This is a genomic window from Vandammella animalimorsus (assembly GCF_002288875.1).
Lineage (GTDB): Bacteria > Pseudomonadota > Gammaproteobacteria > Burkholderiales > Burkholderiaceae_C > Lampropedia > Lampropedia animalimorsus.
The window spans coordinates 517,619-630,717 of the sequence record NZ_NTBH01000001.1 but is presented as its reverse complement, the minus strand read 5'-3'; the positions used below and the strand labels follow the sequence as shown (position 1 = coordinate 630,717).

Sequence of the window (113,099 nt, the reverse complement as noted above, 5' to 3'; positions counted from 1 at the left end):
CCGATCGAATACGAGTTCAGCAACCGCCGCAGCGTCGTCAACCAGCGTGAGGTCGGCACCGACACGGAGTCTTTGCAGATCGGCCTGAAAAACGCGCTGCGCCAGGCGCCGGACGTGATCCAGATCGGCGAGATCCGCGACCGAGAAACCATGTCTGCGGCCATGGCCTATGCCCAATCGGGCCACCTGTGCATCTCCACCCTGCACGCCAACAACAGCTACCACGCACTCAACCGCATTCTGAGCTTCTACCCTGTGGAAGTGCGCCCGACCATGCTGGGCGACCTGGCCGCCACGCTCAAGGCGGTGATCTCGCAGCGCCTGCTGCGCGGGCTCGATGGCCAGCGCATCCCCGCTGTGGAAGTGCTGCTCAACACCAAACTGGTCTCGGAGCTGATCGAGGCCAGCGATTTCTCCGGCATCCGCGATGCCATGCAGCAATCCATGTCCGAAGGCTCGCAAACCTTCGAGGAGTCGCTGGCCTTCATGGTCTCTGAAGGGCTGATCGACCGCAAGGAAGCCTTCAGCTACGCCGACTCGCCCACCAACCTCATGTGGCGCCTGCAAAACGACTTCGCCATGGCCGCCAATGCCGCCAAGGCGCGCGTGCAATCGACCGAAGCCGAAAGCGACGAGCCCTCGTTCACTGAATTCGCGCTGGACGTGCGCGACGAAGAAGCCTGAGCCACAACTTTGCGTGCGTGTGCTGCCTTGTGGGTTGCTGCGCGTTTGCGCTGGGGTACGCCGCAGCGCAGCAGTGAAGGCCAGAGCGAGGGGGGAAAGCATGAACGCTGGCACCACCGATGAGACGCAGCGCTTTCTGATCGAACAGGCCTGCAAGGCGCCCTCGGGTCACAACACCCAGCCCTGGCTGTTCGAGCCCGGCGCGCAGCAGATCCGCATCCACCCGGACTTGCGCCAGGCGCTGCCGGTGGTCGATCCCGAACATCGCGAGCTGTTCATCAGCCTTGGCTGTGCCGCAGAAAACCTCTGCCTGGCCGCCAGCACAAGGGGCTTGCGCACGGCGCAGGCGATCAGCCCGCAAGGCGTCATCACCATCGCGCTGACGCCAGACCCCGCGCAGGGTGCAGACCCGCTGGCCGCCGCCATCGACGCCCGCCAGACCAACCGCTCCCGCTACGACGGCACGCCGGTGCCCGAAGACTTGCTGTACGGCATCCTTGAGCAAGGCTGTGCCGAGCCGGGCATTGTGCTGCAGGCTTGGCCGCTAGGCTCGGCGCCTTTCGAGCGGCTGAGCGACTACGTGCAGCAAGGCAATGCCATCCAGATGCGCGATGCCGCCTTCAAGCAGGAGCTGCTGCAGTGGATTCGCTTCAACGCCGGCCAGGCGCGCAGCACCCGCAATGGCATCAGCCATGCTGCGCTGGGCGCGCCCAGCCTGCCGGCCTGGATCTCCCGCCCCATCGTGCGCCATGCGCTCGATCCCGTGCGGCAAAACCGCAGCGATGCCCAGCGCCTGCGCTCAGCCTCGCACCTGATCCTGATTGCCAGCTACGAGGACAGCATCCCCGCCTGGGTGGCCGCCGGCCGCAGCCTGCAGCGATTGCTGCTGCGCCTGACCAGCGCGGGCATCGCTCACTCCTACCTCAACCCGCCCTGCGAAGTGCCGGCGCTGCGCCAGCGCCTGGCGGTCGAGCCCTGGGTGCAGGCCCAGCCGCAAATCCTGCTGCGCATCGGCCACGCCAAGCGCCTGCCTGCTTCTTGGCGCAAGCCCATCGAGGCGGTCTTGTACCAGGCCGCCTGATGGCTTTCGAGCGCCGCGCTCGCTCGCGCCAGGTGGGCAATCGGCTACCATCGCCGCCGCGCGTGCCCGGCCGCTGCCATGTGCCGCACGGTATGCGCATTGCTGCGCCCCATGCCCCAAGCTGCGCTGTTGACAGCGCGTGGCCGGGCGCCTTGTTCTGCCCCCGATTTGCCTGAGCCCGCGCCATGACCGAGCCCGCTTCCCCACTGCAAGCCAATGCCTTGGCCTTGCTCAAAGAACTGATCGCCAAACCTTCCGTCACGCCCGACGACGCCGGTTGCCAGGCCTTGCTGGCCCAGCGTCTGCAGGCCCTGGGTTTCGAGCTGGAGTGGCTGCCGGCCGGCCCGGCCGAGGCCCGCGTGAGCAACCTCTGGGCCACGCGCGCGGCGGCGCAGCCGGATGCGCCGACGCTGGTGTTTGCCGGCCATACAGACGTGGTGCCCAGTGGCGCCGAGTCGCACTGGAGCAGTCCGCCCTTCAAGCCCACTGAGCGCGAGGGCCGGCTCTATGGGCGCGGCGCCAGCGACATGAAAGGCTCGATCGCCGCCTTTGTGGCCGCGCTCGAATCAGTGATTCAGCAGCAGCCCCGGCAGGCGTTGCGTCTGGCCCTGCTATTGACCAGCGATGAAGAGGGGCCGGCCGTGCACGGCACGACCCACGTGATCGAAACCCTGCGCGCGCGCGGCGAGCGCCTTGATTACTGCATCGTGGGCGAGCCCACGGCGGAAAAGCGCACTGGCGACATGATCAAGAGCGGCCGCCGCGGCAGCCTGAGCGGCCGCCTGCACGTGCATGGCGTGCAGGGCCACATCGCCTACCCGCACCTGGCGCGCAACCCCATCCACCAGGCCTTGCCAGCGCTGGCCGAGCTGGCAGCCACCGAGTGGGATGCGGGCAATGAGTTCTTCCCGCCCACCAGCTGGCAAATCAGCAACATTCACGCCGGCACTGGCGCGGGCAATGTCATCCCGGGCGAGCTGGTGGTGGATTTCAATTTCCGCTTCAGCACCGAATCCAGCGATGCCCAGCTGCGCCAGCGCGTGCATGCGGTGCTCGATCGGCACGGCCTGGATTACACGCTGCACTGGACCTTGGGTGGCCAGCCCTTTCTCACCCCCAGCGGCACGCTGGTGCAGCTGGTGCAACAGGCCGTGGGCCAAGTCACAGGGCTCAGCCCCGAGCTGTCCACCAGCGGCGGCACCAGCGATGGCCGCTTCATCGCGACCCTGTGCCCGCAGGTCATTGAGCTGGGCCCGCCCAACGCCAGCATCCACAAGGTCGATGAGCACATTGCCCTGGCTGATCTGGACACTCTCACGCGCATCTACGCACAATTGCTGGAGCTGCTGCATGCCCAGCATGCGGGCGGCGCCGGTGCAAACACCCAGGCGGCGGCATGAGCAGTGCAATGAACGACGGCATCCGCGCCGGCATGGCGATTGAGGCGGCCATTGCACAGGCTGCTGCGCAGCTCGAACGCAGCGGCGTGGCCTTTGGCCACGGCACCGACAACGCCTGGGACGAGGCGGCTTGGCTCACGCTCTGGAGCCTGGGCCTGGCGCTGGACACTGAGCTGGCCAGTCTGGCCCCGCAGACGCTGGACAGCGCCCAGGCCCAGGCCTTGCAGGCCCTGCTGCAGCGCCGCATCAGCGAGCGCAAGCCCGCCGCTTACCTCACCCGCGAAGCCTGGCTGCACGGCGTGCCGTTCTACGTCGATGAACGCAGCATCGTGCCGCGCAGTCTGATTGCTGCGCCCCTGCTCGAAGGCCGGCTCGACGCCTGGCTGCCCGAGCAGGGCGGCCAGGTGCTCGATCTGTGCACCGGCAACGGCAGTCTGGCTGTGCTGGCCGCATTGGCCTGGCCGCAGGCGCAGATCGATGCCGTCGACATCAGCGCCGACGCGCTGGCCGTGGCTGCCATCAACTGTGAGCGCCACGGCTTGCAGACGCGCATCCGTTTGATCGAATCCGACGGCCTGCAGGCGCTGCAGCCGGCCCAGCCGCGCTACGACTTGGTGCTGTGCAATCCGCCCTACGTCAACAGCCGCAGCATGGCTGCCCTGCCGGGCGAATACCGGGCTGAGCCGGCGCTGGCGCTGGCCGGTGGCGAGGACGGCATGGACTTCATCCGCCCCATGCTGCAAGCCCTGCCTGAGCACATGAACGATGGCGCGGCGCTGGTGCTGGAGATCGGCCACGAGCGCGCCCACTTCGAGCGGGCCTTTGGCACACTGCAGGCACTGTGGCTGAGCGAGCCCGAGGACGGCGGCGACGTGCTGCTGCTGGAAAAGGCCGAGCTGCTGCGCTGGCGCGCCGCGCAAGGGCGCAGCCCCGGCGCATGAGCCAGCAGGGCGGCAGGGGGCAAGGGCAATGGACTGGGACAATCTGCGATTCTTTCTGGCGCTGGCGCGCACTGGCACGCTGGTCAATGCGGCGCGCACGGTGCAGGTCGATCACACCACGGTCAGCCGCCGCATCCAGGTGCTGGAAAAGCAAATGGGCGTGCCCTTGTTTGCCCGCGAGGCCTCGGGCCACCGCCTGACCGAGGCCGGGCGCCACCTGCTGCCGCAGGCCGAGGCCATGGAGGCGGCGTTCCTGTCGATTGAGAGCAGCTCGCTGGTCACGCAGGAAGGCCTGTCCGGCCTGGTGCGCGTGGGCGTGCCCGAAGGGCTGGGCACCCAGGTGCTGGCCGCGCCGTTGGCCGAGCTGGCGCGCCAGCACCCCAGCCTGGTGATCGACTTGCTGGCGCTGCCGCGGCTGGTGCATCTCTCGCGCCGCGAGGCAGACATCGTGATCTCGCTGGAGCGGCCCACGCGCGGCTCTGTGGTGGTCACCAAGCTCAGCGACTATGTGCTGCGGCTGTATGGCGCGCGCGATTACCTGGCGCAGCATGCGCCGATCACGTCCATGGACGATTTGGCCGAGCACACCTTCATCTCCTACGTGGACGATTTGCTGTTTTCCAAGCAGCTGCAGTTTCTGGAGAGCTTTTTCCAGCCGCAGCACTTCGGCCTGCGCAGCACCAGCGTGCTGGCGCAGTACCAGGCGGTGCGCGCTGGCGCTGGCCTGGCCATTTTGCCGGCCTTCATCGGCGACAGGGATCCAGCGCTGGTGCAGTTGCTGCCGCAGCAGGCGCAGTTTCAGCGCACGTTCTGGATGTCGATGCCGGCAGAAATCCGCCATCTGGCGCGGGTGCAGGCCGTCTGGCAGTTTTTGCGCGACGTGGCCCGCAAGCCGCAAAGTGGACTGTTGCCACAGCCGGAGTGAACACGCTGGGCGATGAATAAGGGAGGGCAGGCCATGCAGCAAGGCAATGAATGGGATGGGGCAAGGCTGCTGCCCTGGCTGCAGCTGAGCCTGTGCGAGGGCATTGGGCCGTTGCGCGCCGCGCGGCTGTTGGCCCAGTTCGGCACGCCGCAAGCCGTGCTGCAACAACCGTTGCCGCTGTTGCAACAGGTGCTGGGCTCGGTGGCGCTGGCGCAGCGTCTGTTGCAGCCCGATGAGGCCGCGCTGCAGGCGGCGCTGGCGCGGCTGCAGCAATGGCTGAGCCAGGCCGATGCCGATCTGGGTCTGGCCCACGCGGTCTGGACGCTGGACGACCCGCGCTATCCCTGGGCGCTGCGCCAGCTCGACGACCCGCCGCTGTTGCTGTATGCCGTGGGCCCGCGCGCCTGGCTGGATGCCCAGGCGCCCATGCCTTGGTGGCAGCGTTGCGGGCCCATGCTGGCGGTGGTGGGCAGCCGCCAGCCCACGGCGCAGGGCGCGCAGAACGCGCGCCAGTTTGCCCAGCAGCTGCAGGAGCTGGGCGTGTGCATCGTCTCCGGGCTGGCGCGCGGCATCGATGCCGCAGCCCATGAAGGCGCCCTGTTGGCCCAGCAGGATGCCGAGCCTGGGGCGCGGCTGGCCACCATCGCCGTGATGGGCACGGGCGCCGATCGCATTTATCCGGCGGCGCATCGCGCGCTGGCCCGGCGCATCGCCCAGCAGGGCCTGCTGCTGAGCGAACAGCCCCTGGGCATGCTGCCGCTGGCCACCAACTTCCCGCGCCGCAACCGCATCATCACCGGGCTGAGTCAGGCCGTGCTGGTGGTCGAGGCGGCGGAGAAATCCGGCTCGCTCATCTCCGCCCGGCTGGCAGCCGAGCAGGGGCGGGACGTGCTGGCCATCCCCGGCTCCATCCACTCGCCCCAATCGCGCGGCTGCCATGGCCTGATCAAGCAGGGCGCCAAGCTGGTGGACTGCGTGGCCGATGTGCTGGAGGAGCTGGCCGGCCCCGCTGCTGCGCCCGACGTCCAGGCACTGGCCGCGCCGGGTGTGGTGCGCGGTGACGGTGGCGAAGGCCAGGATGGCGAAACGTTGGATGAGCTTGTATCGCAGCAAGGGCCTGAGCCTGCCCCGGCGCCAGCACCACCCGCGCCGCCGAAGCCGTTGGGGCCTCTGGGGCCGCAGCAGGCGCTGCTTGAAGCCATGGGCTTTGACCCCGTCAGCCTGGAGCAGCTGGAGGCGCGCACCGGCCTGCCTACGGCGCAACTGCAGGTGCTGCTGCTGGAGCTGGAGCTGGCCCAGGCCGTGGCACGCATGCCTGGCGGTTGGTTCCAGCGCCTGGGCCTAGCCTGAGGGCCGGTCAAAACGCCCAGTCCTCGTCGGCCGTCACCTCGGTCTTGCCGATGACGTAAGACGAGCCTGAGCCGGAGAAAAAATCGTGGTTCTCGTTGGCGCCAGGGTCTAGCGCGGCGAGGATGGCGGCGGGCACCTGGCAGCGCTCCTTGGGGTAGAGCGCCTCGAAGCCCAGATTCATCAGCGCCTTGTTGGCGTTGTAGTGCATGTAGTGCTTGACGTCCTCGGTCCAGCCCAGGCGGTCGTACAGGTCGGCCGCGTAGCGGTACTCGTTGGCCATCAGCGTTTGCAGCGTGTCGTAAGTGAAACGCTGCAGCTGTTCCTGCCGGGGCAATGGCTGGCGCTGGTACTGCTGCTGGAATTTGTAGCCGATGTAGTAGCCGTGGCAGACCTCGTCGCGCAGGATCAGCCGGATCAGGTCGGCTGTGTTGGTCAGCTTGGCCTTGCTGGCCCAGTAGAAGGGACAGAAGAAGCCGCTGTAGAACAGATACGACTCCATCAACACGGACAGGATCTTGACCTTGAGCGGGTCGTCGCCCCGGTAGGCGCGCGCGATGATGGCAGCCTTTTCCTGCAGCCAGGGGTTCTTCTCGCTCCAGCGGAAGGCGGCGTCGATCTCCTGCGTGCTGCACAGGGTCGAAAAGATCGAGCTGTAGCTGCGCGCATGCACCGCCTCCATGAAGGTGAAGTTGGCGAATACGGCCTCCTCGTGCTGGGTTTGCGCATCGGCAATCATGCGCGGCGCACCTACGGCGGCCTGAACGGTGTCGAGCATGGTCAGGCCGGTGAAGACGTGCATGGTGGTGCGCTGCTCCTGCTCGGTGAGCGTGCGCCAGGACGGCAGATCGTTGGACAGCGGCACCTTTTCCGGCAACCAGAAGTTGCCGGTAACGCGGTTCCACATGGCCAGGTCCATGGGGTCTTCAAGCTGGTTCCAGTTGACGGCTCGGGTGATCTTCAGGTCCATGGTGGTAAGGGGTGCGGGCCGGCAGTTCAAATCTCTGGCTTGAACAGGCCCTTGGCACAGATGTGATGGAATGGATTTATAGCAATTGCTATAAGCAAATTTATAGCACAGGGGAACACGTGTTGCGGCGCTGCGCGGCGCAAGCGTCGGCCCAGTCGCTGGCCCTACAATCGCGCGGCATCCTGAGGGGGCGCATGGCCGGTGAAGGCGCATGCTGCCAAGTTTTTTCTGTTGTTTCATGCCACAAGATTTGATTCATGACCCCGAGCGTGGCGACGCGCCGCAGGCTGGAGAGCCGCCCGTGCCGCCGCTGCCAGTGGCAGCGCTGGCTGCTGGAGACGATGGTTCATCGCTGGCGGCCTATGCGCAGCGCGCCTATCTGGAATATGCGCTCTCGGTCGTCAAGGGCCGGGCGCTGCCTGACGTGGTCGATGGGCAAAAGCCCGTGCAGCGGCGCATCCTCTACACCATGGCGCAGATGGGCCTGGGCTACAGCGGCAATGCGCCGGCCAAGCCGGTCAAGAGTGCGCGCGTGGTCGGTGATGTGCTGGGCAAGTACCACCCGCATGGCGACAGCGCCGCCTACGATGCGCTGGTGCGCATGGCGCAGGACTTCTCGCAGCGCTATCCGCTGATCGACGGCCAGGGCAACTTTGGCAGCCGCGATGGGGATGGCGCGGCGGCGATGCGCTACACCGAGGCGCGCCTGGCCAAGATCACGCGCCTGCTGCTGCAGGAGATCGACCAGGGTACGGTGGAGTTCGTGCCCAACTACGACGGCGCCTTTGAGGAGCCGCGCCAGCTGCCGGCGCGGCTGCCATTCACGCTGCTCAACGGCGCCAGCGGCATTGCCGTGGGCATGGCCTGCGAGATCCCCAGCCACAACCTGCGCGAGGTCGCCGATGCAGCCATTGCGCTGCTGAAGTCGCCACAGCTGGCCGATGAGGAGCTGTTTGCGCTGCTGCCTGGGCCGGATTTTCCCGGCGGCGGGCAAATCATCAGCGCCGCAGCCGACATCGCCGCGGCCTACCAAAGCGGGCGCGGCTCGATCAAGGTGCGCGCGCGCTGGGTGATGGAAGAGCTGGCGCGTGGCCAGTGGCAGATGGTGGTCACCGAGCTGCCGCCGAGCGTCAGCGCGCGCAAGGTCCTCGAAGAGATCGAGGAGCTGATGAATCCCAAGGTCAAGGCTGGCAAAAAATCCCTCACACAGGAGCAGACCCAGCTCAAGGCCACGGTGCAGGCGGTGCTCGATGGCGTGCGCGACGAATCCAACAAGGATGCGCCGGTGCGCCTGGTGATCGAGCCCAAGTCCAGCCGCATCGACGCGCAGGAGCTCATGGCCACGCTGCTGGCGCACACCAGCCTGGAGAGCTCGTGCAGCATCAACCTGACCATGGTGGGCATCGACGGGCGGCCGGTGCAGAAATCGCTGCGCCAGGTGCTGCTCGAATGGATCGAGTTCCGCCAGCAGACCATCACGCGCCGCAGCCAGCACCGCCTGGGCAAGGTGCTCGAGCGCATCCACATCCTCGAAGGGCGGCAGCTGATCCTGCTGAACATCGACGAGGTGATCGCCATCATCCGCGCCAGCGATGAGCCCAAGGCCGCGCTGATGGCGCGCTTTGCGCTCAGCGAGCGCCAGGCCGAGGACATCCTGGAAATCCGCCTGCGCCAGCTGGCGCGGCTGGAAGCCATCAAGATCGAGCAAGAGCTCAAGGAGTTGCGCGCCGAGCAGGACAAGCTCGAAGACATCCTGGCCAACCCCGGCAGCCTCAAGCGCCTGATGGCGCGCGAGATCGAGGCCGACGCCAAGGAGTTCGCCGATGCGCGCCGCACGCTGATCCAGGAGGAAAAGCGCGCCGTGGCCGAGGTCAAGGTGCTCGACGAGCCGGTCACGGTCGTGGTCTCGAACAAGGGCTGGGTGCGCGCGCGCAGCGGCCATGGCCACGATCCGCAGGGCTTCAACTTCAAGGCCGGCGATGGCCTGTACGGCACCTTCGAATGCCGCACGGTGGACGTGATGCTGGCGCTGGGCAGCAATGGCCGCGTTTATTCCGTGCCGGTGGCCAGCCTGCCCGGCGCGCGCGGCGATGGCCAGCCGCTGACCACCCTGATCGAGCTGGAAAAAGGCACCGATTTGCTGCACTACTTTGCCGGGCCGCCGCAGGCGCGCCTGCTCTTGAGCAGCTCGGGCGGCTATGGCTTTATCGCGCAGGTCGGCCACATGGTTTCGCGCCACAAGGCGGGCAAGGCCTTCATCAGCGTGGGCAAGGGCGAGCGCCCCTGCGCCCCGTCACTCATCGACGGCGGCAATCAATCGCAGCCGCTGCCGCCAGCCAGCCACGTCTGCGCGGTCTCCGCCGCCGGGCGCATCCTGGGTTTTGCCTTGACGGAGGTCAAAGCCCTGGCCAACGGCGGGCGCGGCGTGCTGCTGCTCGATCTGGAGCCCAAGGACAGCCTGGCCGGTGCGGCCGCCTACACGCGCAGCGTGCGCATCGCCGGTCTGGGCCGCGGCGGCAAGCCGCGCGAGGAAACCCTGGAAATCCGCAGCCTGAACAACGCCCTGGGCAAGCGCGCGCAAAAAGGCAAGAAGGGCGACTTCGGCTTCAAGCCCGAGAGCGTGCAGCGCGTGCTGTGAAGTTCGCGCGCGCCTTGGCGCGCGCCCTTCAATAGCGCGGCACCTGCGCGTCGAACTGCGCCCAGGCGTCGATGCCGCCGACCACATTGCCCAGGCGCTCAAAGCCATTGGCCTGCAAAAACATCGCCGCATTCAGGCTGCGCATGCCGTGGTGGCACATCAGCGCCGTGGGGCGGTCGGGGTCCAGCCGCGCCAGCTCCGAAGGCAGGTTGCCCAGCGGCAGATGCAGCAACTCGCAACCCGGCTGTGCAGGCAAGTGTGCCAGCGCCCACTCCCAGGGCTCGCGCACGTCGATCAACAGCGGCGGTTGGGCATAGTCCTGACGCGCCGCCCAGGCGGCAAACTCAGCGGGGGCAATGGCTTCGATCACGAGGCAGGCTCTCCATGTGCAAATTCAGTGTCGATGGTGGATTGGGCGCCGATGGTAGCGGCGAATCGACCTGGCGGCGGGCTTGATGGGGGCTGGGTGCGGACCTGGCAGCGCTGTGGCTGTGAGGAGCTGGCGCTGCACGGCCCCTGGCCGCTGGCTCAACCCTGCCAGTCGATGCGCTCGAACAGCCGCTGCAGCTTGGCCGCGCGGGCCGGATTGAGGCTGCGGCACCAGGCAATGCGGCCTTGCAGATGGGCGCGGAAATCGCGGTGTCCGTCGCGGTTCTGGCTGCTGGGGCCGTGCAGCACGCACTGGTGCAGTATGGCCTTGAGCTGGTCGTAGGCCGCGCGCGGCAGATTGGGGTGTGCGTTGATGCAAATGCCCGTGAGGTAATGCGCCTGGCTGGCCGTGTACAGCCCGCATTTGGCCTCGTTCAGCACAAAGCCTTCTTCATGGACGATGCGGCGCACCAGGCGCTGCATGCGAAGCAGCTGCGCGCGGGGCAATTGCGGCAGGGAAATGGCCAGGTCGTCCACGTAGCGGGTGTAGCGCCCCTGCAGCGCTGCCGCAGCGGCGGCCAGGCGCATGTCCAGCCGCGCCGTGGCCAGGTTGGCCAGCAGCGTGGAGCTGGGCGCGCCCTGCGGCAGATGGCGTTGGCCATAGAGCTGGCGCAACTGGGCCTGCTGCACGGCCAGGCTGGGGCCGGTGCCTGCGCCGCATGGGGCGCTTTGCGGCGGCGCAGTCAAAGGTGCCGTGCGCAAAACGCCATGGGCCGTGCGTGTGGTCACCAAGGCCGTCAGCACACGGCACACGGCCGGGGTGTGGCCCAGGCAGGCAAAGATGGCGTGGATGCGTGCGGCGCGGATGCTGGGGAAGAAATCTCGCAAGTCGAACTTCAGCAGCACGGGCATGCCTGCATGGGCCTGCGCGTGGCTGAGGGCCGATCGCCCGCGCACGCCGCCGTGGGCAGCGTTGTGCAGCGGGATGGGGGCGAGCAGCTCTTGCAGAATGCGCTGCTGAATTTGCTTGAGCCGCGCCTTGGGCGCCTCGATCAGCCTTGGCAGGCCGCCTTGCCCTTTGGGCAGCCAGTGGGCGCGGTAGTGCGCCAGCTTGGGGTGTGGGGCAGGGCGATCCTGGCAGTTGGCCAGCCAATCGAGCTGCCCTGGCTCAAGCTCCAGCCAGGCGGCGATGTCGCCCACTTGGGCCAGGGGCGGCAGTTCGCGCACAAAGGGCTGCAGCTTGGCAATGGCCGGCGGCTTGGGCGGTGGCGGGGGTAGGAAAAAGCCCTTGATACGCCATGGCGCATGTGCGGGTGCAGTGCTCCAGGCTTGCCGCAATGCCGGGCACTGGGCCACTGCATCGGCCACGGCCTGCAGATGGGCGCTGCCAGGCACTGGGCCAGTCGCTGCACCTGCAGCCTTGCGACGACGCGGCTGCGCCGGCAGGGCGAATGGGGGCTGGGCATGCAACTGGCGTACCAGCTGGCGCAGCCAATCGGGCGAGGCGCCGCCCCGCGCCAGGCCCAGCGCCTGCCGCAAACGTGCCCGCATGGCCATGGGCGTCCATGGGCCCGCAAGCAGCGCCCGCGCCAGATGCTGAGCAAAGGCGCGCAGGGCAAGGTCGTCATGCGGATTCAGGCCCATGGGGTGTGGCGGTGCAATTGCCTGAAGCAGTGCGTGATGGCTGTGAAATGCAAGAGGGGGCGCGCGGCTTCAGCCCGTCGTGTCCTGGCTGTGCGGTGCATACCCTTGGGTATGTGGGGCACAGCCGCTGCGATTTCCAAGTGTGTCTGCATCCATGGGGGTGCCCCATGGTCATGCGGTCGCCATGGACGATGCCAGTGAAGACCTGCATGCACCTGAAGCGCGCGCCGGCGTCGATTTTAAAAGTCAGTGCAGAACCTCGGCGCTGTCACGGCATGGACAGCGGCAGGCCGGCCGGGGCTGCGGCCTGCGCTATGGTGCGCGACATGAGAGTCTTTTCCAGTTACGCAGAGCTGGCGGCGTGCAAAGGCCAGCAGGTGGCAGTGAGCGATTGGCAGACCATCACGCAGGAGCAGGTCAATCTGTTTGCCCAGGCCACGGGCGACCACCAGTGGATCCACGTCGATGCCGAGCGCGCCGCCAAGGGGCCGTTTGGCACGACCATCGCGCACGGCTTCCTGACCCTGTCGCTTTTGCCCAAGATGATGAGCCAGGCCGTGCGCATTGAGGGCGTGGTCATGGGCGTGAACTACGGCCTGAACAAGGTACGCTTTACCTCGCCGGTGCCGGTGGGCAGCCAGCTGCGCGCGCGCATCACGCTGCTGGAGGCACAGCCGCTGGAGCAGCAGGGCCTGCAGATTGGCTGGCATGTGGAAATCGAGCGCCAGGGCCAGGACAAGCCCGTGTGCGTGGCCGAAACGATTGCGCGGGTCTATGGCGGCAGGCCTTGAGGCTGGGATGCCGCAGGCCAGTGCGCCGCCCGCCCTGCAGTAGAATCGCGCGCCCAGCGGCGCAGGCTTTTGCCTTGCGCTGCAGCCGAGTCAACGGCAGTAAGCCCGGATGATGGAATTGGTAGACATACCGGACTTAAAATCCGGAGCTTTCGGGCGTGCGGGTTCGATTCCCGCTCCGGGCACCATCCATTGCAGTCAATTTCCGAAAAATCGAAATCCCTCTAAGATAGCCGCCTTCGGGCGGCTTATTTTTTGCTATTTGTTCTCTAAAATATCAGCAGCCGATGGCCCCAAAAATCCCAACGAAAATCCCCCCAAGAATGATTTGATGCACACCAGGAATGCAAAGGGGCGAGGCGCAAATATTCTTGAAAGGAGTGAGTGATGAATTTAGGCAAAAAAATTTCATTTTTCCAGCCGCTGATGGCTCTGATTTTTCTTGTTGCGCTGCCCATGCCGGCTGTCAAGGCGTTTGATTATGGGTATATGGCAGACAATTATTTCTATACTTGGCATATTGACGACTCGGTGAGGCGTGATATGTTGAGAAATCAACAGAAAAAATATCGCAAGACCTACGACAAAGCCAAGTCAAAAAGCAGTACAGGCGGCAAGCAAAAGGCGACGGATGCAGACCGCTACACCCACTCGAGCCGCCTGAGCCAGAAGATCAGCGATCAAATGGTGCAAACCCTGCGCAAAAAGCTGCAATCGAAAAATCAGCTCACGCCCCAGGCTGAAAAAGCCCTGAGCCAATTGGCCAATGCCAACTTGATCGGGCAAGTGCGGCAAGCGCTCAAATCCGATGGTTACCACCCCGATAGTGTGGCCGTGGCGATGGCGTATTGGGTGCTCGTCAATTACGGAATTGCCCAGCAGACGGATTTCTCAAAAATCAAAGGCCATGGTTTGGTGCGGCAATTGCAAGCGGCCATGAGCAAAGGGGAGGTGGCCGAAGCCAGTCATGCCGAAAAGCAGGAAATGGCGGAGGTGCTGTACTGGATGGGCAGCTTGCAAGTGGCCATGTATATGGAGGCGCAGCAACACAACAACCATCAGGCCATGGAGGCCCTCGTGAGTGAGGCCAAAGCGGCCTTGGACACGATGGGCTTGAGTGTGGACAGCATTGGGCAAGGGCGTAACGGGCTGGAGATGCGCTGATGCCGCACGGCGGTTGAGGCCGTTGAGGCGTCGGTCGGCGCCTCATTGGGCGTGCTCGCGACGGCCCAGCGGCTGACGGGCGCCCATGAGCTTTCCTGGCGCGCCGAGTGCGGCTATAATCTGCGCCGTTTTGCATTCGATCAGAGGCTTGCGTTGGATTGGGCGGACATCAAGACCGCCCTTTTTTGTTTCTGCGTTCTGGCTTCTGGGCCTCTTTTTGGGGCTTGCAAGCTGCGCGTGGTTTGTTGCCGGCCCTGGGCCAGGCAAGCAGGCCCGGCCTTGCGGGATGCGCTGGCGGAGTGTCGCGCTGCAGGCAGGGCCTGTGCGGCCGACGGTGTGGCTGGTTTTGGCGCCTTCTTCGATGTGGTGAGGAAGGCATGCACGACCCGGGGTTTCGCCGCCTGCGGGTTTTTGTTTTTTTGGAGACGGGCGGCTGCGCGCGGGCTACCGCGCGCAGGGCCAATGAAAGGGGCAGGGCTTGGCATTGCAGCAAGTGGTGGAGCAGACCGTTGCCGGTCTGGGATTTGATTTGGTGGAGGTGGAACGCTCCGCCGGCGGCTTGCTGCGCGTGACCATTGATGTGCCCTGGCAGGAGCCAGCCCAGGCGGAGCCTGATGCGCCCGATGCTTCTGATGCGCTCGGGCAGGGCGCGCCAGCGGCCATCACGGTCGAGGACTGCGAGGTGGTGACGCGCCAGCTGCAGTTCGCGCTGGAGGTCGAGGGTGTGGACTATGCCCGGCTGGAGGTCTCCTCGCCCGGCATCGACCGCCTGCTGCGCCATGAGCAGGACTTGCGCCGCTTTTCTGGCGAGGTGGTGGATGTGGTGCTCAAGCAGCCCATTGGCGCGGCGGCGCAGGGCCAGGTCAGCGCCAATCGCAAGCGTTTTCGCGGCCAGTTGCAGGCCGGCCAGGAGCCTGGCCAGTGGCAGGTGGTCTGGACCGATGAGCCCGAGCGCAAGCCGGGCCAGAAGGTCAGCAAGAAATATGTGCCGCCGCCGGCGCAGGCGCTGGGCTTCACGCTCGATGAGGTCAAGGAGGTGCGGCTGGCGCCCATTGTGAGCTTCAAGGGGCCAGGCGCCCGGGGGCGTTGACGAGTTGATGCGCACAGTGCGTGGTTGCTGCCGCGCAGGCAATGGCTGCAGTCTGCAAGGCTGCGGCTTTAGGGATTGAGAGAACAACAGGGGTTGATGAAGCGGGCCGAGCGCTTGCGGGAGTTTTTATGAATCGCGAATTGTTGATGCTGGTCGATGCGATCTCGCTGGAGAAGAACGTCGAGCGCGACGTGGTGTTTGGCGCCATCGAGCTGGCGCTGGCGCAGGCCACCAAGAAGCTCTACAAGGATGAGGTGGAGATCCGCGTGGCCATCGACCGCGACAGCGGCGACTACGAAACCATGCGTCGCTGGCTGGTCGTGCCCGACGAGGCCGGCCTGCAGAACCCGGAGGCCGAGGAGCTGTTGATGGATGCGCAAGAGCGCGACCCGCAGCTGCAAGTGGGCGACTATATCGAGGAGCAGATCGAGTCCATCCCCATCGGGCGCATCGGCGCCATGGCGGCCAAGCAGGTCATCCTGCAGAAAATCCGTGAGGCCGAGCGCGAGATGCTGCTCAACGAGTTCCTCTCGCACGGGCAGAAGATTTTCTCTGGCACGATCAAGCGCATCGACAAGAGCGGCGACGCCATCGTTGAGAGCGGCCGCATCGAGGCGCGGCTGCGCCGCTCGCAGATGATCCCCAAGGAGAACCTGCGCAGCGGCGACCGCGTGCGCGCCATGATCATGGAGGTCAACCCTGAGCTGCGCGGCCCGGCCATCCAGCTCTCGCGCTCGGCGCCCGAGTTCATGGTCGAGCTGTTTCGCAACGAGGTGCCCGAGATCGGCCAGGGCGTGGTGGAGATCAAGTCCTGCGCGCGCGATGCGGGCTCGCGCGCCAAGATCGCCGTGGTCTCGCACGACCATCCGCGCGTCGATCCCATCGGCACCACGGTGGGCATGCGCGCCAGCCGCGTCAATGCCGTGACCAATGAGCTGGCCGGCGAGAAGATCGACGTGGTGCTCTGGTCCGAGGATCCGGCCGAATTCGTCATCGGCGCGCTCTCGCCCGCGCAGGTGCAGTCCATCTACGTGGACGAGGAAACCCACGCCATGGACGTGGTGGTGGACGAGGAAAACCTGGCCAACGCCATCGGCCGTGGCGGGCAGAACGTGCGCCTGGCCTCGGACCTGACGGGCTGGAAGATCAACATCATGGATCCGAACGAGTCGGCCGAGAAACAGGCCAACGAGGACAGCCAGATCCGAGCGCTGTTCATGAGCAAGCTCGACGTGGACCAGGACATCGCCGACACACTGATTGCCGAAGGCTTCACCACGCTGGAAGAAGTGGCTTACGTGCCGCTGCAGGAAATGCTGGAGATTGAAGACTTCGACGAGGACACGGTCAACGAGCTGCGCGCGCGCGCCAAGGATGCGCTGCTGACGCAGGAAATCGCGCGTGAGCAAAGCGTCTCGCAGGTGGCGCAGGATCTGCGCGAACTGCCAGGCCTGGACAGCGAGTTGCTGGCCAAGCTGGCCGAGAACCAGATCCTCAACCGCGACGATCTGGCCGACCTGGCCACCGATGAGCTGGTGGAAATCAGCGGTCTGGAGCCCGAGGCCGCCACAGCATTGATCATGCAGGCGCGTGCCCATTGGTTCAACAACGACGATGACCAAGCCCAGCAGGCGTGAAGAGCACGGAGGACAAAAGCAGTTTTATGTCGACCAACACCGTTACCGAATTCGCCGCTGAAATCAAGCAGACCCCCGAAGCCGTGCTGCAGCACCTCAAGGAGGCTGGCGTACAGAAATCCTCGGTGGATGACCCCATCAGCGAGAGCGACAAGCAGCAGTACCTGGCGCATCTGCAAAGCGTCACCGGCCATGCCGAGGGCGAACGCAAGAAAATCACGCTGACCAAGCGCTCAACCAGCGCCATCAAGCAATCGGATGCCACCGGCAAGGCGCGCACCATCAATGTGGTCACGCGCAAGAAGCGCACGTTTGTCAAGCGCGACGAAGTGGCCGAAGCACCGGCTGCGCCCGCTGCCACAACGACAGCCACTGCGGCTAAGCCTGTGGCCGATGCGCGGGCGGCCGCGCCTGCGCAGCCCGATCCCGAGCTGCTGCGCCGCGAGGAACAGGCGCGCCGCGAGGCCGAGCAGCTGCGTGAGGAAGAGCAGGCCCTGGCGCGCGAGCGCGCCGCCCGTGAAGAGCGCGAGCGCAAGGAGCGCGAAGCCGAAGAGCGTGCTGCGGCTTACGCCCGCCAGGAGTCCGAGAAGAAAGCCCGCGCCGCTGCCGAGAAGGAGCAGGCCCTGCAGGAGCAAAAGCTCGAAGCCGAGCAGCGCGCCAAGGAGCAGCAGGAGCAGCGCCGCAAGGCCGAGGAAGAATCGCAGCAACGCGCCGCTGAAGAGGCGCGCCGCGCCAAGGATCTGGAAGAGCGTCGCCGCAAGGCACAGGCCGAGGCTGAGGCCATCCGCGCCATGATGTCTGCGCCGCGCAAGGTGCTGGTGGCCAAGAAGCCCGAGGAAGCCGCAGCCCCTGGGGCCGAGGCGAAAAAAGGCACGCTGACCAAGCCAGACACCGGCGACAAGAAGAAAACCACTGGCACGGGCGCCGCAGGCACGGGCCGCAAGGTCAAGGAAATCAAGTCCTCGGATCTGTCCTCCAACTGGGCTTCTGAAGACGGTCGCCGCAAGGAAATCAAGACCCGAGGTGATGCCACCGGGGGCGTGGGCCGCGGCGGCGCCAGCGGCTGGAAGGCTGGCGGTAAGTCCGCCAAAGGCAAGCGCGACAGCCGCGATGCGCGCGATCGCCGCGCCGAGCCGGTGCAGCAGGAATTCCGCGTGCTGGACGTGCACGTGCCCGAGACCATCACCGTGGCCGAGCTGGCGCACAAGATGGCCATCAAGGCCTCCGAGGTCATCAAGGCGCTGATGAAGATGGGCCAGATGGTCACCATCAACCAGCCGCTGGATCAGGATACGGCCATGATCGTGGTCGAGGAAATGGGCCACCGCGCCGTGCAGGCCCAGCTCGATGACCCCGAGGCCTTCACCGAAGACGAGGCCAGCCAATACCAGGCCGAGTTGCACCCGCGCGCGCCCGTGGTCACCGTCATGGGCCACGTGGACCACGGCAAGACCTCGCTGCTGGACTACATCCGCCGCACCAAGGTTGCCTCTGGCGAGGCGGGTGGCATCACGCAGCACATCGGCGCCTACCACGTCGAGACGCCGCGCGGCATCGTTTCCTTCCTGGATACGCCGGGCCACGAAGCGTTTACCGCCATGCGCGCCCGTGGCGCGCAGGCCACCGATATCGTCATCTTGGTCGTGGCCGCTGACGACGGTGTGATGCCCCAGACCAAGGAGGCCATCAAGCACGCCCGCGCTGCCAAGGTGCCCATCGTCGTGGCCATCACCAAGGCCGACAAGCCCGAGGCCAACCCCGAGAAGGTCAAGAACGAACTCGTGGCCGAGGAGGTCGTGCCCGAGGAGTATGGCGGCGACTCGCCCTTTATTGCCGTGTCCTCCAAGACGGGCATGGGCATCGACGAGCTGCTGGAGAACGTGCTCTTGCAGGCTGAGGTGCTGGAGCTCAAGGCTCCGGTCGAGGCCATGGCCAAGGGCCTGGTGATCGAGGCCCAGCTCGACAAGGGCCGCGGCCCCGTGGCCACGGTGCTGGTGCAGTCGGGCACGCTCAAGGTGGGCGACGTGGTGCTGGCCGGCCAGACCTATGGCCGCGTGCGCGCCATGCTGGACGAAGGCGGCGCGCGCGTGCAAAGCGCTGGCCCCTCGATCCCGGTGGAAATCCAGGGCCTGACCGAAGTGCCGCTGGCCGGCGACGACTTCATGGTCATGAGCGACGAGCGCCGTGCGCGTGAAATCGCCACCTACCGCGCCGGCAAGTTCCGCAACACCAAGCTGGCCAAGCAGCAGGCGGCCAAGCTGGAGAACATGTTTGCCGACATGACCGCCGGCGAGGTCAAGACCCTGCCCATCCTCATCAAGGCCGACGTGCAAGGCTCGCAGGAGGCGCTGTCGCAGTCGCTGCTCAAGCTCAGCACCGACGAGGTCAAGGTGCAGGTGGTGTACTCCGGCGTGGGCGGCATCAGCGAGAGCGATGTGAACCTGGCCATCGCCTCGGGCGGCATCGTCATCGGCTTCAACGTGCGCGCCGACGCGGGCGCGCGCAAGCTGGCCGAGACCAACGATGTGGACATCCGCTACTACAACATCATTTACGACGCCGTGGACGAGTTGAAGGCGGCCATGAGCGGCATGCTCGCGCCCGAGCAGCGCGAGGAAGTCACCGGCACGGCCGAGATCCGCACCGTGTTCGTGGCCTCCAAGATCGGCACCGTGGCCGGCTCCTACATCACCAGCGGCTTCGTCACCCGCAGCTCGCACTTCCGCCTGCTGCGCGACAACGTGGTGGTTTACACCGGCGAAATCGAATCGCTGCGCCGCATCAAGGAAGACGTCAAGGAAGTGCGCGAGGGCTTCGAGTGCGGCATCAAGCTGCGCAACTACAACGACATCAAGGAAGGCGACCAGCTCGAATTCTTCGACATCAAGGAGATTGCGCGCACGCTGTAAGCGCGCAGGGCAGGCAGAGGTGTTTTGGCATGGAAATTTTCCAAATCAAAAGGAAACAAAACAGCCTTGTTTCGGCAAGTTATTGTTGAAGTGACTTTTCCTTTGATTAGTAAAACGCTTTTGCAGTCGTGATGTGTCCAACCATGCCATCCCCGCGCGCCCTGAGCTTGCACACCTTGCCCGGGCGGTTTGCCATCTGCCGCCTGGCGCCCGATGCGGCCATTCCCGCCTGGGCCACGGCTGGGGCTTTTTTCTCCGTGACGAAAACGGACGAGGAGCTCTCCATCGTCTGCCCGCAAGAGCTGGCCGCGCAAGCCCCGGCGGGCACGCCCGTCTCCGCCGATTGGGCCTGCCTGAAGCTGGCAGGCCCGGTTGCCTTTGACGAAACCGGCATCGTGGCCGCCCTCAGCAGCGCCATTGCGGCGGCGGGCTTGGGGGTGTTTGTGCTCTCCACCTTCGATGGCGACCACCTGCTGGTGCAGCAGGCCGATTACCCCGCCGCCGTGCAGGCGCTGCGCGGGCAGGGCCACACCGTCCATCCTTGAGCCGCCGCCATTTCAGATTGCCCTTTCAGAAAACGGAAAACAGCGAACCTTCCATCAGGACACCATGCGCAAACAAGCCTCCCGACCCAACCGCGGCTACCGCGTGGCCGACCAGATCCAGCGCGATCTGGCCGAGCTGATCGCGCGCGAGCTCAAGGACCCGCGCGTGGGCATGGTCACCATCCAAAGCGTGGAAGTCACGCCCGACTATGCCCATGCCAAGGTCTACGTCAGCCTGTTGGTGGGCGACCCGGAGGAGTCCGTGGCCGCCCTCAACCAGGCGGCGGGCTTTTTGCGCAATGGCCTGTTCAAGCGCCTGCACATCCACACCGTGCCCACGCTGCACTTCATCTTCGACCGCACGCCCGAGCGCGCGGCCGACATGAACGCCTTGATCGCCAAGGCGGTCGAATCGCGCGGCAAGGAAGACCCCATCGAATGACCGCGCCGCCATCCCGTGCCAGGGTGCAGCGCCGCCCTGTACACGGGGTGTTGCTGCTCGATAAGCCCCTGGGCCTGTCCAGCAACCAGGCTTTGCAAAAAGCCAAATGGTTGCTGCGCGCCGAAAAAGCCGGCCACACCGGCACGCTCGATCCGCTGGCCAGCGGCGTGCTGCCGCTGTGCTTTGGCGCGGCCACCAAGTTCAGCCAGCAACAGCTGGGCGCCGACAAAACCTACGAAACCATCGTGCGCCTGGGCGTGAACACCCGCACCGCCGACGCCGAAGGCGAAGTGGTGCAGCAACGCCCCGTGCGCTGCACGCCAGGGCAGGTGGTGCAAACGCTGGACGACTTCACCGGCCCCATTCGCCAGGTGCCGCCCATGCACAGCGCGCTGAAAAAAGACGGCAAGGCGCTGTACGAATACGCCCGCGAAGGTCAAAGCGTGGAGCGCGAGGCGCGCGCAGTCACCATCCACGAGCTGGAGCTGCTGGATTTCGCCCTGGCGGGCGAGGGCGCTCACCCGTACCCCTACCTGCACCTGCGCGTGCAGTGCAGCAAGGGCACCTACATCCGCACCCTGGGCGAAGACATCGGCAACGCCCTGGGCTGCGGCGGCCACCTCACCATGCTGCGCCGCGTGGAAACCGGCGGCCTGCACGTGCAGGATGCCATCACGCTGGAGCAGCTCGAAGCCCTGCCCGAAGACCAGCGCCTGCAAGCCCTGCACCCCGTTGAGACCCTGCTGCACGGCTGGCCGCGCATCACCCTGGGCCATGACGACGCCGGCCGGTTCTTGAGCGGCATGCGCCGCCGCGGCCCCTGGCCCGACGCGCCGCAGGTGGCCGTATTCGGCGACCAGCCCCGCGCCCTGCTGGGCGCAGCGCAAGTCAAGGCGGGGGAGTTGATTCCGATGCGTTTGCTCAGCCCACTAGAGATTGCGCAGACACTTGTCCCGTTGCCCCAAAGGAGTGCCTGACCATGCGTTTGTTGCACTACATCAAGATCGAGAACTTCAAGCGTTTCGGGGACAGTCAGCGCATTGAGCTGGATCACCCAGCTGTGCTGATAGGCCCGAACAACTGCGGCAAAACCAGTGCCATTCAGGCGCTGGCACTGTGGTCACAGGCGGTGCGTACCTGGTACGAAGCGCGCAAAGATTCCGCGGCCAAGGAGCGCACTGCCACCTCGCTGAACCGCCTGAGCATCGTGGCGGTGCCGGTGACGCGCACGCGTTTTTTCTGGCACAACACCCAGGTGCGCAAGGCCAATGAAGACATCCTCATGACTTTGACGGTCGGCGTGGCGTATGAAGGGCAGGTGCGAGAGCTTCCCATGCGTTTTCGCAGCCGGGGCGATGAGCTGGTCTACTGTGCGCCCGATGAGGCGGTCATGGCGGATCTGGATTTGATTGACTACGCAGCGGGTATACGGGTGGAGCTCCTTTACCCGATGTCAGGGCTGGATACCGAGGAGCCCATCCTGCAACCAGGGCGGGTCGATGTACTGCTCGGGCAAGGGCGAACCGCCGACGTGCTGCGCAATTTGTGCCTGGTCGTGGCGAAAGCATCGGAGCGTGACTGGGGGCGCATCGTGGCTTTGATGCAGCGCCTGTTCAACATCCGTCTGGGGCAGCCGGAGGAAACCGCGCGCGGCAGCATCACGCTGCATTACCGGCAACCCGGCGTGAAGGAGCCGCTGGACATCTCCTCGGCCGGGCGCGGCATGTTGCAGATGCTGCTGGTGTTTGCCTACCTGTACTCGCACAAGCGCAGCGTGCTGCTGGTGGATGAGCCCGATGCCCACCTGGAGATCCTGCGCCAGAAGCAGGTGTATGTGCTGCTGCGCGATATTGCCAGCGAGAACGGCTCGCAGGTGGTCATGGTGACGCATTCCGAAGTGATTTTGGACGAGGCGTTGGACACCAATCTGACGCTGCTGCTGGAGGGCCGGGCGGACGATCTGGCCAGGAAGCAGGACATCCGCAACAGCCTCAAGCACTTCGGCGCCGAGCACTACGTGAAGGCGCGCACGCGCGGCTACGTGTTGTACGTGGAAGGCAGCACGGATGTGGATATGCTGCGCGGCTTCGCCGAGAAATTGGCGCATCCGGTGGCAGGGATTTGGGACGAGCGCATCAACAGCTTCTATGTCCAGAACAACTACCCGCAGCAGAACACGCAGGCCGAACTGGAGCGAGTCGAGGGCGGTTTTGGTGTGACCCCGCGCGAGCATTTCAATGGGCTGCGAAATTTGCTGCCCGATCTGCAAGGGCTGGCGATCCTGGACAACGACGGGCAAGATAGGCAAGACCGTGACGATGGCGCGCTCAAAACCCTTTACTGGCAGCGCTACGAACCAGAAAACTACTTCATCACCCCTGATTTGCTGCGCAGCTACGCCTTGGCGCAATATCCTGCCGATGACCTGTTCAGCCAGCAAGGCAGGGAGGCGGTCGAGGAAGCGCTGGCCCAGACCCTGCGCGAGGACGTTTTCGCTGGCAGCCAGGCCGATTACGAAACCTGGGCTGCCTCGCCAGCGGATGCCGCGCGCCTGATCTGGGAGGCGCGCACCGAGCGACGCAAACTCAGCGCTGTGGCCGAGGCCTTTTTTCGTCGACTGGCCCAGAAGACGGGGGTGGCGATGCTGCTGACCAAGGGGGAGCTGCATCGCCTGATTCCTCACGCGGAACTGACGCCCACGGCGGAACAGGAAATACGCCAGAAGCTGGATGCGTTGGAGCCACTGTTCAAACGGGCACAACAACATGGCGAAACGCCGGAGGCGGGAGCATGAGCCCACTGCAAGCCAGTTTCGCGCAAGCGCATACAGCCATCCTCCCGAGCTGGCCGCACCCATGGTGGTCGGATGAAGTGCTGTTTTGCTGCTTCGGCCCGGCCGATTTGGCCCTGTACCAATCCTTGCTGGGCGTGCCCTGAAAAGCTTTTCCAAAAGCCGCGCCTGCGATCCATTTTCAACACCGATTCGTCACACTTTTTATGACCAAAGAAATCCGCAACATCGCCATCATCGCCCACGTGGACCATGGCAAAACCACCATGGTGGACCAGCTTTTGCGCCAGTCGGGCACCTTCGCCGACCATGAAAAAGTCGTGGACACGGTGATGGACAGCCACGCCATCGAGCGCGAGCGTGGCATCACCATCCTGGCCAAGAACTGCGCCGTGAACTGGCAGGGCACGCACATCAACATCCTGGACACGCCCGGCCACGCGGACTTTGGCGGCGAGGTCGAGCGCGCGCTGTCCATGGTCGATGGCGTGGTGCTGCTGATCGATGCGCAGGAAGGCCCCATGCCGCAAACGCGCTTCGTGACGAAAAAGGCGCTGGCCCTGGGGCTCAAACCCATCGTCGTGGTCAACAAGGTGGACAAGCCCGGCGCTAACCCGGACAAGGTCATCAACGCCGCGTTCGATTTGTTCGACAAGCTGGGCGCCACCGACGAGCAGCTGGACTTCCCCGTGGTGTACGCCAGCGGCATCAACGGCTGGGCCAGCCTGGAGGAGGGCGAGCCGGGTGAAAAATGGGGCGAGAACATGGCGCCGCTGTTCGACACCATCCTCAAGCACGTGCCCTCCGTGCAGGGCGATGCCAGCGCGCCGCTGCAACTGCAAATCTCCGCGCTGGATTACTCCACCTTCGTGGGTCGCATCGGCGTGGGCCGCATCACCCAGGGCACGCTCAAGCCCGGCCAGGACGTGCTGGTGGCCCGCGGCCCCGATGGCGAAACCTACAAAGGCCGCGTCAATCAGGTGCTGACCTTCCAGGGGTTGGACCGCGTGCAGGCCAGCGAGGCCGGCCCCAGCGAGATCGTGCTGGTCAACGGCATCGAGAACATCGGCATCGGCGAGACGATTACCGACATCGCCAAGCCCCAGCCGCTGCCCATGCTCAAGATCGACGAGCCCACGCTGACCATGAACTTCTGCGTCAACACCAGCCCGCTGGCCGGGCGCGAGGGCAAGTACGTCACCAGCCGCCAGATCTGGGACCGGTTGCAAAAGGAGCTGCGCTCCAACGTCGCGCTGCGCGTGAAGGAAACGGGCGAGGACGGCGTGTTCGAAGTCTCCGGCCGCGGCGAGCTGCACCTGACCATCCTGCTCGAAGAAATGCGCCGCGAAGGCTATGAGCTGGCCGTCTCCAAGCCGCGCGTGGTGTTCCGCGACATCGACGGGCAGAAATGCGAGCCTTACGAGCTGGTCACCGCCGACATCGAGGAGGGCCACCAGGGCGGCGTCATGCAGGCGCTGGGCGAGCGCAAGGGCGAGCTGGTGAATATGGAGCCCGACGGGCGCGGCCGCGTGCGTCTGGAATACCGCATCCCCGCGCGCGGACTGATCGGCTTTGCCAACGAATTCCTCAACCTCACGCGCGGCAGCGGCCTGATCTCCAACATCTTCGACGGCTACGAGCCCTACGCCGGCGAGATCGGCGGGCGCAAAAACGGCGTGCTCATCAGCATGGACGACGGCGAAATCATTACCTACGCGCTGGGCAAGCTCGATGATCGTGGCCGCATGTTCGTCAAGGCGGGCGACCCGGTCTACGAGGGCATGATCGTGGGCATCCACAGCCGCGACAACGACCTGGTGGTCAACGCCACGCGCACCAAGCAGCTGACCAACTTCCGCGTCAGCGGCAAGGAAGACGCCATCAAGATCACCCCGCCCATCGAGCTGACGCTGGAATACGCAGTGGAATTCATCGACGACGACGAACTGGTGGAAATCACCCCCACCTCCATCCGCCTGCGCAAGCGCTTCCTCAAGGAACACGAGCGCAAGCGCGCCAAGAACGCGGCGCTGGCGTGAGGACTTCGCACGCCAGGGCCTCTGATTCACGATCTCTTGCTCACACGCGCTGGCGCCGAGATCGTGAACAGGCGCTGAGGGATTTCAGAGATTCTTGAAAGGCAAAGGCAGGCATTGCACAGTGGCAATGCCTGCCTTGTTTTTTTGAATGGATGCACATGCTGAAAGAGCAATACTTTGCCTATTGGGGCAAGGCCATGCCCAGGCCGGGTGGCGATGCGGCGTATCACTTGCTGCCCTTCCATGCGCTGGATGCGGCCGCTTGCGGCCAGCACCTGCTGGCCTTGCCGCATTTTTCACTGCAATCTTTGGCTGATGAATTGGGCTGGTCGCGGCAGCAGGCCGAATCGGTGTTCCTCTGGTTTCTGGCGCAGCATGATCTGGGCAAGTTTGCGCGTGCCTTCCAGGGACTGAAGCCCGATCTTTCACCGGATCTGGTGGACTGCGAGGATGCCCCGCCATACCGGCGGCGGCATGACACGCTGGGCTGGTGGCTGTGGCGTGAGTTGGCTGAAGCTTCGCGTTTACCTGTCGGGCTGGCGCCGGTCGACCAGGACTTCTGGGCGGTGTGGATGCGCTGTGTCAGTGGTCATCACGGCCAGCCGCCGCTGGAAACCGCAGGCGGCGGCCTCTTGCAGGCCGATACCGGCGATGACTTTTTCCCCAGCGACCGGCGCGCTGCACTGGCGTTTATCGACGCGATCACGCCGCTTTTTCTCGGCGCCGACAAGGCGCTGCCCAGGCCTGCCACGGGCGCGCTGGCCATCTTGCGCCAGCACGCCTGGCGCTTGGCCGGGCTGGCGGTGCTGGCCGACTGGCTGGGCTCCAACCAGGATCACTTCCCGTATCGCAGCGCGCCGCTGGCCTTGGCCGATTACTGGGGCATGGCACAAATGCAGGCAGCCCGTGCCGTGACAGAAGCGAGATTGGCCGGAGCCGCCGTGCGCCACTGGTCGCAGCCGCAGCGGCTGTTTGACTACCTGCACACGCCCACGCCGCTGCAAGACTATGCCGCCTGCGTACCGTTGCAGCACGGGCCGCAGTTGTTCGTGCTGGAAGATGTAACCGGCGCGGGCAAGACCGAGGCCGCGCTGATATTGGCGCAGCGCCTGATGCAGGCCGGTCAGGCCGATGGCCTGTACTTCGCCCTGCCCAGCATGGCGACGGCCAACCAGATGTACCAGCGCGTGGGGCAGGTATACCGGCGCCTGTATGCGGACGAGGCTGCACCTTCGCTGGTGCTGGCACATGGTGCGCGGCAGTTGCTGGCGGATTTTCGCCACAGCGTGCTGCAGCCGCGCGAGCAGGCCGAGGATGGCCGCTATGCGCCGGATGAGCGCAGCGCCAGCCTGCAATGCAATGCCTGGCTGGCCGACCACCGCAAAAAGGCGCTGCTGGCCGAAGTGGGTGTGGGTACGCTGGATCAGGCCTTGTTGGCGGTGCTGCCGGCAAGGCACCAGTCGCTGCGCCTTCTGGGGCTGTGCGGCAAGGTGCTGCTGATCGACGAAGTACACGCCTACGACCCCTACATGATGGCGCTGCTGCAAACCCTGCTGAGCGCCCATGCCAGTCAGGGTGGCAGCGCCATTTTGCTGTCGGCCACCTTGCCGCTGGGCACGCGCGATGCCTTGCTGGCGGCATGGCACCGGGGGCTGGATCTGCCGCCGCCGTCGCCCGTATCCGATCTGCGCTATCCGCTGGCCATCCAGGCCGGACGCGCGCTGCATGTGCAGGCCTGCGCCACCCGGCCGCAACTGCGCCGCCATGTGCAGGTGCGGCTGCACCACAGCGAAGAAGCCGTGCTGGCCTTGATCGTCGAGCAGGCGCGCGCCGGGCACTGCGTGGCCTGGATTCGCAACACCGTGGACGATGCCCGCCGTGCCTTTCAGCAACTGGGCGCGCAACTGCCTGCGGAAAAACTGCATCTGTTCCACAGCCGCTATGCCATGGGCGACCGGCTCGATATCGAGGTCGATGTGCTGGCGCGCTTTGGCAAGGCATCGGGCGCTGCCCAGCGCTGCGGACGGGTGCTGATCGGCACGCAAGTCCTCGAGCAAAGCCTGGATTTCGACGTGGATGTGATGGTCAGCGATCTGGCACCGATCGATTTGCTCATCCAGCGCGCCGGGCGCTTGCAGCGCCACGCTCGGCAGGCCAACGGCGACCTTGCCGCCGATGGCATTGAGCAACGCCCGCCGCCGGTGTTGCATCTGCTCAGCCCCGAGCCGGTGGACGCGCCAAGCACCGACTGGTATGCCGCACTGTTCCCCAAGGCACGGCATGTGTATCCCGACAGCGGCAAGCTGTGGCTGGGCGCACGCGCCCTGCAGGCGGCTGGCGGCATCACCACGCCGGGCGAGTTGGGGCAGGCCAGTGCCGTGCGCAGTCTGGTGGAGGCGGTCTATGGCGCCGCCGACGAAGCCATCCCCGAGGCGCTGCGCAAAGCCTCCAGCGATCAGATCGGCAAGGATCTGGCCATGCACAGCCAGGCCCGCTTCAATGCCTTGGATCTGACCAAGGGCTACTGCATGGACAGCAGCGCGCGCTGGTACGAGGACGATCAGGTGCCCACCCGGCTGGGCGACGAAACCCTGACCGTGTATCTGGCGCGCTGGCACGAAGGCGCCTTGCAGCCCTTGCGGGCGGGCGACGCCCATGCCTGGGAGCAATCCGCCGTGCGCATCCACGCCCATCGCGCCAAGGCGCTGGCGCCCGACTGGCAACAACGCTTTGGCCGCGCCATCGAAGCGCTGCGCCAGCAATGCCGTCTGCTGGAATCGCCGGCCTTCATCCTGCCCTTGCTGGACGAAGGCCAAGGGCTGCATGCCCGCGTGATCGACAACGATGGCCATGCACGGCTGATGCGCTACGACAGGCAGGCGGGCTTGCAGTGGTGAGGGGCTGGGGTGGGGCTGATGGCTGCCTGCATGGCGTGTGGCGCTCAGCGCGCCCTGTCGTCAAACAGCACGCCCTGCTCACGTGCCAGGCTGGCCAGCCGCTTGTCCAGCGTCCACAGCCGGGCGCCATCGGTCAGCAGGGTTGAGGCCAGCAGCAGCACATCCACCAGGCCGCAGCCCTTGCCATACAGCCCATGGCGTTCCACGAAGGCCATGGCCTCCTCGATGCTGGCTTGCTGCGTCTGGCGCAAGCTGGCCAGATCCTGCAAGGTCTGGCGCCTGCGTGGCGGGGTGCCGCAGGCCAGCTCCCCGATCACCAATGGATGGCTCAGTGCCAGATCCATGGCGAGCAGTTGCCCCAGCACCGGCTGGCTTGTCCGGAAATGCGTCACCCAGACCGAGGTATCGACCAGTACGCCACTCATTGGGGCGGTTCGCCAGGTGCCTGGCGGCGCGGGATGTCGGCCATGTCCACCGCGCTGCCGCCCAGCGCCGCCAGACGCTTGGCCGCCTGCACGCGCACGAACATCTGGATGGCCTCACGGAACAAATCGGCCTTGTCCATGGCCGGGTCGGCCACTTCCAGTGCGCGCTGGTACAGCGCGTCATCAATGGTCACAGTGGTTCGCATGGCTTTTCCTCATCAATATTGATGCGAATATTCATCATATTTGAAGATCACAGGGGGTGAAAAGTGCATCCCCGCTGGCGCGGGGAACATCATCAACGTGTCAGGCTAAAAGACCCTGGAACACGGTTCATCCCCGCTTATGCAGGGCAGGTTGAATTATATAAAGTGTTCTAGGGTTATAGGGAAATGCTACATTTGCGCCACGCATTCTGGAGACATGTATGCACCTGTTGAACGACCCATGGTTGACATGCCGTAGCCATACGGGCGGTGTGCAGCGGATATCGCCTTTGGAGGTGGGCGATGTGGAGCTGCTGGACATCGTAGCGCTGCGCCCGGATTTCCGGGGGGCGAGCTACCAGTTGCTGATTGGTTTGTTGCAACTGGCCTATGCCCCGCGTGATGTCGCGCAATGGCGCGAGCGCTATGCCAGCCCGCCCAGCCGCGAGGCGCTGGCCGAGGCTTTCGCGCCTTATACCCATGCCTTCGCGCTGCATCGCGATGGCTCGGCCTTCATGCAGGATTTCGCCTTGGTGGAAGAGGCAAACACGCTTTCGGTAGCCGAACTGCTGATCGATGCCGGCTCGGACAGCAATCTGTACTTCAACAAGCCGGTGGATGCACCCGGCTTTTGCCAAAGTTGCTTTGCGCAGGCCTTGTTCGCGCTGCAAATCAATGCGCCGTCGGGCGGGCGCGGTATCCGCACTTCACTGCGCGGCGGCGGGCCGCTGACCACGTTGCTGTTGCCGGCCGACAAGTCAACCACGCTGTGGCAAAAGCTCTGGCTGAATGTGCTGCCGCAGGATGCGCTGGGCTATCCCGCCGTCACCGATCTGGGCGATGTGCTGCCCTGGATGAAGGCCACGCGCATCAGTGAAGGCGCAGCGGCATGCGACACAACCCCGGAAACCGTACACCCGCTGCAAGCCTGGTGGAGCATGCCGCGCCGCATCCGCATCGACCCCGGCACGGCGCAGGCGCATGGCGTTTGTTCGCTGTGCGGCGCGCAGGATGTGCCCTTGATCCGGCACTACCGCCATCGCCACGGCGGCACCAATTACACCGGCACATGGCAGCACCCGCTCACCCCTTATTACCTGGATAAGAAGGGCGAAAAGCCGCCGATTTCCAGCAAGGGCCACCAAGCCGGTCGTGGCTATCGCGATTGGTTGGGGCTGGTGCTGGGCACGGAAGACCAGCAGCCCGCCGCAGCACGCGTGGTCAGCCACTTCAACACCGAAGTGCGCCAGCCCGGCGTGCTGCTGTGGTGCTTTGGCTATGCCACTTCCAACATGAAGGCGCTGTGCTGGTACGACAGCACCCTGCCGGTGCATGCGTCGGCGCCGGAGCTGCTCCAGTCCTTTACCCGCAGCGTCAAACAGTTGCTGGATGCCGCTGATGAGATGGCCAAGACTTTGCACAAACAGATCAAGGCCGCCTGGTTCAAGCGGCCGGGCGATGCCGGCGCCGAGCCTGCGGTTTTGCAGAGCTTCTGGCAGGCCAGCGAGCCGCTGTTCTACCGCAGCCTGGCGCGGCTGGCGCAGCATGACTTCGAAAGCCGCGCCGCCCTGGCCGGGATTTACCGGCAATGGTTGCAACAGGCGTATGCGCAGGTGCTGGAGCTGTTCGACCAATGGGCATTGGCTGCACCACCGGAAGACCTGGACATGCGCCGCGTGGTGGAAGCGCGCGCCCAGTTGACAAAAAGTCTGAACAACAGCCGGGCGCTCAAGCCGCTTTGGGCGCTCGTCAACCATCAACAGAAAAAGGCTCAAGCCAAGAGCCGCCGCAAGGAGATTGCCGCATGAAGCCTCCCAAACCCCGATTGAATGAATCTCAGCGCGCCTGGGTGCGCGATTGGTGGCGCGCCTTGCAGCCATTGGCAGAAGGCGAAGCCCCGCCGCAGGGTGAATTGGCGCGGCTGGGGCGCGGGGCGCGGGCGCAGTTGCGGCGTTGCCGGCAGGCCGGTGCGCTATTGGTGCAGCCCGCCGTGTTCGCGCTGGCGCATGGCCTGATCGAGAGAAGCCACGAGCGCCTGGCCGATGCACCGCTGACGTACGAGCGCCTGGCCTGGGTGGCCGCCGTGCTGGTCTGTATCAAGAACGATACGCAAGATGGCCGCAGTCTGGCCTGGCATCTGGGCAAGGCTGCCGGAGGCGAGCGCGAAGCCATGTCCGAGCGGCGCTTCAAGGCCATGCTGCGTTGTACGGCCTTGCCCGATCTGTGCACGCATTGGCGGCGTGCCGTGAAGCTGGCCGATGGCACCGCCGACGTGGCGCGTTTGGCCGATGACCTCTTGGCCTGGCAGTTCGATCTTGAACATGGCAGGCCGCGCGCCAGCGACGGCATTCGCTTTCACTGGGCCTTTGACTATTACTTGAACGCCAAGGAGCAAGGCGAAGCCGCTCCGGCACTGCCCGCAGACACCGCATCCACCGAGGAGAACCATCCATGACCCGTTTCATTCAACTGCACACGCTGATTTCCTATCCGCCGGCCAACCTCAACCGCGACGACCTCGGCAACCCCAAGACTGCCAAGCTCGGCGGGGTGGATCGGCTGCGCATTTCCTCGCAAAGCCTCAAGCGTGCCTGGCGCACGTCAGAGCTGTTCCAGCAGGCGCTGGCGGGCAGCATTGGCACCCGTACCAAGCGCTTGGGTGTTGAAGTGTTTGATGCTTTGATCAAGGCAGGTATTGCAGAGAAGCAGGCACGCGCCTGGGCTGAGCAAATTGCCAAGGTCTATGGCGCCGCCAAGAAGGACAAGCCGCTGGAAATTGAACAACTGGTGCACATCGCGCCCGAAGAACGCGGCAGTCTGGATGCCTTGGTCGCCACACTGGCGCAGGAAAAACGCGCGCCTACCGACGATGAACTGGACGGGCTGTTGCACGCCCATACGGCAGTGGACGTGGCCATGTTTGGCCGCATGCTGGCCGCCAAGCCAGAAATGAATGGCGAGGCGGCGGTGCAAGTGGCCCACGCCATCGGTGTGCATGCTTCGCCGATCGAGGACGATTACTTCACCGCCGTGGACGATCTCAATCAAAGCGACCCCGGCGCTGCGCATATTGGTGAAAGCGGCTTTGCCGCCGCCGTGTTCTACCAGTATGTCTGCATCGACCGCGGCCTGCTGAAAAGCAACCTGGGCGGTGACGAGGCGCTGACGCAAAAAGCCTTGCGCGCACTGGCGCAGGCGGTGCTGACCGTTGGCCCTACCGGCAAGCAAAACAGCTATGCCAGCCGTGCCTACGCCCATTACGCATTGGCAGAAAAAGGGGCGCAGCAGCCGCGCTCGCTGTCGCTGGCCTTCGTCAAACCCGTGACGGACGATGACTACCCCAGTGCAGCGACTGCCGCCCTGCAGCGCGTGCGCGACAACATGGATGCGGTGTATGGCGCCTGTGCCGATGCCCGCTGCGAGTTCGACGTGCTTGCTGGTACAGGCTCAATGCAGGACTTGCTGGACTTCATCGCAACAGATGACGGCGACGAGGCAAAACCATGACCGACTATTTGCTGATACGCCTATATGGCGCTCTGGCCAGTTGGGGTGAGATCGCGGTTGGCGAGCTGCGGCACTCGGCGGTGCAGCCCTCGCGCTCGGCGCTGCTGGGGCTGCTAGGCGCTGCGCTGGGCATCGAGCGCCGTGACGATGCGGCACAGACGGCACTGGCGCAGGGCTATCGTTTCGGCATCCAGCTGCTCGCCAGTGGCTCGCCATTGCGCGACTACCACACCATCCAGATGGGCGAGCCGCGGCGCAAGGAGCGTTTCCGTTCGCGCCGGCAATCGCTGGCGGCGGACAAGGTCGGCACCCTCTTGTCGCAGCGCGAATACCGCTGCGATAGCATCGCCACCATCGCCATCGAAGCCCTGCCGCAAGCGCCGCACAGCCTGGCCGAGCTGGCACAAGCGCTGCGCCAGCCGCGTTTTGTCCTGTATCTGGGGCGCAAATCCTGCCCCTTGGCCTTGCCAGTGCTGCCGCAATTGGTGCAAGCCGAGCATTTGCACGCGGCATTTGCCGCAGCGCAGTTCCCTTCACCGATGGCGCTGCTGGACTACAAAACGCCCCGGCAAGACTGGCCCACGGCGCGGGATCGTCATGCCTTTGGGCTGGGACAGCTGCGCTATTACTGGGAAGAAGGCATGTCGCCAGGCATGCCCGCAGACTTTGACCACCTGCGGCAGGATCAGCCCCTTTCCCGCAGCCGCTGGCAATTCGCTCCGCGCCGGGAATGGGTGGCACTGGCAGAAGGAGGCGCCGCCGCATGAGCCATTACTTTTCCCGGGTGCGCCTGCTCCCCGGCCTGCATCAAAGCCCGTGGCTGCGCAAGCTGGCTCGCCAGGGCGAAGCCTATCGCGACCATGCCTTGATCTGGCGGCTGTTCCCCGGCGACGGCTTGCCCAGAGACTTTCTCTTCCGCCGCTTGGACGATGCGCGCAGCTATTACATCGTCTCCGCCCGTCCGCCGCTGGATACCGATGGCCTGTTCCAGATTCAGACCAAACCCTACGCCCCAGCCCTGCAAACTGGCGAGGCGCTGCACTTTGACCTGCGCGCCAACCCGGTCGTCAGCCGCCGTCGCCCCGATGGCCGCGTCCAGCGCCACGACGTGCTGATGGATGCCAAACGCAGCGCCACGCTCGAACAGCAGGCCGCCCTGACGCAGCATCTGTACCAAGCCGGTCTGGACTGGCTGCTCAAACGCGCCCCGCAATGGGGCCTGCGCATCGACCCGGCCAGCGTGCTGCAAAAAGCCTATGCCCAGCACCGGCTGCGACGCAAAGGCCAGGCGATCGAGTTCTCCAGCCTCGACTACCAGGGCGTGGCCGAAGTCAGTGATGCCGATCAACTGAAAACCGCCTTGCTCAGCGGCGTGGGTCACGGCAAAGGATTTGGCTGCGGCCTGTTGCTGCTCAAGCGGGTCTAGACACGTTCCAAATCCCTGACGCACCATGCCCAGCCCGCTGTTGCCGCCCCTCAAGCCCCTGCCGATGAAAGACCGTATCTCGATGATCTTCATCCAGTACGGCCAGATCGACGTGCTGGATGGCGCCTTCGTCGTCATCGACAAGAACGGCGTGCGCACCCACATCCCGGTTGGCTCGGTGGCCTGCATCATGCTGGAGCCGGGTACGCGGGTGTCGCACGCCGCCGCGCATCTGGCCGCCGTCGTTGGCACGCTGCTGGTCTGGGTAGGCGAATCCGGTGTACGCCTGTACGCCAGCGGCCAGCCCGGCGGCGCCCGCGCCGACCGGCTGCTGTACCAGGCCAAGCTGGCATTGGATGATGAGCTGCGCCTGAAAGTGGTGCGCAAAATGTACGAGCTGCGCTTTGGCGAGCCCGCACCGCAACGTCGCAGTGTGGAGCAATTGCGCGGCATCGAAGGCGCTCGTGTGCGCGAAACCTACAAACTGCTGGCTCGGCAATACGGCGTCAACTGGCGTGCACGCAACTACGACCAGAAGGACTGGGACGCCGCCGACATCCCCAATCGCTGCTTGTCTGCGGCTACGGCCTGCCTCTACGGCATCACCGAAGCCGCCGTACTGGCAGCCGGCTACGCCCCGGCCGTGGGCTTTATCCACACCGGCAAGCCGCTGTCTTTCGTGTACGACATTGCCGACCTGTTCAAATTTGAAGCTGTCGTGCCACTGGCCTTTCGCATCGCCGCCAAGTCCCCCGCTCAGCCCGAGCGCGAAGTACGGCTGGCCTGCCGCGACCTGTTTCGCAGCAGCAAGCTGCTGGGGCGCATCATCCCCACCATTGAGGAAGTGCTGGCTGCTGGCGAAATCAGCCCGCCACAAGCCCCACCCGAAGCCGTGCCGCCCGCCATCCCCAACCCCGAATCGCTGGGTGATGCCGGTCATCGCAGCCAGTAGCGATGGACAAGCGCCATGGCCTTTTTGACCGTCGTTACCGAAAACATCCCACCCCGCCTGCGCGGCCGCCTGGCCATCTGGCTGTTGGAAGTGCGTGCCGGGGTCTATATCGGTAACGTCTCACGCCGCACTCGGGAAATGATCTGGCAACAACTCGAAGCCGGCCACGAAGATGGCAATGTTGTCATGGCTTGGGCCAGCCCGAACGAGTCCGGTTACGAATTCCAAACCCTCGGTTCCAATCGTCGCTTGCCAGTGGAATTTGACGGCCTGCGGCTGGTCGCCTTCCACCCCGAATCCCCTGTTCTTTGACAAGCTGAAAATCGGTAGAATTTTTCGGGTTGATTTTCATTTGTAAGATCAACCAGTTACGCCAAGAGCGTTCCCCGCGCCAGCGGGGATGAACCTCGTAGCCGGGTACGCCGGCCTCGGCAATGGTGGCGTTCCCCGCGCCAGCGGGGATGAACCGAGAGCAACGACCAGAGCACAGGACGATCAATCGCGTTCCCCGCGCCAGCGGGGATGAACCGTGCGCTCATGCGCTGTGGCGGCCCCCATGCCCGCGTTCCCCGCGCCAGCGGGGATGAACCGCGTGGGTAGCGCGCAATGCTGTAGCGTCGATTGCGTTCCCCGCGCCAGCGGGGATGAACCGCCATTCACGTTACCAATAAGCTGATTTTTTACGCGTTCCCCGCGCCAGCGGGGATGAACCGTGCCGGCGCGGCCCCGCTTTGAGCGACTGCACGCGTTCCCCGCGCCAGCGGGGATGAACCGTACTGGTGAGGCGTGGCCATGGGGCGCAAGAGGCGTTCCCCGCGCCAGCGGGGATGAACCGTGGGCAGGAGATGAAAATGAATCAGCAAACCAGCGTTCCCCGCACACGCGGGGATGAACCGGATGCGCAGGACGGCAAGCTGCGGCTGCCGCTTTATTCTCTGCATCTGCTCTGGTCAGATTGTGTGCCTATCGGGCCATGCATTGCCACGTGCAACCCACCGCAGCAGCCCTTTGGCACAATGCCGCGCTGTTGTTTTTGCTGTGGTGTGTCGATGCAATCCCAGATCAAGTTTCGCCTGCGCATTTACCGTGATGAGGTGATTGCCGTGGGCCCGGGCAAGGTGCAGTTGTTGGAGGCCATCGGCGAGGCCGGTTCGATTTCTGCGGCGGCGCGGCGGCTGGGCATGTCGTATCGGCGCGCCTGGTTGTTGGTGGAGGAGCTCAATGGCGCGCTGCGAGAGCCGGCGGTGCGCACGTCCACTGGCGGTGCGCATGGCGGCGGTGCGACGCTGACGTCGCTGGGCCTGCAATTAGTGGCGCATTACCGCGCTGCCGAGGCCAAGGCGCGCCGGGCTGCAGATGCTGAGCTCAAGGGGCTGTTGGACATGCTGGCGCCCTGAGAGCCTGTTCAAAATCTCGGTGCGAGTGGGCAAGAAGCGGTTTGGGGTGGGCTGCAAGGCGCAAAACGCAGCCATAGCTGGGGCTATGGCGAGGCTTTGCGGGCGCGGCAGAGCGCCCAAATCCGCTCTCTTGACCGCCGTGCAAAGATTTTGAACAGGCTCTGAGGCCTGTACAAAACACCTGTACAAAATCCCGGCGCATGCTTGGCATGAGGGCGCGCCCGCCCGGGCGCTCTGCCTCGCAAGGCAAGCCATCCCAAGTCACGGGTTTTCAGCGCGCGCTGGTGCCGCAATCAGGAGCCGGCGCCGTGAACGGAGCGGATGCCGCGTGCGCAAAACCTGTCTGATGGGCAGGATGTGCAATCTGGCTTATAAAGCGCGCCATGCCAAATCAACGCTTTTTTTCAGGCTGCCCTCGGGCGGCCATTGCTGTTTTTCGGACCCGGCCAGCCCCAGATTTGCCGCGCGGCGCTGGGCCTTTTGGGGTGAGTGACTGGCGCCGCGTGCTGCGCCTTTGCCTGTGCCTGCTGATGCTGGCTGCGCTGTGGCTGCATGGCGTGGCGCGGGCCGACATCGATGTGCCGCCTGCGCAGCTCACAGCGATCGAGGCGAGCCTCAGCACGCTGGACAATGCCGAGCTGAACCAGACTCAGCGCGAGGCAGCCAAGGCCCAGCTGGAAGCGGCTGCAGCGCTGGAGAAGGAGGCCGAACCGCTGCTCGAACAACGGGCCCAACTGCAGGAACAAAGCCGTGAGACCGTGGCCCCTGCGGTGGCCCCGCTGACGGCGGCCGAGCGCGAGAGCCAATTCAAACAATGGGCGGCGCGTCTGCCTCGGGCCATGGATAACGACGCGCTGGAGCATTTGTTGCGCGAGGAGCGCAATGCCAGCAATACGCTCAAGGCGCGCATCGATGCCTTGGCCAGTGAGTTGACCAACTTGATTTCGCGCCCCGGGCAGCGCCTGAGCCAGATGGCTGCGCTGCGCCAGCGCGCCGATGCCAGTGCGGGCGAGCCTGCCAGCGACGCCAATGAGCCTGCGGCGCTGTTCGAGGCCAGGCGCCTGCGCCGCGCCGCAGAGCATCGCCGCGCGTTGGCCGAGCTGGCGCTGTACGAGGCAGAGCAGGCTACGGCTGAGCTGCGCCAGCGCCAGCTGGAAAACCAGTTGCAATCCCTGCGCCAGGAGCAGGCCCTGCGTGCGCCGCGCATCGACTGGCTAAGCCAGCGCATCAGCGCAAACAGCTTGCAGCGCCTGCAGAATCAGGCGCAGGAGTTGGCGGCTCTGGCCGAAAACAGCGCTGCGCAGCACGATGCCACGCTGCATGAGTTGGCCCAGCGCAATGCCGAGCTGGCCCAGCAGCTGCTGCAGGGCACGCAACAGCTCGGTGAGGAGCGCCGCACGCTGACTGACTACGAGCGCGAACGCGAGCAAATTGCCACTGCGCTGCGCGACACCCAGGCCCGGCTGCGCCTGGGCAGCAGCGATGCCGCAACAGGTTACTGGCTGTGGCAGCAGCGCTTGCGCATGCCGTCGCTGCTGGCGCTGACGGCGCAGCGCAAGCAAGTCCAGCAGCGCCTGGCGGAGTTGCGTCTGCAGCTCTACAACGCCACCGAGACGCGCTATGCCGCCATCGAATTGAGCCAGGCTCAGCCCGAAAAACTGCCCCAGGCAGGGCAGCCTAGCCAGCCCGCCAAAGCCGATGGCACCGATGAAGCCGGCGGGAAGGCGGCTGAGCCCTCTGCAACTGAGCAGGCGGCAACGGCAGGCAGCGCTGATCGCAATGCCTGGCAGGCCACGCAGGCCGAGCTGATTGACCAGCTCGAGCAACTGCTGCGCCGCCGCATCTCGGTGCTGGAACAGACCGACGGCACTTTGCAGACCCTGCTCACGCGCGGCGATGAGTTGCGCCAGCTGATGGACCGGCAATTGCTGTGGACGCCCAGCCACCCCAGGGTCGGCAAGCAATGGCTGGACGAGTGGGGCGAGCAAGGTGCTGAGGCCATCGCCCTGACGGCCATGCTGGGCAAGGCGCTGCGCTTTTTGCTGAGTGATTTGCTCAGTGACCCTTTGCCTTACCTGGCGCTGGCGCTGGTGCTGGGCGCATTGCTGGCGCTGCGCCTGCGCGCGCCACAGCGCCTGCGCGCCATCAGCGAGCAGATGCGCGACGTCAGTCAGGATCGGTTCTCCCTGACCTTGCAGGCCCTGCTTTGGACGCTGCTGATTGCCCTGCCCGCTGCCGTGGCGCTGTGGGGGGCGGGCACGGCATTGCAGCAGGTCGGCGCGCGGCATTTGAGCGATGTTGAAGCCATTGGCCGCACGATGGTGGATGTCTCGCGGCTGCTGCTGCTCACTGGCTTATGGGGCGCACTCGTGCAGCCCGGCGGCCTGGCCCAGGCGCACTTTGCCTGGCCCAAGGCGCAGATCACAGCCTTGCGGCGGGCGCAGCGCCTGGCCATGGTGCTGATCCTGCCGGCCTCGTTCGCGGCCATGCTGGCCTTGCACCGTGGCGCGGGCAGCATCATCAGCACTTGGGGCCGCCTGGCGCTGGTGGTGCTGGCGCTGGGGCTGATGGTGCTGTCCTGGCGTCTGATGCGCCGCCTGTGGCCTCGTTCGCAGCAAGCTGCGCCCTGGCTGCTGCGGCTGCTGGGCTGGGTGTTGCCTGCGGCCTTCGTTGCCATTGCGCTGCTGGCCTTGGGCGGCTACATCTACACCAGCACGGAGATGCTGGGCGCGTTGTTCACCAGCCTGACGGTGGTGCTGGCTGTGCTGGTGGTTGATGGGCTGCTGCGCCGCTGGCTGCTGCTGAGCGAGCGCCGACTGGAGCAAAAGCGCTTGCTGGAGCAGGCGCTGAATCAAGGCAGTGCCAGCGTGGTCAACACCGAGTCGGGCGATGCCCCGCCCGAGAGTGAGTCGGAGCTGACGCTGGTGAGCATCAGCGCGCAGACGCACCGCCTGCTGCGCCTGCTGCGCCTGACGCTGCTGGCCCTGGGCCTGTTGTGGGCCTGGTCCGAAGTGTTGCCTGCGCTGTTGCGCCTGGATGGCGTTCAGTTGTGGGGCAGCAGCGCCACAGGGCCTGACGGCAAGCCCATGCAGGTGCCGGTGACGCTGATGGACGTGCTGCTGGGCGCGCTGCTGCTGCTGCTGACCTTCAGCATGGCGCGCAACCTGCCCGGCCTGCTGGAGCTGGCGCTCAACTCCTCGCGTTTCATCAGCAGCGCCACGCGCTATACCTTGACCACGCTGCTGCGTTACGCCATCACCATTGCTGGTGTGCTGTTTGCCTTCAGTCTGTTTGGCCTGCGCTGGAGCCAGCTGCAGTGGATGGCTGCGGCCCTGACCGTGGGCCTGGGTTTTGGCCTGCAGGAGATTTTTGCCAATTTCGTCTCCGGCCTGATCTTGCTGGTGGAGCGGCCATTCCGCGTGGGCGATACCGTCACCATCGACAAGGACTTGACCGGCACCGTCACCCGCATTCGCACTCGCGCGACCACGGTGCTCGATTACGACAATCGGGAAATCATCATTCCCAACAAGACCTTCATCACCGGCCAGGTGACCAACTGGACGTTGAGCGACACCGTCACCCGCTTGGTGCTCAACGTCGGCGTGGCCTATGGCAGCGATGCCCGGCAGGTGCGCCAGCTGTTGCTGCGCGCTGCTGACGAGCACCCGAACGTGCTGGCAGAGCCCGCGCCCAACGCCTGGTTCATGGCCCTGGGCGGCAGCACGCTGGATTTCGAGCTGCGCGTGTACGTGGCCACGCTGGGTGAGCGCATGACGGTGCGCAACGACTTGAACCGCCGCATCACCGAGCTGCTGGGCGAGGCCAATATCGAAATTGCCTTCCCGCAGCTGGATGTGCACCTGTGCGACCTGCCGCAGGCGGCGCAGCAAGCCGTGCATGACGCCGTGCAGGAGGCGGCGCAGCAAGCGGCTCAGCAGCAGGCGCAGTCGCCTGCTGCAGGCAAAGGGCCTGCGTCCAAGCCAACGGCTTGATGCGTCTGGCAAGAGCTGCACAAATCGCAGCGTCGTGTGCCCAAGACAAAGCGCCCGGCTTGGCCGGGCGTTTTTTTGTGCTCAGGTTGGCCGGCTTGCCTGCTGGCCTTGCTGCGTGGGTTCATTTCTTGGGCCGGAAGGCCTGGCAGACGGCCGGATCGGTTTCGATGCGCGCCGCGCCGATCAAATCCAGGCAGTAGGGTACGGCGGCGAAGATGCCGTGGGCGATGGTCTGCCCGTCCTCGCCCTGCAGGCCGCCCAGGGTCTCGGCGATGGCGCGGGGGCGACCGGGCAGGTTCAGAATCAGCGCGCGGCCGCGCACCACGCCGACCTGGCGCGAGAGAATGGCCGTGGGCACGAAGTGCAGGCTGATCTGGCGCATCTGTTCGCCAAAGCCGGGCATGACGCGATCGGCCACGGCCAGCGTGGCCTCGGGCGTGACGTCGCGCGGCGCCGGGCCGGTGCCGCCGGTGGTCAGCACCAGATCGCAGCCGATCTCATCGACCAGCTCGATCAGGGTGCGCTCGATCAGCGGCTGCTCGTCCGGGATCAGACGCTCGGCGAACTCCATCGGGTTGCGCACGGCGCGGCCCAGCCATTGGCGCAGCGCTGGCAGGCCTTCATCGGCGTAGGCGCCACTGCTGGCGCGGTCGCTGGTGGCCACCAGGCCGATGCGCACGCAGGGCAGGGCGGCATCGGCAGTATCGGTCGCAGGGGAGGGGTGGGGAGCTGCGGTCATGGCCTGGCTCACAAGGTGTCGAACAGGGTGTCAAACAGGGGATAAACGGTCAGGGCGTCGCCGTGGGCAACCTGGGCGCCTGGCGCAGTCTCGGCCAGGGCGTTGGCAAAAGCCGCGCCCGAGAGCATGTTCGAGCCCTGCTGCGCCAGCGGCGTGGCCTGCCAGCCCTGCGGGCCTTGCTCCAGCCGCACGCGCACGAACTCGCGGCGGGGCTCGGGCTTGCTGCGGGTGAAATTGGCCCGCGCCTGCCATTGCAGCGGCCGGGCGCGCAGCTCGTCCAGACCGCTGAGGCGGCGCAGCGCCGGCAGCGCCAGCTGCTGAAAGGTCACCAGGCTGGAGACTGGGTTGCCCGGCAGCATGAACACGCGGCAGGGCGGCTCGCCCTCGCCCGTGCCAGCGCCTTCGCCCGAGCCTTCACCCGCGCCGCCCTGGGCGCTGCGGGCAATGTGGCCCCAGGTGAAGGGCTTGCCCGGCTTGATGAACAGCCGCCATTGCACCAGCGTGCCCACTTGCTCCAGCGCGCGCTTGAGGTGGTCTTCCTCACCGACGGAGACGCCGCCCGAGCACAGGATGGCGTCGCTGTGCTGCGCTGCGCGCTGCAGAGCCTCGCGCGTGGCGGCCAGCGCATCGGGCAGGGCGCCGCCGTCGATGGCGGCAAAGCCCAGCGCCTGCAGCCAGCTCAGCAACATGACGCGGTTGCTGTCGTAGATCTGCCCCGGCTGCAGTGGCTGGCCCGGCTGCACCAGCTCGTTGCCGCTGGAGAACACCGTCACGCGCAGCGGCGCCAGCACCGGCGCTTGCGCATAGCCCTGGATGGCCAGCAGGCCGATGGTGGCAGGGTTCAGGCGCGCGCCGCGCGAGAGCAGCGTGGCGCCGGCTTGCAGCTCTTCGGCGCGGCGGCGGATGTGCTGGCCGGGGCGGATCGCCTGGCCGGGCGCCAACGCGATCTCGCCCTGGCTGGCATCGTGCGTGACGTGCTCTTGCATCAGCACTGCCTTGGCGCCAGCGGGGATGGGCGCGCCGGTGAAGATGCGCGCGGCCTGGCCGGGTTGCAGCGCCGGGCCCTGGGCCGCGTCGCCGGCGGCGATGCGCTGCACGACCTGCCAGCTGCTGCGGTCTGTGCCGCAGATGGCGTAGCCGTCCATGGCGCTGTTGTCGAAGTTGGGCACGTCCAGCCGCACGGGCAAATCCTCGGCCAGGATGCGACCGTGCAGCTGCGCCAGCGGCAGGGTTTGGCTGCGCACCATGGGCTGGTGGGTTTGCAGCAGAGTGTTCAGGGCGTCGTGGTAGTCGAGCAGGTCTTTGGACATGGCGGTGCTTCGGTGCTTTTGGGCTGCTGCCGGGCGGCTTGGGTGCTATTGAAGTTCAGTATTGCGGCGGTGTTTCCGGCCGGGCCTGCGCAGCAGCTGGGTTGAAAACGCTGGCAAGCTCTTGAGCGTTGCGCGCATTCTCGCTTTGCAGCGGGGCAGCGCTTGCCCCGAACAAGCGCTTCGCAAACCGTATCTCAACATCCCCTAGCGCGATTGCAGTTGTTGTTGCAGGCTTTGCAGGGCCTGTTGGTCGTTGAGGTTGGCGAAGGCCTGGGCGTCGTCAAAGAACACCGTCTGCCAGCCGCGCGGCTCCAGCCAGTGGCGCAGGCTCAAGTCGCCTTGGCCTTGCTGTTGGGCCTGCAGGTACTGCGGCAGGCCCAGCAAAAGGGCAGGGCGCAGCAGGCTGATGCTGGGGTGGCGGCCCGAAGCGGTGGCGGCCGAGACGGCGGCCAAGCCAGGGCGTGCAAACAGCGCCTGCGCTAGGCGCGCGGCCAGCAGTGGCGGCAGCAGCGGCGTGTCACAGGGCACAACCAGCAGCGCGTCCAGATCCGGGGGCAGTTGCGGCGCGGCGCTGGCAATGCCAGCCAGCGGCCCCAGACCCTGCCACTGCGGCGCATCGGGCCAGACGGGCAGGCCCAGGGCTTGGTAGGCGGGCAAGTCCGCGTTGGCGCTGATGGCGATGCTGTGCACTTGCGGGCGCAGCGCCTGCACCACGTGCTGCGCCAGCGGCTGGCCCAACAGCGGCTGCAGGCCCTTGTTGCAGCCGCCCATGCGCCGGCCCTGGCCGCCGGCCAATATCAGCGCGCCGATGCGCGCTGCGGTGGTTGCGGTGGTTGCGGGGCGTACGCGTTCGCTGGCGTCGTTGCCCGTGCCCACCGTTGCGCTGGGCGTTGCAGCGGCTTGCCAGCGCCGCTGCGCGGCCTGGTCGCTGGCCTTGGCCTGCACCCAGTGCGCGCTGGCGTCGGCAAAGCATTCCTGTTTCCAGAACGGCGCCTCGGTCTTGAGGTAATCCATGATGAAGGCGTTGGCCTCGTAAGCATCGCGGCGGTGGGCGCTGGCGGTTTCGACCAGCACGATGGCTTGCCCCGCAGCGATGCGCCCCACGCGGTGCAGCACGGTGGCGGCCTGCAAATCCCAGCGCTGGCGCGCCTGGGCGACGATGCGCTCAATCTCGGCCTCAGTCACGCCGGGGAAGTGCTCCAGCTGCAAATGGCTCAGCGGCGCCTGGCGCGCGTCGTTGCGCACATGGCCGACAAAGCGCACTGTGGCGCCGCACTGCCCCTGGGGCATGGCGGCGGGGGCTTGCAGGTCCAGCGGCTCGGTCTGGATGCGCACGCGAAACAGGGACATGGCGCGCGCCCCATCAACCGCCAGTCACCGGCGGCAGGATGGCCACCTCGTCGCCATCGGCGATCTCGGCCGGCCCGTGCAGCAGCCGCTGGTTGAGGGCCAGCTTGAAGATGCGCTCAGGCGCCAGGGCCTCGGCCCAGTCCGGGCCACGCTGGCGCAGCAATTGCAGCAGCGCCTCGGTGGTGCCGCCCGCCCAGGGCAGGACCTCACGGCCTGCGGGTTGCAGCAGCTTGAGGGGGCCGAAATAGACGATGGTGATCATGGCAGGCAGGGCGTTGGGGCTCAGCAAGGGCGGCGCAGGATGCGTCGCGGCGGCGCCGAGTGTAGCAAGCGCAGGGCGGCCGCAACGGGTGTGGCGGGTGCCTTCAGGTGTGCGGCGGGCGGGAAAAAGTGACTAGTCACTTTGGGTGTGTGCGGCTGTGCGGACGGCGGATTGGCAGGTCGTGGGCCAGCCCCTACGCTGCAAGCCTTGTCTATGCCATTGGGCAAGCAGCGCGTGAATCGGCTTGCCGCCTTGCCCCTTCGTTGTGTCGAAAGAAGAAGAGTCCCGACCATGAACTCTGCCCCACAGTCCCGAACTGCCATGAGTGTGCTGCTGTCCAGCACTTTTGCCTTCACGATCTGCTTTGCGGTGTGGATGGTGTTTGCCGTGCTGGGCATTCCGATCAAGGAGCAGCTGAACCTGACGGAGACGCAGTTTGGCCTGCTGGCGGCCACGCCGGTGCTGACCGGCTCGCTGGTGCGGGTGCCGCTGGGCATCTGGACGGACCGCTATGGCGGGCGCATCGTGTTCTTCGCGCTGATGATGGTGGCGGTGGTGCCAGTGTGGCTGCTGGCCTATGCGACCGAGTTTTGGCAGTTCCTGGTGCTGGGCCTGTTCGTGGGCCTGACCGGCGGCTCGTTCTCGGTGGGTACGCCGTATGTGGCGCGCTGGTTTCCCAAGCACCGCCAGGGCTTGGCGATGGGGGTGTTCGGCGCGGGTAATTCTGGCTCGGCGCTGACCAAGCTGCTGGCGCCTTCGCTGATTGCCGCCGCGGGCGGGGCCTGGGTGATCGTGCCCAAGGTGTATGCCGTGGCGCTGTTGGTGACGGCCATCGTGTTCTGGCTGTTCTCGGCCAGCAACCCGCAGCATGTGGTGCAGAGCAATGTCAGCCTGCGCGAGCAGCTGGCGCTGCTCAAGGATCCGCGCGTGCTGCGCTATTGCCAGTACTACTCGGTGGTGTTCGGCGGCTATGTGGCGCTGGCGCTGTGGATGACCAAGTACTACATCGGCGAGTACGGCTTCAGCATCGAGCTGGCCGGGGTTCTGGCGGCTTGCTTCTCACTGCCTGGAGGCGTGCTGCGCGCGCTGGGCGGCTGGATCTCCGACCGCTATGGCGCCTACCAGACCACCTGGTGGGTGATGTGGGTGTGCTGGGTGTGCTTCTTCATCCTGAGCTACCCGCAGACGGACTTCACGATGCAGGGCGTCAATGGCCCGGTGAGCTTTCACATCGGCCTGAATGTGTGGGTGTTCACGGCGCTGCTGTTCATCGTGGGCATTGCCATGGCCATCGGCAAGGCCTCGGTGTTCAAGTTCATCTCCGACGAGTTCACGGACAACATCGGCGCAGTCTCGGGCATCGTCGGCCTGGCCGGTGGCCTGGGCGGCTTCATCCTGCCCATCATGTTCGGCGCGCTGCTGGACTTCACCGGCATCCGCTCCAGCGCCTTCATGTTGCTGTACGGCACGGTGTGCGTGTCGCTGATCTGCATGCACTACAGCTTTCGCCGCCAGTGAGCAGTAAGCCGCCTGTTCAAACCCTTGCCACTGGCAGCAAGTTTTGGAGCAGGCCCTGATCCCTGATGCCTGATGGCCGAAACCGTCTTTCTTCATTTCTGGAAACAAGCCCCATGTCCTCTTCGTCCGTATTGACCCGCTGGGAGCCGGAAGACCCGGCCTTCTGGCAAAGCACCGGCCAGCGCATTGCCTACTGCAACCTGATCATCTCCATCCCGGCGCTGATGCTGGCCTTCAGCATCTGGATGCTGTGGAGCGTGGTGGTGGTGAATCTGGACAAGGCCGGCTTTAGCTTCACCAAGGACCAGATGTTCTGGCTCACGGCGCTGCCGGCGCTGTCGGGGGCGACGCTGCGCGTGTTCTATTCCTTTTTGGTGCCGATTTTTGGCGGGCGGCGCTGGACGGCCATTTCCACCGCCTCGCTGCTGATCCCGGCGCTGGGCATGGGTTTTGCGCTGCGCAACCCGGACACCAGCTACACCACGCTGCTGATTTTGGCGCTGCTGTGCGGCTTTGGCGGCGGCAACTTCAGCTCCAGCATGGCCAACATCAGCTTCTTCTTCCCCAAGGCCAAGAAGGGCCTGGCCACGGGCCTGAACGCGGGCATTGGCAACCTGGGCGTGTCGCTGGTGCAGTTCGTGGTGCCGATGATCATCGGCGTGGGCGTGTTCGGCGCGCTGGGCGGCCAGCCCTACGTGCCCCAGGGCAACCCGCAGGCCGCGCCCATCTGGCTGCAGAACGCCGGCTTCATCTGGGTTGTGCCCATCGCCGTGATGGCGGTGGCGGCCTGGTTCGGCATGAACGACATTGCCGATGCCAAGTCCTCTTTCGCCGACCAGGCGGTGATTTTCAAGCGCAAGCACAACTGGCTGATGTGCTGGCTCTACATCGGCACCTTCGGCTCCTTCATCGGCTTCTCGGCGGGCTTTGCCATGCTGACCAAGACGCTGTTTCCCGAGGTCAACCCCACCGCCTATGCCTTTTTGGGCCCGCTGGTGGGTTCGCTCACGCGGCCGCTGGGCGGCTGGGTGTCGGACAAGCTCGGTGGCGCGCGCGTGACGCTGTGGACTTTCATCGGCATGGTCGCTGCGGTGCTGGGCGTGCTGGCCTTTCTGCCCGGCCAGGGCGGCCAGGGCGGGCACTTTGGCGGCTTCCTGGCCATGTTCATCGTGCTGTTTGCCCTCACCGGCGTGGGCAATGGCTCGACCTTCCGCATGATCCCGGTGATCTTTTTGCACCAGCACACCGAGGCGGCCAAGAGCCGCGACGCGGCGGCGCAAAAGCAGGCCCTGACCGATGCGGCGCGCGAGTCGGCGGCGGTGCTGGGCTTTTCCGGCGCCATCGGCGCCTATGGCGGATTTTTCATCCCGCGCAGCTTTGGCTCCTCGCTGGCCATGACCGGCGGCGCGCAGGCGGCGCTGTACGGCTTCATCGCGTTCTATGTGTCCTGCGTGCTAGTGACCTGGTGGTTCTACGCGCGCCGCAACGCGCCCGTGCCGTGTTGAGCCAATGGCCTTGGCAGTGACTAGTCACTTTGACTGCGGGCTGTCGTGCCACTGGGCAATGGCGGCCGGCCGCGAAGACTTCTACAGTGGATGAACCCAACGATGAGACCTGCCAGGCCCACGATCTGGCAACCCATGGAGAGAAAACAATGAGCCACTTTCTGGACCGTCTGACATTTTTCAAGAAAAGGCGTGAGTCGTTCTCGGGCGGGCACGGCATGCTGGTGGAGGAAGACCGCGGCTGGGAGGATGCCTACCGCAGCCGCTGGGCGCACGACAAGGTGGTGCGCTCGACCCATGGGGTGAACTGCACCGGCTCGTGCAGTTGGAAGGTGTTCGTCAAGAACGGCGTGATCACCTGGGAGATGCAGCAGACCGACTACCCCCGCACACGCCCCGATCTGCCCAACCACGAGCCGCGCGGCTGCCCGCGCGGCGCCTCCTACAGCTGGTACGTGTATTCGGCCCAGCGCATCAAGTACCCGATGATGCGCGGCGCGCTGGCCGAGCTGTGGCGCCAGGCGCGCAAGAGCATGGATCCGATCGCCGCCTGGGCCTGGATCGTCGAAGACCCTGGGCGCGCCCAGTCCTACAAATCCCAGCGCGGCATGGGCGGCTTCGTGCGCACCACCTGGGACGAGGCCTATGAGCTGGTGGCCGCGGCCAATGCCTACACCATCAAGCGATACGGCCCCGATCGCGTCATTGGCTTCTCGCCCATTCCTGCCATGTCCATGGTCAGTTACGCCTCCGGGGCGCGCTACCTGGGGCTGATTGGCGGCGTGCCGCTGTCGTTCTACGACTGGTACTGCGATCTGCCGCCGGCCAGCCCTCAGACCTGGGGCGAGCAGACCGACGTGGCCGAGGCTGCGGACTGGTACAACGCCAATTACCTGCTGGTCTGGGGCTCGAACGTGCCCATGACGCGCACGCCCGATGCGCACTTCTACACCGAGGTGCGCTACAAGGGCACCAAGACGGTGGCCATTTCTTCGGACTTTGGCGAAATGGCCAAGTTCGGCGACATCTGGCTGGCCCCGCGCCAGGGCACGGATGCGGCGCTGGCCATGACCATGGGCCACGTCATCCTCAAGGAATTTCACATCGACAATCCTTCGGATTACTTCCAGGATTACTGCCGCCGCCTGACCGACATGCCCATGCTGGTGTGCCTCAAGGACGATGGCCGGGGCTACCGACCGGAGTACACGCTGCGCGCCTCGCAGCTCGATGGCAACCTGGGCGAAGACAAAAACCCGGAGTGGAAAACCCTGGTGTGGAACGAGCTGACCGACAGCCTGTGCGCGCCCAATGGCTCGATCGGCTTTCGCTGGGATGGCAGCGGCAAGTGGAATCTGGAGACGCGCGGGCAGCACAGCGGCCAGGGCCAGGATGTGCATGCGGCCATGAGCCTGAAGGCGCTCGCCGACGACATTGTGCAGGTCGGCTTTGCCTACTACGGCGGCGAGCACGATGATGTGATCTACCGCAAGGTGCCCGTCAAGCGCGTGACGCTGGCCGACGGCAGCACGCAACTGGTGGCCACCGTGTTTGATCTGCTGGTGGCGCAATACGGCGTGGACAACGGCCTGGGCGACGGCAACGCCGCCAAGGACTACTACGACGACAAACCCTACACCCCCAAATGGCAGGAGAAGCACACCGGCGTCAAGCCTGAGCTGGTGATCCAGGTCGCGCGCGAGTTTGCCCAGAACGCGCACGACACCAAAGGCCGCAGCATGGTGATCGTGGGCGCGGGCCTGAACCACTGGTACCACCTGGACATGAACTACCGCGGCCTGATCAACATGCTGATGATGTGCGGCACCATCGGCAAATCCGGCGGCGGCTGGTGCCACTACGTGGGCCAGGAGAAGCTGCGCCCGCAAAGCGGCTGGCTGCCCCTGGCCTTCGCCACCGACTGGCACCGGCCCGTGCGGCAGATGAACGGCACTTCGTTCTGGTATGCGCATTCGAGCCAGTGGCGGCATGAAAAGCTCTCTGCGGCAGAGCTGCTGGCCCCGGGCACCGATCCGGCATGGGCCAACATGGCCGCCATCGACTACAACGCCAAGGCCGAGCGCATGGGCTGGCTGCCCAGCGCGCCGCAGCTGGAGACCAACCCGCTGGATCTGGCCGACCAGGCCGAGGCCGCTGGCATGTCGGCGGCGGACTATGTCGTCAAAGGGTTGAAGGAAGGCACGCTGGACATGTCCTGCAACGACCCGGACAACCCGAAGAACTTCCCGCGCAACATGTTCATCTGGCGCTCCAACCTGCTGGGCTCGTCGGGCAAGGGCGTGGAGTACCTGCTCAAGTACCTGCTGGGCACGCAAAGCGGCCTGATGAGCGATGAGGCCGACTGCATCAAGCCCGAGCAAGTCAAGGTGCGCCCCGCCGCAGAAGGCAAGCTGGACTTGTTCACGCTGCTGGACTTCCGCATGAACACCACCTGCCTGTATGCGGACGTGATCTTCCCCACTGCCACCTGGTACGAGAAGGACGACCTCAACACCTCCGACATGCACCCCTTCATCCACCCGCTGACCGAGGCCGTGCAGCCGCTGTGGCAAAGCCGCTCGGATTGGGAGATCTACAAGGGCCTGGCCAAGAAATTCAGCGAGCTGGCTGGGGACTATCTGGGCGTGCGCAAGGACATCGTGCTGACCCCGCTGATGCACGACAGCCCGCAGGAGCTGGGCCAGCCCTTTGACCCCAAGGACTGGAAGCTCGGCGAGTGCGATCCCATCCCCGGCAAGACCATGCCGGCCATCACGGTGGTGGAGCGCGACTACGGCGCCATCTACGAAAAATACACCTCTGTCGGCCCGCTGCTGGAGAAGGTCAACAACAACGGCAAGGGCATGGCCTGGGACACCAAGCATGAGGTGGACTTCCTGCGCAAGCTCAATGGCGTGCAGCCCGATGGCGCAGGCAAGGGCCAGCCCAGGATCGATACGGCCATCGAGGCGGCTGAAATGATCCTGACGCTGGCGCCCGAGACCAATGGCCACGTGGCCAAAAAGGCCTGGCAGGCGCTGAGCAAGGCCACCGGGCGCGACCACACCCACCTGATCAACAGCAGCGAGCACACGGCCATCCGCTTTCGCGACATCGTGGCGCAGCCGCGCAAGATCGTCACCTCGCCCATTTGGTCGGGCGTGGAGAGCGAGGAGGTTTGCTACAACGCCGGCTACACCAACGTGCATGAGCTGATTCCGTGGCGCACCCTCACCGGCCGGCAGCAGTTCTATCAGGATCACCAGTGGATGCGCAATTTCGGCGCTGGCTTCTGCGTCTACCGCCCAGCGGTGGACACCAAGACCACCAAGAAACTGCTGGGCAAAAAGCCCAACGGCAACCCGGAGATCACGCTGAACTTCCTCACTCCGCACCAGAAGTGGGGCATCCACAGCACGTATTCGGAAAACATCCGCATGCTCACGCTCTCGCGCGGCGGCCCGCACGTGTGGGTGTCCGAGGCCGACGCCAAGCGCGCCGGCCTGGTGGACAACGACTGGGTGGAGGTGTTCAACCTCAACGGCGCCATTGCCTGCCGTGTCGTGGTCAGCCAGCGCATCCCAGAGACCATGATCCTGATGTACCACGCGCAGGAAAAGCTGGTGCACACCCCTGCGGCGGAAAGCACCGGCATCCGTGGCGGCATCCACAACTCCGTCACGAAGGCCGTGCTCAACCCCACGCACATGATCGGCGGCTATGCCCAGCTGGCTTACAGCTTCAACTACTACGGCACCGTGGGCAGCAACCGCGACGAGTGGGTCATCGTGCGCAAGATGAACAAGGTCGATTGGATGGACGAGCCGGCCTGATGGGCCAGTGCTTTTCTCACGCTATGGCACCGCCCCGCCCCGGTCTGCGGGCGGTGCGGCAAGAACGACACAAAGGAACCCCACCATGAAAATCAGAGCACAAGTCGGCATGGTCTTGAACCTGGACAAATGCATTGGCTGCCACACCTGCTCGGTGACCTGCAAGAACGTGTGGACCAGCCGCGATGGCGTGGAGTACGCCTGGTTCAACAACGTCGAGACCAAGCCGGGCATCGGCTACCCCAAGGAATGGGAGAACCAGCAGAAGTGGCAGGGCGGCTGGGAACGCCGGCCCAATGGCAAGCTCGTGCCCCGGCAAGGCGGCAAGCTCAAGATCCTGGCCAACATTTTTGCCAACCCCAATCTGCCGCAGATCGACGACTACTACGAGCCCTTCACCTACGACTACGAGCACCTGCAGAACGCGCCGCGCATGAAGACCGCGCCCACGGCGCGGCCCATCTCGGTGCTGACCGGCAAGAAGATGGACAAGGTCGAATGGGGCCCGAACTGGGAGGACGACCTGGGCGGCGAGTTCGAAAAGCGCGCCAAGGACGCGCTGTTCGAGGGCATCCAGAAGGACATGCTCTCGGCCTTCGAGCAGACCTTCATGATGTACCTGCCGCGCCTGTGCGAGCACTGCCTGAACCCGGCCTGCGTGGCCTCCTGCCCCTCGGGCAGCATCTACAAGCGCGAGGACGACGGCATCGTGCTGATCGACCAGGACAAGTGCCGCGGTTGGCGCATGTGCATCTCCGGCTGCCCCTACAAGAAGATCTACTACAACTGGACTTCGGGCAAGGCCGAGAAGTGCATCTTCTGCTATCCGCGCGTCGAGGTCGGCCAGCCCACCATCTGCTCGGAGACCTGCGTGGGCCGCATCCGCTATCTGGGCGTGCTGCTGTACGACGCCGACCGCATCGAGCAGGCCGCCAGCGTGGAGAACCCGCAGGATCTCTACCAGGCCCAGCTGGACATGTTCCTCGATCCGCACGACCCGCAGGTACAGCGCGAGGCGCTGCGCCAGGGCATCAGCCAGAGCTGGCTGGACGCGGCCAAGGCTTCGCCGGTCTACAAAATGGCCATGCAGTGGAAGGTGGCCTTTCCGCTGCACCCCGAATACCGCACCCTGCCCATGGTCTGGTACATCCCGCCACTCTCGCCGATCCAATCGGCCATGGAAAACGGCCTGGTGGGTGAGAGCGGCATCATCCCCAGCGTGGATGAAATGCGCATCCCGCTGCGCTATCTGGCCAACCTGCTGACGGCCGGCAAGATCGAGCCCATCAAGCTGGCGCTGGAGCGCATGATCGCCATGCGCCGCTTCAAGCGCGCCCAAGTCGTGCACGGCCAGCAGGCGCTGCAGGCGTTGGTCGGCACGGGCCTGACGCCCGAGATGGTCGAGGACATGTACCAGATCATGGCCATCGCCAACTATGAGGACCGCTTCGTCATCCCCAGCAGCCACCGCGAGCTGGTCGAGGACAGCTTCGACGAAAAAGGCGCCTGCGGCTTCAGCTTCGGCAACGGCTGCTCCGGCGGCGGCAGCGAGAACCTGTTTGGCAAGCGCAAGACCGCGCCCATCATCTTTGTCGATCGCCGCAAGGACATTGAAAAGAACCGGCAAGAGGGGGTGCACTGACCATGGCTCAAACCCTTCACGCCCCCGCCCAGGACGCCCGCGCCGAGGCCGACGCTGCCCTGCTGCAGACCCCGGCCAACCCGTTCTACAAATGGTGCTCGGCCCTGCTGTGCTACCCCGAGGCCGAGCTGATCGAAGCCTTGCCGCAGCTGCGCGCCATGCTGGCGGGCTGGCCCGAGCTGCAGGCCCACCACGCGGCGCTGCACGGCCTTCTGGACCACCTGCAGGGCCACAGCCTGCGCCAGCTGCAGGAAGCCTATGTGCGCACCTTCGACCACAACCGCCAGCACGCGCTCTACATCTTTGAGTACGTCTATGGCGAAGACCGCGATCGTGGCTCGGCCATGGTCGATCTGCTGGAGGAGTACCGCCAGCATGGCTTCGAGCTGGGCGATGAGGAGCTGCCGGACTACCTGCCGGCGCTGCTGGAGTACTTCTCGCACGTGCCCGATGCGCACGCACGCAAGCTGCTGGGCGACCTGGTGCACGTGGTGGCGCACATTGCCACGCGCCTGCACGCCAGCGGCTCGCCCTATGCCGCAGTGCTTGATGCGCTGGTAGCGCTCAGCCCGGTGGCGCCGCAGCCACTGGTCGAGCCGCCGGTGCGCGACATGGACGAGGCCATGGAGACCTTCGGCCCTGACGCCGCCGGGCTGGAGCCGCTGCTCAAGCCCAGCCTGGAGAGCACCATCCAGTTCTACCCCAAGGCCGCCGTGGCCGCAGGCCGCAAGCCTGCGCAGGCCAGCTGACGGAGACCGCGACAAGGAGCGCCCCCATGAACACCTTTCACCAATTCATATTCGGCATCTACCCCTATATCTGTTTGGCTGTCTTCCTGCTGGGCAGCCTGGTGCGCTTTGACCGCGAGCAGTACTCGTGGAAGAGCGAGTCGAGCCAGCTGCTCTACCGCGGCCAGTTGCGGCTGGGCAATATCCTGTTTCACGTCGGCGTGCTGGCGGTGTTCTTCGGCCACCTGTTTGGCCTGCTCACGCCGCTGTGGGTCTGGGACATGCTGGGCGTCAGCCACGGCGCCAAGCAGATCTTCGCCATGACCGCCGGCGGCATCTTCGGCGGCATGGCGCTGGTGGGCCTGCTGTTGCTGCTGCACCGCCGCCTGATGTGCGACCGCCTGGCAGCCAACAGCACCTGGCGCGACAAGCTGGTGCTGGTGTGGCTGCTGGTGACGCTGCTGCTGGGCCTGTCGACCATCTTCGTCAGCATGGACCACCTGGACGGGCACGAAATGGTGCTGCTGATGCAATGGGCCCAGCACATCATGACCTTCCGTGGCGAGGCGGCCAACTTCCTGACCGAGACGCACATCCTCTTCAGGCTGCACATCTTCATGGGGCTGAGCTTCTTCCTGATCTTCCCCTTCACCCGCATGGTGCACGTCTGGAGCGGCTTTGCCAGCGTGGCCTACCTGGGCCGCGCCTGGCAGCTGGTGCGCCCGCGCTGAATCCCGTCATTTGAGCAGAGGAGTGCCCCATGCCCATCACCGTCAACGGCGTCGAGCTGCTGGATGCGGAAGTCGAGCAGGAGCTGCCCCGGCACCAAGACAGCGACAACCCGCTGCACCAGGCTGTGCTGGCGCGCATCCTGCGGCGCGTGCTGCTCGATGAGGCGCAGCGCCTGCAGATCGACACGGATGACGAGGAGCAGGCCATCGGCGAGCTGCTGGAGCGCCAGGCCCCCAGCCCGGCGCCCAGCGAGGCCGACTGTCGGCGCTTTTACGAGCGCCACCCTGAGCGCTTCACCGTGGGCGCCTGCGTCGAGGCCGAGCACATCCTGTTCCAGGTCACGCCCAAAGTGCCGCTGCAGGCCCTGACGCTGCAGGCCGAGGACGTGCTCGAGCGTGCGCGGGCCGAGCCTGAGCGCTTTGCCGAGTTGGCGCGCCGCTACTCCAACTGCCCTTCGGCGGCCGTGGGCGGCAGCCTGGGACAGCTGGGTCGGGGCGATACCGTGCCTGAGTTTGAAAAAGTGCTCTTCGCCATCCCGGCCGGCACCGTGCACCCCAGGCTGGTGCACTCGCGCCATGGCCTGCACATCGTGCGCGTGGCGCGCAGCGTGCCAGGGCGGCTGCGGCCCTATGAGGACGTGGCCGGCGACATTGCCCAGGTGCTCACAGCCATGGGGCGCGACACCGCCTGGCGCCAATACACCAAGGTGTTGGTGGCGCGCGCCCAGATCGAAGGCATTGACCTGGGCGAACAATTGGGCGAAGACCGTATCATGGCGCCCGACACCAGCAGGCAAAGCCCGCCATGAACGCCACGATGACACCTCTGCCCCCCCATGACGACGCCTCGGCCAGCGCCTGCGGCCAGGCCCAGCTGATCGACGGCTTTGGCCGCCGCATCCACTATCTGCGCGTGTCCGTCACCGACCGCTGTGACCTGCGCTGCAACTACTGCATGCCCAAGGATTTCAAGGGCTTTGAGGAGCCGGCCAACTGGCTCAGCCACGCCGAAATGGCGCGGCTTGTTGGCCTGTTCGTGCAGCTGGGCGTGAACAAGGTGCGCCTGACCGGCGGCGAGCCGCTCACGCGCCGTGGCGTGGTCGAGCTGGCCGAGCGCATTGGTCGCATGCCGCAGGTGCGCGATCTCTCGCTGTCCACCAATGGCACCATGCTGGCGCGCCATGCCGCCGGCCTCAAGGCCGCTGGCGTCAAGCGCCTGAATGTCAGCCTCGATTCGCTCGATGCCGCCACCTTTGCGCAGATCACCGGGCGCGATTGCCTGCAGGACGTGCTGGCCGGCCTCAACGCCGCGCGCCAGGCCGGCTTCGCGCCGATCAAGCTCAATTGCGTCGTACATGCCCAGACGCCCGAGCCCGAGGTGGCCCGCATGCTGGCCTATACGCTGGCCAGCGGCTTCATCCTGCGGCTGATCGAGACCATGCCCATGGGCGAGAGCGGGCGCCAGTTCCAGCCGGCCGACCTCACGCAAATGGGTGCGCGCCTGGCCCAGCGCTTTGGCCTGGTGCCGGCGCTGGACATTGGCGATGGCGGCCCGGCGCGCTACTGGGCGGCCGGCCAGGGGGCGCCCGCGCTGGGCGTGATCACCCCCATGTCGCAGCATTTTTGCGCCACCTGCAACCGCGTGCGCCTGACGGTCGATGGCACTTTGCACCTGTGCCTGGGCCAGGAGGACAGCGTGCCGCTGGGCCGCATGCTGCGCCAGGGTGCGGACGATGCGCAGCTGCTGGCGGCCATCCGCGCCGGCATTGCCGCCAAGCCCGAGCGGCACGAGTTCCACAGCGCACCGCAGCGCATCGTGCGCTTCATGTCGCAAACCGGGGGATAGCCACGCCATGCCCATAGAGAAAATCGAACGATTCATCGACGGCTTCACGCGCTTTCAGCAGCATTACTACGAGGAGGCCCCCGAGCTGTACCGCGACCTGCGCGACGGCCAGCGCCCCAGCACGCTGCTGATCGGCTGCTGCGACTCGCGCGTCGATCCGGCCATCTTGCTGGACTGCGACCCAGGCGACATCTTCACCATGCGCAACGTGGCCAATCTGGTGCCGCCGCCGCGCGGCGACATCGGCCCGCAGGGCGTGCTGGCGGCCATTCAGTTCGCTGTTGAAGAGCTGCTGGTCGAGCGCGTCATCGTGCTGGGGCATTCGGGCTGCGGCGGCATCCGCGCGCTGATGCAAGGCCGCGGCCAGGCGCCGCAGCCGGCCGACTTCGTCGGCAGCTGGATGGCCATTGCCGAGCCGGCCCGCGAGCGCGTGCTGCAGCAACTGCCCAAGGCCAGCGACGAAGAGCGCCGCCGCGCCTGCGAGCAGGCTTCCATCATCATCTCGCTGCAGAACCTGCAGCGCCTGCCTGCCGTGCAGCGGCGCACCGAGGAGGGCACGCTCAGCCTGCACGGCTGGTATTTCGATCTGGCCTCGGGCAGCCTTTCGGCCTACTCGCCCAGGGTCGATGCCTTCCTGCCGGTGACGGAGGCCATCGCCACCGCAGGCCGCAGCGGCGCTGGCACTGCACCATGCCGCAAATGAGCGCTGCGCGCCAGAAAGTGCTGGGCATTGTCGGCCGCTCCGGCAGCGGCAAGACCACGCTGATCGAAGCCATGCTGCCGCTGCTGCGCGCACGCCGCTTGCGCGTCAACGTCATCAAGCACAGTCACCACGACATCACGCTGGAGCCGCCAGGCAAGGACAGCGCGCGCTTTCGCGCAGCCGGCGCGCAGGAGGTCATGATCGCCTCGCCCTGGCGCTTTGCCATCATGCATGAGCTGCACGGCCAGCCCGAGCCCGAGCTGGCCGAGCAACTGGCGCGATTGGCCCCGGCAGATCTGACGCTGCTCGAAGGCTTCAAGCGCCAACCCATTGCCCAGCTGGAGGTCTATCGCCCGGCGCTGCAGCAGCTGCCGCTGCACATCCAGCCTGGCAGCGGCATCATTGCCGTGGCCAGCGATGCGCCACCGCCGCCCGGCGCGGCGTTGCCCTGGCTGCCGCTGAATGCGCCGCAGCAGGTGCTCGATTTCATTCTGGCGCAGCTGCAGCTGGCGTGAGCGCGCCGCGCGGCAGCAGGTATCCAGACACCCCCAGGCACAGATCACAATACACACAGCACACACGCAAGCGATGGCACACACGGCAATGGGCAAGGCAGCAATGATGGCGGCACTGGAGGCCGATGCGGCCCTGGCTGGGCCGGGCCGCGAGCGCCCAGACGCCGCGCCGCCTGCCAGCGCCGCGCCCGTAGCGGCTGCTGGGGCCGATGCGGCCGATACGGCAGGCCGCAGCAGCCCTTGGCAGCAAGCCGATGGCCAGTCAGGCAAGCCCGCACAGCCCCTGGTGGCGCGCATCGTCGCCGTGGCGCTGCTGGCCTTGGTGCTGATGCTGTGCATGATTGGCTCCACCCTGTGGCTGGCCTGGCGGCTCGAAGGCGCGGCAGCGGCCATCAATGACACGGGCAGCCTGCGCATGCAGGCGCATCGCATTGCCGTGGAGCTGCTGCGCGCCGGGCCGCAGTGGCGCCAAACGCGCCCCATGGGGCAGGGCGGCATGGATTTGACAGCCCACGTGCGCGGCCTGGCCGATGCGCTGCAGCAATCACTGCAGCAAATCGAGCAGGGCGACGCACAGCGCCCCTTGCTGTTGCCACAAACCCCGGCAATCCGCAGCGAGTTCGCGCGCGTGCAGCAGTACTGGCAGGACACGGCGCGCCCGGCGATCGAGCAGGCCTTGCGCAGCGGCGAGCCCGGCGCCTATCTGGCGGCGCTGCCCGAGCTGGTGCTGCGCACCGAGGCGCTGGTCGCACAGATTGAGCAGGACAGCGCCCGCAAGACCACTGCCTTGAATCTGGCCCAAGGGCTTCTATTGCTGCTGGCCGTTTTGGGCACGCTGGCCATGATTTACTTGCTTTATCGCTGGATCGTCGCGCCGGTCATGCGCCTGAGAGAAGGTCTGCAATCCATGGCTGCGCATCAATTCGGCACGCGTCTGGCCGTGCAACGCAACGATGAGTTTGGCCTGCTGGCTGCGGGCTACAACCAGATGGCCGATGAGCTGCAAAGCCTCTATCAAGGCCTGGAGCAGCGCGTGGCCGAGAAAACCGCGCGCCTGGCCGCGCAGAACCACCAGATTGGCGCCCTGTACGACATGGCCGCGTTCTTGAATCAGCCCAACGACATCGAGGCCATGTGCGAAGGCTTTTTGCAGCGGGTGACGGCCCAGTTCGAGGCCCAGGGCGCCAGCATTCGTACGCTTGATTCCGGCAGCGAGCGCCTGAGTCTGGTGACTGCGGTGGGCCTGTCGCCGGCCTTGACCGAGGCCGAGCACTGCATGCCGGTGCGCGACTGCCACTGTGGCCAGGCCACGCTGCAGCAGCAAGTGCTGTTCGTGCGCGATCTCTCGCATCTGCCGGAAGCGGCCGCGCCCAATTGCCGTCATGAGGGTTTTGCCAGCGTGGCGGTGTTTCGCATCATCGCGCGCGAAGCAGTGCTGGGTTCGTTCTCGCTGCATTTTCGTGCCCCGCGCGAGCTGCAGCCGGCCCAGCGCCAGTTGCTGCAGTCGCTGGGCCAGTTGCTGGGCGTGGCCTTGGAAAACCGCCGCCTGGACGCCAAGGCGCGCGAGCTGGCGGTCGTGCAAGAGCGCTCCCTGGTGGCCCAGGGCTTGCACGACAGCCTGGCGCAAGGCTTGAATTTTCTGAACTTGCAATTGCAGTTGCTAGAGGATGCCGTGCGCCGCCAGGACGCGCAGGAGGTGGATGAAATCCTGCCGCTCTTGCGCACCGGCGTTGAGGAAAGCTACCAGGATGTGCGCGAGCTGTTGAGCAACTTTCGCAGCAAGCTCGAGCAGGGCGACTTCTGTGAGCTGATTGAGGACACCGTACAGCGCTTTCGCCGCCAAAGCGGCTGTGAAATTGCGCTGGAGCTGCACTATGCCCAGGGCGCGCCGCTGGCGCCCGAACAGCAGCTGCAGGTGCTGTTTCTGCTGCAGGAGGCGCTCTCGAACGTGCGCAAGCATGCCCAGGCCCGGCGCGTTTCCGTGCGCATCGACAACGCGCGCGATTTCACGCTGGATGTGCAGGACGATGGCCAGGGCTATGACCCCGAGGAAGTCAGCACGCGCAGTGACGCCCATGTGGGCATGCGCATCATGCGCGAGCGAGCCGCACGCATGAACGCGCACCTGTTGCTGGACTCTGCCCCTGGCGCTGGTGCGCGCGTGCGACTGACCTTGCCTGCCAGCGAACGCCAGCCAGCGTGATGCGCAGTGCTCAACGCAGCTTGCCGCAGCCGCTCAGCCCAATCCAGTGCTCTGGCCTGCTGACTGCTGCGGGTGCGGGCTGGCGGCACACATAAAAAACCACGATATATCCATGACCATTCGCATTCTGCTTGTTGATGATCACACCCTGTTCCGCTCCGGCCTGCGCCTGCTGCTCAAGCGCCAGGAGGACTTTGAAGTTGTAGGTGAAGCGCCCGATGGCATCGAGGGCCTCAAGCGCGCCAAGGAGCTGTGCCCGGACGTGATCCTGCTGGATCTGAACATGCCCGGCCCCAGCGGGCTGGAAGTTCTGCAAATGCTCTCGCAGGACGTGCCCGAGAGTGCGGTGATCGTGCTCACCGTCTCTGAAGAGGGTGAAGAGCTGGCGCAGGCGCTGCGCAGTGGCGCGCGCGGCTACCTCCTCAAAAACATCGACGCCGAAGCCCTGGTGCAGGGCATCCGCCGCGCCGTGGCGGGCGAGCCGGTGATCGACCCGGGCATGACGGCCAAGCTGGTCGAGCAATTTCGTCATCAGCCCCCATCGCCGCCCGCGCCTGCAGCTCCTGCCGATGGCGATGCCCAGCGCAGTCGCCTGACGGCGCGCGAGGTGCAGGTGGCGCGCCTGCTGGCGCGTGGCACCAGCAACAAAGTCATCGCCCGCGAGCTGGACGTGACCGAGAGCACCGTCAAGATTCATGTGCAGAACGTGCTCAAGAAGCTCAACCTCAACAGCCGCGTGCAAATCGCGGTCTATGTGGTCGAGCACGGCCTGGCCGATGAGGAGGGCGGCAAGCCCGACTGAGATCGAGAACAGACTCTCATCGAACTACAATGCGCGCCTTTTGCGCGGCCGCACGCTGCTGTGCGCGCGGCCGCAGTGTTTCGTAGTGTCCGCCGGCATGCCGCTGGCGGCCGGGCCTGGAGGGGCGTGCGGCCTGCGCTGCGCTGCCCAAGGCCCGGCGGGAAGCAGGTGTGCCCAAGCCTGCGCTGCCCCCGCAACGGTAGGTTCTTGTATCCGCCCTGGCCCCGGCTGCTGCGCGCTGCCGGGGCCAGCCACTGTGGCCCTGCGCCATGGGAAGGCCCGGCGGTGTTCTGCAGGCGCGTCGCCTTGATGCGCGCCTGCGGCCTGGACGAGCCCGGAGACCGGCTGCGAAACCACCCTGGTGGCGTCTTTGCGCGCCCGCCACCCTTATTTCTTCAGCCGCCGCCCGTGCAGGGCGCGTGGCCTGGCAAGGCGGCGGGCCGGGGCGCTGAGTGTGTATTGGCTGCGCGGGTTGGCGCGGCAAGGGGAAATTCAATGACCCGTTTCTTTGTATCGGGCCAGGGCTTTGCTGCGCCCGGCCATCATCGAGCTGCTGGCCGCCTGGCCGGCGTGGCGCTGGCCTGTGCCAGCCTGTGCGCGCCAGCGCTGGCCCAGCAGGCTGCGGCCGATGGGGCGGCGACGCTGGATGAAGTGTTCGTCACTGCCACGGCGCGGCCCGAGGAGCGCAGCCGCATCGCCGGCACGACCCAGGTGATCGGGCGCGAGGCGATCGAGCATTCTTCGGCGCGCTCGGTGACGGATTTGCTGGCCGAGCACGCCGTGGGCTTTTTCAGCGAGTGGACGGCGGCGCAGACTTCGATGAACCTGCGCGGCGCGGCCACCGATGGCCAGGGGCGCGACTTCCGCAGCCAGGTGCTGGTGCTGGTCAATGGCCGCCGCGCGGGCACGGCCAATCTCTCCAAGCTCAACCCGGCCGAGGTCGAGCGCATCGAGATCGTGCGCGGCCCGGCCTCGGTGCTGTACGGCAGCCAGAACATGGGCGGCATCGTCAACGTCATCATGAAAAGCGGCCAGGGCCAGCCGCCTGCCAGCGTGCAGCTGCGCGGCGGCTCCTGGGGCCAGTACCACGCCCAGGCGCAGACCAGCGGCGCCAGCGGCAACATGGATTGGTTCGTTGGCGTCTCAGCCGGTGGGCGCGAGGATTACGACAGCGGCCTGGGCCACCGCATGGAAAACACCGCCTGGCGCCGCCGTGGCGCCAGCGTCGCCTGGGGCTGGCAGCTGCACGAGCAGCACCGGCTGGATGTGAACCTGCGCACCGATGGCATCTTCGATGCGGGCTTTCGCGGCTCGGGCGCCAACACCTTGAGCCGGGACAACCGCTCCAATCGCTCGCTGGATCTGGTTTATGACGGCGCCAGCGCCGATCAGCGTCTGGGCTGGACGGCGCACCTGTACCGCCTCAAGGACGTGGATGAGTTCAACTGGGCCTCGCCAGTGATCCGCTCGGGCAATAACCCTGCGCCGGGCACGGCGCGCGACTACAACCGCCGCAACCTCAATGCCACGGGAGCGCGCCTGCATGCACGCGCGGCGCTCACGCCCAGCAACGATGTGCTGCTGGGCTACGACACCGAGCGCAGCAAGCTGCGCTCGCAGCGCGAGCGCCTGCCCGTGCCCGGCGGCCCCGCCCGCCAGGTGCCGCCCATCGACTACAACCAGACCGAGCAAGTGCATGCGCTGTACTTCGAGGACGCTCAGCGTCTGCTCGATGACCGCCTGACGCTGCGCGGCGGCGTGCGCAAGACCTGGGGCCGCACGCACTTTGACGATACCCCGCATTTGGCCGCGCAGCGCGCTGCGGCGCGCTCTTACGACGCGCTGACCTGGTCGCTGGGCGCCACCTATCGCTTGAGCGAGCAAACCAGTCTGCGGGCTCTGGCTGCCACGGGTTTTCGCGCGCCCACGGCCACCGAGCTGGCCGCTGACTTCACCGCGCTGGGCGGCGGGCGCAGCTTTGGCAACCCGAACCTCAAGCCCGAGCGCGCGCGCCAGCTGGAGGTGGGCGCAACCTGGCAGGGCGCGGCCTGGCGGCTCGATGGCGCGCTGTTTCAGAACACCATCAGTGATCGCATCATCACCATCTCGCGCGGGCCGGGCACCAACACTTCGGACTACGGCAACAACCGCGCCAACATCGTCGCGCGCGGCCTGGAGGCCAGCGCGCACTTGCGCCTGGATCAGGCCCTGGGCTGGGGCGCGGGTGCGCCGGCGCTGAGCCTGTTTGGCCACGGCTACTACCACTTCACCATGCAGGACAAGGGCGCCGCTGCAGCGCTGGAAAGTCAGCGCGTGCAGCGCATGTACCGCCATGCGCTCTCGGCCGGGCTGCGCTACGGCCAGGGCCGCGAGGGCCAAGCTGGCGCCTGGAATGTGCAGCTGGCGGGCATTCTGCGCGGGCCGATGTGGTACGACACGGAGGAGTCGCTGCTGATCCCGCAGGCCGAGCCGCGCCGCGCCTTCCTGCACCGCAAGGGCAGCTTCACGGTCTGGAACCTGCGCGGCCAGTACCAGCTCAGCCAGAGCCTGCGCCTGTTCGCGGCGGTCAACAACCTGCTGGACAAGAACCAGCACCCGATCTTCATCTCCACCGACCGCGGCGCGGCCTGCATCTCCGACCGGCGCTTCCAGAACGGCGGCTGCGGCACTTCCATGCCCGGGCGCGAATTCCAGCTCGGCCTGGAGGCGCGTTTTTGAGCGCCAGCCGCGGCAGGGGGAGGGCGGCTTTGCGCGGGCTGTGCGCAGCGCTGCTGCTCGCGCTGGCCTGGTCAGCTTGGCCTGCCTGGGCCAGCGGCGCGGCGGCAGCCGATCCAGCCAGCGGCACCAGCCCCTGGCTGGCGCACTGCCTGCATGAGCAGGCCGACCAGCCCGCAGCCAGCGCCCCGGTGCTGCTGCGCGATGCGCTGGGACGCGATGTGGCGCTGCCGCGCCCGCCGCAGCGCATCGTGACGATCTTTTCCTCCAACACCGAGCTGGTGGCCTACCTGGGCCTGGCCGGGCGCATCGTCGGCGTGGAGGACTACACCCGCTACCCCAAGGCCGTGCTGGGCCTGCCCAAGGTGGGCGGGCGGCTGGGCTTTTCGGTCGATGCCGTCACCGCGCTGGCGCCCGAGCTGGTCATCGTCACCCCGGCGCGCCAGGCGGCGCACCAATTGGTCGAGCCCATGCAGCGCATCGGCGTGCCGGTGATGGTCTTGCTCAGTCGCTCCGTGGGCGAGGTGCTGGACAACCTGCGCCTGGTGGCCCGCGCCGCCGGTGTGCCGCAGCGCGGCCAGTGTCTGGCGGCGCAATTGCAGGCGCGGCTCGATCGCATCGCCCGCAGCGTGCCGCCGGGGGCCGCGCCCAGCGTCGTGCTCATCACCGGCCGCATGGGCAATGGCATGCTGCTGGTGGCCCGGCCCGGCAGCTACACGGCCGAGGCCGTCGAGCTTGCCGGCGCACGCCACGCCCTGCAAGGCCTGGGGCCGTTGGCCCAGGTCTCGCCCGAGGCCGTGCTGGCCGCCGCGCCCGAGGTGCTGCTGTTTGCCGGCACCCAGGCGGCCTTCGATGAGCTGCTGCAAAGCCCCGGCTGGCGCGACCTGCCGGCCGTGCGCGCCGGACGCACGCTGACTGTGGCGCGCGCCGAATTCCTCATCCCCGGCCCGCGCACCATCGACGGCATCGAAAAACTGTTCCAGGCCCTGCATCCGCAACGCGCCGGCCAGCTGCTGCCCGGCGCAGCGCAGGCCGCGCCCACGCCGCCATGAGCCAACCCAATCCTTTGCCAGATGAAGCCCCCGCCCAGGCCCGCTGGCGGCGTTTCCTCTACGGGAGCGCAGCCCTGTTGGCGCTGGCGCTGCTGCTGGCCGCCTGCGCCGGGCACCGCTGGGCCAGCCCGGCGGCCGTGCTGGCTGCGCTGGGCGGCGACGAAGCCCTGAGCAGCCGCCTGCTGCTGCAATGGCGCCTGCCGCGCGTGCTGGCCGCAGCCTTGGTTGGGGCATTGCTGGGGCTGTCGGGCGCCATCTTCCAAGGGGTGTTTCGCAACCCGTTGGCCGAGCCTTATCTGCTGGGGGCCTCAGGAGGCGCGGCGCTGGGCGCCAGCGTGGCGCTGCTGGTACCGCTGGGCCTGCCCAGTGCCTGGCTACTGCCCGCGCTGGCCTTTGCCGGTGCCTGGGGAGCGACGCTGCTGGTGCTGGGCGTGGCCCGGGTGGCGGGCGCGTTGGATGCGGCCGGCATGCTGCTGGCCGGCGTGGCCATTGCCGCCGTGCTGGGCGCGCTGCGCTCGTTTTTGATGTTGGCGCTGTCGGACGAAACCGTCAGCCTGCAAGTGGTGATGAGCTGGATGCTTGGCGGCATCCAAACGCCGAGCTGGCCCGGCCTGCTGGGGCTGCTGGCGGCCACGCTGGGCTGCGCCTTCATGGCCCAGCGCACCGCGCGTGGGCTGGATCTGCTGGGCCTGGGGCCGCAGCTGGCGCAGGGCTTTGGCCTGAATGTGGCGCGCTTCGTGCCCTGGGCCGTGGTGGCCGGCGCGCTCATCGTGGCCGTGGCCGTGGCCTGGGGTGGGTTGGTGGCCTTCGTGGGCCTGGCCGCGCCGCACATCGCCCGCTGGCAGGTCGGGGCGCTGCACCGCCACGTGCTGCCCGCCTCGGCCCTGATCGGTGCCATCGTCGTCACCCTGGCCGATGCGCTGGCGCGCTCCGTACTGCCGCCGGCTGAAGTGCCGCTGGGCCTGGTCACTGCCCTGGCGGGCGGGCCGTTTTTCATCATCCTGCTGGCGCGGAGGTTGCGGCAATGACGGTTGTGAACACGGCGCTGGCCTCCGATCTTCAGCCTGAAGCTGGCCCTGCATCGCTGGCCCTGGCCTTGCATGGTGTGCTGCTGCGTCGCCAGCAGCGCCAGGTGCTGGCCGGCATCGACGTGCAGCTGCCAGCGCGCGGCGCCGTGGCCCTGGTGGGGCCCAATGGCGCGGGCAAGTCCAGCCTGCTGTCGGTGCTGGCTGGCTTGAGCGCCCCCGATGCCGGGCAGGTGCTGCTGCATGGCCGGCCGATGGCGGCCATGCCGGTGGCCGAACGGGCCCGCCACATCGGCTATATGCCGCAGCAATTCACACCGCATTGGGATTTGACGGTGCAGGAGCTGGTGCAGGTGCGCCTGGCGCTGCGGCCCGAGTTGGGTAAAAGCCCGGCGCAAGTGCTGCATGCGCAAGGCTTGGGCGCATTCGCGCTGCGGCGCTGGTCCAGCCTCTCCGGCGGCGAGCAGGCGCGGGTGCTGTTGGCCACCGTGCTGGCGGTGCAGCCGCCCATTTTGCTGGCCGATGAGCCGGGCGCGGCGCTGGACGTGCGCCACCGCCTGGAGCTGGTGCACGCGCTTGCCCAGCGCGGGCGAGCGCAGTTGGTGGTCGTGGTCATGCACGATTTGGAGCTGGCTTTCCAGTGCTTTGAGCGCATCCTCGTCATGGCCCAGGGGCGCATCGTGCTCGACGGCGGCCCAGAGCTGGCCTTGGACGAGCGCCTGGATGCGCACTTTGGTGTGCGCTTTGAGCGCATCGGCACGCCACCGCAGGTGCTGCTGCGCGCGCAATGGCCCCTCTCGTGAGGAAAACACGATCCATCAACAATGGCCCAAGACTTTTCTTATTTCCCTGTTGAACCCCTGCGCATCGACTTGGCCGGCTGGTCGCGCGAGGCCACGCAAGGCGCGCATCAGGAGTTCCTGGCCTTGTTCGAGCAGGCCGAAGCATTGGGCTACGACGGCGTCTGGTTCCACGAATTTCGCCTGCAAGAGCAAGCCTGGCCCTACCCCTGCCCGATGCTGCTGGCCGCCGCCGTGCTGGCGCGCACGCAGCGCCTGCGCGTGGGCAGCTCGGTGCTGGTGGCGCCGTTGCATCGCCCGCAGCTGTTGGCCGAACAGGTGCAACAGTTGCAGTTCCAAAGTGGCGGGCGTTTTGATGCGGGCATTGGCCGTGGCACCGATCCGGCTACCTTGCAGCAACTGGGCATCGCCCCCGAGCAGGCGCGCGACAGCATGGAGCGCTGCGTGCAGGCGCTGCAAAAGGCCCTTGCAACAGAAGCCAGCGGCGCCAGCGCGTTACCGCTGTACCTGGCGGCCAGCTCTGAAGAAAGCATTGCGTTTGCAGTGGCCCAGCGCATTCCCTTGCTGCTGAGTCTGGAGCCGCCCGAGACCTTGCAGCTCGAACGCCTGGACGCCGCTGCCTGCGCTCAGCGGGGTGGTCACTCTCAAGCCCTGGCCCAGGCCCTGCGGCAGCGCTCGCCCATCTCGCGCTACGTCGTCATCGGTACGAGTGCGCAGGACGTGCAGGGCCAATTGCAGGCTTTGTGGCCCAAGCTCTGGCAGCGCCGCCTGTACTTTGCCGCCAAGCGTGGCCAAACACCCGAACAAGTGCCCGCGATGGACACGGCCAAGGCCCTGCGCGAGCAATTCATCTACGGCACGCCCGAGCAATGCGTGGCCCAGCTGCGCCAATTGCAACAGCGCACGGGCTGCGCCCATCTGCGCCTGGTCTTCAACGCCAACGGCCTGCTGGGCTGGCCGGCCGCCCTGACCGCCATGCGCCTGTTCGCACAGGAGGCCATGCCGATGCTGCGCGGCAAGGCATAAGCTGGGCAGCAGCGGCCTTTTGACAGGCGCTCAGTTGGCGTAGATGGGGGCGGGCTCTGGCGGGGTAATGGGGATGCCGTGCCAGTAACGCACTGTGGGTGCGCTCAGTGGAGGGGCTTGAGGGGGGGCTGAGGTGGGCGCGGCATCCACCTGGACGGTGGTGACGGTGCTCAGCGCGGGCGTTGGATCGGCTGGTTTGGCGGCCACGGGCGGGCTGCTGCGGCGGTTGAAGCGCACCGGCTGCAGCGGGATTTTGGGCAGGTTGGACAGGCCGGGCCCGCTCTGGCTGGCTGCGGGGATACGCACCAAGTTGTGGCTGCGCCGGGGTGCCGTGGCATAGCCTGTGCTGCCGGACCGTGCCTTGACGGCCTGGGGCTGCTGCGTGGCTTGCTGGAGCAGGGCCAGGCGCTCTTCGGGCGAGAGCTGTTGGTAATCGCGCCAGGCCTGGGCCAGACGCAGCAGCTCGGTCTCGTTCAGGTGCTGGTACCGCTGGCGGATGGCGTGGCGCTGAGGTTCGCTCAGCGCGCCCCACAGAGCAATGTGGCGCATTAAGTGCTGGCGGGCGTCATCGTCCAGCGACTTGGCCTGCCGGGCAATGGCTTGCCAACGGCGTTTTTCCGCACTGCTGATGAAGGGCCACAGCGGCTGGAGGCCGGCCAGCAGGGTTTGCTGCTCTTCGGGCAGGTCGGCCCAGATCGGGCGGGTGATGTGCAGGCCGCTTGCAGTGCTGTCCGCCGTGGTTGGCGCTGGGGTGTCCAGATCGGGTAAGGGCTGCGGATTTCCCTGCAGGATCAGGGGGCCAGCATAGACGATGCCTGGAGGCAAGGCTGGTGCGAGCAAGGGGTGTTGCAGGCCCGCCCAGCTCAGTGCCAGCAGCAGCAGGCAGGCAAAGCCCAGTGCAACAGCAGGCCGATTGCCGCTGTGCGTTTGAGCGGCAGTGGTGGGAGTGGGGTGGGCGGGCGACGGCACAAGTAGTCAGGGCACTGGGGCAGGCCCCGTATGGTATGGCAGATGTTTGCAGCAGCAAGGCTGCCCATGAAAGCCTGGGGCCAGAGATGGCCCCAGGTGGGTGGTATTCATTGGCTGCGCTGCTGCGGGGATGGAGCAGCGGGCAATGCGATGCGTTGGTTTTTCAGGAACTGCTGGAAACCAGGGTCAGACCAGGCCGAGGGCGGCAGCTCTTGCGCGAGGATGCGTGTATCGGTCTGGGCCAGTTCGGAGGCCCCATCATTGCTGACGGCGCCTTGTGTGAACATCACGCCCGCGCCGACTGCGGCCAGGGGCAGCAGGGCCAGGGTTCTTTTCCACCATGCCGCAGCGCGGCGCGCGGCGGGCTGAGCGGCAGCCGTGCTGGATTGTTGCTGGCGCAGCAGGGCCAGCTGGTGTGCAGCCATGGCCTGCTGGCGGGCAATGCGCAGGCGTTCGCCAATGTCATGCCCCAGCGGTTGGGCGTGTTCGGCATGGCGCAAGGCCTTGCCCAGCGCCATGCCGATGCGCTGGGCTTGCACGGCGCTGAGGCCGTCTGCAGCGGCGCGCGACGCGGTTTGATTGTGTGTGCTCATAGTTTGATCCCCGATGCCCCGAGCATTTGGCTCAGGGCCTGCACGGCGCGGTGGCAATGGGTTTTCACGCTGCCTTCGGAACACCCCATGGCCGCTGCCGTCTCTGCAACATCCATATCTTCCCAGTAACGCATGATGAAGGCTTCGCGTTGACGCGCAGGCAGCTTGCCGATGGCATCCTCAATCATCTCGAACACCTGCTTGCGCTCGGTGGCGGATTCGGCGCTTTCGCACTGCTGCGTGTGCTCTGGGCCAATGTAGTGCTCCAGCAGTGAGAACTGGTCTTTCTCGTCAGCGCCGCTGCGCTCGAAATCACTGAAGTTGCTGATGACGGCTTTGCGCGTTTTTTGCCGCCGAAACCAGTCCATGGTGGTGTTGATGAGAATGCGGCTGAACAGCATGCGCATCTCCTCAATGGGCTTGTTGGCGTAGTGCTCAGCCAGGCGCAGCATGCTGTCTTGCACGATGTCCAAGGCAGCGTTTTCATCCTTGACGTGGAAAAGCGCGCGCTTGTAGGCGCGCTTTTCCACATCGCGGAGGAAATCTGCAAATTCTTGTTCCGAGGCCAAAGCAGACTTGGAAAGAGTGGGCGCAGCCAGCCAAGGCGGCGCAAAACCTGCAACGCCGCAGCGGGCAGGGCAAATTGGGCGGCGGGCCAGGGGCAGCCCTTTGGGCGAAAAGGTCGGCTCAGCCTTCTGGCTCGATACCGGCGCAAGGGGCGCTGGCATCGCCAGGGCGGCATTGTGCCAAGAGAAAGCGCTTGCCAGCAGGCATTGAAGGCAGATGCAGCCTTGGCGAGCGTTGCCGCAGCAGAATTTTCGGTCAGACAGGTCTGGACGTTTGCAATTCAATGCAATAATGCGCGCTTTTCCTCCATCCTCCCACAGTCAAACGGAGTGTGGTGGGGCCAAGGCGGCGCGGCCGCGACGGTGCCCGGCATCACATTCTCAAGTCCTAAGCCTGCTTCACAAGAGTCCGGGTGAGGGGCACCGAAGGTTTTTCATTTTGAAAATCTCAGAAGGTTCATCCATGGAAATCTCCAAGACAGAAACCACTGCTGCGGCGCAGGCCGTGCAGCAATCGAGCGCGCCTGCCGAATTGATGGGCGCAGAAATTCTGATGAAGGCCTTGGCCGCCGAAGGGGTCAAGCACATCTGGGGTTATCCGGGCGGGGCAGTGCTGTACATCTACGATGCGCTGTACCGGCAGGAGCAAGTGCAGCACGTGCTGGTGCGCCACGAGCAGGCGGCGGTGCATGCGGCCGATGGCTATGCCCGCGCCACGGGCGATGTGGGCGTGGCGCTGGTCACCTCCGGCCCGGGCCTGACCAATGCGGTCACGGGCCTGGCCACGGCCTATATGGACAGCATCCCGCTGGTGGTGATTTCCGGCCAGGTGCCTGCGCCATCGATCGGGCAGGATGCCTTCCAGGAATGCGACACCGTAGGCATTACGCGCCCCGTGGTGAAGCACAACTTCCTGGTCAAGCGCGCCGAGGATGTGGCCATGACCGTCAAAAAGGCATTCCACATTGCGCGATCGGGTCGCCCGGGCCCGGTGGTGATCGACATCCCCAAGGATGTGTCGTTCAAGAAGGTGCCCTATACCGGCTACCCGGAAACCGTCGAAATGCGTTCCTACAACCCGGTGCGCAAAGGCCATACCGGGCAGATTCGCAAGGCCATGCAGTACCTGCTGGCGGCCAAGCGGCCCTACATTTACGTGGGCGGCGGGGCGATTCTGGGCAATGCCACGCAGGAAGTGCGCGCGCTGGCCGACCGCCTGGGCTACCCAGTGACCAATACGCTGATGGGGCTGGGGGCCTTCCCGGCTTCCGACCCGAAGTTTTTGGGCATGTTGGGCATGCACGGCACGGTCGAGGCCAATAACGCCATGCAGCACTGCGATGTGCTGATCGCCATCGGTGCGCGCTTTGACGACCGCGTCATCGGCAACCCCAAGCACTTTGCGCAGAACGAGCGCAAGATCATTCACATCGACGTCGATCCTTCGGTGATCTCCAAGCGCGTCAAGGTGCAGGTGCCCATTGTGGGCGACTGCAAGGACGTGCTCACCGAGCTGCTGAACATGCTCGACGAGACCGACGAGAAGCCCGACGCCCAGGCGCTCAAGGCCTGGTGGGCAATGATCGAAGGCTGGCGCGAGCGCAACTGCCTGGACTATGACCGCGCCAACAAGGACGTCATCAAGCCCCAGTACGTGGTCGAGACGCTGTGGAACATGACGCGCGGCGATGATGTGTACATCACCTCCGACGTTGGGCAGCACCAGATGTGGGCTGCGCAGTACTACCGTTTCGACGAGCCGCGTCGCTGGATCAACTCCGGCGGCCTGGGCACCATGGGCGTGGGCATTCCATATGCGATGGGCATCAAGCTGGCCAAGCCCCAGAGCGAGGTGTTCTGCATCACGGGCGAAGGCTCGGTGCAAATGTGCATTCAGGAGCTCTCCACCTGCTTGCAGTACAACACGCCGATCAAGATCTGCGCGTTGAACAACCGCTACCTGGGCATGGTGCGCCAGTGGCAGGAGATCGAGTACTCGGGCCGCTACAGCCAGAGCTACATGGATGCGCTGCCCAACTTCGTCAAGCTGGCTGAGGCCTACGGCCACGTTGGTTTGCTGATCGAGCGCCCGCAGGACGTGGAAGGCGCGTTGCGCGAGGCGCGCAAGCTCAAGGACCGCACAGTGTTCCTGGACTTCCGCACCGACCCCAGCGAAAACGTCTTCCCGATGGTGCAGGCCGGCAAGGGCATCACCGAAATGCTGCTCAGCGCGGAAGACCTGTAAGCAAGTCATGGCGCCAGGGCGGTGCGCCTGCCGTGCCCTGGCCCATGCCTTGCCACAGCAGGCCAGACCGCCCCATTCAAACATCCAATTTTTCCCCTGAGGGATGAGTCAATTGCTTGCCAAGCCTGGTCATTACCGTGGCCGGGGGAGGGCGGCGAAAAGAGGAGTTCTTTCATGCGACACATCATTGCCGTGCTGCTCGAAAACGAGCCCGGCGCACTCTCGCGCGTCGTCGGGCTGTTTTCCGCCCGTGGCTACAACATCGAATCGCTCACCGTGGCCCCCACCGAGGATCCTTCGCTCTCGCGCATGACGATCCAGACCGTCGGTTCAGATGACACCATCGAGCAAATCACCAAGCACCTCAACCGCCTGATCGAAGTCGTCAAGGTGGTGGATCTGACCGATGGCGCCTACACCGAGCGCGAACTGATGATCGTCAAGGTGCGCGCTGCAGGCAAAGAGCGCGAGGAAATCAAGCGCACCACCGACATCTTCCGTGGGCGCATCATCGATGTGACCGACAAGAGCTACACCATCGAGCTGACAGGCGATCAGGGCAAGATCGACGCCTTTCTGGGTGCGCTGGATCGCTCGGCCATCCTCGAAACCGTGCGCACTGGCCCCAACGGCATTGGCCGTGGCGAGCGCGTGCTGCGGCTTTGAGCGGTACTGCACAGATTTCGGCTGCCCCCCGCGCATTGCCTGATTCCTTTGCGCGCTCAAAAGACAGCTGCTGGCCGCGTCGGCCAGCAACCCACCCGCCCCTTTTTTCGACCAGGAGAGCAAACCCATGAAAGTGTTTTACGACAAAGACTGTGATCTGAGCCTCATCAAGGGCAAGACAGTGGCCATCATCGGCTATGGCAGCCAAGGCCATGCCCATGCCCAGAATCTCAATGACAGCAAGGTCAAGGTCATCGTCGGCCTGCGCAAGGGCGGGGCCTCCTGGTCCAAGGCCGAAAAGGCTGGCCTGAAAGTCATGGAGGTGGCCGCTGCTGTCAAGAAAGCGGACGTGGTGATGATTCTGCTGCCCGACGAGGACATCGCAGCCGTCTATAAGGAGCAGGTCGAGCCCAACATCAAAAAGGGCGCCTCGCTGGCCTTTGCGCACGGCTTCAACGTGCACTATGGTCAGGTCGTGCCGCGCGCCGACCTGGATGTGTGGATGGTGGCACCCAAGGCCCCCGGCCACACCGTGCGCAACACCTACACGCAAGGTGGCGGCGTGCCGCACCTGGTGGCTGTGCATCAGGACAAGTCTGGCAAGGCGCGCGACCTGGCCCTGTCCTACGCCATGGCCAATGGCGGCGGCAAGGCCGGCATCATCGAAACCAACTTCAAGGAAGAAACCGAGACCGACCTGTTCGGCGAACAGGCAGTGCTCTGCGGTGGCGCTGTGGAGTTGATCAAGATGGGCTTTGAAACCTTGGTGGAAGCCGGCTACGCCCCAGAGATGGCCTACTTCGAATGCCTGCACGAGCTCAAGCTCATCGTGGACCTGATCTACGAAGGCGGCATCGGCAACATGAACTACTCCATCTCCAACAATGCCGAGTATGGTGAATACGTCACCGGCCCGGAAGTCATCAACGAGGAATCGCGCAAGGCCATGCGCCATGCGCTCAAGCGCATCCAGAATGGCGAATACGCCAAAATGTTCATCCAGGAAGGCCGCCTGAACTACCCCTCGATGACCGCGCGTCGCCGCAACACGGCCGACCACCAGATCGAGCAGGTTGGCGCCCAGTTGCGCTCCATGATGCCCTGGATCGCCAAGAACAAGCTGGTGGACAAGGCCAAGAACTGAACTCCGTGGGGAAAGGGCTTGGCCCTTTTCTTGGAGCATCTTTACTGGAATCAACAAAGGCGCTAAGGCGCCTTTGTGCTGTGTCGGGCCCGTACTGCCCGGCTTTTTAGTGGCCGGCTTTTCAATGGCCGGCTTTTCAATGGGCAGCAGCGCCTGTGGCCGGCAGGCCGCTGGCTCGCGCCTGGGCCAGCAGGTTGCGCAAGGCAGCCAGAGCGGCACAGGCCTTGTGCTCGGCGGCTTGCTCATCGCCTTGCAGCAGATAGTGGCGCGCCATGCTCAGCGCATTGATGGCGGTGTGGAAGGACTGGATCTCTAGATCGTCTGGCCGGCCTTCGATCAGCTCGATGGGCTGAAGGCTATTGAGGGTAAAACTGCTAGACTGCGGGCGTTTCATGGCGATGCTCCTGATGGCATGGCTTTCCTGGCAGGCTTGTGCTGCATGGCCAGGAAAGCCAATCGCTGTGTGACACGCCGGGGCATTGTTGACGCAATGCCCCGGCACTTTTTTGGCTGCATGGTTTTGCAGCTTGCGCCATCGGAGGGCGATGGGCAGCGCTGTTGCAGCGCTTTCCTGGTCACGGCGGCGCCGCTGGTGCGGGGCTGTTGACTGGGAAAGTGCCTCTATCGTAGCGGCGAGCCGTTTAGCGAGAAAGGAAAAATTGGTCAGTTTGCCTGCTTTTTCTGGCGCATGTAGAGAGGCAAAAAACGCTCCTTCAACCCTGCCTGCGCCAGTGGGCGATGAAGAAGCCGTCGGTCTGGTGCAGATGCGGCACCAGCATCAACCCTTGTGTGCGGCCTGGCAAGGTGTTGGGGCTGGGCTGCAAATGCGCCAGCCCGTGTTTTTCCAGCAGGGGCGGCCAGCTTTCTTGCACAAATTGCGGGTGCTGGCTGGTAAAGAGCTGACAGACGGCTTCGTTCTCGTCGGGCAGCAGGCTGCAGGTGGCGTAGATCAGGTGCCCGCCGGGCTTGAGCAGTGCCGCTGCGGCGCTGAGGATGCGCAGTTGCAGGGCCTGCAGCCTGGGGATTTCCTCGGCCGGTAGATGCCAGGCCAGATCGGGATGGCGGCGTAGCGTGCCCAGGCCGGAGCAGGGCGCATCGACGAGCACGCGATCGACCTTGCCGTGCAGGCGCTGCAGGCGCGCGTCCGCTTCCGATTGCAGCACCATGGTGTGCACGTTGTGCAGGCCGCTGCGTTGCAGGCGCGGCTGCAGTCGCGCCAGGCGGTGTGAGGAAGTGTCGAAGGCATAGAGGCGACCGCTGTCGCGCATCATGGCGCCCAGCGCCAAGGTTTTGCCACCGGCGCCGGCGCAAAAGTCGACCACCGTCTCGCCGCGCTTTGCTTCGCTGAGCAGGGCCAGCAGTTGCGAGCCTTCGTCTTGCACCTCCAGCGTGCCGTTGTGCATCAAGGGGTTTTGGCGCAGCGAGGGCTTGCCTGGCAGGCGCAGGCCCCAGGGGGAGTGGGGCGTTGGCTCGCAGGCGATGCCCTGCTCTTGCAGCATGTGCTGCACGACCTGGCGCTTGTGCGCCAGCAGGTTGACGCGCAGATCCAGGGGGGCGCTTTGGCGCAGGGCGTGCATCAGCGGCCAGAAGTGGGCTGTGCCGTAGGCGTTCAGCAGTTTCTCAGCCAGCCAATCGGGCAGATTGTGCTGGCAGGCCAGTGGCAGGTTGCTGGCCTGGCCTGCTGCGCCTTCCGCTTGCAAGGCGTCAATGCAATGCCCCAGCCATTGCTGGGTGGCGGCGCTGCCCTCCTCTTGGGGCCATTGGCCAGCCCAGTCGCACGCCTGCTGCAGCACGGCCAGGGCCAGGGCATCACTGATGGGCGGGGCCATGGGCTGGCTGGCCGGGGTGATATGGGCAGGGGGCGCTGGCGGCTGCTGCGGGTATTGCGCCAGCAGGGCGTGACTGAGCAGGGCCAGGCGCTCGAAGTGCTGCGTGTCGGGCAGCTGGGGCGTGCTGCCCAGCCTGGCCCAGTATTGCAGCAGGCGCCAAAAGCGCAGCGCGGTGAATGCGGCATTGCCCAGTTGCTGACGCTCGCGCACCCCTAGCTTGGGGTGTGTCTTGAGAAATTGCAGCAGCACCGCATCAGCCGGTTCTTCGAAGCGTGCGATGCGTTGCAGCAGGGCGCCAGTGGCGGAGATCAGAAAACGCGGTGGCATCAATTGCATTGGCCTAGTCTGGGAATGGCAGGCCCTAATTCAGCGTCGGCATGAGGGCGGCGATGGCGCGGGGGTAGAGCAGGTGCTCTTGCGATTGCACGCGCGCGGCCAGCGTGGCGGCGGTGTCGCCAGGCAGGATAGGCACGGCCGCTTGGTCGATGATGGGGCCGGCGTCCAGCTCGGGGATGACCCAGTGCACGGTCGCGCCGGCAAAGCGGCAGCCCGCATCCAGCGCGCGCTGGTGGGTGTGCAGGCCGGGGAAGGCCGGCAGCAGCGAGGGGTGGATGTTGATGAGCCGCCCGGCAAACCGGTTCACGAAGGCATCGCCCAGCACCCGCATGAAGCCAGCCAACACCACCAGCGCGGGTTGGTGCGCCTCGATGGCCTGGGCCAGTTCGGCATCGAAGGCCTCGCGCGAAGGGTATTGCCGGTGGTCCACAACCTGAGTGGCAAGGCCGCGCTCGCGGGCCCATTGCAGGCCAGCGGCATCGGCCCGGTTGCTGATGACGGCGCTGACCTGCGCATTCAGGCGCTGCGGCCATTGCTGTGCGTGCTGGGCCTGCACGATGGCGGCCATGTTCGAGCCAGTGCCAGAGATCAGAATGACAATGTTCTTGCGCTTCATAGGAGGGCTATTCTCGCACCGTGTGTTGCCCAAGCCAGTCAGAAACAGACGGCGGGCTGCGCGGCTGCAGAGTGCGCCAGTCGCTTAACTGACAGATGCCCGGTGCCGGGTCGTGGTACATCTCGCGGGCTTGCAGCGTGCTGCCGGTTTGCATGGCGCTTTTTGCGCCCACATCGATACGAGAGGTTTTATGGAGTTGAGTTTTACCCCGCAACAGCAGGCATTTCGTGAGGAAGTGCGCCAATGGGTGCGCAGCCACCTGCCCAAGGAGCTGGCCCACAAGGTGCACAACAACCTGCGCCTGCACCGTGAGGATTTGCAGGGCTGGGCAAAGATCCTGGGCAAAAAGGGCTGGCTGGGCTATGGCTGGCCCAAGGAGTTTGGCGGGCCGGGCTGGGATGCTGTGCAGCGCCATTTGTTCGAAGAGGAATGCGCACTGGCTGGCGCGCCGCGCATCGTGCCCTTCGGGCCGGTGATGGTCGCGCCGGTCATCATGGCCTATGGCAACGCCGAGCAGCAGAAGCGCTTTTTGCCCGGCATCGCCAGCGGCGAGGTCTGGTGGAGCCAGGGCTACAGCGAGCCGGGTTCGGGCTCGGACCTGGCATCGCTCAAAACCCGCGCCGAGCGCGTGGGCGACAAATACATTGTCAATGGCCAGAAGACCTGGACCACGCTGGGGCAGTATGGCGAGTGGATTTTCTGCTTGGTGCGCACCAGTACCGAAGGCAAGCCGCAGACGGGCATTTCCTTCCTGCTCATCGACATGCGCTCGCCCGGTGTGACGGTGCGTCCGATCCGCCTGCTCGATGGCGAGTGCGAGGTCAACGAAGTGTTCTTCGACAACGTCGAGGTGCCGGTGGAAAACCTCATTGGCGAGGAAAACAAAGGCTGGACTTACGCCAAGCACCTGCTCAGCCACGAGCGCACCAACATCGCCGATGTGAACCGCTCCAAGCGCGAGCTTGAGCGCCTCAAGCGCCTGGTCAAGGCCGAGGGCCTGTGGCAGGACCTGCGCATCCGCGACGAGATCGCCAAGCTCGAAGTGGACATCGTGGCGCTGGAGATGCTGGTGCTGCGCGTGCTCTCGGCTGTCAGCTCGGGCCGCAACCCGCTGGACATCGCCGGCCTGCTGAAAATCCGCGGCAGCGAAATCCAGCAACGTTATTCCGAATTGATGATGTTGGTGGCAGGCCCCTTCAGCCTGCCCTTCATCCAGGAGGCCATGGAAGCGGGCTGGCAGGGCGACTTCCCCGGCGGCGTGGCCGCCTACTCGGTGCTGGCGCCGACCTACTTCAACTACCGCAAAACCACGATCTACGGCGGCTCCAACGAGGTGCAGCGCAACATCGTGGCGCAAACGGTGCTGGGCTGAGTGGCCAAGGACAGAGCCATCACCGACGACATCACGCTGAACATACCGGAGAGTTGCACATGGATTTCAATTTCACGCCCGAGCAAGAGCAGCTGCGCGATGCAGTGGGCAAATGGGTGGAAAAAGCCTACGGCTTCGAGCGCCGCCGCGCCATCGTGGCCGAGGGCGGCTTTGACCGCGCAGCCTGGGCCGAGCTGGCCGAGCTGGGCCTCTTGAGCCTGACCGTGGCCGAGCAGGACGGCGGCATGGGCATGGGCGCCGTGGAGGCCATGATCGTGCTTGAAGAGCTGGCCAAGGGGCTGGTGCTCGAGCCCTACGCCCAAGCCCTGATTGCAGCCCAGGCCCTGGCCCATGCGCCCCAGGCGCTGCGCCAACAGTGGCTGCCCAAGCTGGTGCAAGGGCAGGCGCTGATTGTGCTGGCGCACCAGGAAAAGGGCGCTCGTTACCAGCTCGATCAACTTCAGACCCAGGCCGAGCCCCAGGGCCAGGGCTACGTGCTCAACGGGCAAAAAAGCCTGGTGCCTGCCGGCGACCGTGCTGATGCCTGGATCGTGCCGGCTCTGCTCGATGGCCAGGTAGCACTGTTCTGGGTGGAGCAAGGCGCCGCAGGGGTGCAAACCCAGGGCTATCTGACTCAGGACGGCAGCCGCGCAGCCGAGCTGCGCCTGCAGGCCAGCCCGGCGCAATTGCTCTGTGCCGCAAGCGATGGCCAGGGCCTGGCGCTCTTGCAGCAGTTGGCCGGCATCGGCACGGCCGCCGTGTGCGCTGAGGGCGTGGGCGTCATGGAGCAGACCCTGGCGCTGACGGCCGATTACATGAACCAGCGCAAGCAATTTGGCGTGCCCATCGCCAGCTTCCAGGCGCTGCGCCACCGCATCGCCGACATGAAGATGCAGCTGGAGCTGGGCCGCTCCATGAGCTACTACGCCTGGCTGAAACTGGCCGAGGAGCCCGCAGATGGCGCCGGCGCTGCCAACGGCGCGGCTGAGCGAGAGCGCCAGCAGGCCCTCTCGCGCGCCAAATACCAGCTCGGGCAAAGCATGCGCTACGTGGGCCAGCAGTCCGTGCAGCTGCACGGCGGCATTGGCGTGACCGATGAATACATCGGCAGCCACTACTTCAAAAAGCTCACGCAGCTGGAAATGTGCTGGGGTGACAGCCTGCACCACCTGGGCGTCGTCAGCGAGCACATGCAGGACACGGCGGGCGTGTTCGCATAAATAGAAGGCCGGAAAACCGGCAAACCGCAAGCGCGCGGGCGCAGAGCCCGCGCCCCCAGGCAAGGCAGCGCATGGCGGCGCTGCCTTGCCGCATAATGCGCCCTTTGCCCAAATTACACGCATTGGCGTGCCGCGCCCCATGACCTCTGTTTCGTCTGCTGCAGACCAGCTTTCCGCCAACGACCCCTTCATCATCAAGGCCTACCAGCTCTTGGCGCAAAACAAGCTGCAGGAAGTGGCCACACTGCTCAACGAGGCGCAGCGCAATACCCCCTACGATCCGCGCATCTTCATGCTGGGCGCGCGCCTGGCCGAGCAATCGGACAAGCCCAACGAAGCGGTGGAGGCCATGGAGCACGCCACCCGGCTGGCGCCGCAGTGGTGGCCGGCGCAGCTTGAATACGGCTTGTTGTTGGCGCGCCTGGACCGCAACGCCCAGGCGCTGGCCCAGGCCGAGAGGATTTTTGCGCTGGAGTCGCGCGAGCGCATGGCCTTAGCCGGCGTGATCGACATCGCCGTGCGCTGTGGCGACATGGCCCAGGCCGCGCGCTACACCGAGCACGCACTGACGCATTACCCGAACGACCCGGTGCTGCTGATGAACCTGGCGCGCACCCAGTTCTTCTCGCAGCAGTATGAAGCTGCGCTGAGCAGCTGGGGGGCCGTGCTTGCGCAAGAGCCAGCCAACATGCAGGCGCGCTATGGCCGCATGCGCACCTTGCTGCAAGTGGGCCGCAACGATGAGGCCCTGGAGGATGCCCAGCAGCTGCTGGCCCACGCCCCGGACGACGCCGTGTACCGCTACTTCGCCCAGGTGGCCCAGGGCCAGACCCCGCCGACCCAACCCGTGGCGCTGCAGGAGGAATTGTTCGGCGGCCTGGCGCGCCAGTACGACCTGCACATGGTGCGCTACCTGCGCTATGAGCTGCCGCAGCAGACGGCGGAGAAGATTTTGGAAATCTTCCCCGACCGCCGCTTCAACCTGCTTGACCTGGGCTGTGGCACAGGCCTGCTGGGCGTGTGCCTGGGCCGCATCGATGGCGGCATGGTGGGCGTGGACGCCTCCGAAAGCATGATTGCGCAGGCGGCCCGCCATCACGTCTACGACAAATTCCATAAGGTCAACCTGCTCGATGCGGTGCGCGACACGCCCGATGCGCTCTACGAAGTCATCGCCGCGCTGGACGTATTCCCCTACGTGGGCGACCTGCAGCCGGTGCTGGGCAATGTGCACCGCATCCTGCAGCCCGAGGGCTTTTTCTTCTTCTCCACCGAAGCCGCGCCCGAGCCCGACACCGACTACGCCTTGCAGGCCAGAACCGGCCGCTATGTGCATGGCCGCGCCTACCTGGAGCGCTTGCTGGAGCAGGCCGGCTTCGCGCTGGCCAGCATCGAGGAGAAAACCCTGCGCTACGAAGCGGGCGAGCCCGTGGCCGGCTTCGTCGTCACGGCACAAAAAGGGCGTTGACGCCGCGCCCCCCATAGCGGTGCAGTCCGCGTGCGCCTGCGCCCCCTTTTGGGGCAGGCGCTGCCGGCTCTCGTTTCCACACCAGTTCCTCGTACTGCCATGCGCACCTTTCTTGGCCTGAACCACCGCAGCCTGGCCCCGGCCACCGCCGTGGCAATTGGCAACTTTGACGGGGTGCATCGTGGGCACCAGGCCATGCTGGCCCTGCTCAACGCACAGGCCCGCCAGCGCCAGCTGGCCAGCTGTGTGCTCACCTTTGAGCCCCACCCGCGCGATTACTTTGCCAAGGTGCTGGGCAAGCCCGAAATCGCGCCGGCGCGCGTGGGCACGGTGCGCGACAAACTCACCGACCTGGCCGGGCAACAGGTGGCGCAAACCGTCATCCTGCCCTTCAATGCTGCACTGGCCGCGCAGCCGCCCGAAGACTTCGTACGCCAAGTGCTGGTGCAGGGCCTGGGCGCACGCTATGTGCTGGTGGGCGATGACTTCCGCTTTGGCCACCAGCGCGCCGGTGATTACGCCCTGTTGACCGAGCTGGGGCCGCAGCTGGGGTTTGAAGTGGCGCGCATGGAAAGCCACACCGTGCAAGGGCTGCGCGTCTCCAGTTCCGAAGTGCGCAAAGCCTTGCAGCAAGGCCGTATGCAAGACGCTGCCGAGCTGCTGGGGCGGCCCTACACCATCAGCGGACATGTGCTGCATGGGCGCAAGCTCGGCCGTCATCTGGGCGCTGACCTGCCCGGCATGGGGCATGGCTTTCGTACCTTGAACCTGCACTTCAAGCACTGGAAGCCCGCTGCCAGCGGCATCTTCGTCGTGCAAGTGCGCGGGCTGACGCCCCAGCCCTTGCCCGGCGTGGCCAACCTGGGCGTGCGCCCCTCGTTGGATCCCAGCGACGTCAACGGCGGCCGCGTCCTGCTGGAAACCCACTGCCTGCAATGGCCCGAAGCCTTGGACCCCGAGGGCGGCTATGGCAAAGTCATCCGCGTGGAGCTGCTGGAAAAGCTCCACGACGAGCGCAAATACCCCAACCTGCAGGCCCTGGCGCAAGGCATTGCCCAGGACTGTGCCGCAGCGCGCGCCTGGTTTGAACAGCGCCAGCAGACAGTAGGCTGCGGGTTTTGAACTGTGTCCAGCCACCCCAGTCCAATGCCAAACCGTATGCCCCAGGCCGACGACGAGGAAATTGCACTGCCGCCGCCGGTGGTGTCCACGCCCGTGCAACGCCATTTGCACGGCCAGGCAGCGCCATGGCAGTGCGATCAAGTGGCGGCTGAAGTGCCAGTGGCGCTGGTGTGCAATGGCCTGTCGCACGCCGTCATGATGTGCACCCCGCAAGACCTGCCCGAGCTGGCGCTGGGCTTTGCCCTGAGCGAAGGCATCATCGACTGCGCCGAGGACTGCTACGGCATCGACATTGCCGCGGTGGATGCCGCAGCATCCCACGGCTGGGCTGCGGCCGGCGCCGACGAGTGCAGCCTGCCGGCCCTGGCCGTGCATCTGGACATCGCCAGCAGCGCTTTCATGCGCCTCAAGGAAAGCCGCCGCAGCCTGGCCGGCCGCACGGGCTGCGGCCTGTGCGGCATCGACAGCTTGCAGGCGCACGATTGGCTGCCCCAGCCAGCCAGGGCAGCGCCGCCACCCTGGCTGGCACAGATTGGCCCTGCCACCATCTTCAAGGCACTGGCCGCCATGGCTGAACAGCAAACCCTGAACCACGCCACAGGTGCGCTGCACGCCGCCGCATATGCCGATGTGCACGGGCAGCTGCACGCCATTTACGAAGACGTGGGGCGCCACAACGCGCTGGACAAGCTGCTGGGCGCGCGCGCCAGGGCGCTGCAAAGCGGAACGCGCCGCGATGGCCTCGGCTGGCCGCAGCAAGGCTTCGTCGTCATGTCCAGCCGCGCCAGCTACGAGCTGGTGCGCAAATGCGCGCGCCTGCACCTGCCCCTGCTGGCCACCATCTCCGCGCCGACCTCGCTGGCCATCCGCGTGGCCGAAATCGCCGGCTTGCAACTCTGGGGCTTGGCACGCGAGCCCCGCGCCGTGCGCTACACCCGCTGAGGGCGGGCTCAATTCAATGCCCGCGCCCGCTCGGCGTATGCCTGTGCAACGGCTTGCGCCGCTGGCCGAAGGGTTTCAGTGGTTTTCCTTGGCGTGGTTGATGGTGTATTTGGGGATTTCAACCGTCAGGTCGGTGTGCGCGACGATGGCCTGGCAGCCCAGGCGCGATTGCGGCTCCAGGCCCCAGGCCTTGTCCAGCAGGTCTTCTTCTTCTTCCTGAAGCTCGTTGAGCGAGTCAAAACCCTGGCGCACGATGACGTGGCAGGTGGTGCAGGCGCAGCTCATGTCGCAGGCGTGCTCGATTTCGATGCCGTTTTCCAGCAGGGCTTCGCAGATCGAGGTGCCGGTGGGCACTTGCAGCTCTGCGCCTTCTGGGGCGAGTTCGGCATGGGGCAGGACGGTGATTTTGGGCATGGTCGAAAGGGGATGGACTTGGCGGTGTGGGGGCCTGTGCTCGGTTACAGCGATTGCACGCTTTTGCCCGCCAGTGCCTGTTGGATGCCGCGGTTCATGCGGGCGGCGGCAAAGGCTTCGGTGTCGTGCGCCAGGGTGTGGATGGCCGCTTCGATCTGGGCGGCGCTGCCGCTGTCGCGGTCGATCAACGCCTGCAGCGCGGCGATGCTGGCCAGGATGGCGGCGTGGGCCGAGTCGCTGAGCAGGTCACGGTCTTGCTCCAGGGCCGATTGCGTGGCGAGGATCAGGCGCCGTGCATCGACGCGCGCCTGGGTGAGGGCGCGCGCCTGGATGTCCTGCTCGGCGGTGGCAAAGCTCTCGCGCAGCATGCGCTCGATCTCGCTGTCGGGCAGGCCGTAGGTGGGCTTGACCTGAACCTGGGCGTGCACGCCGGAGCTTTGCTCCTGTGCGCTGACGCTGAGCAGGCCGTCGGCATCGACGGTAAAGGTGACGCGGATGCGCGCTGCACCAGCGGCCATGGGTGGGATGCCGCGCAGTTCGAAACGCGCCAGGCTGCGGTTGTCGCTGGCCATGTCGCGCTCGCCCTGCAGCACGTGGATGGCCAGCGCGGTTTGGCCGTCCTGGTAGGTGGTGAAGTCCTGCGCCTTGGCGGTGGGGATGGTGTCATTGCGATGGATGATGCGCTCGGTCAGGCCGCCCATGATTTCGATGCCCAGCGATAGAGGCACGACGTCGAGCAGCAGCACGCTGTCCTCGCTGCGGGCGTTGCCGGCGAGCTGGTGGGCCTGGATGGCCGCGCCCAGGGCGACGACTTCGTCTGGGTTGAGCTCGGTCAGCGGCGGCTTGCCCAAGAAGCGCGCGACGTTCTCGCGCACGGTGCGCATGCGGGTGGAGCCGCCGACCATGACGGTGCCTTGCACGTCGCTGGCGCTGAGCTTTGCGTCTTCGAGGGTGCGGGCCACGCATTGCAGACTGCGCTCGACCAGCGGCTGGACCAGCGCGGCAAAGGTGTCGTGCTGCAGCACCAGTTGTTGCTGGCGGCCGCCCCAGCGGGCGTCGAGGGTGGCGCTGTCTTGCTCGGCCAGGGCTTCCTTGGCGGCCCTGGCCTGTTGGCGCGCATAGGCTTTTTCTGCGCTGGTGGCGGGCTCGGCGCCTAGTTGCTGGCTGGCCCATTGCACGAGCAGGGCGTCGAAGTCGTCGCCGCCCAGGGCCGAGTCGCCGCCGGTGGCCAGCACTTCGAACACGCCCTTGCTCAGGCGCAGCACGGAGGCATCGAAGGTGCCGCCGCCCAGGTCGTAGACCAGGTAGATGCCTTCGGCGCCATGATCGAGGCCATAGGCGATGGCTGCGGCCGTGGGCTCGTTGATCAGGCGCAGCAGGCGGATGCCGGCCAGGGCGATGGCGTCCTTGGTGGCTTGGCGCTGGGCGTCGTCGAAGTAGGCGGGCACGGTGACGACGGCGCCATAGAGCTGGGCATCGAAGCTGTCTTCGGCGCGCTGGCGCAAGGTGGCGAGGATTTCCGCGCTGACCTCGACCGGGGTTTTCTCGCCAGCGGCGGTGCGCGCGTACAGGCTGATGCGCCCGTCCTCGCCCTTGCGCTCGCTGAGCTCATAGGGCAATTGCTGGGCGTTGGCGATGTCGGCCAGGCCACGGCCGATCAGGCGCTTGGCCGAGACGATGGTGTTGGCGGCGTCCTCCTGCCCGGCCTGCAGCGCGGCATGGCCGATGTGGCGCTGACCTTGAGCGCCATAGTGCACGGCCGAGGGCAGCAGGATGCGGCCCTGGGCGTCGGGCAGACACTGCGGGCTGCCGTGGCGCATGGCCGCCACCAGCGAGTGGGTGGTGCCCAGGTCGATGCCGACGGCAAGTTTGAATTGATGGGGATCCGGGCTTTGGTTGGGCTCGGCGATTTGCATCAGGGCCATGGTGGCGTGCGTCCTCGCAAAAGAGGGTAGGGGAGAAAACGGCGAATGATTGCGCTCTGTTGGTTGCAATGGCAAGCGGCGCTGTGGAGGTCACAGCTGTCGTTGCCGCTGCGCCAGGCGCTGCTCGAAGCGGGCCAGGAACATCCAGGCGCGGATGTGTTCGGCCGCAGCCTGGGCATCGCCCTTGGCATCGAGCGCTTGCGCAACTGCCTGGATGGTCTCGTCCAGCGCCTGCTGCACTTCATGGGCGATGGGCTGCAGCTCTTGCGCGGATTGGGCTTCGTCCAGGGCCTCCAGCCATTGCATTTGCTGCATCAGGAACTGTGGCGGCATGGCCGTGTTGTCTTCGGCACCAACGGATTGACCCTGCAGCTCGCACAGGTAGCGGGCCCTTTGCAGCGGGTCGCGCAGGCGCTGGTAGGCCTGATTGATGCGCACGGACCATTGCATGGCCAGGCGCTGGGCCGCAGGGCCTTCGGCGGCGAACTTGTCCGGGTGGACCTGACGCTGCAGCTCTTTCCAGCGGGCGTCGAGCGCGGCCGCATCCTGCGCGAAGCGGGCGGGCACGGCAAACAGTTCAAAGTCGGTCGATTGCAGGTTCATTGGCAGGGGCAGGGCAAGCGGTGGCCGGGGCGGTCCGCGTTGCCATTCCAGATCAAAGCCGTGACTTTGCCACGTTCGCAAGGCTTGGCCGGGCAAGGTGGGTGTGGTTTGCGCGCGGCGCTGCGCCTTGGGTGGGCAATGACATCGGATGCTTTGGCAATCCCAGGCGGGCGCACGGGCGCCCAAGCCGCGCCGCCCAGCGCCCGCATGCGCGCGCGGGCAGGCGGGTCAGTCGTGGCTCAGACGCGGAAGGACTCACCGCAACCGCAGCGGTCGCGCTCGTTGGGGTTGCTGAACTTGAAGCCTTCGTTCAGGCCTTCGCGGACAAAGTCCAGCTCCGTGCCGTCCAGGTAGGCCAGGCTTTTGGGATCGACCAGCAGCTTGATGCCGTGGCTTTCAAAGACGACGTCGTTGGCGTCGGGCTCGTCGACGTATTCGAGCTGGTAGGCCAGGCCGGAGCAGCCCGTGGTCTTGACGCCCAAGCGAACACCCACGCCCTTGCCGCGTTTGGCGAGGTATTTGCTGACATGCCGTGCGGCAGCTTCGGTAATGGTGACGGCCATAGGGATTCTCTGGCGATAAAAACTCAAAGCGCGATGGTCACCAACACGGAGCAGGCCTGTACGGCCGTGAGCGCGTGCGTGACCCCCGCTTCGACGAACAACAAATGACCGGCTTGCAGCAGCGCCGCAGGGCCATCGTTCAGGCTGACTTGCACGCTGCCTTCCAGGCAGTGGATGGTGATTTCGCCTGCCACCTTGTGGGCGGGCATGTGGTGGCCTGCTGGAAACACCAGCCGCAACACCTCCAGATCATGCGACTTGAACAAGGCGATGGATTGCGCCGCTTCGATGCGCGCGCCATAAGGGCGCACATCCACGGGCTCGCCCTGTCGCGCGTGGGTCAATGCCATGCTGTCTGTGCCTCGATGAACATGCGGGGGGTGTGGGGCATCGGCTTTGCACCTGCCGCACAGCGCCTTTGCCGGTGGTCAAGCAGCTGTGGGGCCTTGCCCATCCATCTATCAGGCGGCGGTGGCCTGCTTTTTCCTGTAGTCCTCCACGGCGGCCTTGATGGCGTCTTCGGCCAGGATGGAGCAGTGCACCTTGACGGGCGGCAGGGCCAGTTCTTCGGCGATGACGCTGTTTTTCAAGGCGGCGGCCTCGTCGAGGGTCTTGCCCTTGACCCATTCGGTCACCAGCGAGGAAGAGGCAATGGCCGAGCCGCAGCCGTAGGTTTTGAAGCGGGCGTCTTCGATGACGCCGGTTTGCGGGTTGACCTTGATCTGCAGCTTCATGACGTCGCCGCAGGCGGGCGCGCCCACCATGCCGGTGCCAACGGAGCTGTCGCCCTTGTCGAAGGAGCCGACGTTGCGGGGGTTTTCGTAGTGGTCGATGACTTTGTCAGAGTAGGCCATGGCAGGCTCCAGTGTGTTTCATCTTGGGGGAATGGGGGCCGCGGAGGCATGCATGACGCCGATGCCGCTGCGCAGCCAAGGATTGCTTGAATGCGCGGCTCTTAATGCGCTGCCCATTGGATGGTGCTCAGATCGATCCCTTCCTGGTACATCTCCCACAGGGGGCTGAGCTCACGCAGGCGCGCGACATTCTCGCGGATGGTGGCGATGGCGTTGTCCACCTCTTCCTCGGTCGTGAAGCGCCCGAAAGTCATGCGCAGGCTGCTGTGCGCCAGCTCATCGCTGCGGCCCAAGGCGCGCAGCACGTAGCTGGGCTCCAGACTGGCAGAGGTGCAGGCCGAGCCTGAAGACACGGCAATGCCCTTGATGCCCATGATCAGCGATTCGCCTTCGACGAAGTTGAAACTGATGTTGAGGTTGTGCGGCACGCGTTGCTGCAGGTCGCCATTGATGAAGACTTGCTCAATGTCGCTCAGGCCGTCGATCAGGCGTTTTTGCAGGCGTTGGGCGTGGGCGTAGTCCTGCGCCATTTCTTCCTGGGCAATGCGATAAGCCTCGCCCATGCCGACGATCTGATGCGTTGCTAGGGTACCCGAGCGCATGCCACGCTCATGGCCGCCGCCGTGAATTTGAGCCTCCAGCCGCACGCGCGGCTTGCGCCGCACGTAAAGAGCGCCAATGCCTTTGGGGCCGTAAGATTTGTGCGAGGCCAAGCTCATCAGATCAATGGGCATGGTCTTCATGTCCAGCGCGATCTTGCCGGTAGCCTGTGCAGCATCGACGTGGAAAATCACGCCGCGCTGGCGACACATGGCGCCAATGGCGTTCAGATCTTGAATGACGCCGATTTCATTGTTGACGGCCATGACGCTGAGCAAGGTGGTGTCGGGCCGGAAAGCCGCCTCCAGGGCCTGCAGATCCAGCAGGCCGTTTTCCTGAACATCAAGGTAGGTGACTTCGAACCCCTGGCGCTCCATTTCACGCATGGTGTCCAGCACAGCTTTGTGCTCGGTCTTCACGGTGATCAGGTGCTTGCCCTTGCCTTTGTAGAAATGCGCCGCCCCCTTGATGGCCAGGTTGTCCGATTCGGTAGCGCCGCTGGTCCAAACGATTTCGCGAGGGTCGGCGCCGATCAGATCGGCCACTTGCTTGCGAGCCTTTTCGATGGCTTCTTCCGCCTCCCAGCCCCAGGCATGACTGCGCGAGGCCGCATTGCCAAAGTGTTCGGACAGCCAGGGAATCATGGCCTGCACGACACGCGGATCCACCGGTGTAGTGGCGCCGTAATCGAGGTAGATAGGCAGATGGGGAGTCATAGTGGGATTTGCTTATGGAGCATTAGAGCAGTCATCTGTGTCGTGAACTGCTCATATATGCATGGATGTGATTACAGAGATTGCGAACGCGCTGGTGTTGCGAAAGCGTTTGGGCTGTCAGTTTGTACAACCTATGGACGGGCCGCCAGTCGAGCTATTGCTGGACTGCGGCTTAGGATTTGGCCAGTGCATTGCCCAGTGCGAAGACGGAATTGGGCGCATTGACGCGGATGGGTTTGACCACTGGGGCAGAGGAGATAGTGCGCCGTGCGGGGCCACGCTCTTCCACTTGTACCCCTTTGGCGATTTGGTCGTCCACGAGCTTTTTCAGGGTGACGGAGTCAAGAAAGTCAACCATGCGCTGGTTCAGCGCCGTCCAGAGGTCGTGCGTCATGCAACGATGGCCTTCTCCCAAGCAGTTGCCTTTGCCGCCGCACTGGGTGGCATCAATGGGCTCATCGACGGAGACGATGATGTCGGCTACGGTAATTTCTTCTGCCTTGCGCGCCAGTGTGTATCCGCCGCCAGGGCCGCGTGTGGACTCCACCAACTGATGGCGGCGCAGTTTGCCAAAGAGCTGCTCCAGGTAGGACAGAGAAATCTGCTGGCGCTGGCTGATGGCCGCCAGTGTTACGGGGCCACTGCCTTCACGCAGTGCCAGGTCGATCATGGCGGTGACGGCAAAACGGCCTTTGGTGGTCAAACGCATGGTGCGGCTCCTTTCCGTTGGTCTGCTTGCGGGCCAAAAAGGCCGAGAGTGCAGGCAGAAGGTGAATGGATGGCGTGGGCCTCACGCAGTGGATGTATGTGGATGGCTTCAGGCCGCATCAGGCTTTTCGATGCATGGAAGCTACATACGGGATATTCCTAAGTGTAGCACAAGCCCTAGAATTTTTGTCGGGTAATCAATTTGGCCCGATTCAGGCCTGATCGCCAGGGCGCTGTGCAAAGTGCTGCGCCAACACGGCACAGACCATCAATTGGATCTGGTGGAACACCATGATGGGCAGCAGCATGCTGCCAATGGCTTGGCTGGCAAACAGCACCTGTGCCATGGGCACGCCTGTGGCCAGGCTTTTTTTCGAAGCTGCGAAAAGAATGGTGATCCGGTCTTCCATGTTGAAGCCCAGAGCCTTGCCAAGCATCCAGACCAGCATCAGCACCAGGGCCAGCAAGGCGCAGCAAAACATCAGCAGGGCCAGCAGGCTCATGGCAGGCACCTGGGCCCACAGCCCTTGATTGACGGCCTGGCTGAAGGCGGTGTAGACCACCAGCAGAATCGATGTTTGGTCGACGTTTTTGAGCCAATGTCGATTGCGTGCCACCCAAGCGCCGATCCAGCGGCGAGCCAATTGGCCGGCGATGAAGGGGATGAGCAGTTGCTGGGTGATTTTGGCTATGGCATCGAGCGTGCTGGGCGCACTGTCGCTGCCAGCGCCAATCAGCCAGAGCACCAGCAGCGGCGTGATGAAAATGCCAATCAGGCTGGAAGCCGCAGCGCTGCAGATGGCAGCCGGGATGTTGCCCCTGGCCAGTGAGGTGAAGGCAATGGCCGATTGCACCGTGGCTGGCAGGGCGCACAGGTAGAGAACGCCCAGGTACAGCTCGGCCCCAATCCAAGGGGCTGCCAGGGGTTTGAGCGCCAGCCCCAGCAGTGGGAACAGCACAAAGGTGCAGGCAAACACCAGCAGATGCAAGCGCCAATGGGTGATGCCGGCCACGACCTCTTGGCGCGAGAGCTTGGCGCCATGCATGAAGAACAGCAGGGCAATGGCAGCGTGCGTCAGCCACTGGAAGGCGTGCTCAGCGCGCCCATGCGCAGGCAGAAAGGTGGCCAGTAGCACAACGGCGATGAGAACCAGCGTGAAGGGGTCAAACAGAAGGCGGAGCAGGCGCGCGATCGACATGGGCAGGCGCTTTTTCAGTCGGTAAAGGCACAGCCCGGTGCAGGGCAGGGCTGTGGCAGGGTACGTGGCGTGTGCGGGGGCGCGGCATTGGGCAGCACAGCCAGTGCTCACCGCCAATGGCGCCCCGTCAATGGTTACAGCCAGTATTGGCGCACCAGCTCGCACATGGTGCGGGCGGCGCGGCCGCGGTGGCTGTATTGGTTCTTGGTGGCTTCGGGCAATTGGGCGAAAGTCTGGCCCAGCTCGGGCAGCAGCAGCACTGGGTCGAAGCCAAAGCCCTGCTCGCCGCGCGGCTCGGGGGCAATGTGCACGGCCACTTTGCCCACGGCGATCAGGGGCTCCGGGTCTTGCGGCTGGCGCACCCCGACCAGTGTGCTGACCATGTAGGCGCTGCGATCGCTCAGATCGGCCATTTGTTCAAGCAAGGCGCGTACATTGTTGGCATCGCTTTTGGGGTAGCCGAACTGTTGGCAGTAGTGGGCCGTTTGCACGCCAGGCAGGCCGCCGAAGGCCTTGACGCACAAGCCCGCATCGTCGGCGATGGCCGGCAGGCCGGAATGCTTTGCGGCAAAGCGCGCCTTGGCCAGGGCGTTCTCGACAAAGGTCTGGAAAGGCTCCTCGGCTTCGCCGCTGAAGAGCTTGCCTTGGGCGACGATTTCCACTCCCAGCGGCGCAAACAGGGTTTGCAACTCGTGCAGCTTGCCTTGGTTGTTGGAGGCCAGAACGATGGTTTTCATGGGGGCGGTGCTCAAAGGTAACGAGGGCAATCAGGCATTGCGCGGGGCCTGCAAGGCCTGTTTTTGCAGCGCGATCAAGCTGCGGATGCCCTGTGCGCCCAGCTCCAGCATTTGTTGCAGCTGCGCCTGGCTGAAGGTTTGGCCCTCAGCCGTACCTTGCAATTCGACGAAGTGGCCGCTTTCGGTCATGACGATGTTCATGTCCGTGTCGCAGGCCGAATCCTCTGCGTAGGCCAGATCGAGCAGGGCCTGTTCTTGCACGATGCCCACCGAGACGGCCGCCAGGGCCTGGCGGATGGGCGATTGCTGGATCAGGCCCTGTTCCAGCAGCCATTGCACGGCATCGCAAGCGGCCACATAGGCGCCGGTGATGGCGGCTGTGCGCGTGCCGCCATCGGCCTGCAGCACGTCGCAGTCCAGCTGCAGGGTGCGCTCGCCAAGCAGTTGCAGGTCGAAGACTGAGCGCAGCGCGCGGCCAATCAGGCGCTGGATTTCTTGCGTGCGCCCGGTTTGCTTGCCTTTGGCCGCCTCGCGCGCGCCGCGCGTGTGGGTGGCGCGCGGCAGCATGCCGTACTCGGCCGTCACCCAGCCCTCACCAGAGCCTTTCTTGTGCGGCGGCACCCGCTCCTCGACCGAGGCCGTGCACAGCACTTGCGTGTTGCCAAAGCTGATCAGCACCGAGCCTTCGGCGTGCATGGTGTAGTGGCGCTGGATGTGCACGGGGCGCAGCGCGTCGCAGGCGCGGCCGTCGGCGCGCAGAAAAAGCGTGGAGGAAGTCATGGTGCGAGTGCAGATTGGGCCCATCCAGAATGCATGCAAGGGGATGATGGGCTTTGAGAGATGTTGCGGTATTTTTTGGGGGCGGATGCCCAACGTCCGCCGTTATGGCCATCTGCCAATGGCGTGGCGCGAGCCGGTGCGCGAACCCGCTATCTATCTGGCCATGTGCAATGGCTTGCCATGCGCACATGGGATAGAGCGGCGGCCTCAGCTGCGGCGCAAGGCGCGGTTGATTTCGCTGAGGCTTTTTTCAATGTCCACGTCGTCGAGCAGGTCGCCGGAGATGGTGGTGGTGAACTCCTCCATGTCCGAGAAGTCGTCATTGATTTCGACTGCGCGGCTGGCGGTTTGCTTGCGCTCTTCCTGCCAATCGACGGCAATGATGGTGATGTTGTCGCTGGACTTGCCGGCGGTGTGAAAGGCTAGCTCGACCAATTCCGGCCCTGTGAGGGTGATGTCGCCGCCATTGAGTTTATTGACGATGGAGTCTTCGTCCAGCGGGCCCCAAAGGCCGTCCGAGCACAACAGGATGCGATCGTCCTTGTCCAGATTTTCCGGGCTGCTGAGGTCGTAGATGGGGCGCGCAGGCGAGCCCAGGCAGGTGAACAGCACGTTGCGGTTCATTTCCCCCATCTTGGTGAGCACGGATTCGCGCAGCTCTGAATAGGAGTGGTCGCGCGTGCGGGTCAGCAGCACGCCCTTGCGCGTGATGTACAAGCGCGAGTCGCCACAATGAATCCATTGGATCTCGCCGTTTTGCACCACAGCCGCGACCAAGGTGGTGCGTGGCGAGTCGGGCATGCCTTTGTCGATGGCATAGCGCAGGATTTGGCGGTGCGCCATCAGCAGGCCCGATTCGAGAAAGTGCGGCACATCGTCAATCGTGGGCAGAGCTTGCTTCTTGAACAGCGCGGCCATGGTCTGGATGGCAATTTGCGCCGCTGTTTCTCCCTCCGGGTGGCCGCCCATTCCATCTGCCAGCACGAATAAAGCGGCATCGCCCGTATGGCAATAGCCCATTCGGTCTTCGTTCTTCTTGCGGCCACCTTGATGGCTGGTTTGGAATACTGAGAATTTCATTGCGATGGTGGCACAGCGGCAGCAGCGGTGGGCTGGTGCGCGGGCATGCGCGATGGCCAAAACGGCGTATTGTCGCTGGTATTGGAGCCTTGTAGACGAGCACCCGAAGGGCAAACTGTGGTTTTCCCCGCTGGTCGGGGCGGCGCAGCCAACGATCGTTGCAGGCTCATTCCTCTTTCTTGCCGCCCACCAGTGAGCTCAGTTGCATGCGCACTTTCTCGCCCATGCTCATCTGGGAATAGCGCAGTTCAGTCTCGCGCGCCAGCTCCTTTTGCAGCGCAAACACCGACTGGGGGCGCGCCAGTGGGTCCAGCGCCATGCACCACTCGACGACTTGGATCAAATTGTCTGAATAAATACGCTTGACCCGGCTCAGCGACAGACTCAGGCGGTCTTTCTCGTTGCGCTGCGGCACATCGTTGGGCGGCACACCCAGCATGCAGGCATAGATGCAGGCGCCAATGGCGTAGATGTCCGTCCAGGGGCCCAGCGCGCCATCGCGCTTGTACATCTCCGGCGCGGCAAAGCCCGGCGTGTACATCGGGCGCACGAAATTACCCTCCTTGGAGAGCACCTCGCGCGCGGCGCCGAAGTCGATCATCACGGCCTTGTCGTCGTCGGTGATGAAGATATTGGCCGGCTTGATGTCCAGATGCAGCATCTTGTGCTGGTGCACGATGCGCAGGCCGCGCAGGATCTCGTCGAACAGCGAGCGGATGGTCGATTCCCTGAACACCTTGCGGCTGTCGGGGTTGCGCGCAGTGACGATGAACTCCTGCAGGGTTGAGCCCTCCAGATGGTTCATGACCATGTAGACGGTCTCGTTTTCGCGAAAGAAGTTCAGCACGCTGACCACCGAGTCGTGCGAGATCTGCGCCAGCGAGCGCCCTTCCTCGAAAAAGCTCTTGAGCCCCAGGCGGTACAGCGACATCTTCTCCGGCGCAACCTGCGGGATCAGCTGGCCAGGCTCACGCGTGACCAGCGACGAGGGCAGGTACTCCTTGATAGCCACCGGGTGGCCTTCGGGGTCAATGGCAAAGTACACCACGCCAAAGCCGCCCGAGGAAATGCGGTGCAGCAGCTGGTAGCCGCCCACTTTGGTGTTGGGCGGCAGCGGGGCGGGCTTGGTCTTTGGGGCGTTGGTGCTAGGGGCTGCTGGGGTGGCCATGGCGGTCTGCGGAAGTGGATGGCTGCAGGAGCTGCGGTGTGGTCGGTGATGGCACTTTGGCGGGCGAACCTACAGATGAATCAACCGGCGCCACGCACAGCGCGGCGCACCCCGATCGGTGCGCCTTGCCGCTTTGGCTTGCAGTTGTAACCTGTCGTGGCAAGGGCCATGGCAGGCTGGCATAGCCGCCTGCGGCAGCGGGGATAATAGTCGTTTTGTGCTTGCGCGCTCATGTGTGGCGTGCTGCGCGCAGGCGCTCCCGCGTAACGAACACCAACCATTGCAACAACATATGGCAGTCAACAGCATGACCGGCTACGCCTCGCTACAGCAGCAGCTGCAGCAGCAAGGCCAAGACATGGGTCTGGGAATGGAATTGCGCTCGGTCAACAGCCGGTTTTTGGATTTGGTGCTGAAAGTGCCCGAGGCCCTCAAGGCGCACGAGGCGCGCATCCGCCAATTGCTGACCGAGCACCTGGCGCGCGGCAAGGTCGAAGTGCGCATGACGCTGCGCCGCAGCGAAGCCGTGCGGCACGGCGCCTTGCAGGTCGAGGCTTTGCAGCGCCTGGCGCACAACCAGGCGCAGATCCAAAGCTGGTTTCCCGATGCGCGCAGCCTGTCGGTGGCCGAAATCCTGCAGCTGCAAGCGCAGCCGCAAGACGAGCGCGATGAGCACGAGCTGCTCTGGGACGAAGCCTGCGAGCAACTCGTGCTCGACGCCATTGCCAGCTTGCGCGAGGCCCGGCAGGCTGAAGGCGCGCGGCTGGCGCAGGGCCTGGCCGAGCGCACGCGCCAATTGCAGCACTGGGTGCGCCAGGCCGAGCCGCTGGTGCCGCAGGTCGTGGCGCAGCAGCAGCAAAAGTTTCTTGATCGCTGGCACGAAGCACTCGCCCCCGCCCTGGAAGGCGCAGCCGACGCCCCGCCAGCGCTGGATCGCAAGGAGCTGGAGCAAAGGGCCATGGCCGAGGCCACGGCCTTTGCCATGCGCGTGGACGTGGCCGAAGAACTCACCCGCCTGGAGGCCCACCTGCAGGAAGTGCTGACGCTGCTGGACAAGGGCGGCGTGATCGGCAAGCGCCTGGACTTTCTGATGCAGGAGCTGCACCGCGAGGCCAACACGCTGGGCAGCAAATCGCCCGTGCTAGAACTCAGTCGCATCAGCATGGAGATGAAGGTGCTGATCGAGCAAATGCGCGAGCAGGTGCAGAACATCGAGTGAATGGCGCTGGCCATGCGGCCTGGCGATAGAGGATAGAGGGCTGCCCACCCAACTGCCTGGCAGCCCATCCACGGGCACAACCCAGAGAGACGCTGCCCCCAATGGGCGGCGCTGTCTCTCCATACCAATGAAAGGCAAGCGATGATGGACTTCTCGGCTGCCCAATGGGTATTGATCTGGATAGTGGCTGCTGCGGCCTACGTGGTGTTTGGCATCGCAGGCGTTGGCGTGGCGCAGTTAGCGAGACCGGTGCTGGAGCCTTTCATGCCTTTGTTGCGCATGGGGCCATTGCTGGCTGTGCTGGACTTTGGCGCTGCCGCAACCAATTTACTGTGCGATGGCCGTCAGCGTGTGGACATGACCGAACTCAAGCGCCTGCTGCCCTGGATGCTGCTCGGTTACGGCATGGGAGTGGTGGTGAGGTTCCAGGCCGGGGCCACGGTGACGCTGATGGTGGGCATTCTTGCCGTTGCCTATGCGCTGCATGCGCTGCTGCACCAGCAGGCGCACCAGTCCTTTCCCGCCACGTTCGCCATGCCTTTTGGTCTAGGGCCTGTTCACACTATGCAAGGAGTCGCGAAGGCATGAAAAATCGCTCCGATCAAGGCGCACGTCGCAGGGCGTATGTCGATACGCCCAAGACGGGCAACGCCGAGCGGAGCGATTTTTCATGCCTTCCCGAAGGGTTGGGGCCTGCAGGGGCCGCCCACGGCGTTGGCAATCCTCGCAAGGCATCGAGCCTTGCTGCGGTTGCCGCCTTGTGCTCGGCCCCTGCAGGCCCCAACGCGATCTCCTTGCATAGTGTGAACAGGCCCTATTGGGCGGGGCGTTCAGCGCCTTGTTCGGTGGTGGTGGTTTTGTGTATGCCGTCTACCTGGCGGGTCGGGTGGAGGACAAGGAATGCCTGCGCGCGACACAAAGCATGCTGATTGGCCTGTCTGCCCTGGGGCCGTTGCTGTTCTTCCTGCTGGCAGGGGCCTATCACGACAGCAGGCTGCTGATGCAGGCCGCCGCGCTGCTGCCCGCCATGTGGGGCGGGCTTTGGCTGGGCCGCCACATCACGCTGCGCCTGTCGCGCGAGCAGTTCCTGCGCATCCTGCACGGCATCGTGCTGGCCTCGGGCCTGGCCCTGCTGGCACGCTACTTTTTTTGAGTGCTCACGCGGCTGTCGGCGCTGGCCCGTCCAGCGCCGCGCGGATGGGGCGCAGAAAGTCCTGGGCGGCGGCCACCACGCCTTCGGGCGGCTGGTTCTCGATCACCTGAATCAAGCGGCTGCCAATCACCACGGCATCGGCCACCTCGCCGATGGCGCGGGCGGTGTCGGCGTCGCGGATGCCAAAGCCCACGCCCACGGGGATGTGCACGTGCTGGCGGATGCGCGGCAGCGCGGCCTGCACTTGGGCCGTGTTCAGGCTGGCCGCGCCGGTTACGCCCTTGAGCGAGACGTAATAGACGTAGCCGCTGGCCACCTGGGCCACCTGCTGCATGCGCGCCTCGGTGCTGGTGGGGGCGAGCAGGAAGATCAAATCCAGCCCGGCGGCTTTGAGCGCGGCGGCGAAGTCTGTGCATTCCTCGGGCGGGTAATCGACGATGAGCAGCCCGTCCACGCCCGCAGCCGCCGCATCGCGGATGAAGCTGCCCGCACCGTGCTTCTGGTCGTAGCGCTCCACCGGGTTGGCGTAGCCCATCAACACCACAGGCGTCTTGTCGTCCTGCTGGCGAAAGGCTTTGACGTGCGCCAGCACCTGCGTCAGCCCCACACCGAGCGCCAGCGCACGCTCGCCGGCTTGCTGAATCACGGGCCCATCGGCGCTGGGGTCGGAAAACGGCACGCCCAGCTCAATCACATCCGCCCCCGCCGCCACCATGCCGTGCATCAGCTCGGGCGTGATGTCGGCAAAGGGAAAGCCGGCGGTGACGTAAGGAATCAGGGCCTTGCGGCCTTGGGCTTTAAGGGCTTCAAAGGTGGATTGGATGCGGCTCATAAGAAGAAAAGGGTGCAAAAGGGGTCAGCTTGCGATGGCGCCAGGCAAGGCTTGCGCCCGATGGGCGTTCACGTAGCGCTCGTACAGCGCTTGCAATTGGGTGGCGGGCGCGTCGGTCAGCACCACGCGTTCGGCGCTGAAGCGGATCTGACTGCTTTTGGGCTTGATCAGCTCTTGCCAGAGCGCTGCGCCTGTTTGGGCGCTGGCTTGTTCGAAAGCGGGGGCCTGGCGGCTCAGTTCGCTGCGCAGGTCGTGCATGGTGCGCTCGAAGCTGCTGGCATCCACACCGGCAAAGAAATGGGCCAGGCGCTCGGACTGCCTGTGCAGCAACTCAAAGCCGAAATAGCGATGCGCAGGCGCATACAGCACCACACCGACGTTGGCAAATTCCTCGGTTTCGACGTGGGGCATGAAGCGCGCTATCGAGTAATGGCACAGGGTGTTCATGGCGGGTTGAGGCTCCAGAACGTGTCGGGGTCGCGGCAGCGGGTTAGACAAACATTGCAGTCCTATATTTGCGGAGGGTCGATGCGGCTCATGGGTTTGGGGTGTGTCAGCTGGTGGCGCCATCGTCCATGCCCACGTAGCCGGGCAGTTGGCGGACTTGGTCCAGCCAGCGGGTGATGGCGGGGTAGGCGGCAAGGTCAAAGCCGCCCTGGTGGGCGACGTGGGTGTAGGCGTAGAGGGAAATGTCGGCCAGCGTGGGGGCCTGGCCGCACAGCCAGGGGTTGCGTTGCAGGGCTTGCTCCATCACGGCCAGGGCTTTGTGGCCCTTGGGTTGCAGGCTGTCGTATTCGGCGCGGCGGCTTTCGGGCAGGCCCAGGTAGTGCTGGATGAAGCGGGCCACGGCGATGAAGGGCTCGTGACTGTATTGCTCGAAAAACTGCCATGCCAGCATGTGCGCGTGGGTGAAGGCATCGCTTGGGATAAGCGCACTGCCATGGGCCAGGTAATGAATGATGGCGTTGGATTCGGCCAGGCTGCGGCCATCGGGCAAAAGCAGCAGGGGAATCTTGCCGTTGGGGTTCATGGCAAGGAATTCGTCCGTGCGGGTCTCGCCTTTCAGAATGTCCACGTGCACCCATTCATGCGCCATGCCCAGCAGGCTCAGGACCAGCTTGACCTTGTAGCAGTTGCCTGACTGGATGTCGCCGTAAATGCGGAGTTGTTGGGTCATGGCGTGCTTGTCTTTGTTTGTGGTGTGTTGCCGAAGGCGCTTCAGCCCTTCGCACCCTTGACCACATGCCCGCGCATGGAGGGCTGGTCGTAGAAGTCCACGCCGTCCAGGTCGGCCACGGTGCCGATGTCCTTGTCGCCCCGGCCAGACAAGCACACCAGGATGGCCTGCTTGGGCCGCATGGTGGGGGCGAGCTTCATGGCGTGGGCGAAGGCGTGGCTGGATTCCAGCGCGGGGATGATGCCCTCGGTGCGGCACAGGTGGTGGAAGGCGGCCAGAGCCTCGGCGTCGGTGATGCCCACGTATTCGGCGCGGCCGGTGTCTTTGAGCCAGGCGTGTTCAGGGCCGACGCCGGGGTAGTCCAGCCCGGCGCTGATGCTGTGTGTTTCGAGGATTTGGCCGTCGTCGTCTTGCAGCACGTAGGTGCGGTTGCCGTGCAGCACGCCGGGGCTGCCGCGTTGCAGGCTGGCCGAATGCTTGCCGCTGTCCAGCCCTTGGCCCGCGGCTTCCACGCCGATCAGGCGCGTGTTTTCATAAGGGATGTAGGGGTGGAAGATGCCCATGGCGTTGCTGCCGCCGCCCACGCAGGCGATCACCGCATCGGGCTGGGTGGCGGCCATGCGCTGCGCGGCCAGCATGCCCGGCATTTGGCTCAGGCACTCGCGGCCGATGATGCTTTGGAAGTCGCGCACCATCATGGGGTAGGGGTGCGGCCCGGCCACGGTGCCGATGATGTAGAAGGTGTCGTCCACGTTCGCCACCCAGTCGCGCATGGCTTCGTTGAGGGCGTCTTTCAGCGTCTTGCTGCCGGACTCTACCGGCACGACGGTGGCGCCCAGCAGCTTCATGCGATAGACGTTGGGCGACTGGCGCTTGACGTCTTCCGCGCCCATGTAGACCACGCATTGCAGGCCGTAGCGCGCGCAGATGGTGGCGGTGGCCACGCCGTGCTGGCCCGCGCCGGTTTCGGCAATGATGCGCGGCTTGCCCATGCGCTTGGCCAGCATGGCCTGGCCGATGACGTTGTTGATCTTGTGCGCGCCGGTGTGGTTGAGGTCTTCGCGCTTGAGGTAAATCTGCGCGCCTTTCAATTCGCGGCTGGTGCGCTCGGCGTGGTAGATGGGCGAGGGGCGGCCCACGTAGTGCGCCAGCTCGCGCTGGAATTCGGCCTGGAAATCCGCGTCGTGCTGGTAGCGGGCGTAGGCGGCCGTCAGCTCGTCAATGGCGTAGGTCAGGGTTTCGCTGCTGAAGCGGCCGCCGTAAGGGCCGAAATGGCCCTGTTCGTTGGGCAGGGCGTATGGAGTGGTTGTGGTGGTCATCTTTCTCATCCTGAAATGGCCGCGCTTGCGTGCCAGGCGGGGCGCGATCGCCAGGCTTTCAGCCCTGGCTGGCATCGGCCTGCCGCACTGCGGCCATGAAATGCATCATCTTGCCGGCATCCTTGATGCCTTTGAGCGCTCGGCCATCGGGGCCGTCCTGCTCGATGCCGGAGCTCACATCGACGGCCAGCGACAGGCCGCGATGGCGCAGCTCAGCGATGCCATCGATCACATTTGATGGTGTGAGCCCACCACTTAAGACGAGGTGAGATGTGACGCTTGTTGGTAGAAGTGACCAATTGAATGTTTGCCCGCCGCCGCCGTAGCCCGTGACGTGGGCGTCCAGCAAAATGGCCTGGGCTTGTGAGAAACGACGGGCGAATTCTACGAGATCGAATGCCGCCCCGGCCCCGTCCGTTGCCACCGGAATGCGTGCGGCGCGCAGGTAGGGGTGGCGGCCTTGGTGGCTCAGGCGCTGGCAGTCTTCGGGCGTTTCATCGCCGTGAAATTGCAGCCAGGCGTGCGGCAGCAGGCCCAGGGCGGCATCGACTTCGGCCTGGCTGGCATTGACGAACAGCAGCACGGGCGTGACAAAGGGCGGCAGGGCGCGCGCCAGCGCGGCGGCGCGCTCGGGCGTGACGTGGCGCGGGCTTTTGGGGTAGAGCACGAAGCCCACGGCATCGGCCCCAGCGGCCACGGCCGCGGCCACGTCTTGCTCGCGCGTGAGGCCGCAGAACTTGACACGCGTGGGGGCGCTGGCGCGGGTGCTGGCTGGCGGTGTAGTGGTGGTCATGGCAGGCAGTCCTCCTGTGCGCTGCCCAGGGGGCCGCCGGGCAGAAAGTCGAGCAGGGCGCAGCTCTCGGGCAGGCCCCAGTGCGGCGCATAGCGCGGCCCGATGAAGTACAGCCCATCGGGCGAAAAGGTGGGCGCGGCAGCCGCACGCGAGCGCGCCTGCAGCACCTGCAGCATCCAGTGCGGGGCCTGCTGGCCTTGGCCGATGTGCAGCAGGCAGCCCATGATGTTGCGGATCATGTGGTGCAAAAAGGCATTGGCCTCGAACTCGAAGCGCCAGTAGCAACTGGGCACGGCGCGCTCGTCGGGCCCGGCTACGGGATGCTGCTGGCGCAGTGGCGTGGCGCTGATGCGGATGGCCTGCAGTTGCTTGATGGGGGTGTGCGATTGGCAGGCCGCGGCGCGGAAGGAGCTGAAATCGTGTTCGCCCAGCAAGTGGCTGGCGGCCTCGCGCATGGCCTGGGCGTCCAGCGGCAGAAACGTCCAGCCCACCCGGCCGGCATCGACGCTGGGGCGCACGGCCGATTGCAGCACCACATACACGTAGCGGCGGCTGAGGGCGTGGTTGCGCGCGTGAAAATGGCTTGGCACGCTGCGCGCCCATTGCACGGCAATGTCGCCGGGCAGGTAGCGGTTGGTGCCGCGCACCCAGGACATGGGCGTGCGCTGCACGGGCGAATCGAAATGCACGACTTGCATCAGCCCATGTACGCCGGCATCGGTGCGCCCGGCGCACAGGGTGGAGACGGGCTGGCCGATGAACTGCCGCAGGGCTTGTTCAAGCCGGTCTTGCACGGTCTGGCCATCGGGTTGGCTTTGCCAGCCGTGGTAGTGCTGGCCGTGGTAGCTGATGCCCAGGGCGATGCGGGGGGATTGATCCATGGCGGGACGGGGATATGGGCGCAGCGGGCAAATGGCCGCCATTGTGCCTGCTGCATTGGGCGCGTTTTTTGGACGCGGTTTTTCAGGCCTGCCAATGAGAAACGCCGAAGCATGCTTCGGCGTCTTCGTCATGGATGGCCACTGCTGCGGGCCTGGCAGCAGCCCGCAGCGCAGCCGGTCGACAAAAGGTCTTTAGCCCAACTCTTTGAGCAGGGCCTGGGCCTTCTCCTTGAGTTCACCGTCGGCTTGCTCCAGCACTTCACGGGCCAGGGCCTGTGCGCCTTCGTTGTCGCCCAGCGCGCTGAACTCTTTGGCCAGCGCCAGCTTGGTGGCCAGAGGATTGTCGGCCACGGTGCCGCCATCTTGCAGATCCAGGTCTGCGAGCATGCTTTCTTCCTTGGCGCTGGTCTGAGGCGGGGCGTCGAACTGCAGATCCGACAGATCCAGGTCCAGCGAAGGCGGCGGGGTGTCCTTGACGACTGGCCCCGCAGGCGCCAGGTCGGTGGGCAGATCCAGCAGCGGCGCAGTGGCTGGCGCAGTGACGGTAGAGACTGGCGCATCCAGATTGGGCAGTGAGCCAGAGGACAGGCCTGTGTCGCTATCGGCCGCAGGGCTGGCCGGGGGCATGGCGTTGAAATCCAGGTCCAGCGGCGCAGCTGCCGAATCCGATACGGGCAGCGCTGTCGTGGCCGAGGTGTTGAGGCTGTCCAGCGACAGATCCAGATCGCTCAACGGGGGCACGCCCGAGCTCATGCCTTGCCGGCTGTCGATGTCCAGGCCGGTTTGCTTGGTCGATGGCGATTGCGAGGAGCTTTGGAAGTCAAAGTCCAGACCGGACAGTGGCCCGAAGCCCGAGAGGATGCTGGAATCGGCCCCAGCGTTAGGGTCGGCCAGAGGCGTCTGGGCCACGGCGGTCTGGTACAGGGCGTTGGCAGGATCGAGGGTGCGGCCAATTTCTGCGACCTTGATCCAATCGGCGCCCGATTGCTGAGTCAGGCGGGCAATCTCATTGGCTTTGGCCTCGAAAGCGACCTTGTCCTGGCGCGAGGCATAGATTTCCGCCAGGCGCACCTTGATGGCGGCGCGTGTCGGATTGTTGACCTCGGCTTCCTTGAGCACCTCCTCGGCCTGCTGATCGCGGCCGTAGGCCAGCAGCACATCGGCTTCGAGCACAGGGTCGCCTTCGCCCGTGGCGTCGATCTGGCTGGGCGAGTAGGACATGGAAGACACGCCCGTGGACATGCCGGTCGTGCCGGACTTGGTGATGGCGCTGTCGGCGTGCTCATGGTCGGCATGAGCGGCGTCATTCCTGGAGCCGCTGGCAAAGAAGGAGTCGGGGATGTTGCCGCTGTTTTCATAGACGACATCGCCCTCGCCACGGTTGCGGCGGTAGCGGTAGAAGCCGTAGCCCAGCAGCAAGGCCAGCAGGCCGCCGCCCAGGTAGGGCAGGTAGGGCATGTAGTCGTCCAGCAAGCTGGTCTCTGGCGGAGGTGGCGGGGGAACCGGCGCTGGCGGCGGCGGGGGAGGCGGCGGGGGCGCGACCGGCTCGGCAGGCTCCACAGGCGGCACGATGGGCGCTTGCGCATCGGGCATGACTTCCTGGGTGCCAGCCATGCCGCTGTCGCCAGCGTCAGCAGGCGCTGGGGCGGGCTCTTGCGGCAGCGCAATGGGTGGCTGGGCCTCGACCGGGATGCCCATGCCGCTGTCGGCGCCGGGCGCGGCGCTGGCGCTGCCACCGTCGCCGGCAGCGGGGCTGCTGCTGGACGATTGCTTGTTGGCCTCGTCCAGCAGGCGCTGCATCTCCTCGATCTTGCTGGCGTTGTCCTCCGCCTCTTTCTTGCGCGCGGCGTCTTCCTCACGCTGGCGTTGTGCGGCAATGCGCTCCTCTTCGGCCTTGCGTGCAGCATCTGCCTGGGGCTGGGTCAGCACCAGGGTGTCAGGCTGTGGCGGGGGCGCTACGACCGGCGGGGCCGTGACCTGGCCGCTGGTCGTGTCCTTCGGTTGGGGCGCCACGCGTGCGGCAGGCGCGCGGTGGGCGATGCGGCCACGGTATTGGTTGAAATTGCGTGTCTGTGCGGAGATGAGGCGCCGCGCCTCCTTGGCAGAAACGGACTGGGCCTCGCCGGCATCAGGGATTTCCAGCGTGACGCCTGCACGCAGCAGGTTGACGTTGCCCTGGATGAAGGCGTGCGGGTTGGCGCGCTGCAAGGCCACCAGCATCTGATCGAGCGAAACGTTGGCTGGCAGATTGCGCCGTGCAATGGCGCCGGCCGTATCGCCACGGCGGGTAGTGACCGAGCCGGAGCGGGCGCTGCTGGGGGTGTGCTGCGCCATCGGCGCCGGGGCTCGGGTGCGGGTGACGGCAGTCGGTGCGGCGGCGACAGGCGCAGCCACCGGGGCGGGGATGGTGGCTGACACGCGGCGGCGCGACGTGGCGCTGCCGCTGCTCACGTGGCCTTTGCTGCGCATCCATTCCTGGGCGCGCTGGTAGGAGGTGCTGGGCTGGCCGCTGGCAGCCACGGGCGCGGGCTCGAACGCGGGCAGTGCGCCGGTCTGGCTGGGCACGGCGCCGGCTTGGGCCGTTTGCACGGCAGGGGCGGCGCGTGTGCTGGTTGGCGGGTCGAGCAGCAGGGCGTAACTGCGCACGGCATTGCCACCATTCCAGGTGGTGCTGAGCACCAGATCAAGGAAGGGCTCGTTCACCGGCGCGGAAGTGCTCAGCTGCAGCACAGCGCTGCCATCGGCGCGGCGCTGCAGCTTGACTTTGAGCTGCGTCATGATGGCCGAGTAGTTCGCACCGTGGGCATTGAAAACGTCGGGCGATGCGGGATTGGCCTGCAGCGACTCGGCCTCATCCCTGGTCAGGTTGGTGACGGGGATAGTGGCGCGCAGCGGTTCGCCCAAGTGCGATTGCACACGAATCTGCCCCAGGGTCAGTGCCCAGGCATTGGAGCCATGCAAACCTGCGGCAAGCAACGCTGCGGCGGTCAGAACGGAGTGTTTCCAGTGGTGCGTGTATGCCATGTGCTTCTTTTTAATAAATGTAAGAAAGGATTGGTGCTTTGGCGCACTGTGCCGGCCATTTATAAGAAAGCCAAAGCGCTGCGCAATGCCGCCTCACGCGGCGAAAATGCACCAGAATGCCGATGGAAGATAGCAGCAATGAATTTCACTGACAAGGAAATTCATGGCGCAATGCTGTTACGATTGAAAACATTTTGTGCCATGTTGCCTGCTGGCAACGCTGCGCTTGGGCATCAGTCAAATCAGCAGCTTGCGCTCATCTTTTGAGAGCCTGTTCAAAATTTCGATGCGAGTGGGCAGAAAGCGGTTTGGGCTGGGGGCACGGCGCCCCATTGAGCCCATGCCATTCGGCTTGGCCTGGGAGGCCTCCTGACGGGGCGTTTGCAACGCCGAAGAACAACCCAATCCACTGCATTGCCCCATGCCGAGATTTTGACCAGCCTTTGCAAGGCTGCAGCAGTGCAGCTTTGGCCGGGCGCAGGGGGGCGCCCATCAAGATACCTCAATCAATGCGTGCGCCCGCAGCCTGGACGATGCCTTGGTAGCGTTGGCGCTCGGTCTCGATGAAGTGCTTGAATTGCTCTGGGCTGGCTGTGAAGGGCGTGGCCGAGAGGGCCTGCAGCTGGCTGCGCAGCGCAGGCGATTGCAGTGCCTGGGTAACGGCCTGGTTCAACGCGCGGACTTGCTCGGCCGGAGTGCCGGCCGGGGCCACCAGGCCCCACCAGGTGTCCACGGCAAAGCCCGGCAGGCTCTGGGCCATGGGCGGCACGCCCGGCAGCAACTCGCTGGCTTCGAGCGTGGTCACAGCCAGCGCGATGAGCTTGCCCGAGCGGATGTTGGCCGAAGCTGCGGCCAAGTTGTCGAAGTTGAAATCCACCTCTTGCGACAGCAGCGCCAGCTGCGCCGGGCTGGCGCCGTTGTAAGGCACGTGCACGGCGTCGAGTTCGCCCATGCGCTTGAACAGCTCGCCGGCCAGATGCCCGGCGCTGCCGTTGCCGCCGCTGCCGTAGTTCAGCTTGCCGGGATTTTTGCGGCCGTAGGCGATGAGGTCTTGCAGCGAGCCAATGTTCAGCGCCTTGGCGCGCTGGGCATTCATGACCAGCACATTGGGCACGCGGGCGATGGGGCTGACGGGCTCGAAAGCGCTCTGCGCGTCGTAGGGCATTTGCGCGTACAGCCAGGGATTGATGGCCAGCGTGGCCACGGCGCCCACGCCCAGGGTCTTGCCATCGGCCGCGCTGCGCGCCACCTGGCCCAGGCCGATGTTGCCGCCAGCGCCGGGGCGGTTGTGCACGATGGTGGGGCCAATGGCGTCTTTCAGGGCATCGGCCAGGGCGCGCGCCGAAATGTCCAGCGGCCCGCCTGGGGCGTAGGGCACGACGATGGCAGTGGCTTCTTGTGGGCGCGCTGGTGCAGCGTTGTTCTGGGCCTGGGCCAGGCCGGCAGTGCTCAGCAGGCCCAGGCTGCACAGCAGTGCGGGCAGAAGTTTGGCAAGACGCATGGGGTTCTCCTGGATGGGGTGGGCAAAGTTTGGGCGATGGCGGGCGGGCTCAGGGCGTGGCCTCGGCCAGGTCGGCCGCCGTGGTGAAGGCATCGGCGTAGAAATGTTCGGGCGGCAGGCCGCGCTGCTGGGTGTAGCTCTGGCGGGCGCTCTCGACCACGATCGGTGCGCCGCAGGCATAGACCTCGAAGCCGCTGAGATCATCGAAGTCGTCGAGCACGGCCTGGTGCACGAAGCCGGTGCGGCCCTGCCAGTCATCCTCGGGCAGGGCGTCGGACACTACAGGCACGTAGCGCAGCTGCGGCATGGCAGGCAGCAGCTGCTGCAGCCAGTCGTCCAGGTACAAATCCGCAGGCCGCCGCCCGCCCCAGTAGAAATGCACCGGGCGTGTGATGTGCCGGTGCTGGATGTGCTCGAGGATGGCCTTGATGGGCGCAAAACCGGTGCCGGAAGCCAGCAGGATGATGGGGCGATCAGAGTCTTCACGCAGATAAAAGCTGCCGAACGGCCCTTCGATGCGCAGCACCTCCTTTTCCTTCATCTGCGAGAAGACGTGATCGGTGAACAGCCCGCCGGGGAAGTGGCGAATGTGCAGCTCCAGGCGCGGCGCGACGCTTTGCTCGTGCGGCGCGATGGCGATCGAGTAGGCGCGCCGGGCGCCGTCCTTGAGCAGAAACTCGACGTACTGCCCGGCGTGGTATTCAAAGCGCTGCATGGCCGGCAGCTGCAGCGTCAGCTGCATCACATCGTGGCTGCGCTGTTGCAGCGCCTGCACGCGCACGGGCAGCTTGCGGATCGGGAAGGCATCGGCCTGGGTGACCTGGCGCGACTCCAGCACCAGGGATTCTTGCGCCTGCGCCCGGCAGGTGAGGATGTAGCCCTCGGCCTTTTCCTCATCACTCAGCGCCTTGCTGGCGTAGGGCAGCATGTGCACCTGGCCCTGCAGCAGCTTGCATTTGCAGGAGCCGCAGGCCCCATCCTTGCAGCCGTAGGGCAGGCCCACGCCCTGGCGGATGGCGGCATTGAGAACGGATTCATCGGCAGCGACGTCAAAGCGCCGGGCACTGGGCAGCACGGTCACGTGCAGCGCAGAGGAAGCAGTGGTGGTGTTCATCGTTGCGGAAAAGGCCAGGGCAGACGCGCTACCATGGCCGGTTTTGTGCAAACCATGGATGGGAAAGGCCGCATTGTGCCCTTGATTTCACCGGGGAAGATCCGCGCGAATCCAGCCGCCAGGCGCACGCTGCGGGCCGGGATGGACTGCGAGGCGCGAGCCGCAGCAATGGCCGTTGCCGTTGCGGGGGCGAGGGACGGCGCAGCACGGCCCCGGCGCGGTCAGGCAGCTCGGCCAGGCAGGCCGGCAGGCAAGGGGCGCAGTGGCGCGCTGCCGGCGCGCTTCAGGCAGGAGAGGGTGCTGGTGATCGGCTGCGGCGACGTGGGCATGCGCCTGGTGCGCCTGCAAGGCCGCAACGGGCGCTGGCTGGCGCTGACCTCCAGCCCAGGGCGATGCGGCCAGCTGCGCCAGTTGGGCCTGCAAGTGCTGCTGGGCAACCTCGACGAGCCGGCCACGCTGCGCCGCCTGGGCGGGCTGGCCACGCGCCTGGTGTATCTGGCGCCGCCGCCTGCGGCCGGCGCCTCGGACGACCCGCGCAGCCAGGCGTTGTGCCGCAGTCTGCGTCGCGCCTGTAGCCTGCCGCGCTCGGTGGTGTATGTCTCCACCACGGGGGTGTACGGCGATTGCCAGGGCCAGTGGGTGGCCGAGAGTCGCCCTACGGCGCCAGCCAGCGCCCAGGCACGGCGGCGCGTGGCTGCCGAGGCGCAATGGCGCAGCCTGCGGCCATCACACCAACGCCAGCGCGTGCGCGTGGCGCTGCTGCGTGCGCCGGGCATCTACGCCATTGGCCGCCCCCACGGCGACCCACGCCAGCGTTTGCAGGACGGCGAGCCCGTGCTGCAGGACCGCCAGGACGTCTATATCAACCGCATCCATGCCGACGATCTGGCGCGCGCCTGCTGGCTGGCCCTGTGGCGGGCGCGGCCCGGGCGCGTCTTCAACGCCTGCGATGACACTCAGCTCAAGCTGGGCGAATACTTGGACGAGGCCGCCTGCCGCCTGGGCCTGCCGCCGCCGCGGCGCATCACGCGCGCCGAGGCCGAACGGATCTTCAGCGACAGCAAGATGCGCTTTCTGCGCGAATCGCGCCGGCTGCGCAACCAGCGCATCAAGGCCGAGCTGCGCCTGCAATGGCGCTATCCCACCGTGTGGGATGGGCTGGCCCCGCTGTGGACGGCGGCAGGCGCGGCCGGTGCGCCTGGCGGCGCGTAGACAGGCGCTGCATGGTTGTTGAGATTGAGTGTTGTGGCGGTGCTCTCGGTCAAAAAACCGCCACAACTGCTGCCTTGAAAACGCCTGCAAGGTGTCCAGGCCTTGCAAGCATTTTCGCCTTGCATCTGCGGCTTTTGCCTCGAAAAAACCGCTTTGCAAACCCAATCTCAACAACTCCTAGCGCGCCTGCATGGGCTCGTGGCCCTGCGGCTGCAGGGCGGGCGGGCGCTGGCGCGGCACGGTGCTGATGCCACGCTCCGGGGCAGAGGGGCGGCGCGGCTGCCAAGCGTCATCATCGGGCGGCCATCTGCCATGGGGCGGTGCAGGCAAGGGCCGCAGAGGCGGGGGCTCAATCGGAATGTAGATCGGCGGCGGATACAACGGCGGCCAAGGCTGCGGCATCGGCAACACATGTACGGCTGGCGGCGCAGGCGGCAGCTGACCCCAGCCCGAGCCATGCGGCAGGCCCTGGCTCGCAGGCGCAAAGGCCCAGGGCGGCACCACCATCGGCGGTGTGGGAACCGCCGTGTTGCCCGTGGGTGCTGCGTCGGGGCAGATGCGCTTGACCTGGGCCTGCGCTGCATGCAGGCGTTGCAGGCCTTCGCGGTCGTAGCGGCCGTGATCGAGCGTGGCGCGCTCCAACTGCCGGCGGGCCGCACGGCAGGCGGCTGGGCTGGGGGCGGCGTGACGCTGCTGCTCGGCGGCGGCGCGGGCTGCCTCGGCCTGGGCCTGCAGCGCCTCGGTCTCGGCTTGCAGGCGCAAGGTCTGCTGCCTGGCCTGCAGGCGCTGCTGCTCGCGCTCGAAAGCGCGCAGGGCGCGCTCTTGATCGGCTTCGATCTCCTCGGGCGAGCGCGGCGCTTCGATCTGCACCGCCTGCATGCCCGCAGGGCAGTTGCCATCGGTATAGACGATGCGGCCATCACCCGCCGTGCAGCGGTTGACCTGGGCGCTGGCTGGCTGGCTGCACAGCAGCAGCACAGCCAGCCAACCAGCGGACATGCCCAGCCTATGGCGGGCAGCCATGCGCTGGGGTGTGCGGTGGTGTTTCATGGATTTCTCCTGCATGGGCCGCGGCAGGCCGTTTGGCGTGGTGCAGACCTTCCCTAACGCTGGGGCAGCGGCCGCAGCACGCTGCCGCTGGCGGGGCCGGGGCGCTCGGTGTGCGGTTGTGGGGGCTGCGGTTGCAGCCAATGGGGGCTGTGGCCCTGGCCTGGAGACTGGAAAGGCCGATCCAGGGCCTGCTGGGCGTTGCTGGGTGGTGGGTGCGGCACCGAGGGCGGTGGTTTTCGATTGAGCCAGCTCTGCACTCTGGGCGCAGGGCGATGCCCATGCGGATGGCCATGGGGATGCCCATAGCCAGGCGGCGGGACGTAATAGGGCCGACGGTAGCCAGGCCAGTCATAGTCGGGCCCAGGGTAGGGCACGAGGTACGCCGGCTGGCCGTAATACCGCCCGCGGTAGACGGTGCCTGGTGGCAAGCTGTACGCCCCAGGCGGGTAGGCATAGCCGCCCAGGCTGTGGCCGCGCACATGGCCGTAGTGGCCATCGCCGTAATAGGCGCTGTCGTGCACGGCGCAACCGGCCATGCCCAGCGCCAGCAGCGCACAGGCCAGCCAGCGGAGCGAGCGCTGATGCAGGCCGTCGGCTTGCACCGCAGTCGGCAAGGTGGGGAGATGCTGCAAGGGCGATGCAGCAAAGGGCTTGGCAAGTCCATGCAGGGGGCGGGGCATGCAATCACTCCTCGTAATGGCCGCTGTGCAGACTGGGGCGGACTCAGTCAAGCGATGGTGTGGGCTGACCGGCGCTCAACGCATGGCTCGCGCTGCAGGTTGACGCAGGCAACGGCAGCCTGGCGCCTTGGCCGGTGGTGGCTGTCGCGCCGGCACTTACCCGCAGGCGGCCAACGCCTGTGCCAGGTCGGCCTGCAGGTCATCCGGGTGCTCCAGGCCGATGCACAGGCGGATGACGCGTTGGCTGCCCAGTCTGGCGTGGCTGCTGCTCAGTTCGCGGTCGTTGCGCAGGTCATAGGCCATGACCAGGCTGACAGGGCCGCCCCAGCTGTAGCCGATGCGAAACAGCTGCAGGGCTTCGCAGAAGGCGTCAATTTGCTGACTGGACCAGTGCGCGGCAGGCTCGAACGAGAAGATGCCGGCGGCTGCGCCTTCGCTGGCGATGGGGGTAGCGGCGCGCTGGCCGTCGCAGGCCGGGGCTGGCGGCGCATCGGGGGCGCAGATTTGGCGCCAGTGGGCATGGCCGGGGCTGCTGGGCAGGGCCGGGTGCAGCACGCGCGCCACGGCTGGGTGCTGGGCCAGGAACTGGGCCAGCTGGCGGGCGGCGCAGTCTTGCGCGGCGTAGCGCAGGGCCATGCTGGGCAGGCCGCGCAGCACGGATTCGACATCATTCATGCCTACGCCCAAGCCCAGGTGCATGTGGCGGCGCTTGAGGGTTTGCAGCAGCTGCGCGTCGCGGGTGCAAATGCTGCCCATGAGCACGTCGCCGCCACCGTTGGGATATTTGGTCAGGGCGTGCACGCTGATGTCCACCCCCAGCGTGCTGCCGTCCGCGCCGGGCAGTGCAAATGGCGCAAATGCCAGGCCGGCGCCCCAGGTGTTGTCCAGCGCCGTGGTCACGCCGTGCGCGCGGCAGACTTGCAGCAGGCCGAGCAGATCGGGAAATTCCATGGTGACGGAGCCGGCGGCCTCCAGCCAGACCAGACGGGTGCGGGGCGTGAGCTTGCGCTGCAGGTCCTGCGCGTCCAGCGGGTCATAGCAGGCCCAGTCGATGCCGTATTCGGCCAGGCACTGGCGGGCCAGCTCTTTGTTGGGGCCGTAGACGTTGTCGGGCAGCAGCACTTGGTCGCCCTGGCGCAGCAAGGCCAGGTTGACCAGCGAGACGGCCGCCAGGCCGCTGGGCGCCAGCAGGCAGTAGCGGGCGCCTTCGAGGCTGGCCAGGCGCTCCTCCAGCGTGAAGCTGGTGGGCGTGCCGTGCAGGCCGTAGGTGTAGGTGCTTTTGAAAGCCCAGTCGCGCTGGCGCACGGCGGCCATGCTGGGGAAGAAGATGGTCGAGGCCTTGTGCACTGCGGGCTGGATGGCCTCGAACCCGGCCGGAGGCTGGTAGGGGTGGTGCACGATGGCCGTGCTGGAGTGCCAGGCGGGCGAGGCGGACTGCTCGGGGCGTTCGGGGGATTGGGCCATGGCTAGCTGGTGTGGTGGGGGGGATGGAAGGTGGGTGGGCAGGCGTGGGGCCGGAATTTCAGCTGGCCTGCAGCATTTCGTTGTGCAGCATGTGCTCCAGGCTTTCGCGCTGGCGGATCAGGCGGCTGTGCGCGCCATTGACCAGCACCTCGGCCGCGCGTGGGCGGCTGTTGTAGTTGCTGGCCATGCTCATGGAGTAGGCGCCGGCCGAGCACACGGCCAGCCAGTCGCCCGGGGCCACTTGCAGTTGCCGGTCGTGGCCGAGCCAGTCGCCGCTTTCGCACACGGGGCCGACCACGTCGTACTGCTGGGGCGCAGCGGCATGGGCCGGCGCGGCTTGAGCCAGCGGCACGATGGCATGGTAGGCCTGATACATGGCCGGGCGCGGCAGATCGTTCATGGCGGCATCGACGATGCAGAAATGCTTGTCCTGCCCGGGCTTGAGGTAGAGCACCTGCGTGATGCAAACCCCAGCATTGCCCACCAGCGAGCGCCCGGGCTCGACCATGAAATGGCGCTGGCCAAAGCCGCGCGCATCGGCGCGGGCAAACAGTTTTTGCCACAGCGCGTGTGGCGAGGGCGGGGTTTCGTCGCGGTACTGGATGCCCAGGCCGCCGCCGAAGTCGATGTGGCCCAGGGCGATGCCGGCCGCCTCGATGCGCTCGACCAGATCGAGCAGCCTGTCCATCGCATCGAGGTAGGGCGCTTCGGTGGTGATTTGCGAGCCGATGTGGCAATCGATGCCCTTGACCTCGATCCAGGGCAGGCTGGCAGCGTGCTGGAAGGCGGGCAGGGCGCGCTCGTGCGCGATGCCGAATTTGTTGCCTTTCAGGCCAGTGGAGATGTAGGGGTGGGTTTGCGCGTCCACATCGGGGTTGACGCGCAGGCTGACCGGGGCTTTGCGCTGCAGTTGTTGTGCCACTTCGTTGAGCACGTCCAGCTCAGCCTCGCTTTCGACGTTGAAGCAGCCGATGCCGCATTCCAGCGCGAAGCGCATCTCGGCGCGGGTTTTGCCCACGCCGGAAAACACGATACGGCCCGGCTCGGCGCCAGCGGCCAGGGCGCGCTGCAATTCCCCCTGGGAGACGATGTCGAAGCCGCAGCCGCGCTCGGCAAAAAAGCGCAGGATCGACAGATTGGAATTGGCCTTGACGGCGTAGTGCAGGCTGACCTGGCGCCCGGCAAAGCCCTGCTGATAGGCCTGGAGCGCCGCGCCCAGCGCCGCTTGCGAATACACGAACAGCGGCGTGCCATGCTGCTGCGCCAGTGTGTGCAGCGGCACATCTTCGGCGTGGAGCTGACCATCGCGGTAATGAAAAAACGGGGCGCCGGGAAGAGAGGTGCTCATGATCGGGAGTGAAAGTGGCGCCAGTGCGTCTGCGGCAGGCAGCGCGACTGGGTGGCGGGCGAAAGCAAAAGCAAAAGCGCGCGAGAGACGCGCGCTGTGTGGTGTGGGCTCTCCTGGCTCAGCGCTCCAAGGGGGCTGCGCCAGAGGCAGAAGAGGGCGAGGCCGGGGCAGTAGTGGCCTGTGGCGGTGCTGCCTTGCCGGTCTCGGCTTGCGGCGGCGGCAGGTACAGCGGGCCCGACTGGCCGCAGCCTGCCAGCGCCGCAGCCAGCAGGCCGTGGGCACAGGCGCAGATTACAATTTTGCGGATTGAATGCATCCGGGAATTGTAATGACAGACTTGGAATACGCTGATCGCGCCGATGCCCTGCTGCTGCAGGTGGAGCAGGCTTGCGACCGAATCCTCGAAACCACCGATGTGGATCTGGATGCACAGCGCGTGGGCGGCATGGTAACGATCGTGTTCCCCAACGGATCGCAGCTGGTGATCAATGAGCAAAAGCCCTTGCACGAGATCTGGCTGGCAGCCAGCGCAGGCGGCTTTCACTTCAAGTTCGAGCAGGGCCAGTGGCTGGACACCAAAGGCGGCGGCGAGTTCTTCGCGCTGCTCAACCGCTTTGCCAGCGAGCAGGCCGGCACGGCGCTGGACTTTGCAGCGGCCTGAACCAGCATGAGCCGCCCGCGTGGCATTTTGCGGGCTCTTTTGTTTCAGTTGCCTGGAGCTGGATAGCGCACATCCAGCACCAGCAGCCGCTGCGGCCCGGACGGGGTGTGCAGCAGCACCTCATCGTCGATGCGGGCCTTAAGCAGGGCGCGCGCCACGGGCGAGATCCAGCTGATGCGCTGCTGCAGGCTGTCGGCCTCGTCGATGCCGACGATGGTGACGCTGTGCTGCTGGCCGTCTTCGGTCTCGTAATCCACGCTGGCGCCGAAGAACACCTGGTCCTTGCCGTGGTGCACGCTGGCATCAACGACCTGGGCGATCTCCAGCCTTTTGGTGAGAAAGCGCACGCGCCGGTCGATCTCGCGCAAGCGTTTCTTGCCGTAGAGGTAATCGCCGTTTTCGGAGCGGTCGCCGTTCTTGGCGGCCCAGTGCACGGTATCGACGATGCGCGGGCGCTCCTCTTCCAGCAGGGTCTTGAGCTCGGCGTGCAGGCTGGCGTGACCTGCTGGCGTGATGTAGTTTTTCGCGCCAGCGGGCAGCGCCGACCTGGATTGGGCCGGTTCATCCTGTTCGGGCTGCTCGGTGTTTTCCTTGACGAAGGCCTTGTTCATCGGGCGTACCTCACACTCCAATTGCCAATCGGCGATGTTTGCAGGCATTCAAGCCAGCGCTGAGATTTGAAATCCGGCCTGAGCGCCATCGTAGGCCTTGCGTTGCAG

102 protein-coding genes, 1 tRNA gene, 1 CRISPR repeat array and 1 riboswitch (1 of these 105 cut by a window edge) are annotated in these 113,099 nt (G+C 65.7%); of the genes, 60 read left to right on the top strand and 43 right to left on the bottom strand.

Annotation, left to right across the window (positions count from 1 at the left end; all coding sequences use genetic code 11):
- From CLI93_RS02660 to dprA, 6 genes are all read left to right on the top strand, one after another.
- A protein-coding gene (locus CLI93_RS02660; RefSeq protein WP_095541211.1) for a PilT/PilU family type 4a pilus ATPase crosses the window boundary here: on the top strand, window positions 1-684 show its 3' portion. The gene continues 483 nt to the left of window position 1, outside the view; only the last 684 of its 1,167 coding nucleotides appear in the window; its start codon lies off the left edge, out of view; its stop codon occupies window positions 682-684.
- Between the two features lie 100 nt (window positions 685-784).
- Window positions 785-1,765: an Acg family FMN-binding oxidoreductase gene (locus CLI93_RS02655; RefSeq protein ID WP_095541212.1), complete on the top strand. Its 981-nt coding sequence runs from the start codon at window positions 785-787 to the stop codon at window positions 1,763-1,765.
- A gap of 185 nt (window positions 1,766-1,950) precedes the next feature.
- Window positions 1,951-3,165 carry a succinyl-diaminopimelate desuccinylase gene (gene dapE, locus CLI93_RS02650; RefSeq protein ID WP_095541213.1) on the top strand — a complete coding sequence of 405 codons (1,215 nt, stop codon included), beginning with the start codon at window positions 1,951-1,953 and terminating at the stop codon, window positions 3,163-3,165.
- Between the two features lie 32 nt (window positions 3,166-3,197).
- Window positions 3,198-4,106: a 50S ribosomal protein L3 N(5)-glutamine methyltransferase gene (prmB, locus tag CLI93_RS02645; protein ID WP_095541397.1), complete on the top strand. Its 909-nt coding sequence runs from the start codon at window positions 3,198-3,200 to the stop codon at window positions 4,104-4,106.
- Window positions 4,107-4,134: 28 nt separating this feature from the next.
- Window positions 4,135-5,031, top strand: a complete 897-nt coding sequence (locus CLI93_RS02640) for a LysR family transcriptional regulator (RefSeq protein ID WP_095541214.1) — start codon at window positions 4,135-4,137, stop codon at window positions 5,029-5,031.
- 33 nt (window positions 5,032-5,064) lie between these two features.
- The gene (gene dprA, locus CLI93_RS02635) at window positions 5,065-6,381 is read left to right on the top strand and encodes a DNA-processing protein DprA (RefSeq protein ID WP_095541398.1); all 1,317 of its coding nucleotides are present in this window, start codon (window positions 5,065-5,067) and stop codon (window positions 6,379-6,381) included.
- Between the two features lie 7 nt (window positions 6,382-6,388).
- Here the strand turns inward: dprA and nrdF are convergent, their stop codons facing one another.
- Entirely contained in the window at window positions 6,389-7,348 is a 960-nt protein-coding gene (gene nrdF / locus CLI93_RS02630; RefSeq protein ID WP_095541215.1) for a class 1b ribonucleoside-diphosphate reductase subunit beta, read from the bottom strand.
- A gap of 238 nt (window positions 7,349-7,586) precedes the next feature.
- Between nrdF and parC the strand changes: the two genes are divergently transcribed.
- Complete coding sequence (parC, locus tag CLI93_RS02625; RefSeq protein ID WP_095995649.1) at window positions 7,587-9,986, top strand: DNA topoisomerase IV subunit A; 2,400 nt, start codon at window positions 7,587-7,589, stop codon at window positions 9,984-9,986.
- 28 nt (window positions 9,987-10,014) lie between these two features.
- Here the strand turns inward: parC and CLI93_RS02620 are convergent, their stop codons facing one another.
- Window positions 10,015-10,356 (bottom strand): rhodanese-like domain-containing protein, encoded by a 342-nt coding sequence (locus tag CLI93_RS02620; protein ID WP_095538910.1) that lies wholly within the window; start codon window positions 10,354-10,356, stop codon window positions 10,015-10,017.
- A 158-nt stretch (window positions 10,357-10,514) separates the two neighbouring features.
- Window positions 10,515-11,906, bottom strand: coding sequence for a reverse transcriptase family protein (locus CLI93_RS02615; RefSeq protein WP_172425512.1), 1,392 nt, complete (start codon window positions 11,904-11,906; stop codon window positions 10,515-10,517).
- A 419-nt stretch (window positions 11,907-12,325) separates the two neighbouring features.
- Between CLI93_RS02615 and CLI93_RS02610 the strand changes: the two genes are divergently transcribed.
- The 13 genes from CLI93_RS02610 (at window position 12,326) to CLI93_RS02555 (ending at window position 28,304) form a co-directional block, all read left to right on the top strand.
- Window positions 12,326-12,790, top strand: coding sequence for a MaoC family dehydratase (locus tag CLI93_RS02610; protein WP_095995685.1), 465 nt, complete (start codon window positions 12,326-12,328; stop codon window positions 12,788-12,790).
- A 103-nt stretch (window positions 12,791-12,893) separates the two neighbouring features.
- Window positions 12,894-12,978 (top strand) — tRNA-Leu (locus CLI93_RS02605).
- A gap of 199 nt (window positions 12,979-13,177) precedes the next feature.
- Window positions 13,178-13,954 (top strand): DUF6683 family protein, encoded by a 777-nt coding sequence (locus CLI93_RS02600; protein WP_095995647.1) that lies wholly within the window; start codon window positions 13,178-13,180, stop codon window positions 13,952-13,954.
- Window positions 13,955-14,432: 478 nt separating this feature from the next.
- Entirely contained in the window at window positions 14,433-15,044 is a 612-nt protein-coding gene (rimP, locus tag CLI93_RS02595; RefSeq protein ID WP_095548823.1) for a ribosome maturation factor RimP, read from the top strand.
- A 128-nt stretch (window positions 15,045-15,172) separates the two neighbouring features.
- Window positions 15,173-16,681 (top strand): transcription termination factor NusA, encoded by a 1,509-nt coding sequence (gene nusA / locus CLI93_RS02590; RefSeq protein ID WP_095548824.1) that lies wholly within the window; start codon window positions 15,173-15,175, stop codon window positions 16,679-16,681.
- Between the two features lie 26 nt (window positions 16,682-16,707).
- Window positions 16,708-19,590, top strand: coding sequence for a translation initiation factor IF-2 (gene infB / locus CLI93_RS02585; RefSeq protein WP_095995684.1), 2,883 nt, complete (start codon window positions 16,708-16,710; stop codon window positions 19,588-19,590).
- Between the two features lie 143 nt (window positions 19,591-19,733).
- Window positions 19,734-20,135, top strand: a complete 402-nt coding sequence (locus CLI93_RS02580) for an ACT domain-containing protein (protein WP_095541222.1) — start codon at window positions 19,734-19,736, stop codon at window positions 20,133-20,135.
- Window positions 20,136-20,199: 64 nt separating this feature from the next.
- Window positions 20,200-20,577: a 30S ribosome-binding factor RbfA gene (gene rbfA / locus CLI93_RS02575; protein ID WP_095549096.1), complete on the top strand. Its 378-nt coding sequence runs from the start codon at window positions 20,200-20,202 to the stop codon at window positions 20,575-20,577.
- On the top strand, window positions 20,574-21,554 hold the full coding sequence (gene truB, locus CLI93_RS02570; RefSeq protein WP_095995646.1) for a tRNA pseudouridine(55) synthase TruB: 981 nt from the start codon (window positions 20,574-20,576) through the stop codon (window positions 21,552-21,554). The genes rbfA and truB overlap by 4 nt, the downstream gene beginning before the upstream one ends.
- Window positions 21,555-21,556: 2 nt before the next feature.
- Complete coding sequence (locus tag CLI93_RS02565) at window positions 21,557-23,371, top strand: ATP-dependent nuclease (RefSeq protein ID WP_095541225.1); 1,815 nt, start codon at window positions 21,557-21,559, stop codon at window positions 23,369-23,371.
- On the top strand, window positions 23,368-23,514 hold the full coding sequence (locus tag CLI93_RS15065) for a hypothetical protein (protein WP_172424192.1): 147 nt from the start codon (window positions 23,368-23,370) through the stop codon (window positions 23,512-23,514). The genes CLI93_RS02565 and CLI93_RS15065 overlap by 4 nt, the downstream gene beginning before the upstream one ends.
- Window positions 23,515-23,574: 60 nt before the next feature.
- Window positions 23,575-25,407 (top strand): translational GTPase TypA, encoded by a 1,833-nt coding sequence (gene typA, locus CLI93_RS02560; protein ID WP_095541226.1) that lies wholly within the window; start codon window positions 23,575-23,577, stop codon window positions 25,405-25,407.
- 158 nt (window positions 25,408-25,565) lie between these two features.
- Window positions 25,566-28,304 (top strand): CRISPR-associated helicase/endonuclease Cas3, encoded by a 2,739-nt coding sequence (locus CLI93_RS02555; protein WP_095995683.1) that lies wholly within the window; start codon window positions 25,566-25,568, stop codon window positions 28,302-28,304.
- Window positions 28,305-28,348: 44 nt separating this feature from the next.
- Here CLI93_RS02555 and CLI93_RS02550 read toward each other — a convergent pair whose 3' ends face one another.
- Both CLI93_RS02550 and CLI93_RS02545 read right to left on the bottom strand, forming a co-directional pair.
- Complete coding sequence (locus tag CLI93_RS02550) at window positions 28,349-28,729, bottom strand: type II toxin-antitoxin system VapC family toxin (protein WP_095541227.1); 381 nt, start codon at window positions 28,727-28,729, stop codon at window positions 28,349-28,351.
- Window positions 28,726-28,935 (bottom strand): type II toxin-antitoxin system VapB family antitoxin, encoded by a 210-nt coding sequence (locus tag CLI93_RS02545; RefSeq protein ID WP_095541228.1) that lies wholly within the window; start codon window positions 28,933-28,935, stop codon window positions 28,726-28,728. The genes CLI93_RS02550 and CLI93_RS02545 overlap by 4 nt, the downstream gene beginning before the upstream one ends.
- A gap of 221 nt (window positions 28,936-29,156) precedes the next feature.
- Between CLI93_RS02545 and casA the strand changes: the two genes are divergently transcribed.
- From casA to CLI93_RS02500, 9 genes are all read left to right on the top strand, one after another.
- Window positions 29,157-30,743 (top strand): type I-E CRISPR-associated protein Cse1/CasA, encoded by a 1,587-nt coding sequence (casA, locus tag CLI93_RS02540; RefSeq protein ID WP_095541229.1) that lies wholly within the window; start codon window positions 29,157-29,159, stop codon window positions 30,741-30,743.
- A complete protein-coding gene (gene casB, locus CLI93_RS02535; protein ID WP_095541230.1) occupies window positions 30,740-31,390 on the top strand; it encodes a type I-E CRISPR-associated protein Cse2/CasB in 651 nt (216 codons plus the stop codon). Before casA ends, casB begins: the two co-directional genes overlap by 4 nt.
- Window positions 31,387-32,442 carry a type I-E CRISPR-associated protein Cas7/Cse4/CasC gene (gene cas7e, locus CLI93_RS02530; RefSeq protein ID WP_095541231.1) on the top strand — a complete coding sequence of 352 codons (1,056 nt, stop codon included), beginning with the start codon at window positions 31,387-31,389 and terminating at the stop codon, window positions 32,440-32,442. Before casB ends, cas7e begins: the two co-directional genes overlap by 4 nt.
- Complete coding sequence (cas5e, locus tag CLI93_RS02525; RefSeq protein ID WP_095541232.1) at window positions 32,439-33,209, top strand: type I-E CRISPR-associated protein Cas5/CasD; 771 nt, start codon at window positions 32,439-32,441, stop codon at window positions 33,207-33,209. Before cas7e ends, cas5e begins: the two co-directional genes overlap by 4 nt.
- Window positions 33,206-33,868, top strand: a complete 663-nt coding sequence (gene cas6e, locus CLI93_RS02520; protein WP_095541233.1) for a type I-E CRISPR-associated protein Cas6/Cse3/CasE — start codon at window positions 33,206-33,208, stop codon at window positions 33,866-33,868. The genes cas5e and cas6e overlap by 4 nt, the downstream gene beginning before the upstream one ends.
- A 64-nt stretch (window positions 33,869-33,932) precedes the next feature.
- Window positions 33,933-34,820 (top strand): type I-E CRISPR-associated endonuclease Cas1e, encoded by an 888-nt coding sequence (gene cas1e, locus CLI93_RS02515; protein WP_095541402.1) that lies wholly within the window; start codon window positions 33,933-33,935, stop codon window positions 34,818-34,820.
- 15 nt (window positions 34,821-34,835) lie between these two features.
- Window positions 34,836-35,132 (top strand): type I-E CRISPR-associated endoribonuclease Cas2e, encoded by a 297-nt coding sequence (gene cas2e, locus CLI93_RS02510; protein ID WP_095541234.1) that lies wholly within the window; start codon window positions 34,836-34,838, stop codon window positions 35,130-35,132.
- 67 nt (window positions 35,133-35,199) lie between these two features.
- Window positions 35,200-35,716: a CRISPR direct-repeat array (repeat unit 29 nt; unit sequence GCGTTCCCCGCGCCAGCGGGGATGAACCG).
- A gap of 153 nt (window positions 35,717-35,869) precedes the next feature.
- Complete coding sequence (locus tag CLI93_RS02505; protein WP_095541235.1) at window positions 35,870-36,217, top strand: winged helix-turn-helix domain-containing protein; 348 nt, start codon at window positions 35,870-35,872, stop codon at window positions 36,215-36,217.
- A gap of 503 nt (window positions 36,218-36,720) precedes the next feature.
- Entirely contained in the window at window positions 36,721-40,212 is a 3,492-nt protein-coding gene (locus tag CLI93_RS02500; protein WP_144016314.1) for a mechanosensitive ion channel domain-containing protein, read from the top strand.
- A gap of 121 nt (window positions 40,213-40,333) precedes the next feature.
- Here the strand turns inward: CLI93_RS02500 and mog are convergent, their stop codons facing one another.
- The 4 genes from mog to CLI93_RS02475 form a co-directional block, all read right to left on the bottom strand.
- A complete protein-coding gene (gene mog / locus CLI93_RS02495) occupies window positions 40,334-40,951 on the bottom strand; it encodes a molybdopterin adenylyltransferase (protein WP_095995682.1) in 618 nt (205 codons plus the stop codon).
- A gap of 8 nt (window positions 40,952-40,959) precedes the next feature.
- On the bottom strand, window positions 40,960-42,261 hold the full coding sequence (locus CLI93_RS02490; protein WP_095541237.1) for a molybdopterin molybdotransferase MoeA: 1,302 nt from the start codon (window positions 42,259-42,261) through the stop codon (window positions 40,960-40,962).
- A gap of 204 nt (window positions 42,262-42,465) precedes the next feature.
- Window positions 42,466-43,611 (bottom strand): molybdenum cofactor guanylyltransferase MobA, encoded by a 1,146-nt coding sequence (mobA, locus tag CLI93_RS02485; RefSeq protein WP_238945689.1) that lies wholly within the window; start codon window positions 43,609-43,611, stop codon window positions 42,466-42,468.
- Window positions 43,612-43,624: 13 nt separating this feature from the next.
- Window positions 43,625-43,900, bottom strand: a complete 276-nt coding sequence (locus CLI93_RS02475) for a MoaD/ThiS family protein (RefSeq protein ID WP_238946657.1) — start codon at window positions 43,898-43,900, stop codon at window positions 43,625-43,627.
- A gap of 264 nt (window positions 43,901-44,164) precedes the next feature.
- On the opposite strand from CLI93_RS02475, the gene CLI93_RS02470 reads away from it, so the two are divergent.
- The 17 genes from CLI93_RS02470 (at window position 44,165) to CLI93_RS02390 (ending at window position 66,517) form a co-directional block, all read left to right on the top strand.
- Complete coding sequence (locus CLI93_RS02470) at window positions 44,165-45,391, top strand: MFS transporter (protein ID WP_420823095.1); 1,227 nt, start codon at window positions 44,165-44,167, stop codon at window positions 45,389-45,391.
- A 113-nt stretch (window positions 45,392-45,504) separates the two neighbouring features.
- Window positions 45,505-46,896, top strand: coding sequence for a NarK family nitrate/nitrite MFS transporter (locus CLI93_RS02465; protein WP_095541240.1), 1,392 nt, complete (start codon window positions 45,505-45,507; stop codon window positions 46,894-46,896).
- Window positions 46,897-47,045: 149 nt separating this feature from the next.
- Complete coding sequence (locus CLI93_RS02460) at window positions 47,046-50,729, top strand: nitrate reductase subunit alpha (protein ID WP_095995644.1); 3,684 nt, start codon at window positions 47,046-47,048, stop codon at window positions 50,727-50,729.
- An 85-nt stretch (window positions 50,730-50,814) separates the two neighbouring features.
- Window positions 50,815-52,371 (top strand): nitrate reductase subunit beta, encoded by a 1,557-nt coding sequence (narH, locus tag CLI93_RS02455; RefSeq protein ID WP_095541242.1) that lies wholly within the window; start codon window positions 50,815-50,817, stop codon window positions 52,369-52,371.
- Between the two features lie 2 nt (window positions 52,372-52,373).
- Window positions 52,374-53,120 (top strand): nitrate reductase molybdenum cofactor assembly chaperone, encoded by a 747-nt coding sequence (narJ, locus tag CLI93_RS02450; RefSeq protein WP_095541243.1) that lies wholly within the window; start codon window positions 52,374-52,376, stop codon window positions 53,118-53,120.
- A gap of 26 nt (window positions 53,121-53,146) precedes the next feature.
- The gene (gene narI / locus CLI93_RS02445; RefSeq protein ID WP_095538883.1) at window positions 53,147-53,830 is read left to right on the top strand and encodes a respiratory nitrate reductase subunit gamma; all 684 of its coding nucleotides are present in this window, start codon (window positions 53,147-53,149) and stop codon (window positions 53,828-53,830) included.
- A gap of 29 nt (window positions 53,831-53,859) precedes the next feature.
- Entirely contained in the window at window positions 53,860-54,639 is a 780-nt protein-coding gene (locus CLI93_RS02440) for a peptidylprolyl isomerase (RefSeq protein ID WP_095541244.1), read from the top strand.
- An 8-nt stretch (window positions 54,640-54,647) separates the two neighbouring features.
- Window positions 54,648-55,676 carry a GTP 3',8-cyclase MoaA gene (gene moaA / locus CLI93_RS02435; RefSeq protein ID WP_095541405.1) on the top strand — a complete coding sequence of 343 codons (1,029 nt, stop codon included), beginning with the start codon at window positions 54,648-54,650 and terminating at the stop codon, window positions 55,674-55,676.
- A 7-nt stretch (window positions 55,677-55,683) separates the two neighbouring features.
- Complete coding sequence (locus CLI93_RS02430; protein WP_420823094.1) at window positions 55,684-56,379, top strand: carbonic anhydrase; 696 nt, start codon at window positions 55,684-55,686, stop codon at window positions 56,377-56,379.
- A complete protein-coding gene (mobB, locus tag CLI93_RS02425) occupies window positions 56,367-56,894 on the top strand; it encodes a molybdopterin-guanine dinucleotide biosynthesis protein B (RefSeq protein ID WP_095541245.1) in 528 nt (175 codons plus the stop codon). The genes CLI93_RS02430 and mobB overlap by 13 nt, the downstream gene beginning before the upstream one ends.
- A 73-nt stretch (window positions 56,895-56,967) precedes the next feature.
- On the top strand, window positions 56,968-59,097 hold the full coding sequence (locus CLI93_RS02420) for a type IV pili methyl-accepting chemotaxis transducer N-terminal domain-containing protein (protein WP_238946604.1): 2,130 nt from the start codon (window positions 56,968-56,970) through the stop codon (window positions 59,095-59,097).
- A 112-nt stretch (window positions 59,098-59,209) separates the two neighbouring features.
- Window positions 59,210-59,899: a response regulator gene (locus tag CLI93_RS02415; RefSeq protein ID WP_095541246.1), complete on the top strand. Its 690-nt coding sequence runs from the start codon at window positions 59,210-59,212 to the stop codon at window positions 59,897-59,899.
- A gap of 158 nt (window positions 59,900-60,057) precedes the next feature.
- Window positions 60,058-60,243: riboswitch (cobalamin riboswitch) on the top strand.
- Between the two features lie 151 nt (window positions 60,244-60,394).
- A complete protein-coding gene (locus tag CLI93_RS02410) occupies window positions 60,395-62,617 on the top strand; it encodes a TonB-dependent receptor (RefSeq protein ID WP_095541247.1) in 2,223 nt (740 codons plus the stop codon).
- A complete protein-coding gene (locus tag CLI93_RS02405) occupies window positions 62,614-63,666 on the top strand; it encodes an ABC transporter substrate-binding protein (protein ID WP_238945690.1) in 1,053 nt (350 codons plus the stop codon). The genes CLI93_RS02410 and CLI93_RS02405 overlap by 4 nt, the downstream gene beginning before the upstream one ends.
- Window positions 63,663-64,694: a FecCD family ABC transporter permease gene (locus CLI93_RS02400; protein WP_095541248.1), complete on the top strand. Its 1,032-nt coding sequence runs from the start codon at window positions 63,663-63,665 to the stop codon at window positions 64,692-64,694. The genes CLI93_RS02405 and CLI93_RS02400 overlap by 4 nt, the downstream gene beginning before the upstream one ends.
- Window positions 64,691-65,494: an ABC transporter ATP-binding protein gene (locus CLI93_RS02395; RefSeq protein WP_095541249.1), complete on the top strand. Its 804-nt coding sequence runs from the start codon at window positions 64,691-64,693 to the stop codon at window positions 65,492-65,494. Before CLI93_RS02400 ends, CLI93_RS02395 begins: the two co-directional genes overlap by 4 nt.
- A gap of 21 nt (window positions 65,495-65,515) precedes the next feature.
- Window positions 65,516-66,517, top strand: coding sequence for an LLM class flavin-dependent oxidoreductase (locus CLI93_RS02390; RefSeq protein WP_238945691.1), 1,002 nt, complete (start codon window positions 65,516-65,518; stop codon window positions 66,515-66,517).
- A 30-nt stretch (window positions 66,518-66,547) separates the two neighbouring features.
- On the opposite strand, the gene CLI93_RS02385 is transcribed toward CLI93_RS02390, so the two are convergent.
- From CLI93_RS02385 to CLI93_RS02375, 3 genes are all read right to left on the bottom strand, one after another.
- Window positions 66,548-67,486, bottom strand: coding sequence for a DUF3106 domain-containing protein (locus CLI93_RS02385; RefSeq protein WP_095541250.1), 939 nt, complete (start codon window positions 67,484-67,486; stop codon window positions 66,548-66,550).
- Window positions 67,487-67,593: 107 nt separating this feature from the next.
- Entirely contained in the window at window positions 67,594-68,079 is a 486-nt protein-coding gene (locus CLI93_RS02380; RefSeq protein WP_095541251.1) for a DUF3619 family protein, read from the bottom strand.
- Complete coding sequence (locus CLI93_RS02375) at window positions 68,076-68,648, bottom strand: RNA polymerase sigma factor (protein WP_095541252.1); 573 nt, start codon at window positions 68,646-68,648, stop codon at window positions 68,076-68,078. Before CLI93_RS02375 ends, CLI93_RS02380 begins: the two co-directional genes overlap by 4 nt.
- 460 nt (window positions 68,649-69,108) lie before the next feature.
- Here CLI93_RS02375 and CLI93_RS02370 point away from each other — a divergent pair, with 460 nt between their 5' ends.
- The 3 genes from CLI93_RS02370 (at window position 69,109) to ilvC (ending at window position 72,700) form a co-directional block, all read left to right on the top strand.
- Window positions 69,109-70,890, top strand: a complete 1,782-nt coding sequence (locus tag CLI93_RS02370; protein ID WP_095541253.1) for an acetolactate synthase 3 catalytic subunit — start codon at window positions 69,109-69,111, stop codon at window positions 70,888-70,890.
- Window positions 70,891-71,064: 174 nt separating this feature from the next.
- Window positions 71,065-71,556, top strand: coding sequence for an acetolactate synthase small subunit (gene ilvN / locus CLI93_RS02365; protein WP_095538872.1), 492 nt, complete (start codon window positions 71,065-71,067; stop codon window positions 71,554-71,556).
- A gap of 127 nt (window positions 71,557-71,683) precedes the next feature.
- Window positions 71,684-72,700, top strand: coding sequence for a ketol-acid reductoisomerase (ilvC, locus tag CLI93_RS02360; protein ID WP_095538871.1), 1,017 nt, complete (start codon window positions 71,684-71,686; stop codon window positions 72,698-72,700).
- A 136-nt stretch (window positions 72,701-72,836) separates the two neighbouring features.
- Here ilvC and CLI93_RS02355 read toward each other — a convergent pair whose 3' ends face one another.
- From CLI93_RS02355 to purN, 3 genes are all read right to left on the bottom strand, one after another.
- The gene (locus CLI93_RS02355) at window positions 72,837-73,094 is read right to left on the bottom strand and encodes a hypothetical protein (protein ID WP_095541254.1); all 258 of its coding nucleotides are present in this window, start codon (window positions 73,092-73,094) and stop codon (window positions 72,837-72,839) included.
- A gap of 319 nt (window positions 73,095-73,413) precedes the next feature.
- Window positions 73,414-74,865 carry an RsmB/NOP family class I SAM-dependent RNA methyltransferase gene (locus CLI93_RS02350; RefSeq protein ID WP_238945692.1) on the bottom strand — a complete coding sequence of 484 codons (1,452 nt, stop codon included), beginning with the start codon at window positions 74,863-74,865 and terminating at the stop codon, window positions 73,414-73,416.
- Between the two features lie 25 nt (window positions 74,866-74,890).
- A complete protein-coding gene (gene purN / locus CLI93_RS02345) occupies window positions 74,891-75,481 on the bottom strand; it encodes a phosphoribosylglycinamide formyltransferase (protein WP_095541255.1) in 591 nt (196 codons plus the stop codon).
- Between the two features lie 190 nt (window positions 75,482-75,671).
- Between purN and CLI93_RS02340 the strand changes: the two genes are divergently transcribed.
- From CLI93_RS02340 to CLI93_RS02320, 5 genes are all read left to right on the top strand, one after another.
- Entirely contained in the window at window positions 75,672-76,853 is a 1,182-nt protein-coding gene (locus tag CLI93_RS02340; RefSeq protein ID WP_095541256.1) for an acyl-CoA dehydrogenase family protein, read from the top strand.
- 59 nt (window positions 76,854-76,912) lie between these two features.
- On the top strand, window positions 76,913-78,073 hold the full coding sequence (locus CLI93_RS02335; RefSeq protein WP_095541257.1) for an acyl-CoA dehydrogenase family protein: 1,161 nt from the start codon (window positions 76,913-76,915) through the stop codon (window positions 78,071-78,073).
- 139 nt (window positions 78,074-78,212) lie between these two features.
- Window positions 78,213-79,541, top strand: coding sequence for a methyltransferase domain-containing protein (locus CLI93_RS02330; protein ID WP_095541258.1), 1,329 nt, complete (start codon window positions 78,213-78,215; stop codon window positions 79,539-79,541).
- Window positions 79,542-79,640: 99 nt separating this feature from the next.
- Complete coding sequence (locus CLI93_RS02325) at window positions 79,641-80,663, top strand: bifunctional riboflavin kinase/FAD synthetase (protein WP_095541259.1); 1,023 nt, start codon at window positions 79,641-79,643, stop codon at window positions 80,661-80,663.
- Between the two features lie 24 nt (window positions 80,664-80,687).
- Window positions 80,688-81,605, top strand: a complete 918-nt coding sequence (locus CLI93_RS02320) for a formate dehydrogenase accessory sulfurtransferase FdhD (RefSeq protein ID WP_238945693.1) — start codon at window positions 80,688-80,690, stop codon at window positions 81,603-81,605.
- A 75-nt stretch (window positions 81,606-81,680) separates the two neighbouring features.
- Here CLI93_RS02320 and fdx read toward each other — a convergent pair whose 3' ends face one another.
- The 13 genes from fdx to CLI93_RS02255 form a co-directional block, all read right to left on the bottom strand.
- Window positions 81,681-82,019 (bottom strand): ISC system 2Fe-2S type ferredoxin, encoded by a 339-nt coding sequence (gene fdx, locus CLI93_RS02315; protein WP_095538859.1) that lies wholly within the window; start codon window positions 82,017-82,019, stop codon window positions 81,681-81,683.
- Window positions 82,020-82,063: 44 nt separating this feature from the next.
- Window positions 82,064-83,944 carry a Fe-S protein assembly chaperone HscA gene (gene hscA, locus CLI93_RS02310; RefSeq protein ID WP_095541261.1) on the bottom strand — a complete coding sequence of 627 codons (1,881 nt, stop codon included), beginning with the start codon at window positions 83,942-83,944 and terminating at the stop codon, window positions 82,064-82,066.
- 90 nt (window positions 83,945-84,034) lie between these two features.
- A complete protein-coding gene (gene hscB, locus CLI93_RS02305; protein WP_095541262.1) occupies window positions 84,035-84,547 on the bottom strand; it encodes a Fe-S protein assembly co-chaperone HscB in 513 nt (170 codons plus the stop codon).
- A 239-nt stretch (window positions 84,548-84,786) separates the two neighbouring features.
- Entirely contained in the window at window positions 84,787-85,110 is a 324-nt protein-coding gene (iscA, locus tag CLI93_RS02300) for an iron-sulfur cluster assembly protein IscA (protein ID WP_095541263.1), read from the bottom strand.
- A gap of 23 nt (window positions 85,111-85,133) precedes the next feature.
- A complete protein-coding gene (locus CLI93_RS02295) occupies window positions 85,134-85,460 on the bottom strand; it encodes a cupin domain-containing protein (RefSeq protein WP_095541264.1) in 327 nt (108 codons plus the stop codon).
- Between the two features lie 111 nt (window positions 85,461-85,571).
- Complete coding sequence (gene iscU, locus CLI93_RS02290; RefSeq protein WP_095538854.1) at window positions 85,572-85,964, bottom strand: Fe-S cluster assembly scaffold IscU; 393 nt, start codon at window positions 85,962-85,964, stop codon at window positions 85,572-85,574.
- 101 nt (window positions 85,965-86,065) lie between these two features.
- A complete protein-coding gene (locus CLI93_RS02285) occupies window positions 86,066-87,280 on the bottom strand; it encodes an IscS subfamily cysteine desulfurase (protein ID WP_095541265.1) in 1,215 nt (404 codons plus the stop codon).
- Between the two features lie 172 nt (window positions 87,281-87,452).
- A complete protein-coding gene (gene iscR / locus CLI93_RS02280) occupies window positions 87,453-87,989 on the bottom strand; it encodes a Fe-S cluster assembly transcriptional regulator IscR (protein WP_095541266.1) in 537 nt (178 codons plus the stop codon).
- A 211-nt stretch (window positions 87,990-88,200) separates the two neighbouring features.
- Window positions 88,201-89,181, bottom strand: a complete 981-nt coding sequence (locus CLI93_RS02275) for a bile acid:sodium symporter family protein (RefSeq protein ID WP_095541411.1) — start codon at window positions 89,179-89,181, stop codon at window positions 88,201-88,203.
- Between the two features lie 140 nt (window positions 89,182-89,321).
- Window positions 89,322-89,924 (bottom strand): RdgB/HAM1 family non-canonical purine NTP pyrophosphatase, encoded by a 603-nt coding sequence (gene rdgB, locus CLI93_RS02270; protein WP_095541267.1) that lies wholly within the window; start codon window positions 89,922-89,924, stop codon window positions 89,322-89,324.
- Window positions 89,925-89,954: 30 nt separating this feature from the next.
- A complete protein-coding gene (rph, locus tag CLI93_RS02265) occupies window positions 89,955-90,704 on the bottom strand; it encodes a ribonuclease PH (protein WP_095541412.1) in 750 nt (249 codons plus the stop codon).
- Between the two features lie 207 nt (window positions 90,705-90,911).
- Entirely contained in the window at window positions 90,912-91,784 is an 873-nt protein-coding gene (locus CLI93_RS02260) for a PP2C family protein-serine/threonine phosphatase (protein WP_095541268.1), read from the bottom strand.
- 166 nt (window positions 91,785-91,950) lie between these two features.
- Window positions 91,951-92,952: a serine/threonine protein kinase gene (locus tag CLI93_RS02255; RefSeq protein WP_095548851.1), complete on the bottom strand. Its 1,002-nt coding sequence runs from the start codon at window positions 92,950-92,952 to the stop codon at window positions 91,951-91,953.
- Window positions 92,953-93,244: 292 nt separating this feature from the next.
- On the opposite strand from CLI93_RS02255, the gene CLI93_RS02250 reads away from it, so the two are divergent.
- The 3 genes from CLI93_RS02250 to CLI93_RS02240 all read left to right on the top strand — a co-directional run bounded on the left by CLI93_RS02250 (window position 93,245) and on the right by CLI93_RS02240 (window position 95,324).
- Window positions 93,245-94,171: a YicC/YloC family endoribonuclease gene (locus CLI93_RS02250; protein ID WP_095541270.1), complete on the top strand. Its 927-nt coding sequence runs from the start codon at window positions 93,245-93,247 to the stop codon at window positions 94,169-94,171.
- Window positions 94,172-94,312: 141 nt separating this feature from the next.
- The gene (locus tag CLI93_RS02245; RefSeq protein WP_095541271.1) at window positions 94,313-94,759 is read left to right on the top strand and encodes a hypothetical protein; all 447 of its coding nucleotides are present in this window, start codon (window positions 94,313-94,315) and stop codon (window positions 94,757-94,759) included.
- Between the two features lie 229 nt (window positions 94,760-94,988).
- Entirely contained in the window at window positions 94,989-95,324 is a 336-nt protein-coding gene (locus tag CLI93_RS02240) for a TSUP family transporter (RefSeq protein WP_095541272.1), read from the top strand.
- A 4-nt stretch (window positions 95,325-95,328) separates the two neighbouring features.
- Here CLI93_RS02240 and trpA read toward each other — a convergent pair whose 3' ends face one another.
- The 7 genes from trpA to CLI93_RS02205 form a co-directional block, all read right to left on the bottom strand.
- On the bottom strand, window positions 95,329-96,156 hold the full coding sequence (gene trpA, locus CLI93_RS02235) for a tryptophan synthase subunit alpha (RefSeq protein WP_095541273.1): 828 nt from the start codon (window positions 96,154-96,156) through the stop codon (window positions 95,329-95,331).
- A gap of 24 nt (window positions 96,157-96,180) precedes the next feature.
- Window positions 96,181-96,603: a DUF3037 domain-containing protein gene (locus tag CLI93_RS02230; RefSeq protein ID WP_275249098.1), complete on the bottom strand. Its 423-nt coding sequence runs from the start codon at window positions 96,601-96,603 to the stop codon at window positions 96,181-96,183.
- Between the two features lie 106 nt (window positions 96,604-96,709).
- Window positions 96,710-97,333 (bottom strand): glutathione S-transferase family protein, encoded by a 624-nt coding sequence (locus CLI93_RS02225; protein ID WP_095541275.1) that lies wholly within the window; start codon window positions 97,331-97,333, stop codon window positions 96,710-96,712.
- Between the two features lie 41 nt (window positions 97,334-97,374).
- On the bottom strand, window positions 97,375-98,652 hold the full coding sequence (gene trpB / locus CLI93_RS02220; RefSeq protein ID WP_095541413.1) for a tryptophan synthase subunit beta: 1,278 nt from the start codon (window positions 98,650-98,652) through the stop codon (window positions 97,375-97,377).
- A gap of 58 nt (window positions 98,653-98,710) precedes the next feature.
- Entirely contained in the window at window positions 98,711-99,445 is a 735-nt protein-coding gene (locus CLI93_RS02215) for a phosphoribosylanthranilate isomerase (protein ID WP_095541276.1), read from the bottom strand.
- Window positions 99,442-100,326: a tRNA pseudouridine(38-40) synthase TruA gene (gene truA / locus CLI93_RS02210; protein ID WP_095541277.1), complete on the bottom strand. Its 885-nt coding sequence runs from the start codon at window positions 100,324-100,326 to the stop codon at window positions 99,442-99,444. Before truA ends, CLI93_RS02215 begins: the two co-directional genes overlap by 4 nt.
- A 192-nt stretch (window positions 100,327-100,518) precedes the next feature.
- A complete protein-coding gene (locus tag CLI93_RS02205; protein WP_172425511.1) occupies window positions 100,519-103,287 on the bottom strand; it encodes a motility hub landmark protein FimV in 2,769 nt (922 codons plus the stop codon).
- On the opposite strand from CLI93_RS02205, the gene CLI93_RS14690 reads away from it, so the two are divergent.
- Window positions 103,282-103,617 carry a hypothetical protein gene (locus tag CLI93_RS14690; RefSeq protein WP_172424196.1) on the top strand — a complete coding sequence of 112 codons (336 nt, stop codon included), beginning with the start codon at window positions 103,282-103,284 and terminating at the stop codon, window positions 103,615-103,617. The genes CLI93_RS02205 and CLI93_RS14690 overlap by 6 nt on opposite strands.
- 235 nt (window positions 103,618-103,852) lie before the next feature.
- On the opposite strand, the gene CLI93_RS02200 is transcribed toward CLI93_RS14690, so the two are convergent.
- Window positions 103,853-104,851: a Bug family tripartite tricarboxylate transporter substrate binding protein gene (locus CLI93_RS02200; protein WP_095541279.1), complete on the bottom strand. Its 999-nt coding sequence runs from the start codon at window positions 104,849-104,851 to the stop codon at window positions 103,853-103,855.
- 49 nt (window positions 104,852-104,900) lie between these two features.
- Window positions 104,901-105,965, bottom strand: a complete 1,065-nt coding sequence (locus CLI93_RS02195) for a CDP-6-deoxy-delta-3,4-glucoseen reductase (RefSeq protein ID WP_095541280.1) — start codon at window positions 105,963-105,965, stop codon at window positions 104,901-104,903.
- Between the two features lie 303 nt (window positions 105,966-106,268).
- Between CLI93_RS02195 and CLI93_RS02190 the strand changes: the two genes are divergently transcribed.
- The gene (locus CLI93_RS02190) at window positions 106,269-107,177 is read left to right on the top strand and encodes an NAD-dependent epimerase/dehydratase family protein (protein WP_238945696.1); all 909 of its coding nucleotides are present in this window, start codon (window positions 106,269-106,271) and stop codon (window positions 107,175-107,177) included.
- 177 nt (window positions 107,178-107,354) lie between these two features.
- Here CLI93_RS02190 and CLI93_RS02185 read toward each other — a convergent pair whose 3' ends face one another.
- The 5 genes from CLI93_RS02185 to lptM form a co-directional block, all read right to left on the bottom strand.
- The gene (locus tag CLI93_RS02185) at window positions 107,355-108,227 is read right to left on the bottom strand and encodes a DUF4124 domain-containing protein (protein ID WP_172424197.1); all 873 of its coding nucleotides are present in this window, start codon (window positions 108,225-108,227) and stop codon (window positions 107,355-107,357) included.
- 53 nt (window positions 108,228-108,280) lie between these two features.
- Window positions 108,281-108,907 carry a hypothetical protein gene (locus CLI93_RS02180; protein WP_095541283.1) on the bottom strand — a complete coding sequence of 209 codons (627 nt, stop codon included), beginning with the start codon at window positions 108,905-108,907 and terminating at the stop codon, window positions 108,281-108,283.
- A gap of 156 nt (window positions 108,908-109,063) precedes the next feature.
- Window positions 109,064-110,371 (bottom strand): PLP-dependent transferase, encoded by a 1,308-nt coding sequence (locus CLI93_RS02175; RefSeq protein ID WP_095541284.1) that lies wholly within the window; start codon window positions 110,369-110,371, stop codon window positions 109,064-109,066.
- Between the two features lie 58 nt (window positions 110,372-110,429).
- The gene (gene lysA / locus CLI93_RS02170; protein ID WP_095541285.1) at window positions 110,430-111,719 is read right to left on the bottom strand and encodes a diaminopimelate decarboxylase; all 1,290 of its coding nucleotides are present in this window, start codon (window positions 111,717-111,719) and stop codon (window positions 110,430-110,432) included.
- Window positions 111,720-111,837: 118 nt separating this feature from the next.
- On the bottom strand, window positions 111,838-112,035 hold the full coding sequence (lptM, locus tag CLI93_RS02165) for an LPS translocon maturation chaperone LptM (RefSeq protein WP_095541286.1): 198 nt from the start codon (window positions 112,033-112,035) through the stop codon (window positions 111,838-111,840).
- Window positions 112,036-112,047: 12 nt separating this feature from the next.
- Here lptM and cyaY point away from each other — a divergent pair, with 12 nt between their 5' ends.
- On the top strand, window positions 112,048-112,380 hold the full coding sequence (cyaY, locus tag CLI93_RS02160) for an iron donor protein CyaY (RefSeq protein ID WP_095541287.1): 333 nt from the start codon (window positions 112,048-112,050) through the stop codon (window positions 112,378-112,380).
- Window positions 112,381-112,424: 44 nt separating this feature from the next.
- Here cyaY and greB read toward each other — a convergent pair whose 3' ends face one another.
- Window positions 112,425-112,991 carry a transcription elongation factor GreB gene (greB, locus tag CLI93_RS02155; protein ID WP_095541414.1) on the bottom strand — a complete coding sequence of 189 codons (567 nt, stop codon included), beginning with the start codon at window positions 112,989-112,991 and terminating at the stop codon, window positions 112,425-112,427.
- Window positions 112,992-113,099 lie beyond the last annotated feature (108 nt).

Bases quoted from the DNA above. Each gene is read 5' to 3' on its own strand.
- fdx (WP_095538859.1), bottom strand. From the start codon at position 82,019: ATGCCCAAAATCACCGTCCTGCCCCATGCCGAACTCGCCCCAGAAGGC.
- mog (WP_095995682.1), bottom strand. From the start codon at position 40,951: ATGACCGCAGCTCCCCACCCCTCCCCTGCGACCGATACTGCCGATGCC.
- CLI93_RS02200 (WP_095541279.1), bottom strand. From the start codon at position 104,851: ATGCGTCTTGCCAAACTTCTGCCCGCACTGCTGTGCAGCCTGGGCCTG.
- CLI93_RS14690 (WP_172424196.1), top strand. From the start codon at position 103,282: ATGCAAACCTGCGGCAAGCAACGCTGCGGCGGTCAGAACGGAGTGTTT.
- CLI93_RS02460 (WP_095995644.1), top strand. From the start codon at position 47,046: ATGAGCCACTTTCTGGACCGTCTGACATTTTTCAAGAAAAGGCGTGAG.
- truB (WP_095995646.1), top strand. From the start codon at position 20,574: ATGACCGCGCCGCCATCCCGTGCCAGGGTGCAGCGCCGCCCTGTACAC.
- cyaY (WP_095541287.1), top strand. From the start codon at position 112,048: ATGACAGACTTGGAATACGCTGATCGCGCCGATGCCCTGCTGCTGCAG.
- cas5e (WP_095541232.1), top strand. From the start codon at position 32,439: ATGACCGACTATTTGCTGATACGCCTATATGGCGCTCTGGCCAGTTGG.
- CLI93_RS02260 (WP_095541268.1), bottom strand. From the start codon at position 91,784: ATGAAATTCTCAGTATTCCAAACCAGCCATCAAGGTGGCCGCAAGAAG.
- CLI93_RS02420 (WP_238946604.1), top strand. From the start codon at position 56,968: ATGGCACACACGGCAATGGGCAAGGCAGCAATGATGGCGGCACTGGAG.
- rbfA (WP_095549096.1), top strand. From the start codon at position 20,200: ATGCGCAAACAAGCCTCCCGACCCAACCGCGGCTACCGCGTGGCCGAC.
- lptM (WP_095541286.1), bottom strand. From the start codon at position 112,035: ATGCATTCAATCCGCAAAATTGTAATCTGCGCCTGTGCCCACGGCCTG.
- CLI93_RS02380 (WP_095541251.1), bottom strand. From the start codon at position 68,079: ATGAGCACACACAATCAAACCGCGTCGCGCGCCGCTGCAGACGGCCTC.
- CLI93_RS02325 (WP_095541259.1), top strand. From the start codon at position 79,641: ATGCGCACCTTTCTTGGCCTGAACCACCGCAGCCTGGCCCCGGCCACC.
- CLI93_RS02400 (WP_095541248.1), top strand. From the start codon at position 63,663: ATGAGCCAACCCAATCCTTTGCCAGATGAAGCCCCCGCCCAGGCCCGC.
- hscA (WP_095541261.1), bottom strand. From the start codon at position 83,944: ATGGCCCTGATGCAAATCGCCGAGCCCAACCAAAGCCCGGATCCCCAT.
- CLI93_RS02490 (WP_095541237.1), bottom strand. From the start codon at position 42,261: ATGTCCAAAGACCTGCTCGACTACCACGACGCCCTGAACACTCTGCTG.
- CLI93_RS02295 (WP_095541264.1), bottom strand. From the start codon at position 85,460: ATGGCATTGACCCACGCGCGACAGGGCGAGCCCGTGGATGTGCGCCCT.
- CLI93_RS02470 (WP_420823095.1), top strand. From the start codon at position 44,165: ATGAACTCTGCCCCACAGTCCCGAACTGCCATGAGTGTGCTGCTGTCC.
- nusA (WP_095548824.1), top strand. From the start codon at position 15,173: ATGAATCGCGAATTGTTGATGCTGGTCGATGCGATCTCGCTGGAGAAG.
- CLI93_RS02505 (WP_095541235.1), top strand. From the start codon at position 35,870: ATGCAATCCCAGATCAAGTTTCGCCTGCGCATTTACCGTGATGAGGTG.
- purN (WP_095541255.1), bottom strand. From the start codon at position 75,481: ATGAAGCGCAAGAACATTGTCATTCTGATCTCTGGCACTGGCTCGAAC.
- cas6e (WP_095541233.1), top strand. From the start codon at position 33,206: ATGAGCCATTACTTTTCCCGGGTGCGCCTGCTCCCCGGCCTGCATCAA.
- mobB (WP_095541245.1), top strand. From the start codon at position 56,367: ATGCCGCAAATGAGCGCTGCGCGCCAGAAAGTGCTGGGCATTGTCGGC.
- CLI93_RS02615 (WP_172425512.1), bottom strand. From the start codon at position 11,906: ATGCGGGCACGTTTGCGGCAGGCGCTGGGCCTGGCGCGGGGCGGCGCC.
- trpB (WP_095541413.1), bottom strand. From the start codon at position 98,652: ATGACCACCACAACCACTCCATACGCCCTGCCCAACGAACAGGGCCAT.
- infB (WP_095995684.1), top strand. From the start codon at position 16,708: ATGTCGACCAACACCGTTACCGAATTCGCCGCTGAAATCAAGCAGACC.
- narJ (WP_095541243.1), top strand. From the start codon at position 52,374: ATGGCTCAAACCCTTCACGCCCCCGCCCAGGACGCCCGCGCCGAGGCC.
- CLI93_RS02580 (WP_095541222.1), top strand. From the start codon at position 19,734: ATGCCATCCCCGCGCGCCCTGAGCTTGCACACCTTGCCCGGGCGGTTT.
- parC (WP_095995649.1), top strand. From the start codon at position 7,587: ATGCCACAAGATTTGATTCATGACCCCGAGCGTGGCGACGCGCCGCAG.
- CLI93_RS02430 (WP_420823094.1), top strand. From the start codon at position 55,684: ATGCCCATAGAGAAAATCGAACGATTCATCGACGGCTTCACGCGCTTT.
- CLI93_RS02340 (WP_095541256.1), top strand. From the start codon at position 75,672: ATGGAGTTGAGTTTTACCCCGCAACAGCAGGCATTTCGTGAGGAAGTG.
- iscU (WP_095538854.1), bottom strand. From the start codon at position 85,964: ATGGCCTACTCTGACAAAGTCATCGACCACTACGAAAACCCCCGCAAC.
- CLI93_RS02655 (WP_095541212.1), top strand. From the start codon at position 785: ATGAACGCTGGCACCACCGATGAGACGCAGCGCTTTCTGATCGAACAG.
- CLI93_RS02250 (WP_095541270.1), top strand. From the start codon at position 93,245: ATGGCAGTCAACAGCATGACCGGCTACGCCTCGCTACAGCAGCAGCTG.
- ilvC (WP_095538871.1), top strand. From the start codon at position 71,684: ATGAAAGTGTTTTACGACAAAGACTGTGATCTGAGCCTCATCAAGGGC.
- casB (WP_095541230.1), top strand. From the start codon at position 30,740: ATGAAGCCTCCCAAACCCCGATTGAATGAATCTCAGCGCGCCTGGGTG.
- CLI93_RS02255 (WP_095548851.1), bottom strand. From the start codon at position 92,952: ATGGCCACCCCAGCAGCCCCTAGCACCAACGCCCCAAAGACCAAGCCC.
- CLI93_RS02370 (WP_095541253.1), top strand. From the start codon at position 69,109: ATGGAAATCTCCAAGACAGAAACCACTGCTGCGGCGCAGGCCGTGCAG.
- moaA (WP_095541405.1), top strand. From the start codon at position 54,648: ATGACACCTCTGCCCCCCCATGACGACGCCTCGGCCAGCGCCTGCGGC.
- rph (WP_095541412.1), bottom strand. From the start codon at position 90,704: ATGACTTCCTCCACGCTTTTTCTGCGCGCCGACGGCCGCGCCTGCGAC.
- rdgB (WP_095541267.1), bottom strand. From the start codon at position 89,924: ATGAAAACCATCGTTCTGGCCTCCAACAACCAAGGCAAGCTGCACGAG.
- CLI93_RS02395 (WP_095541249.1), top strand. From the start codon at position 64,691: ATGACGGTTGTGAACACGGCGCTGGCCTCCGATCTTCAGCCTGAAGCT.
- CLI93_RS02555 (WP_095995683.1), top strand. From the start codon at position 25,566: ATGCTGAAAGAGCAATACTTTGCCTATTGGGGCAAGGCCATGCCCAGG.
- CLI93_RS02410 (WP_095541247.1), top strand. From the start codon at position 60,395: ATGACCCGTTTCTTTGTATCGGGCCAGGGCTTTGCTGCGCCCGGCCAT.
- CLI93_RS02640 (WP_095541214.1), top strand. From the start codon at position 4,135: ATGGACTGGGACAATCTGCGATTCTTTCTGGCGCTGGCGCGCACTGGC.
- narH (WP_095541242.1), top strand. From the start codon at position 50,815: ATGAAAATCAGAGCACAAGTCGGCATGGTCTTGAACCTGGACAAATGC.
- CLI93_RS02600 (WP_095995647.1), top strand. From the start codon at position 13,178: ATGAATTTAGGCAAAAAAATTTCATTTTTCCAGCCGCTGATGGCTCTG.
- typA (WP_095541226.1), top strand. From the start codon at position 23,575: ATGACCAAAGAAATCCGCAACATCGCCATCATCGCCCACGTGGACCAT.
- mobA (WP_238945689.1), bottom strand. From the start codon at position 43,611: ATGTCCCTGTTTCGCGTGCGCATCCAGACCGAGCCGCTGGACCTGCAA.
- CLI93_RS02465 (WP_095541240.1), top strand. From the start codon at position 45,505: ATGTCCTCTTCGTCCGTATTGACCCGCTGGGAGCCGGAAGACCCGGCC.
- CLI93_RS02175 (WP_095541284.1), bottom strand. From the start codon at position 110,371: ATGGCCCAATCCCCCGAACGCCCCGAGCAGTCCGCCTCGCCCGCCTGG.
- CLI93_RS02565 (WP_095541225.1), top strand. From the start codon at position 21,557: ATGCGTTTGTTGCACTACATCAAGATCGAGAACTTCAAGCGTTTCGGG.
- CLI93_RS02320 (WP_238945693.1), top strand. From the start codon at position 80,688: ATGCCAAACCGTATGCCCCAGGCCGACGACGAGGAAATTGCACTGCCG.
- CLI93_RS02245 (WP_095541271.1), top strand. From the start codon at position 94,313: ATGATGGACTTCTCGGCTGCCCAATGGGTATTGATCTGGATAGTGGCT.
- CLI93_RS02225 (WP_095541275.1), bottom strand. From the start codon at position 97,333: ATGACCCAACAACTCCGCATTTACGGCGACATCCAGTCAGGCAACTGC.
- CLI93_RS02215 (WP_095541276.1), bottom strand. From the start codon at position 99,445: ATGACCACCACTACACCGCCAGCCAGCACCCGCGCCAGCGCCCCCACG.
- narI (WP_095538883.1), top strand. From the start codon at position 53,147: ATGAACACCTTTCACCAATTCATATTCGGCATCTACCCCTATATCTGT.
- CLI93_RS02335 (WP_095541257.1), top strand. From the start codon at position 76,913: ATGGATTTCAATTTCACGCCCGAGCAAGAGCAGCTGCGCGATGCAGTG.
- prmB (WP_095541397.1), top strand. From the start codon at position 3,198: ATGGCGATTGAGGCGGCCATTGCACAGGCTGCTGCGCAGCTCGAACGC.
- CLI93_RS02610 (WP_095995685.1), top strand. From the start codon at position 12,326: ATGAGAGTCTTTTCCAGTTACGCAGAGCTGGCGGCGTGCAAAGGCCAG.
- CLI93_RS02185 (WP_172424197.1), bottom strand. From the start codon at position 108,227: ATGAAACACCACCGCACACCCCAGCGCATGGCTGCCCGCCATAGGCTG.
- CLI93_RS02230 (WP_275249098.1), bottom strand. From the start codon at position 96,603: ATGAACACCCTGTGCCATTACTCGATAGCGCGCTTCATGCCCCACGTC.
- hscB (WP_095541262.1), bottom strand. From the start codon at position 84,547: ATGAACCTGCAATCGACCGACTTTGAACTGTTTGCCGTGCCCGCCCGC.
- CLI93_RS02330 (WP_095541258.1), top strand. From the start codon at position 78,213: ATGACCTCTGTTTCGTCTGCTGCAGACCAGCTTTCCGCCAACGACCCC.
- CLI93_RS02550 (WP_095541227.1), bottom strand. From the start codon at position 28,729: ATGAGTGGCGTACTGGTCGATACCTCGGTCTGGGTGACGCATTTCCGG.
- CLI93_RS02350 (WP_238945692.1), bottom strand. From the start codon at position 74,865: ATGCAATTGATGCCACCGCGTTTTCTGATCTCCGCCACTGGCGCCCTG.
- lysA (WP_095541285.1), bottom strand. From the start codon at position 111,719: ATGAGCACCTCTCTTCCCGGCGCCCCGTTTTTTCATTACCGCGATGGT.
- CLI93_RS02180 (WP_095541283.1), bottom strand. From the start codon at position 108,907: ATGCCCCGCCCCCTGCATGGACTTGCCAAGCCCTTTGCTGCATCGCCC.
- trpA (WP_095541273.1), bottom strand. From the start codon at position 96,156: ATGAGCCGCATCCAATCCACCTTTGAAGCCCTTAAAGCCCAAGGCCGC.
- CLI93_RS02390 (WP_238945691.1), top strand. From the start codon at position 65,516: ATGGCCCAAGACTTTTCTTATTTCCCTGTTGAACCCCTGCGCATCGAC.
- iscR (WP_095541266.1), bottom strand. From the start codon at position 87,989: ATGCGTTTGACCACCAAAGGCCGTTTTGCCGTCACCGCCATGATCGAC.
- dprA (WP_095541398.1), top strand. From the start codon at position 5,065: ATGCAGCAAGGCAATGAATGGGATGGGGCAAGGCTGCTGCCCTGGCTG.
- nrdF (WP_095541215.1), bottom strand. From the start codon at position 7,348: ATGGACCTGAAGATCACCCGAGCCGTCAACTGGAACCAGCTTGAAGAC.
- ilvN (WP_095538872.1), top strand. From the start codon at position 71,065: ATGCGACACATCATTGCCGTGCTGCTCGAAAACGAGCCCGGCGCACTC.
- CLI93_RS02195 (WP_095541280.1), bottom strand. From the start codon at position 105,965: ATGAACACCACCACTGCTTCCTCTGCGCTGCACGTGACCGTGCTGCCC.
- CLI93_RS02415 (WP_095541246.1), top strand. From the start codon at position 59,210: ATGACCATTCGCATTCTGCTTGTTGATGATCACACCCTGTTCCGCTCC.
- CLI93_RS15065 (WP_172424192.1), top strand. From the start codon at position 23,368: ATGAGCCCACTGCAAGCCAGTTTCGCGCAAGCGCATACAGCCATCCTC.
- CLI93_RS02355 (WP_095541254.1), bottom strand. From the start codon at position 73,094: ATGAAACGCCCGCAGTCTAGCAGTTTTACCCTCAATAGCCTTCAGCCC.
- CLI93_RS02440 (WP_095541244.1), top strand. From the start codon at position 53,860: ATGCCCATCACCGTCAACGGCGTCGAGCTGCTGGATGCGGAAGTCGAG.
- cas7e (WP_095541231.1), top strand. From the start codon at position 31,387: ATGACCCGTTTCATTCAACTGCACACGCTGATTTCCTATCCGCCGGCC.
- greB (WP_095541414.1), bottom strand. From the start codon at position 112,991: ATGAACAAGGCCTTCGTCAAGGAAAACACCGAGCAGCCCGAACAGGAT.
- CLI93_RS02285 (WP_095541265.1), bottom strand. From the start codon at position 87,280: ATGACTCCCCATCTGCCTATCTACCTCGATTACGGCGCCACTACACCG.
- casA (WP_095541229.1), top strand. From the start codon at position 29,157: ATGCACCTGTTGAACGACCCATGGTTGACATGCCGTAGCCATACGGGC.
- cas2e (WP_095541234.1), top strand. From the start codon at position 34,836: ATGGCCTTTTTGACCGTCGTTACCGAAAACATCCCACCCCGCCTGCGC.
- dapE (WP_095541213.1), top strand. From the start codon at position 1,951: ATGACCGAGCCCGCTTCCCCACTGCAAGCCAATGCCTTGGCCTTGCTC.
- iscA (WP_095541263.1), bottom strand. From the start codon at position 85,110: ATGGCCGTCACCATTACCGAAGCTGCCGCACGGCATGTCAGCAAATAC.
- truA (WP_095541277.1), bottom strand. From the start codon at position 100,326: ATGGATCAATCCCCCCGCATCGCCCTGGGCATCAGCTACCACGGCCAG.
- cas1e (WP_095541402.1), top strand. From the start codon at position 33,933: ATGAAAGACCGTATCTCGATGATCTTCATCCAGTACGGCCAGATCGAC.
- CLI93_RS02545 (WP_095541228.1), bottom strand. From the start codon at position 28,935: ATGCGAACCACTGTGACCATTGATGACGCGCTGTACCAGCGCGCACTG.